Genomic DNA, 89,709 nt, shown 5'->3' with positions numbered 1-89,709 from the left:
GACCTGACCGGACGACCCGGTTCTCGCCTGCTGCCGCGGCGTCGACCGCTACCCCTGGCCGCTCCGCCCTGCGGCCAGGGGTAGCGGCGAGATGTCAACTCCGAACGTCGGCAAGCGACCACCACCGAGTACCTTGTCTCCGCTCCCATCGGTACGGCCCGGCAGACCACCGCGGTGAACGCATCGAACCGCCTCGCTCGCGAGCGGTAGGCGCTCGTCATTGATCGAACCCCCATGGGGGTTCGATCAATGACGGTCAATGGACCCCACGCTGATGGAGGTTCCGCAACCGTCGGCCAGCTCCTCCAACCATGAGGAGACCCACATGGCTTGTTCGCACAGCTCGGGGGGCCGCAGCGTTCGACGGTCCATGGTGATGGGCGCCACGGCCGTCGTGTTGGTTCAAGCACCGCCGCCATCCCTATGAGGGGCGTTATGGAATCGCAGTCCGAGCAAGAACGCCAGAGGGGGAAGCATGTTGGCCATCGCCTTCATCGCGCATCCCCGTGGGGGCGATAAGCCGCCTCCGGTGCGCCGGGCGATGATCTTTCTAACGCGGATGCTAACTGCGTCCCGAGACGGCCGTAGACGTCGACAGAAGACGATCAAGCCAATCAGCCCGCTGAGCAGGCAGGAAGAGACGCTGAGGGACAGGAGTAGACGATCTTCTCCCGGCTTGTAAACAGAAGGTCCAAGGGCCTCCGGCGGGGGAGTCTGGCTCCGAGGGGATCGAGGAGCAAGGGTTCCGGTTGTGGTGTGGCTGAGGGCCATGATCGACTCACCTGACGTCGCCCAGGTGGAGCCCAGCAGACCGACTCCTCCGACACAAGCCCGGTCCCTTCTGCAGGGCAACCAGCAGAGGAGAAAGGGCGCCGGGGACAGGTACACGCCAGACCGGGCTTGCGTCTCCGTCGCCGGCCCGCTTTCGGGTCGCCCTGGGACGACGGCAGACGAGGCGATCATGGTGGGCTGAGATGTGGCGCGCGTCGACGGCAACACCAAATCCGATGTTCACTCTCCATCCGAATGGCTACTGTGAGTCACCCTTCGGGCGAGTGATCAAGAGCGGTGGATTGCCGATAATGCGGATCTTGTTCCGTGGCTGTTCCGTGAGAGCCCGTAAGCCAGCGAGAAACCATGACAGGTACCCAGAGGCTTATGCCCTGGTCAGAGGCTAGATCAAGGAGTTAGCCCAGTTCGCTCAGGAGTACGGCGGAGAACACTCAGATCTACGAGGGCACCAACCAGATCCAGCGCATGGTCATGGCCCGCCAGCTCCTCAAGTAACCCCTGACGTGCAGAAACCCCGCTTCCTGTGCTCTGGAAGCGGGGTTCGTCACGTCCGAGTCGATGCCTCTAAAAGATCTTGTTCCGTCACTGTTCCGTGGGAGCCGGCGCGCGGGCAGAGTAGATGCTCGTCGGTGGTTTCCGGCTGCGATCGCTACTGAACTGCCCCGTTATCGCGCAAGTAGGTCACACGATCGACTCTAGGTCGCCGGGGCCTCCCCCGGGGCAACTCCTCGATCTTGGCGTCGACTTCGGCGATGCCGGCGCAGAACGCTCGCCCCTCAGGAACGTCTGGCCGAGCTCGTTTCTGGAGGCCACGCCCAGTTTGGGGAAGGCCTTGTAGAGGTGGTTGGCCACCGTCCTCGGGCTGATGCCGAGCTGGGCGGCGATCTCCCGATTGCCGGCGCCGCCGGCGGCCAGCCGTACGACGCGGTGTTCCTGCGGCGTGAGCAGGGATCCGGCCTCGACCGGGTCGGCGACACCCGTGGCGAGCAACTCGGCGCGGGCACGTTCGGCCCACGGGTGGGCTCCCAGCTCGGTGAAGACCGAATGAGCGGTGCGCAGGTGCTGCCGGGCCTGCGTGGGATGGCGGGCCCTGCGCAGCGCCTCACCGTGCAGGAGGGCCGTCCTGGCCTGTTCGTACGGCCGCACTCCGAGCAGCTCCGCCGCCGCGCTGTACAGCTTGACGGCATGGTGCGCATCCGTTGCCAGCAGTGCGCGACTGCGGAGGGCGAGACCGGCGGGGGCGGCGCGGCACGTGCCGGCGGCCCACTCCTCGAATCGTTCCAGCGGCTCGCGACCGACAGCCGGGTTCCCCGCTCGGACGGCGGCCTCCACGAGGTCGGGTGTCGCCAGAACATGGAGGGGCCCTGCGAGCAATCGTTCGAGCGCGGCGCCATGGCGGCCGAGGCTCAGGTCGAGCAGCGCGGCGGTCCACACCGCAAGCGGCGTCATCTCATCGCCGATGGGTACGGCCTCGCCGCGGGCGGCCGCGAGCCAGGCCAGGATGGCCGACAGCCGGGCTTCCTGATGAGGTTGCGCCACCTCACGAGCCACGGCCAGCCCTTCATGCGCCGCGGCCTCTGCGGCCTGGTGGTCGCCCATCTGTCGCAGTGCGCTGCTCAAACCATGCAACGCGTACGGCAGTCGCCCTGGCATGTCGCGGTCGCGGCATTCGGCGACCAGGGCGGATGCGAGGATCGACGCCGACTGGTCGTCGCCCGCTTGGAGTAGTGCCTCAACCGGATCATCGAGCCCGCCTGCCGGTTGACCGTGTGGTGCGGCTTCGGCCATCCAGGCTCCTGCGGTCATGGCCGTGGCTCGGGCAGGGCCGATGTCGAATGCGGCAGCCGCGGCGGCGAGCAGGCGGCGGGCACGGGCGGCCGGTTCTGAGGTGAGTCGCGCGGCCTCCTCCAGCGCCTCCCCTGCCAGGGCGCGGCTGCGCAGGCCCCCGGCAAGGCGCTCCAGGAAGTCGGCGGTGGCGCCGTCGGGCCCGGTCGCGGCGGCGGCGAGGTGGAAGACGGCTGAGGCCGGCGGCAGAACCGCGGCCAGGGCACGGTGTGCGCGCATCCGGTCGGCGGCGCATGCGCTCTGATAGACGGCCATCCGCACCAGCGGATGCGTGAACTTCACGCCGGTGCGGTTCAGACCGACCAGGCCCGCGTGCTCGGCGAGAGAGAGGGACGACAGAGAGATCCCGAACCGCTCGGCCGCCGCCTGGAGAGCTGCGAGATCGCCGGCCTCGCCACGGAGGTCGGCGAATCCCGGCAGGGGGCACACATCCGCTGCGGCGCAGATCAGCATGGCCATGACGGTCTCGCGCGGCAGCTCGCGGACCGGCCGCAGGAAACGGCCGGCGATCTCCGGGCGAACTGTAATCGTTTTCCGTTGGGGCCTGCCGACCCCGGGTCGCGTGCTCACATTCCGCGCGAACTCCACCAGGGCGAGCGGATTGCCCTCGGCGGCGGCGATGACGCACCTCTTCATGATCGGCACCAGGCCGGGCGCCCGCTCGGCGAGCAGCGCGGCGCCGTCCGCCTCGTCGAGCGGTGCCAGGATCAGCTCTCGCGTGCTGCCCGTCCATGGGTGATCCGCGGGGGAGGCGAGCAGCAGAGCCACTGGTGCGGTGTCCAACCGCAGCGCGGCGAACGACAGCGCCTCTGCCGACGCGGGGTCGAGCCAGTGCGCGTCGTCCACCACACAGACGAGCGACCGCCCCGCCGCCACCTGCCGGAGCAGTGCCAGCACGGCGAGCCCGACGCTGAAGCGGTCGGAGTTCGAAAGAGAGGCGTCGAGCGTGAGAGGGAGGATCTGGCTGAGCCCGGCGAATGGAATGGCGCTCTCGCACTCCAGCGCCGTGGCCCTCACCACCTGCATCCCGGCTGCCCGCGCGGCGCGGGCGGCGTGGTCGAGCAATGCCGTTTTGCCGGCCCCTGCCGCGCCCCGGACGATCAGAGCTCCGCCACGGGAGGTTTGAGCGTCAGAAAGCAACAGGTCCAGGGCGCGTAGCTCACCGGTTCGCCCGTGTAACACGGCTGGAGAGTAACCAGCGAAGTTGATCTTCACCAGTCATTTTGATGAACAAATAATGAATGATCCTGCTAAGCGGGCGCGGATTACCTTTTGCTGTTCATCGTGGTCGATACAGCTGATATGTCGGGAAGTTCATCCGCGGATGCGCGCCCAGTCCCCCGGTTTTACGGCCGGGAACACGAGCAGGCGGTCGTCGGGGACATGGCCTTCGGAGCAGCGCAGGGAGATCGCAGGGTGCTTGTCCTGCGCGGAGAGCCGGGGATCGGCCGCACCGCGCTGCTCGACCACTCCCCCGGCACAAATGTCAGGGTCGTACGCAGCAGGGGGATCAGAGACGAGGCCGATCTGGCGCTCGGGGCGCTCCATCGCATCCTCGGGGTCACCGGCGATGCCGACCCTCTGCGCGACGGGATTCGGGCCACAGCCGCAGTCGCGGACCTGTCCCGGCCGAATGGTCTGCTGCTCATCATCGACGACGCCCAGTGGCTGGACCAGCCGTCGGCGGAGGCCCTGCTGTTCGCCACCCGCCGGACCGCCGGTGTGAGCCTCGTGCTCGCGTGCGCCGACGGCGAGGGTCCGGCCTGCCTGGCCGAGCCTGGCCTGCCCGAGCTCCGCCTGGAGCGGCTGGCAGACGACGACGCCGGCCGCATCGTGGACACGCACGCCGGCTCTCTGCCCGCCCGAGTGCGGGCTAACCTCGTCGCGGCGGGAGAGGGCAACCCTCGGACTCTCGTCACGCTCGCCCGTGCGGTCACGGCCGACCAGCGCGCAGGCCGCCTCACCTCGCCATGGGCCCCCATGGAAAGCGCCGTGACCGCCCAGCCGCCGGTCTCCGACGCCGCACGCGCGCTTCTCGTCCTGCTCGCCGTCATGGGCGCGCGAGGCGATGCCGACCTGACCACGCTCCTGCCCGCCGCCGGCCGCGTCGGCGCATCCGTTCGGGAGTTGACCGAGACCGAACGGGCCGGCCTGGTCACGGTGACGGGTTCGGCCGTGGCCTTCCGCCACCCGCAGGCGCGGATCGCCGCCTACGCATCCGCCCCGCTGGAACTGCGGGCCGCCGCACATCGGGCGGCCGCGGCCACACCCGGCACGAGCGCGCGTGAATCTGTCTGGCACCGGGCCGCGGCGGCGTTCGGCCCGGAGGAGGACACCGCCGCCGCCCTGGTCGCCGCCGCGCGCCGTACCGGTGCGGAGGAGGCGGCCGACGCACTCCAGGCCGCGGCGGAGCTGAGCGCGAGCCCCGCGACGCGTGGCGAGAGGCTGGCACTGGCCGCGTCCGCCGCGGCCGAGGCCGGGCAGCGCGTGCGGGCCGCCGGCCTGACCGCAGAGGCCCGCCGCCATGGTGTGGGCGCGCCGGTGATGTGGAGTGGGGCGACAGCCGTCGCCGCCGCGCTGGATGGCATCAGGCTGCGGCTGCTCGCGGGTGAGGGCGCCTTGGCGCTGGACGCCGCCGGCGCGCTGGTGGCCGGATGCCGCGAGCGCGAGCTCCACGGCAGGCTGCCCGCGATCCTGGAGGTGGTCGCGTCGTGCCACATCCAGGCGGGAGGCTACGAGGCCGCGAGGACGGCCGCCGCCGAGGGGCTCGACCGGGCCGAACACCTCGGAGACACCACCGGAGCGGCTCGTCTGCACGCCGTGCTCGCCTGGCTGGCCGCCGTCACGGGTGCGGCGGTCCCAGCGGGGCGATACGAACTCGAAGACGACGAGGTGCGCGCCCTCCGCGCGTGGGCGGAGGGCGCCGGCGACGCCGCCCGGGGCGACTGGAGCCGAATGCGGGGCAGGCCGCTCCCCGACGGTCCGCTCGCGCTGCTTGCGGGGCTCGACCATATGGAGGCCGCCATGCGGGTCGGCGACCGGGCGCGTGCGGATGAGATGTGCCGGCGCGTTGAGGCTACGGCGGCCGCCGTCGCGGCCCCGTGGACCGCGACCCTGGTGAGCCGGTGTCACGCCCTGACCGGCCACGGTCCATGGCCCGAACCTGCCGAGGGCGAGGACGACCCCTTCGGGCGCGGACGCGGGCTGCTGCTGCACGGGGAGTGGCTGCGGCGGTCGCGGCGGCGGGGAGCCGCCGCGGCCAGGTTCGGCGAGGCGGTGGCGATCTTCGAGCGGCTGGGCGCCTGGCCATGGCTCGAACGCGCGCGCGCCGAGCTCTCGGCCTGCGGAGGGGAGGCGGCCCGGATGGACGCCGCCCCGGTCGCACCACTCACTCCGCAGGAACTGCGCGTCGCCCGGCTCGCCGCGGCGGGGGCGACCAACCGCGAGATCGCCCAATCGCTCGCCCTGAGTCCCCGGACGGTCGGGTTCCACCTCTACCGCGCGTTCCGCAAGCTCGGCGTCTCGTCCAGGGCAGAACTCGCCGCCCGCACATTGCCGGGTTGACAGCGCCGGATATTCACATCGCCCACGGGGGCGCTACCTGATCGGGGCGGCCCGATGACTCATGCCACCGCGTTCCGTGCTCCAGGGCTACCTGTACGCCGACTCATTCGCCGGGGCTCCCGACGATCTACGTTCCTCGATGGCGTGTTAGGTGATTGGGAAATCGGAGCTTGGCATGATCCGGTCGCATCGATGGTTGAGCCTCGGGTTGGGCTCGACCTTGGCTTTGACGATCGCGGGAGGTGCGCCGGCGGCCTTCGCCGACCGCGACCCCGCTGGCACACCCCCTGAAGCCACGTCCGGGGAGGTGACGGCGCTGCAGGCGGCGAGGGAATCCGGCAAGCCGGTGGAGGTCGCAGATCAGCGCACGGAGACGAGCGAGGTGTTCGCCAACCCGTCGGGCACCCTCACGCTGCGGCAGCACCTGCGGCCCGTGTGGGCGAAGGTCGACGGACATTGGCAGCAGGCGGACGGTACGCTGCGGCCCAACGCCGACGGCACGATCTCGCCGAACGCGGCGACGTTCGGCATGACCTTCTCCGGCGGCGGCGCAGGGCCCCTGGCGACCATGGTCAAGGATGGTAAGACTCTCACCCTGACCTGGCCGGAACCTCTTCCCGCGCCTGTGGTCGACGGAAACACCGCCACCTACGCCGAGGTGCTTCCCGGCGTGGACCTCAAGGTCATCGCCGATGTGGACGGGTTCGTCGACCACCTCGTCGTCAAGACGCGGGAGGCGGGGCTCAACCCGAAACTCCGGACGCTGGACTTCGGTATGACCGGACAGGGACTCGCCGTGGAGCCGGACGCGGCAGGAGGGATCACGGCCAAGGACCCGTCAGGAGCCCCGGTCTTCCAGGCACCGGTGCCGCGCATGTGGGACTCCTCCACCACGTCCGCGGGCGCCGCGAAGGCCAAGGCGTTCACGGACACCGCGGGCCAGGGCGGCGGGCAGGCCGAGAGCGCCCCGCTGCGCAACGTCGGCATGGCGGCGCAGGTCACCGGTGACCGGCTGCGGATCCTGCCGGACGCGTCGATGCTCGACGACCCGTCGACTGTCTATCCGGTGACCATCGACCCGGTGTTCAACGACGGCTACAAGAACCACTGGGCCGTGGCCTACAAGCGCACCGGCTATGCGTCGATCTCCGACACCGCCTACTACGACGGCGGCAACAAGATTGGCAGTGAGAGCCCACCCGAGGCCCGGGTCGGTCACGAGAGCGACTCAGGTGGCACCGCCCGCTCCTACTTCCAGATGAACACCGACGGCCTGCAAGGATCGACGATCCTTTCGGCCACGTTCAACGTGTTCAACACCTACTCGTGGAGCTGCACCAAGGCCGACGTGCAGCTCGGTTTCACCGGCGTGATCAGTTCGACCACCACCTGGAACAACCAGCCGTCGTGGAGCCAGACGCTGCAGACCAAGTCGTTCGCCCACGGCTGGTCCACGAGCTGCCCGGACGCGGGCGAGGACTTCAGCAACGCCGCCTTGGTCGACGCGGTGCAGACCGTCGCCGACAAGAACGCCAACAACATCACGCTCGGCCTGCGCGCCGGAGACGAGGGCTCAAGCACCGGCTGGAAGCGGTTCCGGGTCAACTCCACCAACCCCGTGCTGGAGGTCACCTACAACCACACCCCCAAGGTGGTCTCCAAGGCCGCCTTCCGCGGGGCCTGGAACAACAACAGCAGCGACGACCCGATCACCTGCAACAACGACCCCGCGACCTGGCCCGTCGTGGGCAACACCAGCGTCGCCCTCACCGCGAAGGTGAGCGACCCCGACGGCGGCAACGTCACCGGGAAGTTCAAGGTCTGGCAGGCCGGCGGGAGCGACGTCGCGACGCCGTCCGACACCGTCTCCAGCGGTGGTACGGCCAGCGTCAGCGTCAGCTCCGGCACATTCAAGGACGGCCTCGGCTACCGATGGACCGTGCAGGCCGCCGACGGCACCGTGACCACCGGCGGGTCCGGCGACTGCGGGTTCGCGATCGACAAGACCGCACCGGCCAAACCGACGGTCGCGGCCACCGACGGCCACCCGCTGGACGTGGCCGAGGTCGCCGCCCGCAAGGCCAGAACGGTCAAGTTCACGTCCACTGACGCGCACATGGCCGGCTTCTGCTACACGCTCAACCAGCCGCTCTCGGTGGGCGGCGGGACCTGTGCGAACGGTACCTGGGTGGCCGCCACGAGCGGCACCGCGACCGTGACGATCTATCCGCCGCGCTGGCCCAACAACCGGTTGCACGTGGTCGCGATCGACACCGCAGGCAACGTGTCACCGTACAACGGCAGCGCCTCGGCGATCGACTCCAACACCACGCTGATCGTGACCGCCGCACCCGAGTTCGTGCAGGACCCCGACGGCGGCGTCTCCGGAGACAGGGACGGCGACCTCAACGGTGACGGCTACGCCGACCTCTACGCCATCGACAGCACGAACCACCTCCGCTTCTACAAGGGCGGCAGTAACGGCGCGGTCCAGTTCGGCAAGACGTACGGCACCGGCTGGGGCGGCGCACTGCTCGCGCACCGGGGAGACCTGATCGGCCCGGAGAGCGGAATGGGCAAGGACGGCTATGAGGACACCTTCGCCCGGCTGTCGGACCACAAGTTGTGGCTCTACCCCGGTGACGGACTGGGCGAGCCTCTCTACTCGGGCCGCAGGGAGCTCAAGCACCCGGGCGGCGGCGACTGGTCGGCGGTGACCGGTCTTGCGGCGCCGGGAAACATCGACAACCAGGCCGGCGTGGACCTGATCGTCAACGAGGGCGGCAAGCTCCTCCTCTACACGGGCACCGCCACGGGGCCGCTGGCCACCGCCACGAACGGCGAGCTCGCCACGCCGCAGACCATCGGAACCTCCGGCTGGTCCTCCTACGACGTCATCACGCCCGGTGACGTCACCCCCGACGTCACCGGCGACGGAGCCGCCGACGACAACAACGCGCCCGACGTCATCGCCCGCAACCGGAGCACCGGCGAAGTCTGGATCTACCCCGGCTACTACGACACCACCACCGGTGCCTTCGCGCTCGGCGCCCGTCGCGCGTACGGCCCCGGGGGATGGACCCCGGCGAACCGGCCCAGCTTCACCACTTCGGGCAATGTCCAGGGCACCGTCGTCACCGTCGACGGCGGCGTGCGCTTCCAGCCGACCGCAGGACTGGAGACCCCCGATATCTGGTCGACGATGCCGGGCGGCACCGACAACACAGGAGTCCTCCTCATCTACTTCTGCACCTCCGTGGACCGCGGCCCGGTGGCCACCGTGGGCTCAGCGGCCTGGACGAGCGTCATCTCCGCCATCTTCTGACGGGAGAAACCCCACGATGCTTCGCAGGACGACACCGATCGCCGCGATCATGTCGGCGGTCCTGGCGGCGGGGATGCTGACCCCCGCCAGAGCGGCGCAGGCGCCGTTCGAATTCAAGATCCGGCCGGTACAGAAGGAATCGTCGGTGCCCGGCACCAAGGTGACACGGGACGGTGAGTCCCCGCTCGCCGACAGTGAGCGCCGTCCGTGGAAGGCTCCGGCCAAGGCCGTATGGCCGGCCGCCGGAACCGCCGAGGTGGATCTGAGCACCGCCCAAGCCGACAGGGCCGCCCGAGCGGTGCCGCGGGTCCAGGCGGGTAAGCTGCCGGTTCGCGTCGGTCCCGGCGCGGACGGCGGCACGGACAGAAGCCTGGCGGCCGTGCCTTCACGGGCCGAAGTCGACCTCGCCGACAGGTCCGTCGCCGCGCGGGCGGGGGTGGACGGACTGCTCGTGACCCTGCGGCCGGACCGTCCCGGCCCGCTCTCCGTCCAGGTCGACTATTCGGCGATCAAGAACGCCTACGGCGCCGACTGGGCCTCCCGCCTCACGCTCGTGCGCCTGCCCGAATGCGCGCTCAGCACCCCCGACCGACCGGAATGCCGGGAGCAGACGCCGCTCGCCGCCCACAACGACACAGCGGAAACCACCGTGACCGTCGATGTGGACGCCGCGGTGACCGCGACCGTCCTCGCCGCCACGGCGGCGCCCGCGGGCGCGAGCGGATCGTTCAAGGCCACGTCGCTCGCGCCATCCGGCGAGTGGGCGGCCGGCGGCAACTCCGGCGGCTTCGGCTACAAGTACGGCATCGACGTGCCGTCCGTACCCGGAGAGCTGGAGCCCACGGTCAGCCTCGACTACTCCTCATCCAACGTGGACGGACGGGTCGCCTCGACCAACAACCAGCCCTCCTGGGTCGGCGAGGGCTGGGACTACGACCCCGGCTACATCGAGCGCAGCTACATGGGCTGCAACGACGACAAGGGCACCGGCGCCAACAACACCGCCAAGACCGCCGACCTGTGCTGGAAGTCCGACAACGCCACCCTGTCTCTCGACGGCTCGGTCACCGCGCTGGTCCGTGACGACGACTCGGGGGTGTGGCGGCTGGCCGACGACGACGGCTCGCGGGTGGAGCACCTGAACGGCACCGCCACCGACACCGCCAACGGTGACAACGACAACGAGTACTGGCGGATCACCAAGACCGACGGCACGCAATACTGGTTCGGCAAGAACCGGCTGCCCGGCTGGGCCTCCGGTAAGCCGGAAACCGGTTCGACCTACACCGTTCCGGTGTTCGGAAACCACGCCGGAGAGCCGTGCCACGCGACCGCCTACGCCGACTCGTCCTGCACGCAGGGGTGGCGCTGGCGACTCGACTACGTGGTGGACGCCCAGGGCAACGCGATGGCCTACTACTACGCCAAGGAGACCAACAGCTACGCGAAGAACCTGGCGAAGACGGCCACGGCGTCCTACGTGCGCGGGGGCTACCTCAGCCGGATCGAGTACGGCCTGCGGGCCGGTCAGGCGTACGCGGCGCAGGCTCCGGCCAAGGTCGTCTTCGGAGTCTCCGAGCGCTGCCTGTCCGACTGCGGCACCTTTGACGCCGCCCACGCCGCCAACTGGCCCGACGCCCCGTTCGACCAGAACTGCGCGTCCGGCGCCACCTGCACGAACATCGGTCCCTCGTTCTGGACCAGGAAGCGACTGACCTCCATCACCACGCAGGTGCTGAGCGGCACGGCGTACAAGGACATCGATTCCTGGGCACTGACGCAGCAGTTCCCCGGCACGGGCGACAACACCTCGCCAGGGCTGTGGCTGGCCAAGATCGCTCGCACCGGCAAGGCCGTCGGCACGGCGATCACGCTCCCGGCGGTGACGTTCTACGGCACCCTCATGGACAACCGGGTGGACGCCGACGAGGGCCGTCCACCACTGCACAAGTACCGCATCACCCGGATCAGCAGCGAGAGCGGCGCCGACACCCTCGTCACCTACTCCGGCCCCGACTGCACCTACTCGGCGCTACCCGACCAGGCCACGAACACCAAGCGGTGTTATCCCTCCTTCTGGACCCCGGACGGGTACGCCGACCCGGTCAAGGACTGGTTCCACAAGTACCTGGTCACCCAGGTGGCCGAGGACGACACGGTCGCCGGCTCGGGCTCGGAGACGAAGATCACCTCCTACGAGTACCTCGGCGGCGCCGCCTGGAAGAAGGACGACAGCGAGTTCACGCTGGACAAGCAGCGCACCTACAACCAGTTCCGTGGGTATGCCACGGTGCGAACGAAGGTCGGCGCGTCGGCCCGCACCCAGAGCGACACGCTCTACTTCCGCGGTCTCGGCGGACCGCTCGCCGACTCGGAGGGCAACACGGTCGAGGACGACGACACGCTCGCCGGTCTGGCCAGAGAGACGATCACCTACACGGGTGAGGGCGGCTCGGTCGGCTCCGCCACCGTCACCGATCCGTGGGTGTCCGCGGTGACCGCGAGCCGCGCGAGGCCCGGGCTGTCCGCGCTGACGGCGAAGATGACCCAGAAAGGGGTCCAGCGCGGCCGGACCCTCGTCACCACCGCGACCGGCACGGCATGGCGGCGCACCCGCGCCGACTACTCCTACAACCAGGACGGCCTGGTCGTCTCGGTCAGCGACCAGGGCGACGTCGCGATGTCCGGAGACGAGGAGTGCAAGACAACCACCTACACCACTCGCGACGCCGCCAACTGGCTGCTTGCCTTCCCCGCAACGGTGAAAACGACCGCGGGCACCTGCACCTCACCGGGCGCGGTCACCGGCGAGGTGCGCAACTACTACGACGATCAGGCACTCAACGCGTCGCCGAAGCCGGGCCAGGCCGACATCACCAAAATCGAAACGCTTGACCACTTCAACGGCACCACCCCCGTTTACGCCGCGACCGGCACGAGCCACGACATCTACGGTCGCGTCCTGTCGGAGACGGACGAGCTCGGTCACATCACCAAGACCGTCTACACGCCGGCTACCGGTATCGCCACCGGCATGACCGTCACCGACCCGAAGGGGTTCGCGACGACGAGCACACTCGACCCCGGTCGGGGGCTCACCCTGACGAAGACCGACGCCAACGGGCGTACGACGTACACCGACTACGACGCGCTCGGCCGGCTCACCGCCGTGTGGCTGCCGGGGCGCGCCAAGACGGCGGCGGCGAACACCACGTTCACCTATGCGATCTCCGCGACGGTGCCGACGGCGATCACGCAGAAGGACCTGCTCGAAGACGGCTCCTACCGCACGTCGATCACCCTCTACGACGGCCTCCTGCGTGAGCGGCAGACCCAGGAGGACGCGCACAACGGCGGCCGCCTCGTGGAGGACACGTTCTACGACTCCCACGGGCGGGACTGGAAGGTCAACGACACCTACTGGAACTCCTCGGCACCGTCCACCTCCCTCCTGGGCGTCGCCGACAACCTGGTCCCGTCCCAGACCGTCACCGAGTACGACGGGCAGGACCGGGAGACCGCGTCGATCGCCAAGTCGCTCAACGTGGAGAAGTGGCGCACGACCACCGTCTACGGCGGCAACTACACCGCCGTCGTCCCTCCAGGGGGCGGCACGGCCAGCCTCGAGGTGACCGACGCGAGTGGCCGCACCACGGAGCTGCGCCAGTACAAGGACCGCAACCCGGTGTTCGGCGCCGCCGCCTCGCAGTACAACGCCACGAAGTACGGCTACGACAAGGCGGGGAATCTCATCTCCGTCGTCGACCCCGCGGGCAACACGTGGACCTACGGGTTCGACCTGCGCGGCAACCGCGTCATGGCCGACGATCCCGACGCCGGCGTCACCCGGTCGACCTACGACCTGGCGGGCCAGCTCCTGACCAGCACCGACTCGCGGGGCGTCACGCTCACCTACCAATACGACGAGCTCGGCCGCAAGAAGACCCTGACCCAGGGCACGACCAAGCTGGCGCAGTGGGACTACGACGCCCTCGCCGGCGGCAAGGGCATGGCGGCGTCGTCGACCCGTTATGACAACGGCAACGCCTATGTCACGGCGGTCAAGGGCTATGACTCGGCCGGGCGCAGCACCGGGTCCACCGTCACCATCCCGGCTGCCGAGGGCGCCCTCGCGGGCACCTACACCTTCGGCACCACCTACAGGCCGGTCACCGGCGCGCCCGCCACCACGTCGTTCCCCGCGGCCGGCGGGCTTGCGGCGGAGACGGTCTCGTACGGCTACACCAAGCTGGGTCAGCTGTCCTCGCTGAGCGGCTCGGCCCTCTACGTCAGCGGCGTGCAGTACTCGCCCTACAGCGACGTCCTGCAGACCGTGCTCGGCGACGTCGGGGCGAGGGTCGTGCACACCCTGGTCTACGAGGATTCCACCCGCAGGCTCGCCCAGGTCGTCGACGACCGTGAGAAGGCCGGCCCGCAGACCATGGACAACATCGTCTATACCTACAACCCGATCGGAGACATCACCCGGGTGCACGACGACCGTGACGACAAGTCGGCCGTCGACACCCAGTGTTACACCTACGACTACAACCGCAGGCTCACCGAGGGCTGGACCGCCACCAACGAGTGCGCGGCGGCACCGACGACGGCGACCGTCGGCGGGCCCGCGCCGTACTGGCAGACCTTCACGTACGACGCGGTCGGCAACCGGACCTCCGAGGTCCAGCACGCCGGCACCGGCGACGTGCGGCGCACCTACACCTATCCCGGGCCGGGGCAGCCGCAGCCGCACACGCTGGCGAAGGTCGACACCACGGGTCCCGGCGCGCGCACCGACTCATTCGAGTACGACGCGGCCGGCAACACCACCCGGCGGGTCACCACTCTCGGAGACCAGAAGCTGGTCTGGAACGCCGAGGGCGACCTGGCGGCGTCCACGATCGGCGGCAAGACAAGCACGTTCGTCTACGACGCCGAGGGCACCCGGCTGCTGCGCCGGGAGCCCGGGAAGACCACGCTCTACCTCGGCGGCGAGGAGCTCGCTCTCACCACCGGCACGGGCAAGGTCTCGGGCACCCGCTACTACGAGGGCCCGAAGGCGACGGTCGTGCGCACCTCCGACGGGCAGGTCGACTACCTGATCGGCGACCGCCACGACACCGACGAGCTGAGCGTCAACGCCACCACTCTCGCCTACTCGCGCCGATCCACCACGCCGTACGGTGGGGAGCGCGGCACCGCACCGGCCTCATGGCCGGGTGAGAAGGGTTTCGTGGGCGGCACCATCGACGAGTCGACCGGCCTGACCCACATCGGCGCCCGTGAGTACGACGTGGCGATCGGGCGGTTCGTCTCGGTCGACCCGGTGATGGATCTGACCGATCCGCAGCAGATCAACGGCTACGCCTACTCGAACGACAACCCGGTCGGCTTCTCCGACCCGTCAGGCACCCGGTTGCTCTGCGGCGTCTACGGCGAACCCGCGTGCCCGCACACCGGGACCTCTTCGAGCGGTGACTCCAAGCCGAAGAAAAAGAAGAAGAAGGACAACGGCGGCACCGCGTCGAGTGGGAGCGGGTCTTACCAGATGAACCCCAGCGCCTGCGCGACCTACGAGTGCTACCGCGAGCTCACCGACAAGCAGTACGCGGCCGAGACCAAGAAGCGGCTGGACGAGATCAACAGGCTCGAGGCGCAACTCGCCGAGGAACGGGCCAAGGCCGTCCGGGCGGAGATCGAGCTGGCGAAGCAGAGAGAGAAGGCCAAGAAGAAGAAGCGGCACTGGTGGGACAACAAGATCGTGCGTGGGATCGCCGCCGGTGCGGTCGTGGTCGCCGGCATCGCGGGCGCCACGGCCTGTGGGATCTCGATCGTCTGCGGGGTCGCGGTGGGCGCCGCCGCAGCGGCCGCCCGCTACACGATATGGAACGCCGGCACAGGCAACTGGAACTGGACGAGATTCGGCATCGACACCACCTTGGGCGCCCTCGGAGGCGGTGTCGGCCGCGCGGCCGCGGGCGGCAAGGACGCGTTCAAGTACTCTCTGCAGCGCCCGTGGATGTGGAAGGGTGAGAGCGCGCCGGCGCACACGGCGTTCAACGAGAGCAAGTACGCCATCAAGTTCATGAGCAGGTACCAGCTGCAATGGCGGGTGAAGCCGACGTTGTTCAATGGTCCTTCGATGATGAAGTACCCGAACTGATGGAGCGCCTCATGACCTCGCGTCTGCGACGGGTCTGGAAGACCCTCCGCCGACCCCGTAATCTCGCGGTGCTGGCGGCGGCCTTCACGCTCGCGGTGGTGGCGGCGCTGGTCCTTCCCGATTCCCTGGTCACGGGTGCGATGACCGTGATCGCCGCGGTCGCCGTCTTCGCCATCGACCGGGGAGAGCGGCTGTAGGCGGTGACCGCAAACGCGGTACGGCCGGCCGAGCGGAACATGCTCGGCCGGCCGTAGGAGGGACAGGGGGCCATCACGGGACCGGGTGGCGTCATCGATGCCGGAGAGACCGCTCCACTGGATGCAGGTCCCCGGGGCGTGCACCCGCACCGGGCCGGCGTAGGTCGTGTAACGGCACGGCGGACAATCAACGAGAACCCCACTTCCTTCGCATAGGCGGTGGGGTTCGTCATGTCCCGTTTCGGAGGCCATCGTGCTGATCGGCTTCGTGACGCCGTCTCGTGCTCAGCTTCTCAGCAGAGTCTGATGGCCTCAGCAGCCCACCTGATCGTCGAGGGGCCGTAGCGCACACCCATGACGATCGTCAGGGGTGAAGACACGATGGTGGCCACTTATCCCGCACGGATCTCCCCCGTAGCGTCGAAGACATGGAGAACACCACGTCAGCGGCCGTCAGCTTCCAGGGCGTGAGCAAGCGTTACGGCCGCGTGCAGGCACTCGACGAGATCACTTTCCAGATCTCCCGCGGCGAAAGCGTCGCGCTGCTCGGGCCGAACGGAGCGGGCAAGTCCACCGCGGTGGACCTGATGCTGGGGCTCAGCCGGGCCGACCGGGGGCGGATCGCCGTGCTTGGCACCACACCGGCGAAGGCGGTGGCGGCCGGGCAGGTGGGGGCGATGCTCCAGTCCGGCGGGCTGCCCGCTGACGCGACCGTGGGCGACATCGTCTCCCTCGCGGTCCAGCTGTACGGCGGGCGCCGCAGGACGGCAGAGGTGCTGGAGCTGACCGGCCTGACTGAGCTGGCGCGGCGCAAGGGTGACGCGCTGTCCGGCGGGCAAGCGCAGCGGGTACGGTTCGCGGTGGCCATGGCCGGGCAGCCGGAGCTGCTGTTCCTCGACGAGCCTACGGTCGCGATGGATCCGCTGACCCGCCGGGACTTCTGGTCGGCGGTCCGCGCCACCGGCATCACCACGGTGTTCGCCACCCATCACCTGGACGAGGCGGACGCTTTCGCCGACCGGGTCATCGTGCTGGCGAACGGCTCGGTGGCGGCCGACGGCAGCCCGTCGACGATCAAATCGATGATCGGCGGGCGGACCGTGCGCTGCGTGCTGGCCGCGCCGGACCCCGCGGTGCTGCTCGCCCTGCCCGGCGTCCACGACGTCTCCGTGCTCGGCCGGGACGTCACCCTGCACACCGATGACGCGGACGGCACGGTGGCCGCGCTCTATGGCTCGATCGGCGGCGTCCGGGACCTCCAGGTCTCCGGTGCCGACCTCGAAGAGGCCCTCATCTTTCTTACCTCTGAAGGGAAGGCGGCGTAATGTTCAGCTTTGTGCGATTTGAGGTTGCTCGCGCGCTCCGTAATGTCAAGTATCTGCTGTTCTTGGTGGTCACGCCTGTGGGCCTCTATCTCGCGTACGGGCGCGGGGCGGGCGCGGCTCCCGCGATGGTGGCGATGGCGGTTTACGCGGCGGCCGGCGGTGGACTGATCGGCTCGGGCGGCGGCGTCGCCGAGGACAGGATGCGCGGCTGGCTGCGCCAGCTCAAGGTCACCCCACTGGGCGAGGCCCAGTGGCTGGCCGGGAAGATCGTGCAGGGCGTCTTGATGATCGTGCCCGGCGTGGCCGGGGTGACGGTCGCGGCGATCACGGCGGGCGGCGTGCAGCTGCCGGCCGGCCGGTGGGCGGCGCTGACCGCCCTGCTCCTGGTCGGGTCCCTGCCGTTCGCCCTGCTGGGTCTCCTGCTCGGGCTGACGCTGAAGGGCAAGAGCGCCCAGGTCGGCATCGTGGTGCTGTTCTTCGGGCTGGCCGCGGTGGGCGGGCTGATCGGGTCCGGGACGCTCCCGGGGATGCTGGAGCACCTGCGGCACTACATCCCGACCTACACGCTGGCCCAGGCCGGTTTCTCGGTACTCGGCGGTCAGGCGCCGGGCACGGGTGGCCTGGCCGTGCTGGCCGGATGGACGCTCGCGGCGGCGGTGGCGGTGCTGGTGCGGTGGCGGCGGGAGTCGAACGCGCGGTGACCTCGGCCTCCATGGCAGGGACCCGGCGGGATGAGCCCGCCGGGTCCCTGTCCGCTGAGCGGATCTGGGGCGTACGCAACCTGACCCGCTCACTGATCATGTTCGGAGCCACGGTCTGGGCGACCCTGTACTTCATCGTGCAGGAGCCTCCGGTGTGGCAGTCGGTACTGGCCGTGGCGTGGGCGGCGGCGACCGCGGCGCTCGGAATGTTCGCCGGGGTGCTGGCCCGGCGCGGTTCGCCGTCCTTCGCGCGCGTCTTCCCCGTTCTGGTGGTGGCGGCGCTCGGGCTGGAGGCGTGGGGCGGCTGGCCGTTGGCGGCCACCGTCACGTGGGCGACCACCGCCTGCGGCTGGCGCCGGACGCCCAGGAGCCGCCCGCAGCTCGCCGCCCTGGCCGCGGCGGCCGGCCTGATCGGGCTGGCCCACGGCCTGCCCGCGGCGGGCGCCCTTGCGCTGGCGGTCTTCGTGCTCCTACCTGGGATCTTCGCCGCGCAGGCGCGGCAGTCCGCCGACCTGGTGGCGGAACTCCAGGAAACCAGGCGGGAGCTGGCCCGGCTCGCCGTGGTCGAGGAGCGTAACCGGATCGCCCGCGACCTGCACGACCTGGTCGGGCACAGCCTTTCCGTAGTCGCGGTGAAGACCGAGCTGGCCCGCCGGCTCGTCACCGCCGCACCCGAGCGCGCCGAGACCGAGCTCGACGACATCGAGAGCGTCGTACGGCGGGCCCTGGCCGAGATACGGCAGGCGGTGACGAACTACCGGCAACCGACGCTCGCGGCGGAGATCGCCGGAGCCGTATCGGCCGCCCGCTCCGCCCAGATCCACTGCACGGTCGACATCCCCGACACCTGGGAGCTTCCCGTGCCCGTAGAGGGACTCCTGGCGTGGACCGTGCGCGAGAGCGTCACCAACGTGCTGCGCCACAGCGGCGCCGCGCACTGCTGGATAACCCTCGACCTGGTGGAACGGGCGGTGAGCGTGGAGATCCGCGACGACGGCCGAGGGCCCGAGGGCGGCGGCGCGGGGAACGGCATCACCGGGCTGTCCGAGCGCGCGGCCGCGCTCGGCGGGCAGATCCAGGTCGGCGAACCCGCCGAGGGCGGCTTCCGCATCCGTGTACGAGTCCCCTTGGAGGCGTCGTGACGATCCGTGTGCTGCTGGCCGAGGACCAGACGATGTTCCGCGGCGCGATGGCCGCGCTGCTGTCGCTCGAATCCGGCATCGAGGTTGTCGGCGACGTCGGTCGGGGCGACGAGGTCGTGGGGGCGTGCCAGGCCTTCGACCCCGACGTGGCGCTCCTCGACATCGAGATGCCCGGCATCGACGGGCTGGAGGCGGCTCGTCGCCTCGCCACCGAAGCGCCGCGGACCAACGTCGTGATCGTGACCACCTTCGGGCGCACCGGTTACCTGCACGCCGCCCTCGCTGCGGGCGCGTCCGGCTTCCTGCTCAAGGACGCGCCCATTACCGAGCTGGCGGCCGCCATCCGCAAGGTCGCCGCGGGAGAACGGGTCATCGACCCCGCACTGGCCATCGCGGCGCTGAGCGAGGGTTCGTCCCCGCTCACCCCGCGCGAGGCCGAAGTGCTGGCGGCCGCGCGCGGGCACGGCACGATCGCCGACATCGCCAAGGACCTGCACCTGTCTGCGGGAACGGTACGCAACCACCTGTCGGCGGCCATCCAGAAGCTCGCCGCGCGAACCCGTGCCGAGGCCATCGAGATCGCCCAGTCGAAGGGCTGGCTGGTATGACGACCGTCACGGGTCACTTCACGACTTGCGACACTTACCCCTTGACCTGAAGGTCCATAGCGTTGAGGGCATGACGAACACGAACTCCTCCAAGCGGACCAACTGGCAGATCTCCCTCCTCGGCGGCCACAAGCAGCGGGGCGGCGGCACGGCCGCCGACACCGTCGTCGTCACCTCGATCGGCGGGGCCGACGTCGACCTCACCGGCGCTGAGCTGGCTCCTCAGACGACGCTGACGAAAATCTCACTCATCGGCGGTGTGAAGCTCCAGGTGCCCGCCGACGCCAACGTCGAGATCGAGAGCTTCCACCTGTTCGGCGGGCGCAGGATCCAGCCGAGCACGCCCTCGCCGTCGGCCCCCGTCGTCCGTGTCCGCGCCTACGGCATCTTCGGCGGGGTCAAGGTCAGCCGCGCATGACCGGCTCACCGGGCCGGCCGGGTCCAGCGCTTGCGGGCCCGGTCCTCCAGGGTGACCGCGTGCGGGCGCGCCCTGCCAGCCACCGTCGCACCGATCTTGTCCAGCAGCTTCGGGAAGTCCTCGGGACGGGGGGCCACCCGCTGGTAGAGCTCGTACATCGGGGTGTCCTGTCCAGCCCTTCCCTTGGCACTAGACGGGCTTGTGACGGACGCGCCAGATCCAGCGCATGGTCATGGCCCGCCGGCTGTTGAAGTAACCCACCATCCAGCCCCACCAGTTGATTCGTCTATCGAATTTCGATAGATTCCCATCGTAAGTCGATGGAAGGACGGGTCTATGGGAAAGCTGACAGTGCGTGCGCTGCGCGCTGTGCTCGCGGTGGTGCTCGCCGGCACTGTGTTCGTACAGACATTGATGGTGTGGGCCCTGGCCACCGACCCGGAGAACGGGTCGCTCCCGCTGACCCCGCTGCGCGTGATCACGATCCTGGGCCTGGTGTCGGTCCAGGTCGCCCTGGTCTGCGTATGGCGGCTGGTGACGATGGTGCGACGCGGAACCGTGTTCTCCCACGCCGCCTTCCGGTATGTGGACATCGTGATCGGCGCGATCGTGGCGGCTGCCCTCGTGTGGTTCGCGATCACGGCCCTCAACGCCCCAGGCCAGCGGGACGACCCGGGCGTCACCCTCATCATGGGCGGGGTTGGCGTGGCCATCCTGGGGGTCGCGCTCATCGTGCTCGTGCTGCGGATGCTCCTCGCCCAGGCCGTCGCGCGCGACGTCGAAGCGGCGCAGATGCGGGCCGAGCTGGACGAGGTGATCTGATGCCGATCGTCGTCGACATCGACGTGCTGCTGGCCAGGCGGAAGATGTCCGTGGGCGAGCTCGCGGACCGCGTAGGGATCACGCCCGCCAACCTGGCGGTACTCAAGAACGGCCGCGCCAAGGCGGTGCGCTTCACGACGCTCGCCGCGCTCTGCGAGGTGCTCAAGTGCCAGCCGGGCGACCTGCTGCGCTGGGAGGCCGAGGACGCCGCCGGCGGATGACGCGCCTCAGGGCGGGCGTGAGAACGCCCGGCGCCACCGGCCCGTAACGGCACGTGGACCGCCTGGGCGGTCCACCCCTCACGGTTTCAGCCTGAGCCTCTTCCTCGACGCACCCGGGTACACGACGACCAGGTGCTGTTCCTCTCCCGCATCGTCGACCCGCACGTGGACACGGAGCCGGTAGCGGCCCTTCCCCGCGATCGCCAGGTTCGGCATCGGGGCACCCGCGCCCACGTCTCCGCCCTCGCCCATCTCCGGCACCGTGAGCCGGCCGCTGCGGCTGACGATCGGCACCTCGTTGACCTCATCCCACCCGGCCGTCCGCTGTGGCGGCGGGGTACGGAAGGCCTTCACCGTAAGGCAAAGATCAACGACGTCCTCGAAATGCCCGATGAGGACAGCGCTGCCGGCCACCCCGATGAGGGCACTGTCGTCGTAGACCTTGTCCGTCGCCTGCTCCGCCACCTCGTCGGCCGCTTCGTCTCCGGGATCGTGGACCAGATAGCCCGTATCGCCGTCGACGAACAGGAAGTAATTGGCGCTGGCCTGGACGACACCCTTCGTCCGGGGCCACGGGTCGCGGCACCTGGCGTTCTTCTCGGCGATGTAGGCGGCGTTCGCCGCCTCCGTCTCCTTGGTCGACCGCAGCAGCTCGGGGTAGGTCGCGCCGATGATCTCCGGGCAGACGTAGACGAGGTCCCACGGGTCCACGCCCCAGGCGGGCCGCGCGCTTCCGGCCCGCGTCAGAATCGTCTTCCGCTCGTCCCGGTCCTCTGTACGGCACAGCGCCCGCCCGTACGCGAGGATCTGCTGGTCCGACAGGCTGTCCGGGAAGACGGGCGGAACTCCGCCCTCGGTGCTCCGCGCCCGGCACAGGAACGCGGCGTCGCGCTCCTCGGGTTTCAGATCGCCGAAGCTGGGCCGGTCATAGCAGTCCATCGACCAGCCGGTGTAGGTGAGGTGGGGGGTCTGCTCCGGCTGGATCAGTGCGATGATCGGCAGGACGGCCGCGGCCGCCACCGCGACGCGGATCACACGCTGCCTTGCGGGCGGAAGCTCCGCCGGGCGGCCCTCGGCGGGCAGCTCACGGGCGGTCGCCGCGTGCCACACGGTGATGACGAGCCCCACCGCGTCGATCATGACCGGAAACGCCAGACTGCCGCTGGAGATCCTTCCGAACAGGATGTCGAGCGGGATCGCCAGCGCGCAGACGATCGCCGACAACCATCCGGCGGCCTGCGTGCCGCGGCTCCACCGGCCGTCGCGCCGCTGCCCGACGACCGTGATGACGGTCGCCGCCACTCCGCCCAGCGTCAAGCCCAGTCCGACGACGCCGCCCGATCCCAGCTCTCGGAGGTCGAGTTCGTCGAGCAGTTCGTTGACCATCCCGGCCAGTTCGACCGCGAGCATCGCTCCGGCCGCCGCGCGCAGCATGCGAGACCGCCAGCGGATGACGAGCAGGTAGAGGACGTCGATCCCGGTCCACAACGCGAGCTGGAATGCCGCATCGACCGCGTCGGGAAGCAGCGCGAACGCGTACCACAGCACGAGGTTGTACGCCACCGCCAGATACAGCAGTCGGCGCAGCGCCTTCGCCCGTCGGTCCAGCGGTCCCGGTGCGGGGGCACGCAGGATCAGCCACAGGAGCGCGGCCTTCACCAGGGCGGCCACGAGCAGCGTAGCGGTCAGGGCGTCAAACCCGCCGCGCGCGTAGAACGGCGCATAGGCCGGCGGCGACCATTCGACGGCCACCCAGAGCCAGGCGTCGCCGAGCACCAGACCCGCGACCACCGCCGCAAGAAATAGACCTATTACTCCAAATCTGATAATCCGCCAGGAATTATCCGAAAGCATGGGACGCGATCTTAGTGCGCGCCCCCTGAGCGGTGCCGCCACTCTCTCGGCCCTGGCGCCGCGTCGCGGGCGTGCGCCGGGACGTGGAGGGCGGCCAGATAGGCGAGGGCCTCGGCGCTGCGGCTGCCCGGCTCCGGGGTGCCGACGAGCAGCTGCTGACCGGGGGCGTCGCGGACGTCGAAGGTCTGGTAGGTCAGCTCCACCCGCCCCGCGTCCGGATGATGGAACACCTTGAACTGGCGGGTGAGCCCCTGCACGGTCTGGTCCGCCCAGAGCGCCTGAAACTCGGGCGAGTCCCGCTGGAGGTCGGCCACCAACTCCCGGATGCCCGTGTCGTCCGGGAACAGGCCGGCGTTGAGCCGCAGCGCGTGGACCGTGGTCTCCGCCAGCGTCGGCCAGTTCACGAAGACGGCGCGGGCCTGCGGGTGCTGGAACAGCACCCGGACCATGTTGGTCAGGCCGGAGAACGGCGAGAGCAGCGCGGCGGCGACGTCGTTGGTGGCGAGCACGTCGAACGATGGGCCGAGCACGTACGCGGCCGAGGTGGGGAACGCGTCCAGCAGTCGCAGGAGCGCGGGGTGCACCAGATCCCGGGAGCCGTTGGAGGCCAGGCTGGGGTTCATACCGGCGAGGCGGAAGGCGTGGCCGCGGGCGTCCGGATGGAGCCGCAGGGCCCGACCGATCGCGTCGAGCACCTGCGCGGAGGGATTGCGTTCTCTGCCCTGTTCCAGGCGGGCGTAGTAGTCGACGCTTACTCCGGCGAGCACGGCGACCTCCTCGCGGCGCAGCCCGGCCACCCTGCGGTCGCCGCCCCCGTACAGTCCCACGTCCGTCGGGTCGACCCGGGCGCGGTGGGCCCGGAGGAATTCCCCCAGCCTGTTGTCACTGACCGGCATACGCGCAGCGTAGGCGCCTCCGTCGAGTGCCTGCCAGGGTGCCGTGCTCCCTGGCAGCCGATTCGCGTCCCCAGGCTTGGCGGGGTGTCGCACACCCAGGAAGTCACGGCCTTCTCCAGGTGTCCCGGCTCCCGGAGGGTGAGACACGCGGCGCTCGCCGTAATCACACTCTCGACCGGGAGCCTCCTATGACCTCCAAGATCGTCCTCATCACCGGCGCGAGCAGCGGCATCGGCGCGGCCACCGCCCGCCGGCTGGCCGCCGACGGCCACCACGTCGTACTCGGCGCGCGCCGCGTCGACCGGCTCGCCGCGCTCGTCGGCGAACTGCGCGCGGCCGGTGGCACGGCCGAGCACCGGGAACTCGACGTGACCAGCCTCGGCAGCGTCCGCGCGTTCGTCGAGGGCGCCCACGACCGGCACGGCCACATCGACGTACTGATCAACAACGCGGGGGTGATGTCCCTGGCGACGCTCGACGCGCTGCGGATCGACGAGTGGAACCAGATGATCGACGTCAACCTGCGCGGCACCCTGAACGGCATCGCGGCCGTTCTCCCGCTGATGCGCGCCCGCGGCCGCGGTCACATCGTCAACGTCGCCTCCACGGCCGGTCACCGGGTCGATCCGACGGCCGCGGTCTACTGCGCCACCAAATACGCCGTCCGCGCGATCTCCGAGGGGCTGCGCCAGGAGAGCCGGGACATCCGGGTCACCGTGGTGAGCCCCGGCTACACCCACTCCGAGCTCAACGACCACGGTGGCGACCCCCAGATCAGGGCCGCCGCCCTGGCCGCGTCGCTCGAACTCGGACTTCCGGCCGCCGCGGTGGCGGACGCCATCGGCCACGCGATCGCCCAGCCCGACACCGTCGACACCAATGAGATCGTCATTCGCTCCACCGCGCAGGGCTGATCGCGCCGGACACCGCGATTCTGTCGGACCGGGTTGCTATTGATTGCGCTGTCACCCCCCAACGATCAAGGGACGTGCCGATGGCGCTGGTCACCTTTCGCGACGAGAGCGCGACGGGCCGGGCACTGGAGGAGTTCACGCTGCCCGGCCTGCCCGAGCGGACCTCGGCCCGGGAGCTGGTACGGCTGCGGGTGCGCGAGGAGGTGGCCCGATACAACGCCGCCCCATCCCACCACTTCCGCGGGCTGGTCAAGCCCACCGACGCCGAGGCCGAGCTGAACGGCTACCGGATGCGCACCGTGCACAGGCTCGACTGGGAGAAGCAGGCCGACGCCGCCGAGGCCGCGTTCGCCCGCAACGGATTCCTGCTGTTGGTGGGCGACCGGCAGATCGACGACCTGGACACCGAGGTCGATCTGACCGTCGACCCGGTCGTGTCCTTCGTCAAGCTCGTCCCTCTGGTCGGAGGCTGACACCTGGCTCAAGCGGGCCGCCGTCCTGCCGACGCATGATCGACGACGTGCTCGGCACCGACCCGTCCGTCACCCACCGGATCCGCTCCCGACAGGAAGCATCGGCATGCACCTCACCCCCCTCGCGCAGCGCCTGCATGATCTGCTGACCGGAAGCATGAATGACCCCGTGTACTGGCCCGACGCCTCCCAGCTGAGCGCCGGGCTGGGCACGCGGGTCCGGGCCGGCGGCGGCGACCCGGCATCGGGACGGTACGCGCTTGACGAGGAGAACCGGCGGCGGCTGGCCGGCCCGGCCCGCGAGATGCTCCAGCTCGGGCTGCCCCACGGCCTCTTCCCCACGCTGACGGCGGCGGGGCTGGCGGGCATGGACGCCGAGCTGAGCACCCGGCTCGCGGAGGGGCTGGGACCGATCGCGGTCGCGGAGATGGAACTCCTGCTCGGCTGGGACGTGGAGCGGCGAGCCCTGTTCGCCGAGGCGGTGCGGCAGGTGCCGTACCACGGCGCCCCGCCGCTGTCCGGCGTGGTCGACTGGCTCAACGGGCTGCCCGGCTACCCGGACTTCGCCCGGACGGCCCTGGAGTCGGCCGAGAACCGCGTCGCGGCCATCCATGCCGGTGAGATCCCGTACACGGCGGAGAAGGCGTTCACACACGGGGAGAGGGACACCCTCGGCCGCGCGGTACGGCTGGCGCTCTTCCGGGACGAGCCCTGGCTGCCGGAGCTGCTGGACAGCTTGCTTCCCGGAGTCGCGGTGGCCCCCACCCGGGCCAGGACCCTGCCCTCACAGAGGCTGCTGTTCGAGGTCGCCCGCGCGGTGGAAGAGCATCCGACTCCCGAGGCGATCTCCGCGCTGCGCGCCGCCCGCAGCGCCACCCGGCACGCCGGGGTGCCCATGCAACTCGATCGCATGTTCAAACGCATCGAACCCGCCCTGGCCGAGCGGCTGGAGGTGGCCTTCCGGCTGCCCGACGGGCGGGTACGGCAGACCGTCGGCGAGCACACGGCGGTGATCTCGACCGACGGCGAGGTCGAACTCTCGTGGTGGCACGGGGGCAGGAAGCTCAAGGCGGTCCCGGCGGTGGTCAGGCGGGAGCACCCCGACGAGGTCAAGCGGCTGCGCGAGCTGGCCAAGCGGACATCACAGCAGCAGGCCACCCTGTCCAGGGCGCTGGAGGCCGGATACACCAGCCAGACGACTCCGCCGTACCGGCAACTGGAGGGGCACCCGGTCACCGATCGGCTGATCTGGGAGTTCGAGGTCTCGCCCGGCGTGTGGCGCGGCGAGCTTGGGCTGACCGTGCCGGACGTGCCGGTGCGGCTGTGGCATCCGGCTCGCGCGTCCCTGGAAGAAGTGCGGGCCTGGCGGGAGACGGTGCAGGACAAGGAGCTGCGTCAGCCGTTCAAGCAGGCCTTCCGCGAGGTCTACCTGCTCACCCCCGCCGAGGAGATGAGCGGCACCTACTCCAACCGATTCTCGGGACACCTCGTCGACTACCGCAAGCTGCGCGCGCTGTTCAAGCAGCGACGCTGGCAGGCCGGCTTCCTGGGGCACTGGGACGGCGACGGGGAGGCCCAGCGGGTGCTGGCGGGCGGACTGTGGCGGGTGACACTGGAGCACGACTTGTACGACGAGAGCCACGCCGGAACCGGCAGGATCCACTTCTGCCGGCTGGCCGAGGGCAGGTGGGACCAGGCGCCGTTGAGGGAAGTCCCGCCGCTTGTGTTCAGCGAGGCCATGCGGGACGTCGACCTGTTCGTGGCCGTCACCTCGATCACCGCCGATCCTCGGTGGGCCGACCATGGGCCGGACCGGATGCGGGACTACTGGCACTCCTTCGGGTTCGGCGATCTGACCGAGACCGCCCGCACCCGGCGTGACGCGCTGGCTCGTCTCGTGCCCCGCCTGAAGATCGCCGACCGGGTGGAGCTGACCGATCGGTTCCTGCGTGTGCGCGGTGACCTGCGGACCTACAAGATCCATCTGGGGTCGGGCAACATCTTGATGGAGCCCAACGACGCCTATCTGTGCATCGTCCCCAGTGGCGCGGGAGACCGGGTCTTCCTGCCCTTCGAGGAGGACGGCGGGATGTTGTCGGTCATCTTGTCCAAGGCGTTCCTGCTCGCCGACGACACCGCCATCGCCGACCCTTCCATCACCCGCCAGATCACCCGATAAGACGCCGCCAACGGCGGCAGGCCTCGACGAAAGCGGCCTGCCGCCCCCTTACCGCGGCCGCACCACATCTCCGCAACATCGTTCTCAATAGTCCAGGACACCGTGGGCGGCCACGACGTCACTGGAGTCGTCCGGCCGCACTCCGGTGACGCGTTCGGCCAGTCGCAGTGCGGCGGCGAGCCCGCCCTCGGACTTGTCGCCGGCCAGGCCGAGCTCGATCCGGTCGGCGAGGAAGTCGTCCGGGACGGACTCCTCGTGATGGGGGAACAGCGGATCGAAGGAGAGGATCTCACGGCCGTCGGAGTAGTGGACGAATTCCGCCACTTTGTTCACGTTGACGAAGACGCTCGCCGTTACCGTCCCGGCGGACAGGGGCCCAAGCACCTCGGCCAGCGTGCCGGCGTAGCCGTTGTCCTCGCTCAGAATGGTTCCGCCCTCGGCTGGGCGTGCGCAGATGAGACCCTCGTCGATGTCGCCTTCCTCGTCGTCACCGTCGAACACCTCGACGCCGAGGCGCGCCAGCGCCTCGTGGGGGGTGAGACCGTAAACGAACGTCGCGCAGAACGCTTCGTCATCGAGCCATTCGTAATCGTTCACGGGATTCCCGTTCTCTCAGGGGTGATCGGGAAGACCCTGGCATGAGGAACCGACAGAAACCGCGTGCGCGACGCTGCCGGAGCTCATCAGGCGACGACTTCTTCCGCATGATCGGCGCGGAGCAGATCGAGGAAGGCCGTGGCCGCCGGAGAGGGCCGGTTGCCCCAGATCAGGTGCTCCACCCGTGCGGGGGCATTGCGGAGGCGGATGACGCGCAGGTCGGGGAAGCGGGGTGCGTACGCGGCCGGCAGCATGCCCACGCCGAGACACTGCCGGACCAGATCGACCATCAACTCGGCCGATGACACCTCGAAGGGGACCTCGCGCCGCACGCCCGCCGCCGCGAATGCCTCGTCCGACTGCGCCCGCCCGGCCGCGCCGGAGCGGAAGTCGATGAACGGCTCGTCGGCCAGACTCTGCAGATCCACCTCGTGGTCCGTCAGGTGGTAGTCCGGCGCGACTACGGCGACCAGTTCGCCGCCGCCGAGCCGCCGGCTCTGGACTCCCTTCGGCTCCACGCGGGTCGGCAGACCGAGGAACGCGACGTCAACGGTTCCCTGCCGCACGCGTTCGATCAGATCCGTGCTGCCCTCCGAGGTGAGCGTGATGTGCACCCGCGGGTGGCGCAGGCGGTAGTCCCGCAGGGCGACCGGCAGGTTGACGGCCGCGACCGTGGGGATGGCGCCGACGGCGAGCCGCCCGCGGATCTCCCCGCCGGCGGCGGCGACCTCGGCCCGCGCGCGGTCCGCGGCCTCCAGGCACTCCCGGGCCGCGGGCAGGAACGCCTCCCCGGCCGGAGTCAGCCGTACGCGCCGGCTGGTGCGGTCGAACAGCCGGGCGCCCAGCTCCCGTTCCAGGCCGGCGATCTGATGACTGAGCGCCGACTGCACGACCCGGCAGCGTTCGGCGGCCCGGGTGAAGTTGCTGGTCTCCGCGACGGCGACGACGTACCTGAGTTGCTGCAGCTCCATCCAACCATCGTGCCGCACGATCGATCGCGATGAAAAGTATGTGTTGGACTCATTGATCGATGGGGGCGCACTCTTGAGCCATGACGGAAACCCTTGAGCGCGTGCCCATCACGGAGCACGCCCCGCGACTGGGTCGCGGGCTGTTGCTGCTGATGTCGGTGGCCACCGGCCTGTCGGTCGCCGGCAACTACTTCGCCCAGCCGCTGCTCGAGGTGATCGGGCGAGACCTGGGGCTGAGCACCACCATGGCCACGCTGATCGTGACCGCCGCCCAGGGTGGGTACGCGCTGGGGCTGATCCTCCTGGTTCCGCTGGGCGACCTCGTGGAACGCCGCCGGCTCGCGGTCACGCTGTTCGCCGGGACCTCGGCGTTCCTGCTGGTCTCCGCTCTCGCGCCGAGCGGTCCGGTGCTGCTGGCCAGTACCGCCCTGACCGCCCTCACATCGGTGGCCGCGCAGGTCGTGGTGCCGTACGCGGCCACGCTCGCTGCGCCGGGCGAACGTGGCAAGGTCGTCGGCACGGTCATGGCGGGTCTGCTGCTCGGCGCCCTGCTGGCCCGCACGGCCTCCGGAGCGTTCTCCGAGCTCGGCGGCTGGCGGACCGTCTACTGGCTGAACGCGATCCTCATGGCCGTCGTCGGCGTGCTGCTGTGGCGGTTCCTCCCTCGCCTGCACACCCGCGTCGGGCTGTCCTATCCGGCGCTGCTGCGGTCGACGCTCGCGATGTTCCGGCACGAACCGCCGCTGCGGTGGCGGGCCGGGATCGGTGCGCTGTCGTTCGCCGCGTTCAGCGCGCTGTGGACGGCGATGACCTTCCTCCTGTCCGGTCCGCCGTACGGCTGGCGCGAGGCGGCCATCGGCACGTTCGGCCTCGTCGGGATCGTCGGGCCGATCACCGCGCCCATCGCGGGCCGGCTGGCCGACCGCGGATGGGTGCAGCGGGTCAGCGGAGTCGGCACCGCGACGCTGGCGCTGGCGTGGCCGGTGATCAGCGCCGGCGCGGCCTCACTGGGCTGGCTCATCGCCGGGGTCGTGCTCTTCTACGTGGCCCATCTGGTGGTCCTGAACGCCAACCAGAACGTGATCTACGCGCTCCGCCCGGAGAACCGCAACCGGCTCAACTCCGCGTTCATGACCACGTGCTTCCTCGGCGGCGCCGCCGGATCGCTGCTGACGTCCGTCGCCTGGACCGGAGCGGGCTGGACCGGGGTGAGCCTGCTCGGCGGCACGCTGTCCACCGCGGCGTTCGCGCTGTGGGCGCTGGAGCGCGTCCGCGCGACGAAGAACTGACCCGTTGTCCCCCCTCATTCGACAGACGACTGGAAAGAAGAACATGGTCACACGCGACAGAGGTCCGCGAACGGCCCTGAGGTCATGGCTGGGCGTTGCCGCGATCACCGCCAGTCTGTTCGTCTTCCTCACCACGGAGTTGATGCCGGTCGGCCTGCTCACCCGGATCAGTTCGGGTCTGGGCATCTCGGTGGGCGTCGCCGGGCTGATGGTGACGCTGTACGGAGTCTCGGCCGGGCTGGGCGTCCCCTTCATCGTGGCCTGGACCCGGCGGATCAACCGGCGCGTGCTGCTGTCCACCCTGCTGGCGATACTGGCCCTGGGAAATGTCGTCACCGCCGTCTCGCCGAACTATCCGCTGGTCCTGACCACGCGGCTCGTCATGGGATTCGCCAGTGGCGTTTTCTGGGCCATCGGCGTGAGCATGGCGATGCGCCTCGTGCCGGAACGGCACGCGAGCAGGGCCGCCGCGGTCGTGATGTCCGGCATCTCGATCGCCACGGTCGTGGGCATACCGCTGGGCACGGTCGTCGAGAGCCTCACCGACTGGCGCACCACGTTTCTCATCTGGGCCGGACTCGGCGCGCTTGTACTCCTCGTGGTCATCGCCGTCGTGCCGTCGCTGCCGTCGGCGAACGCGGTCTCGGTCAGGGAGGTCTTCGGGCTCCCGCTCAAGAACGTTCCGCTCCGTCTGGTGCTGTTCACCGTGGTGCTGTTCGTGCTCGGCCACTTCGGGGCGTACACATTCGTGCGCCCCTTCCTGGAGGACAACGCCTCCGCCTCGTCCTTCTTCATCACCGCGGTGCTGATGATTTACGGCGTCGGGGGCGCGGCCGGGAACTTCATCGCCGGATACACCGTGCAGCGGAGCCTGCGGGGCAGTTTCGTCGTCGGCTGCGCGGGGCTCGTGGTCTCCCTGCTCCTGCTCCTCGCGATCGGGCACGGCCCGGCCGGTTCGATCGTCTCGCTGACCCTCTGGGGGGTGTCCTTCGGCGTCGTGCAGTTGTGCCAGCTCAACATGACGCGGGCCGCGGCCCCCGACACCTTCGAAGCCGCGATGTCGCTGAACACCATGGCGTACAACACGTCCATCGCCCTCGGGGCGCTGTTCGGCGGACTGTTCGCCGATCACCTGGGTGTGTCGAGTGTCGTCTGGTTCGGCGTGGCGCTGACGGCGGCCTCGCTGCTCCTCAGCGGGCGAGCCGCCAGGCCAGAAGTCCCTCGGGAGCGTCGGCCCGGACGAAGCCGGCCCCCACGAGTTCACTCTGGATCGTCGTTCTGATCGCCTCTTCGGCCGGCTCCATGAGTGTCGTGACACGCCGATGCCGGACGGGGGGAGGTGCCCCGTCCGGCATCGGGTGTGGCGGCTGTTACCTGATGAACGGCTACTTGGTGAACGGCGTGACCGCGATCTTGTCGACGATCGGGGCGTACTTCGACCGGAGCAGGATGTCCGGGAAGGTGTCGGAGATGTAGGTGTCGCCGTCGAAGTTGGGCAGTTCCTGCGAGCCGAAGCTGATGGTGTTCGCTCCCTTCTTGAGCTCGACCGGGATGCTCAGCTCCCAGAAGTTGTCCGCGTGGAAGGAGTGGGGGAACCACGTCCGCCGCGGCGCGGCGCCGTTGACCGAGATCTCGGCGTGACGTGCCAGGGGGTCGGGGTTGTAGTGGGAGGCGGGCGACTGCTCGGGGTTGGAGTAGCGGACCGTCAGGGCGTAGGTGCCCTTCTTGGCGGCGGTGACGTCGAAGGTGAGGGTGTTGGCGTTGCCGGGGGCGCCGCCGATGTCCGTCACCGCCTTGCCGCCGCTCGCCAGCGGGTAGCCGGCGACCTTGGCGGTGCCGGCGATCCGGGCCGACTCGGCCTCGTACCACGTGGGCTTGAGGTCGTCCCCGCCGGGGGTGACGCGGAGGCGGTCCAGGAGGAGCTTGCCGGACTGGCCGGTCATGGTGATCTTGTTGATCCCGCCGGACAGGAACACCTTCAGCTTCTTCGAGGCGTTGACGCCGTCGATGCGCCGGCCGTTGACGTCGAGCCAGCCTCGGCCGCCGCCGGCGGTGTCGACGTTGACGGTCGCCTCCCCGTCGACGGGGGAGTAGACCCAGAACGTCGCCGTCTGGTCCTTGGACAGCGCCGCGACGCCCGCGCCGGAGACCTTCTTGCGGGTGTAGTCCGTGTGCGCGCCGTCGAGCGTGGCGTACTCGGCCTCGTAGATCGCCGTCTCGGCCGCCGGGTTGGCGAGCGAGAGGTCGATCTTGTCGATGATGGCGTCGCCCTTGGTGCCGCGGGCACCGTCGAGGCTCCTGGTCGCCAGGGTGATCGTGTGGTCGCCCTTGGACAGCGCGACCTTGGTGTCGGCGTGGTCCCAGACCACCCACTTGTATCCGAGCGGGAGGTGGATCTCCTGCTCGGCGCCGCCGTCGACGCGCAGGAAGACGTTGGTCGGGCCCTGCGCCTGGACCGCGTCGTAGGTGTTCAGCGAGTTCGCGAAGACGGACAGGTCGTACGTGCCCTGCTGCGGGACCGACACCGCGAAGTTCAGGGTCACGTCGGAGCCGGTGCGCATTCCGCCGACGTCGTAGCCGCCGGAGGTGTAGAACTTGCCGACGTCGGACGGCGTGCCCTCGGGGCCGTTCACGCTGTAGCCGGTGCCGGTGTGATCGGCCTTCTCCGCCTCGTACGTGGCCTGCCAGAGGGTCGTCTCAGCGGCGGCCGAGGTGGCGTGGCCGCCGGGGGTGAGGATGATCTGGTACGCCGACGCCTCCTTCAACGCGGGCAGCGTGGACCCGAAGCCGAAGCTCACCGAGCCGTCCTCGACCTTCTGGTTCAGCTCGGCGAGGACGCGGGGCTGAGCGGAGTCGCCGAGCTGGCCGGTCCACGGGATCTCCTGGACCAGGGCGTGGACGGTGTCGCCGAACAGCGTGGTGTCGACGTGGTCGAAGTGGATCCCGGCCTGGCCGGACGTGCCGCCGAACAGGGCCCGGGCCTGCGACTTGTCCTTGTCGAGTGTGGCGACGCCCTGGAGGGTGTAGCTGACGTTCGGCCGCGGCGGGACGACCTTGACCGTGTCACCGGTCATCTGGCTGTAGGCGTGCAGCAGCCACCACTGGCCGTTGCCGCGGTTGTCCTGCACGGCCGAGTCGGACAGGTTGCCGTCGATGTTCCAGTACGCGATGTCCGCGTCGGCCTTCGACTCCTCGATGGCGGAGGCCCACTGGACCATCTGGCCGGGCACCGAGGTGTGGTAGTTGAAGGCGTACTCGTCCAGGTTGATCGGCAGTTGCCTACCCTCGTACGCGGTGCCCTTGAAGGCGGCCTGCTCCCACTGCCGATACTTGGCGACGTCCGTACGGATGCGGGCCGGGTCGCCCAGCTCGTGCCAGGTGATGACGTCGGGGACGGTGCCCGCCTGCAGGACGTGCTGGAGGTAGCCCTTTACCTGGTCGTAGAGCACGCTGGTGTTGGGTCCCGCGATCCTGGCCTCGGGCATCTTGCCCTTGATCAGGGCGTAGACGTCGTCCCACGCCTTGAAGTAGTACTGCGGGTCGCTGAGCCAGCTGATCTTGTTGTAGCTCCACGTCCCGGTGCCGAACATGTTGCCCTCGGGTTCGTTGAACGGCACGAAGACAATGTTGTCCTGATATTTCGGGTCGAGCTTGAGCGCCTGGTCGACCTGCTTGGCGATCTTCGCCTTGAAGTCGTTCAGCTTCTCCTCGGGTGTGCTGCCGGGCCACTCGTAGGGGAAGCCTCGGTAGATGTCCGTCATGTAGATGTACACGTCGCCGTCGGTGCTGTCGGCCAGTGGCCTGACCACCTCCAGGGCGTCGGCGCCCGGGTGCTGGGGGCCGTCCTGGGCCTTGGTCGCGACCGTGCGCAACTTCATGCCTTCGAGGAGGTTGGCGCTCGGCACGCCCTCGCCGTACACGCCGTAGAGGGTGCCGGACGCGCCGCCGTGGAAGGCGCCGGTCTCGGTGCCGAGGTCGACGGTCAGGTCGTTGCTGAGCACCTGGACGGTCGCCTGGACCGCCGCGCCGGCCGCGGTGCCCTTGACCGTGAACTGGCCGGGCTTGGCGTACTGCGCGGGGTCGATCGCGTCCCAGGTGACCGGGACGCCGCGGCGGATGCCGTCGGAGAACTGCGCGTTGACCGTCCTGGGGAGGGCCGGCGCGACGCCGCCGTACGTGGTGATCTGGAGGGAGGTCTGGTCGACCGTCGTGATGGCGGCCAGGTGGTCGCCGGCCAGCCCGGCGACCGCCGCGGCGTCCATGGCGCCGTCGTAGACCCGGAAGTCGTCGAGGTCTCCGGCGAGGAACGGGTGCCCGCCCCAGAACGGCTTGCCCAGGTAGCCGGAGGTGCGGTTGGTGTCGGAGTGCATCACCGCGGCCAGGTCGATCGACGCGGCGACGCTGCCGATCGGCACGCCGTCGACGTAGTAGGTCAGCGTCTTGCCGTCGATCGTGGTGACGAGGTTGACCCACTGGCCGGTGGGCAGCTTCTGCGCTCCGGGCACGCCCACTTCGGCGTTGCCGTTGACGGGCTTGATGGACGACCGCATGGTCGCGTCGCCGGCGTAGGAGGGGGTGACGAAGGTGGCGGTCGCCGCGTCCTTGCCGAGGTTGTAGACCCACTGGAAGTCGGGGCCGCCGGCCCACTTCAGCCAAGCGGAGATCGTCATGGCGTGACGGTCGCGGAACAGGCCATTCGGAATCGTCACATAGGGGGCGGTCTGCGAGCCTGTGGCTCCGCCGGGCAGCGACAGCGCGGGTGTGCCGTCGGGCCCCGTCGTGGTCGTCGTCGCGCCGGGGTTGGCCAGCGTGCCGTCGAGGCCGGACGGAGAGCTGTCCTTGACGACGCCGCCGGACAGGTCACCGTCGAAGTCGTAGTGGAGGATGAGAGCCGGTGCGTCGGCGCTGAGAGCCGGCAAGGCGGCCATCGGGACAGTGGTCAGCGCGAGCATGGAGGCGAGGCCGGCGCGGAGGATGCGCCCGCGTGCGGGCCGGGACGAGGATTCAGCCATGCGCTTTCCTCAATCAGGTAGTGCGGGGGGATGTTCGAACCGATTCGCCGAATCGATTCGATCGGACCATAAGCGCGTTCCGGTGGGATGGTCAAGAGCGCGAAACATCCGCGCCACATCGTCGCCACGTCCCCGTTACGGCCGGAGGCGGCGTGAGGAAGGGGGGACTGGGCGCCTCAGGGGGGCGAGCCGGACGCGCGGCCGGACCGACACGCCGGCGCCCCTCGGTCTGTCCGCTACTCGCCCGGATGCTCACGGTTGACTAAATGGCGAAAAGCGGCGCCGATTCGGAAAAAGGACGAATCGCCGGGCTCTGTGCGCCTCGGGACAAGTCGCGTCGCGAGAGCCATTTGCCGGGGCGTGCGGCCACTGCCGTCGAATCGATTCGATTCAAATGGAAACGGCCGCGCGAAATGCACCTCAGTGGAAGCGGGAGCAAAGGAGCGCGAGGCGAGCGCCGTTACGCCCGCCTCGCGCCGTTTCGTGCCGGTCGCAGTGTCCGCGCCGTTCGTGCCGGTCGGGCGCGGTCCATCCGCTTCCTCGGTGCCGGTCTACGGCCTGGTGCCGGCCGCGCTCACGGGCTGGTGCAGGTGGGGGACGGGGTCGACGGCGTGCCGTTGGCGAGGAAGCCGAACGTGGTCGACGCGCCCGCCCCGAGTGAGCCGTTGTAGGAGGCGTTGCTCACCGACACGTTGGAGCCGCTGGCGCTCAGCGTGCCGTTCCAGACCTGAGTGACGGACTGGCCGCCGCTGAGGGCCCACTTGACGGTCCAGCCGTTGACCGCCGAGCCGCCCGCGGTCACCGTGACCTCACCCTGATAGCCGCCGGACCACGAGTTGACCGTACGGTACGTCGCGCGGCAGGGACCACCGGGCGGCGATGCGGACGGCGTCGACGAAGGCGAGACCGAGGGCGTCGACGAGGGGGAGGACGACGGCGTCGACGAGGGGCTGCTCGACGGCGACTGTGACGGCCCACTGGTCGGCCCGAGCGGGCAACTGGCCTGATACTTCGATATGCCGCTCATGTTGGAGAGGGTCGGGCACAGGAATCCCGTGTAGCGGGTGTCCTTGTCGATGAACACCTTCATCCAGATCATCATGGTGCGCGCGAAGGCGCCCGAGTTTCCGCCGCCGCCGCCGGCGGCGAAGCCGTGGCCCTCGTTGGCGATCTCGGGATAGGCGCGCTGGACGGTGGCGGGAATCGTGGCGTACGCGCTCGCGAGGTACGACGGGGTCACCGTGGTGTCGGTCTGGCCGCCGAACAGCACCGTCGGAATTTTGATGGTGCGGAGGATGCCGTCGGGCACGTACGGCGCCATCCCGATCGCGGTCATCAGGGACGGGCGCTGGATCGCCGCGGTCAGGGCGCCGCCACCGCCCATGGAGTGCCCTCCCACAGCTAGGCGGGTGCGGTCGACCCGGTCGCGCACCGGGCTGCTGTCGACCAGCCAGTCCAGGGCGGAGAGCAACTGGGCGCCCCGGGCGTCGGCGTAGTCGTCGAGGCTGTTGGTCTCGATGCCCAGGACGACGAAACCGAACGAGGCCAGCCGCGGGCCGAGCCACGCGTACCAGCGCCACTCGGTGCCGTAGCCGGGGGCGATCGCGATGGCGCCGAAGGTTCCCTGGCTTGTGTCGGTCGGGTAGTAGACGACGCCGCCGCCGAATCCGTTGCCCTTGGCGACGGTCAGCTGCGCGGTGGCGAACGGTCCGCGGTCCGCGGCGACGCTGGTCCCGGTGGGGGCCGGTCCTCGCTCGTACGGGTTGGTCGCGGCGGACGCCGTGCTCATCGTGACGGAGCCGACTAACACCAGGAGAGCGGCCACGATCCCGGCGAGGAATCCGGTCCGCGGGCGTCGTGGCGATCGGACGCCGGCCCGGTGGGGGTCGGGGACGCGGCGGGGAATCGTTCCCGGGGTCTCGGCTGAAGACATTGCACGCTCCTGTCCACTGGTCATGTCCCGACGGCGGTCGTGATGGCCGGTACGGAGAGGCGGCGCCGGATCGGCCGGCGGCCGAAGGGGAGCGGGGAGCTCCAGGCGCATCGAACCGGACGTCGGACGTCAGACGTTAAGAAGGGTGATCAGGGCCGTCAACGGCGCGCCCGGGGCCGTACAGGCGGCATGAACGAGATGCTGCGGCCGGTTTTGCGGCTTATCGAGGAGATGTCGCGAATAGCCGCGCAAATGATCGCAACTGAAATGAGTGAAAATTTCAGACTATTTCTGTATGAGGCTGTCGCGGGGTGGCATTCTCCGCAGGGGACGCGGAGACGGACCCGCCCGTCACGCCTTACAGATGTTCTGCGTCGCGGTACGGGCGGCCGGGGCGGCCCCGGGGCCGGCGGCCGGCGGCGCGACGGCGACCGTCACCTTCTTGACATCGTGACTGTTCTGACCGACCACGACCTCGATGCCGTTGACGTCAGGCAGCTCCCGCAGCTCGGCGCCCGGGATCGCCGCGGCGACCGTGCGCGCGGAGTCCTCCCGTCCGGGCGGGTAGCGGACGACGGTGGTGGCGAAGTCGCGGCGCTGGGTGTCTCCGGGCGCGCCCGGCACCATGAAGCCGGCGCCGAGCAGCGCGGACTTCGTCCTGGCCCCCAGGCCCTTGATGAGGGTGCCGTTGAGCACGCGGATCGAGATGCGCCCCGGCGGGATGGTCAGCGCGGCCGGGGACGGCGCGGGCGTCGCGGCTCCGGAAGGCGCCCCCGACGGCGCGCCGGAAGGCGCTCCCGAGGCGGCTCCCGACACCGCCGGCGACGGCGCTCCGGAGGCGGCGCCGGACGGCCCCCCGGACGGCTTGCCGGTCGGCTCCACGAGGGGCTGGTCGGCGTCGATGCGCCGGAACAGGTCCCGTGCCCCCGCCTTGTCCCACAGCACCGCCGACTCGCCCGTCGGCGCCCGGTAGTTCACGTCCGCCAGCGGCACGGTCGCGAACGACACGTCGTCGGTGGACACGTCTTTGAGCTGGCCGGCCAGGCCGAGCAGGTCGTGGGCGAGCGCGTTGTCCACCGTGATGGTCTTCAGGGTGGAGTTCACGAAACCGGCCAGCCTGGCGGGATTGGTCAGTGTGCCGCCGCTGAGCGCCTCGTGGAGCAGCGCGGAGATGACCTGCTGCTGCCGGTCGATCCGGTCGAGGTCGGACCGCGCGGTGGCCCGGGTGCGGGCGTAGGCGAGCGCCTTGACCCCGTCGAGGTTGTACGTGCCGGGCTGGAGCGTCAGCTTGGTCTTGGGGTCGTCGATGGCGACCGGCGTGCAGACGGTGACCCCGCCGAGTGACTCGACGACGCCGATGAAGCCGAGGACGTTGACTTCGATGTAGTGGTTGATCCGCAGCCCGGTCGCCTGCTCCACGGTCTGTACGGCGAGCTTCGGCCCGCCGAACTGGTACGCCGAGTTGATCTTGTGGGTGCCCTTGCCGGGGATGTTCGTCCAGGTGTCGCGCGGCAGGCTGACCACGGTCACCTTGCGGTGGTCCGCGGAGAGGTGGACCACCATCATCGTGTCGCTGCGCTGGCCGGCCTCACGGCCCAGATGGAGCTGGTTCTGCTGCCTGCGGCTCAGGTCGTCGCGCTTGTCGACGCCGACCAGCAGGACGTTCATCGCGCCGCGCGGGCCCGTCTCGCTCGTTCCCGCGTCCACCGACTGGATCTGGCTGGCGGCGTAGTTGGGCACCAGCCACAGGAACCCGGAGCCGAGCAGGACCGCTCCCGACAGGGAGCCGGAGATGATGACGGATCGGAGGCTTGTCCGCTTCCTGCGGGCGCGTGTGGCGGCGATGCGCACCCCGCCGTAGCCGTCGCCTCCGACGCGGACGCCGGAGTCCTCGTCACGCTCCCCAGGCATTCCGTTCCTCCGGTTGCCGTCTCCACCCCCCGGTACAGTAGCGTGAGCGCAGCCTTTAACCCCTGCCCCGACTCGCGAGAGACGAGCCACAAACTCATGCGGGACTACCCTCCGGTATCGGTGATCATGCCGGTGCTCAACGAGGAGCGGCACCTGCGGGAGGCCGTTCGGCAGGTCCTCGACCAGGACTACGCGGGCCCCCTTGAGGTCGTGCTCAGCGTCGGCCCGTCACAGGACCGCACCCAGGAGGTGGCGGACGCCATCGCGGCGGAGGACGCCCGCGTGGTCGTCGTCCCCAACCCGACGGGCCGCACCCCCAACGCGCTGAACGCCGCCATCGCCGCGTCGCGCAACCCCATCGTCGCCCGCGTCGACGGGCACGCGATGCTCCCGCGCGACTATCTGCGCACGGCCGTCGAGACGCTGGAGCAGACCGGCGCCGACAACGTGGGCGGCATCATGGCCGCCGAGGGCGTCACGCCGTTCGAACGCGCCGTCGCGTGCGCGATGACGTCGCGGATCGGGGTCGGCAACGCGCGGTTCCACACCGGCGGCGAGGCGGGCCCGGCCGACACCGTCTACCTCGGGGTCTTCCGCCGGGAGGCGCTCGACCGGGTCGGCGGCTACGACGAGCACTTCCAGCGCGCGCAGGACTGGGAGATGAACCACCGCATCCGCGAGACCGGCGGCCTGGTGTGGTTCCAGCCCCGGATGCGCGTCTCCTACCGTCCCCGGCCCACCGTGAAGGCGCTGGCCAAGCAGTACTTCCACTACGGCAGGTGGCGGCGCGTGGTCGCCCGCACCCACCAAGGCACCATCAACCTGCGCTATCTCGCGCCGCCCGCCGCCGTCGCCGCCATCGTGGTGGGGCTCGTCGTCTCACCGTTCTTCTGGCCCGGCCTGCTGCTCCCCGGCGCATACCTCGCGGCGATCCTCGCCGGGTCGGTGCTCACCGGCCGCGACCTGCCGGCCGCCGCGCTGGCGCGGCTCCCCCTCGTCTACGCGACCATGCACCTGTCGTGGGGGACCGGGTTCCTGACCAGCCCTTCGAAGCTGAGCACGCAACAGCGGCGGCCGGAGGCCGAGCGGGCGGCGCTACAGGATCTCTTCGAAGATTGACGTGTCCAGCGTGAAGCCGATCGGGTCGGGAATGTGGATCTCCCGGCCGAAGGTGACGGACGACGACATCTGATAGAGACCCTCTTTGGGCTCACTGAAGACGGTGACCGTCGGCGGCTCGCTCACCGGGTCGACGAGAAGCATCACCGGCACGCCGCCCCCGGCGTACATCCCGGGCTTCTTGTCCCGGTCGTCCTGCGCGCTGCCCCGCGACACGATCTCGCCGACCAGCATCAGGCCGGAGGAGAGCAGCTCGCGGTCGCCCCATCGGGGACAGTCGGCGGGGGCGAGCACGAAGTCCGGCTCGACCGGCTCGCGCGTGCCGTCGAGGCACACGTCGACGTTGCCCGCCCACGCGTCCCATCCTCGCTGGTCCATGAAAGGGATGAACGCCCGGTACAAGCGCATGGCCGAACGGCCGTGCTCGGGGGTGCCCACGGGGCTCACGATCAGTCTCCCGTCGATGATTTCGGTCCGGAGGCCCGGAAGGGGGGGAAGCGAGTCGAACAGCTCGCGGGGAGTGCTGGGGAGCGGGTGCTCGGGCACCGGGGCCAGCGCGGGGCCTCGGCCATGGGGCTTGCGTGAGGTGGCGACCATGGATGCGCACTTCCCTTCGTAACCGTCTCGACACACTGCGTAGACGGGAGAAGTATGTCAGCCGCCGACGGGCAGGGCGAGCGATCCGCGGGACCGTTCGCAGGCGCGCCTGAGCTCCTCGTCGAAGCGGGCGAGCGGGTCGGGGTGGTCGGGCCCGAGCAGGTAGGCGCGCAGCGCCCGGCGCGGCTCGGCCATGACGTCCTCGCCGTCGTCCAGCCGCCGCAGGATGCCGGGCAGCTCGTCCAGGCCGGCGCCCAGCAGGTACGCCGCCCCCGCGGCGGGATAGCGCGAGCGGAACTCGTCCTCCGGCAGCCCCGCGACGTTGGTCACCACGTAGGGCTTGCCGCTCGCGATGAAGTCGGAGACCACACTGGAGATGTCCCCGATGAGCACGTCCGCCTCGTTGAAGCAGTCGTACAGGCCCGGCTCGCGGCCGGTGATGGCCACCGGCCGCACCGGGGAATCCGGAGCGGAGTCCTGGGCGGCCCGGATCGTGGCGACGATCTGGCGGTGCGCGGCCCGGGCCGCGGCCGAGCGGTGCCCGGTCAGCGGGTGCGGCTTGTACACCAGCCGCACCCGCCGTTCCATCAGGGCGCGCACCAACCGCGGGCCCATCGTCAGGAGCGAGGAGTGGTGGAGGTCGTCGGTCCAGCCCTCCCACGTCGGCGCGTACAGCACGGTCCGGTACGGTACGGCGCCCTCGGCGTGCGGACTGGTGCGGGCGACCGCGGCGAGCTGGGGGCGGCCCACCTCGACGACGGCCTCGTCGCGCACGCCCACCCCGGCCCGCAGGTAACGGTCCCGGCCGGCCGGCCCGGCCACCCACACCTCGTCGTACACCTTGGTGAACGGGTTGAACGACGCCTCCTTGTCGCTGTCGCCGTGGCCGATGAAGACGCTCCTGATGCCGGGCACGCGCAGCATGTGGATGTTGTTGCCGACATTGGCCGGGAACAGCGCGACCCGGGCGGAGTCGAGCCCGCGGAAGTTCATCAGGTCGACCGACGAGGGCACGCAGATCACCGGGAGCGTCGTCGGGCCGAGCGCCGCGAGCAGCGACCGCTCCCTGAGCACGACCAGCGTGCGCGGTGAGACGCGTTCCATGGTGTTCAGCCACATCGTGGCCTGGTAGATCGCGCTGGCCGGTCCGGAGAAGTACATCAGCACCTCGGGCGCGTGGTCGCGGACCCGCTCCTCGATCTCGGCGACGACGCGCCTGCGGTCGCGCAGGTGGGCGGCCTTCCGGGCCAGTACGGCGAGGGCGGCGACGGCCGCGGCCTGCGCCGCGAGGGCGGCCGCCGCGCCCGCCGCCGGGGCCCATCCGGGGCCCTCCACGGCCGCCAGCGCGGCCGGGGCGACGGGCAGCGCGTCGAGGTAGAGCGGGCGGACGCCGCGCCAGGCCAGCAGCGACGCCGGCGGCGCCGGTGGGACGCGCAGGCCGGGCAGGTCGAGGTTCCTGGTCGTGATCGGCATCTGGTTGTGGCACCGGTCGACGAAGAGGGCGAGCCAGGTCTGCACGGCCCGCCCGCCGTGGAAGAGGAAGAGCCCGGTGGCGAGCATGACGTACCAGTGCGGCTGGGCCGGGAACGCCCGGGCGAGCAGCAGGACGGCGGCCGTCTCCCGCGCCACGAAGCGCAGCGTCGCGCCCATGTGGGCGCGCCCGAGCGCGTCGGCCGCCCGGCGCGGCAGCGTGAGCTCGGCCGCGTACGACAGCGGCACCAGGACCGCGAAGGCCCAGGGCAGCGGCCACAGCGCGGCCACGCCGAGAGCCGGGTACGCCGCGAGCAGCAGTGCGGTGAGCAGGCCGGTGCGACCCCTCATCGTTCCCCCCGTGTGCCGCGGCCCCGGCGGGGCCGCGTGTTGTGCGTCGTGTGTCGGTCAGTGGTTCAGCCGCACGTCCACGACCTGCCCGGTGAGCCGGGACAGCAGGACGTCGAGGCTGGTGCGGGCGACGGCTGAGGGGGAGAGCAGCGTCGCGGCGGGCTCGTCTCCGAACGCCCGCAGCCGCATCGGGGTGGCGGTGCGCTCCGGGTTCACGCAGTTGACCCGGATGCCGTGGCAGGCCCACTCGTCGGCGAGCGCCTGCGTGAGGTTGACGACGGCGGCCTTCGTCGAGGAGTAGAGGCTGTAGTCGGCCCGGCCGCGCGTGTAGGACGACGAGGTGTACAGCAGCAGGTGGCCGCGGGTCTCCATCAGGTATTTGAGGGAGGCGCGGGCGATGTTGACGGGACCGAGGTAGTTGACGCCGATCGTCTCCTCGATGGTGTGCGGCCCGGCCTCACCGAGCTTGCCCATGTGGAGCACGGCCGCCGTGTTGACGACGTAGTCGATGCGGCCGCTCAGCGCGTACACGCGGGCCAGGGCGTCCTCGACGGCGGCCACGTCCTCCACCCGCACGCCGTTCTGGCTGCGGGAGAAGGAGTGGGCGTCGGCGCCGTGCTCGCGGGCGAGCGCCACGACGTCGGCCCCGATGCCGTAGCTGCCGCCGAACACGACGACGGTCCTGCCGGTGAGCCCCTGCCGGTAGCCGTGCTCGTCCAGCGCGGGGGCCGCGCACGCGCCGAGCTGGAAGAGCTTGTCGGCGATGTAGACGTCGACCGGGTGGGTGACCTTCATGTTCTGCTCGCTGCCGGGCACGATGTAGATCGGCACGTCGGGCAGGTAGCGCAGGACCACGCCGCAGTCGTCGGTCGCCGGCTGGCTGCCGAACGCCGGATCGGCGAACGCCCGCTCGTACGCCTCCCGGATGATCGACAGCCGGAAGCACTGCGGGGTCTGCCCGCGGCGCAGGCGGGAGCGGTCGGGGATGTCCCTGATGATGTCGCCGCGCGGCCCGGGGGCCGCCACGACCACGGTGTCGGAGGAGGGGATCGCGACCTCGACGGCCTCGTAGGCGCGGAGGGCGGCCACGCAGTCGCTGATGATGCGCGGGTCGACCAGCGGGCGCACCGCGTCGTGCAGCAGCACGTCGCACTCCTCGTCGCCCAGTGCGCGCAGCGCCCGCCAGGTCGTCTCGGTGCGGCTGGCGCCGCCTTCGAGGACCTTGGTGACCTTGGTGTAGCCGTTGCGGCGCACCAGCTCCTCGGCCTCCGCGACGAAGCCGGGCACCATGAGGACGACCACCTCGTCGATGTCCGGGTGGCCGTCGAAGACGTCGATGGTGTGCTCCAGGATCGTCTTCCCGGCGATTTTCAGCAGCTGCTTCGGGGTGCCCAGGCCGACCCGCTGCCCGACGCCGCCGGCCAGGACCACTCCTACCCTGCGCAGACGCGATTCCGCGATCATGATCTCCTCCCCGCACCCGACCATACCGGTGCGGGCGGCTCGAGAAGGTGATTGCCACCTAGTGATCACTCGGTTACTTTGCGAGGTGAACACCGCGTGGCCGACGTGAAGCGGGTTATTTCATGGGGGCGGATCCGAGCAGGCCCGGAAGGGCGCACGACCCACAGCACGACCCACAGCACCACCCACAGCACCACCGAGAACACGACCGACGGCACGACCGGCAGGAGCAGGACCAGGAGCGGGACCGGCGTTACGATCCCGCGCGTGTCGCGCCGGGCGACACGGTGGTGGTGGTCCTCGCCACCTCGCCCGTCTGCGGGACGCCCGCTCCCGGCGGCAGCCTCCTGGAGCGCCTCACCGCCCAGCTCGTGACGCTCCCGGTCCGGGAGATCCATCTCATCACCCGCGAGGACGCGGGCGGCGCGGGCCCGGCGGGAGGCGGGCCGCCCCGCGAGCTCACCACCAGCGGCGGGCTCGCCGACGACCTGCGCGCGGTCGCCAAGGTGGCGCGGACCTCCACCTCGCCGGTGGCGGTGCTCCCGGCCGACGTCGTCGCCCACACCGAGGCCCTGGCCGCGCTGCTGGCGGACCCCGGACGGCCCACCGGGGCCGTCGTGGGCAACGGCGACCCCGTGCCCCTGCGCCCGCCCGTACGAACCGAGTGGGGCCGCGTCGTGTCGGCCGGCACGTCCTTCCATGAGGTCGAGTGGCCCAACGCCACCTTCCGGGGCGTGCTGCAGGTGGGGGAGGCCCACCTCGCGGGGCTGGCCGACATCGCCGAGGAACTGGCCGACCTCGCGCAGCGCCGCAGGCTTGGCCGGGTGAGCGACGCCGAGGTGACCGACCTGCTGCTCGCCGGTCTCGTCCGCGCCGGGGTGCCGGTCCGCGCCGTTCCGACGCGCGGCCTGCACTGTTCCCGGGTGTCCGGCCCCGACGCGGCGTCCGCGGCGATCCGCGAGCTCGACCGGGTCGACGAGCCGGCGGTGCGGTTGCGGGCGGCCGTCAAGACCGGTGACGGCCTCTTCACGACCTTCTGCGTCAGCACCTGGTCACGGCACCTGATCCGCCCGGCCGCGCGCCTGGGCCTCACTCCGAACGCGGTCACCGGCATGTCGGTCGGCCTGGCCGCGATCGCGGCGATCTGGTTCTCCGACGGGCACCGCCCCGCCATGCTGGTCGGCGCTGCGGCGCTCTACCTGTCGTTCGTGCTCGACTGCGTGGACGGCCAGCTCGCCCGCTACACGCGGGCGTTCTCGCCGCTCGGCGGCTGGCTCGACGCCATCTGCGACCGGCTCAAGGAGTATCTGGTCTACGTCGGGCTCGCGGCCGGATACGGCGCGGCGGCCGGTGCCGGTGCCGGTGCCGGTGCTGGTGCCGGGGCGGCCGGCTGGGCCGGGTCGGTGTGGCCGCTGGCCGTGGCGGCGATGGTGCTCCAGTCGGTCCGGCACATGGTCGACTTCTCCTACGCGGGCGCCGTGGCCGACGCGGCGCGCCGCGTCTCCGGGCCCGCCGGCCCTCCCCGGTCGATCGCGGTGCCGTGGGACAGCGCGCCCGCCGGGGCGCCGGGCGGGGCCGGGGCGCCGGGAACGGTGCTCGCGCTGTCGCGGCGGCTCGACCGGGGCGTGGCCTACTGGCTGAAGAAGGCCGTCGTGCTTCCCATCGGGGAGCGGATGGCCCTGATCGCCGTGACGGCCGCCCTCTTCGACGCGCGGGTGACCTTCCTGGCGCTGCTCGGCTGGGGCTGCGTCGCGCTCGCCTACACGGCCACCGGCCGGATCGTGAGGTCCTTCGCATGATCGCCGTGCACATGACCCCCGTGCCGCGCAGCGTCGTGGTGGCCTACCGCGACGACGGCCCGCTCTCCAAGGCGATGGGCCTGCTCGTCGCCGGTCAGATCCCGCCGCTGCCGCCCGCGCTCGCCGGGGCGTTCGTGACCGGCATCCTGCTCGTGCTCGGGGTGGCCGGGGCGCAGGACCTGGCGGTCCTCGCTCCCGCCGTCACGCTGCTGCTGGCCGGGGCGGGCAGCTCCCACCGGCACGACGGCAGGCTGGACTGGCTGGTCCCGCCCGTGCTCCGGATCACCGAGTACGGCTTCGTCGCGTCGGCCGGCTTCGCCCGGCACGTCTGGCCGCCGCTGGTGCTCGTGCTGCTCGGCGCGATGGCCTTCCACCACTACGACACGGTCTACCGGGTGCGTCAGCACGTCTACCCGCCGCCGTGGCTGGCGTCCGCGGGGCTCGGCTGGGACGGCCGGATGCTCGTTCTGGCGTTCGGCGGCCTGCTCGGCCTCATGCCGGTCGCGTTCGTCTTGCTCGCGGCGTACCTGTGGGGCCTGTTCTGCTGGGAGAGCCTGACCTGCTGGCTCGCGGCGCCCCGTGTGACGGTCGAGCCGGTCGAGGTGGGCGTGCCGGAGTGACGCGAGGCACACCCGCGATTAACAGAAGGCCAACTCCGGATTACCCAACCGAGGCCGGAACCCAACTAACCTTTGAGGTTACTGTCTGACGCTCGACCTCAAGGAGTGCGGGAAATTGCTCGGAATGGTGCTGGCCGCCGGAGCCGGACGACGCCTGCGGCCGTACACCGACACGCTGCCGAAGGCGCTGGTGCCGGTCGACGGTGAGACCACGATCCTCGACATCGCCCTGCGCAACCTCGCGGCGGTTGACCTGCGTGAGGTCGTCGTCATCGTGGGTTACCAGGCGCAGGCCGTACACGACCGCAAGGACGACCTGGAACGGCGTCACGGCGTGCGGCTGACCCTCGTGCACAACGACAAGGCCGAGGAGTGGAACAACGCCTACTCGCTGTGGTGCGCCCGCGACTACTTCGGGCAGGGCGCGCTGCTGGTGAACGGCGACACCGTCCACCCCGTGTCGGTGGAGCGGACCCTGCTCGCCGCCGCGGACGACTCGGACATCCTGCTGGCCGTGGACGACGTGAAGTCGCTCGCGGACGAGGAGATGAAGGTGACCCTCAAGGACGGGCATCTGGAGCGCATCACCAAGTTGATGGACCCCGCCGGCGCGTACGGCGAGTACATCGGCGCGACGCTCATCCGGCCGGGGGCGGCCGAGCGGCTGGCCGACGCGCTGAGGGCGACCTTCGAGCGCGACCCGCAGCTCTACTACGAGGACGGCTACCAGGAGATGGTCGACCGCGGCGAGAAGATCGCGGTCGCGCCGATCGGGAAGGTCGATTGGGTCGAGGTGGACAACCACGACGACCTGGCGAAGGCCCGTGAGATCGCATGCCGCTACTGAGCAGCGTCGAGCCCGTGCTCACATCCCCCATCCCCGGCGCTCGCGGGCGCACCGCCCCGCCTCTGGCCGCCTGAGGAGGTCTCATGCCGATTTTGGCAAGGATGCTCCCCGCCCCCCTCACGATGGAGGTCAGGCGGGGCGCGGTCGCGCAGCTCGGCACGCTGCTCGCCGACAGCCGGGTCGCCACGTCCGGCCGGGTCGCGGTGGCGGTGGGCGCGAGCCAGGGCGACCGGATCACCGAGATCATCAGCCCCTCGCTGTGTGAGGCGAAGATCTTCCGGGTGCCCGACGGCACGGTCGAGGCCGCCGTTTCCCTCGGCGCCGACCTGCGCAAGGGCGCGTTCGAGGCGGTGGTCGGCGTCGGTGGCGGCAAGACCATCGACGCCACCAAGTACGCCGCGTCGCTGGCGGGCATCCCGATGGTCGCCGTCGCCACGAACCTGTCCCATGACGGCATCTGCTCGCCGGTCGCCTCGCTCGTCTACGAGGGCGGCAAGGGCTCGTTCGGCGTGCCCATGCCGCTGGCCATCATGGTCGACCTCGACTTCGTCCATGACGCCCCCCAGTCGCTGGTGCGGGCGGGCGTGGGCGACGTGATCAGCAACCTGTCCGCCATCGAGGACTGGCAGCTCGGCAACGCCGAGCGCGGCGAGCCGATCGACGGGCTCGCGGTGTCCATGTCCAGGACCGCGGCGGAGGCTCTACTGGGACGGCCTGACTCGATCGAGTCCGACGCGTTCCTCACCGTCCTGGCCGAGGCGCTGATCCTCTCGGGCATGTCGATGGTCATCGCAGGGTCAAGCCGTCCTTCGAGTGGCGGCGATCATGAGATCCTTCATGCCGTGGATCAGCTTTTCCCCGGCACGTCGAACCACGGCGAGCTCGCCGGTGTCGGTGCGGCGTTCTGTTTCTTCCTGAGGGAGGACTCCCGCAGGCTCGACCAGGTGGCCGGTTGCCTGCGGCGGCACGGCCTGCCGGTCGTCCCCGGCGACGTCGGGCTCACGAACGACCAGTTCACCGAGGCCGTGATGCTCGCACCGAGCACCCGGCCGGGCCGCTACACCATCCTTGAGCACCTCCGGCTCTCCGAGCCCGAGGTCCGGGCGAGAGTTGAGGACTATGTCCACGCCGTCGGTCGCTGAGCTTCGCGCGGTCGCCCAGCCGCAGACCACCATGGACCGCCGCAGCGGTGAACACTGGGCCGGCCTGCTGTACATGCGGCGGTTGTCCATCTACGGCACCTGGCTGCTGGCCAAGACGCCGATCAGCCCCAACCAGGTCACCGGCCTGATGATCGTGTGCGGGGTCGGGGCGGGCGCCGTCCTGGCGCTGCCCGGCATCTGGGCGGCGCTGGGCGCGGCGCTGCTGATCCAGATCTACCTGCTGCTCGACTGTTCGGACGGCGAGCTGGCCCGCTGGACCGGCCGCACGTCCATCACCGGCGTCTACCTCGACCGGGTGGGTCACTACTTCGCCGAGGCCGCGCTGCTCATCGGGCTCGGGTTCCGGGCGTCGGAGACGCTGCCCGACTGGTACACCGTCCTCGGCTTCGCCGCGGCGCTGGGCGCAATCCTGATCAAGTCGGAGACCGACCTGGTCGACGTGGCGCGAGCCCGGGCCGGGATGGTGGCGGCCACCGAGACGTCGGCGGCGCAGTTCACCTCCTCGCGCGTCGCGCTGGCCCGCAGGGTCGTCGGCGCGCTGCGGTTCCACCGGCTCATCCAGGCCGTCGAGTTGTCGCTGATCGTGGTGGTCGCCGCGCTGCTCGACCCGTTGTTCTCCGCGACCCGCGTGCTGGTCGTGGCCTGCGCGGTCGTCGCGGTCGTCCAGCTCGTGCTGCACCTGGTGAGCATCCTGGCGTCCCGGCGGCTGTCGTGACCCCGCGCCCTCGTGTTGGTTTGTCCGGTCCTGGGCACTATGAGGGAAGCTCGTACATATGCCATTTGGTGGGGGTTCCTTGGCAGTTCCGATACCCTTGTTGCGCAGTAAACCAGGCAGAGCCCGGATTGCCCGGCCGCACAGACTCGGTGATCATGAAATCGTGTGGAGTACGCCCCAGGTCAAGGGCGATGACGCGGTGAAGATTTCATGCGTGATCCTCACGATGGGCAACAGGATCGCCGAGCTCGATCGGGCCGTCGAGTCCGCGTTGACGCAGACCGACGGCGACATCGAGGTGGTGATCGTCGGCAACGGCGCCGACGTCCCGAGGATCACGTCCCAGCCGCCCCCGGGCAGCACGGCCGCGATCAAGACCGTCCGGCTGTCGCACAACACCGGCATCCCGGAGGGCCGCAACCGGGGCGTGCAGGAGTGCTCCGGCGACGTCGTCCTCTTCCTGGACGACGACGGCTGGTACGCCAACTCCAAGGTCGCGGCCCACGTGCGGGAGCGGTTCGCCCACGAGCCCGACCTGGCCGTCATCTCGTTCCGGGTGATGGATCCCGAGGGCGGTTCGGTCCAGCGGCGGCACGTGCCGCGGCTGCGCGCCGGAGACCCCGAGCGCTCCTCGCCCGTGACCACCTTCCTCGGCGGCGCCTGCGCCATCAGGAAGTCGGCGTTCCTCCAGGTCGGCGGGCTGCCCGAGCGGTTCTTCTACGCCCATGAGGAGACCGACCTGGCCTGGCGGCTGCTCGGCGAGGGCTACCGTATCGAGTACGACGCCGAGACGGTCATGTACCACCCGCTGGTGCTGCCGACCCGGCACACCAGCTTCTACCGGCTCAACGCCCGCAACCGGGTGTGGCTGGCCAGACGCAACCTGCCCTGGCCGCTGGCCGCGCTCTACCTGCTCAACTGGGTCGTGCTCACGCTCGCCAGGGAGCGTTCGGCCCCCGCGGTCAAGGCGTGGTTCCAGGGTTTCCTCGAAGGACTGCGCGAGCCGGCCGGCGAGCGCCGCCCGATGGCCTGGCGGACCGCCTGGCGCATGCTCCGCCTCGGGCGCCCGCCGATCGTCTGACCTCCGCTGGACGGATCGGACCGGAAGCCGGCACGAGCGGCACCCTCACCCGCACGCTCATCCGGCGACCCTCCGGCCCCCGGGCCGCGGCGGGCCCCCTCACGCGCTCTCGGGCTCCGCGAAGGACATCGACAGCCGCCCCGCCGACACGGTCAGCAGGGCGCGCTTGGGCAGCCCGAGCTCGCTCAGCTCCTTCGCGATCGGATGGTTGCCCAGCCGGATCAGCGCCCCGCCCGGCCGCCAGCGCACGGCCCGCGGGCGGGCCCGCCACGGGATCCGCCGGGTGACCCCGTCCCGGTGGGCGTACGCGTCGGGGGTGGGGCCGCCGGAGAACGGCGGCCAGCCCAGCGGCATGCCCGGCCGGATCAGCAGATCGACGACCAGCCGCCCGTCCCTGCGCAGGATGCACCGCTTGTACGCCGATCCCAGGCGCAGATCGAGGTCGGCCAGCTCCTTCGGAAATCCCCAGATGCTCCGCCCGGCCTCCATCGTGAATCCCTGGTTCACCGGAAGCCAGTGGATGAACGCGCCGCCGCCGGCGGCCCGCAGGTCGCGCAGCGCGGCCAGCGGCCCCCGGCGCGGCGCCGGGCCGGTGCCGTGCCGCCGGACGAGGAAGACCACGCCGAACTCGTCGTACGCGTCGAGGTCGGAGTCGTGGTAGCGGACGAACACCAGCACGCAGACCGCCTTGCCGGGCAGCACCTCGACGACGTCCATCCCCGAGTACGCGAGGACCGCCCGGGCCGCGTCGGCCCGGACCAGATAGAGGGCCCCGCACATCGACGCGTCGCGGACCTCCACCGGCATGTCGATCCGGCGTCCGTGGATGTGATGGCTTGCCATGTCTCCAGTACAGCAAGCCGGGGGCCGGGGCGACAGCCGTACCGGCGGCAAGGTTGCGCCACCGCCGCCTCCCGCCGGCGACACGGCCGAGGAACCGGGCGCGTTGCGATGGTGGCGTTTGAGACTCCTTTGAGGTTGCTGTTGCAGCAACAGCAACCTCAAAGGAGTCTCAAAGGTGACGTCCTCACTGCCGGCACTCAAGAAGATCGTGAGCGGAACCCCGAAGAATCAAGCGGGGCAGACCTTCTGGTAGCTCAGGTCCGGTCCCACGTGCTCGCGCCACTCGTCCCGGGTGAGCGGGCGCCCCGCCCGCTCGCACACGGCGGAGACGGCCTTCGCGGGGTCGGCCGGCAGCTCCTGGAACGCGCCGTCGTGCCCCACCACGCGGAGGAGTGAGCCGTCGGCCGTGAAGGCGAGCGCGGGCGCTGGGTCGTCCGTCCCACGCGGAGCGGACGTGCCGGTGGTCACGGTCCAGGCGGCGCCGAGCCGGCGGCCCGTGACCGTGTCGAACAGCGTCACTCTGGTGTCGTGGGCGACGGCCAGGACGCGCCCGTCGGGGGAGAAGGTGGCGCCCAGCACGTCTCCCGGCACGCTGAACACCTGACCGGTCGTGCGCCAGGTGCGGGTGTCCCACAGGGCGACCGCTCTGTTCCCGTACGGTGAGACGCCCAGCGGGCCCTTCGGCGCGAGCGTCATCCACCTCCGTGCGAGCGTGCCGGGACCCTGCGCATGGGGGAGCACCTCGCGGGCGACGAGGTCGATGACGTCGGTCCCTCCCTGGTCGGCGGTCACGAGGAACCTGCTGTCGGAGCTGAAGGACAGCGCGCCTCCCGCGACGCCGCCGAACCGCATCACCTGCCTGCGCCGCGCCAGGTCGACGATGACGACGCTGCCCTGGCCGTAATAGTCGTTGGGCAGGGCGTGACTGATGGCGAGCAGGCGGCCGTCGGGGCTGATCCGCATGTCCGCCCTGTCGTGCTCCTCGGTCAAGGGCACCTCGCCCAGCTCGCGCCCGGACGCCGCGTCCCAGATCGTGGGGCCCGCGAGGTCGTCAGGGGAGAGGGTGACCACGGTGCGCCCGTCGGGGCCGACCCGCATGATCAGCCCGTTCCGGGCCACGTCGAACCGCCCGGTCCGCGTGAAGCCGGGCACCGACCAGCTCCGCACGGAGTTGCCCGTCAGGGCGAACACCGCGTCTCCCGAGGCGGTGAACCGCGTCTGCCGGGCATCGGCGGGCAGGACGCGCCGGAGACCGGTCAGCCGGCCGACGTCGTAGGCGGTCACCCGTCCGGCGTCGTCCAGGACGCTCAGCGTGCGATTTCCGGAGTCGAGCCGCGGAGATCCGACGATCCCGGAGGCGACGGTGAGCCGGAGGATCGGGGCCGCGTCCTCCAGCCGCCACAACGTGAGGCGCCCGTCCGCGGAGCCGTCGAAAGTGATCAGGAAGCGGCCGTCGGCGCTGAAGACGGCATCGGTGGACAGCCCGGGGAGGGCCCGCCGGTCCCACCTGCCGGTGGACAGGTTCCACAGCCTCGTCGTGGTCCCCTGCACGGCGGCCAGCGCGCCGTCGGGGCTGAAGGCGAGGACCGGCCCCGGCAGGTCGCGCGGAAGCCGCCTGCCCGCCGGTCTTCCCTCATCGGGGAACGTCCGCAGCGCTCCGTCGACGACGCCGAAGCGGTCGCCCGGTCCGAGCAGCGCTCCGCCCAGGGTCACGTCCTGCTTCTCCAGCGCCCGCCGCGCCACGTTCCACAGGGCGAAGTACGGCCCGCCGATGTTGTCCCGGACGACTATGTAGCCCCCGCCGGGGCTGAACTCCACGCTGTCCGGGCGGCCGTCGTCGCCCTTCATCTCCTCAGGCCCCCACCGGCCCCCGCCCAGCCGCCTGCCGGTCCGGAGGCTCCACAGCTCCATCGTCTTGCCCCGGGCGAGCGCCAGCGTGTCACCGTCAGGCCCCAGCGCTGCGGTGACGGGCGCTTCGCCGATCCCGCCGAAGGTCGTGATCCGCCGCCCGGTCATCACGTCGTAGGCGGTCACCCGGCCGGCGCCGGCACTGACCAGCGTCCGCCCATCGGGGCTCAGCGCCCGTCCCTCGTTGGCCGGGGCGGGATCCGTGAAGACCGACCGCTCCTGCTGGGTCAGCGAGCTCAGCACCGCGGATCCGGCCTCGGGGACCGGCGCGACGCGGTAGGCGGCCACGCTGAGCAGCATCGCCTTCACCGGGTCGGTCCCGCGCAGCGCGTCCGCCTGCAGCGCCACCCGCCGCGCCGTGGCTCTCGCCCGCTCATCGGCCAGGCGCCTGCCGGTCTCGTCGCTCCTGGCCGACTGCTGCCAGGCGAGGGCGCCGGCGGTGAGCGAGGCGATGAGCAGGACCCCAAGGCCCGTGGTGACCAGGCGGCGCCGCCTGATCTGCCGCACCGACCCGCTCCTGCTCGCCTCGACGAACGTCCGCTCCGTGGTGTTCAGGGTCAGGTGCGTGGCGGCGGCCCATGCCAGCGCCTGACGCAGGGCGGTGCCGCGGAGAAGGTCCTCCGGGCGGCGGCCGTTCCGCGCCCACCGCCGGGCGGCCTCGCCCAGCTCACGGTGACGGCCGAGCGCGTCGCGGTCGCCGGTCACCCATTCCCGCAGCCTGGGCCAGGCGTACAGCAGGGCGGCGTTGCGGATGGCGACCGTGTCGCCCTGACGGCGTATCACCATGGCCTGCTCGAGTGCGGCGAGCACCTGCTCGGCGTGCCGGACCTCGATCAGCTCCTCCAGGGCGGCGGTGCGAGGCGCCTCGTCGCCGTCGCGGACGTCCACCAGCCGCAGCAGCAGATCGCGCGCCACCTCGCGCTCGGACGGCGGCAGCCCGGCGTAGCACTGCTCGGCCGCCGCGCCGAGCGTCGGCTCGCCGGCCGGCCCGCCGGGCGGCCGCACGTCGGCGGCGGCCTGGGCGCCCTCGGCCAGCGTCGCCCGCCCGCCGCCGCCGAGCAGCGCCAGCAGCAGATGCCGCGCGGCCGGACGCGCGGCCGGGTCCTTCGACAGCCCGGCGCGGACCAGCTCACGCAGCCCTACCGGCAGGACATCGAGGTCGGGGTCGTGGTTGAGCAGGCGGTTGATGACGGCGAACGTCGTCGGGGCGGTGAACGCGTCGCGTCCCGTCGCGGCGAACAGGACGACCGCGCCCCAGGCGAACACGTCTGCCGCGGGCTCGGCGCGTCCTCCCGAGAACAGCTCGGGCGCCATGTACATCGGGGTGCCGGCCAGTTCTCCCATCGAGGTCAGCGACAGGCCGGCGGCCCTGGCGATGCCGAAGTCGATCACTCGTGGCCCGTCGGGGCCCAGCAGCACGTTCTCCGGCTTCAGATCACGGTGCACCACGTTCGCCTGGTGGATGGCGGCCAGCGCGGTGGCCATGCCCAACGCCAGCCGGTGCAGCGGGTCGCCCGAGAAGGGGGCCTCCTCCCGCACCGCCGCGCGCAGGCTCGGACCGGGGACGAACTCGGTGACGATGTAGGGACGTTCGCCGTCGAGATCGTGATCCAGGATGCGGGCGGTGCAGAACGACGCCACCTGCCGCGCCGCGGCGACCTCCCGGGTGAAGCGGCGGCGCAGGGGAGAGTCGCCGGAAAGGTAGGCGTGCAGGACCTTGACCGCCACGCGGTTGGCCGCCTCGTCGTAACCCTCGTAGACGACGCCCTGGCCGCCCGAGCCGAGCCTGCTCGCCAACCGGTAGCGGCCCAGTCTCGCCGGGTCCCCTGGGCGCAGGGCGTCTGCCGTCATGGTTCCTTAGATGGCGGATCGCCCCATCCGGTTCGGCGGCGCTCGGCGGGGGCGGTCCCCCGGCTAGACCGTGACGGCGCCGGCGCGGCGGACGGCGACCTCCTCCGGGGCGCGGGCCCACCCTTCGAGCAGGGCGACGAAGTCCGGGGCGGCGGACGGCCAGTGGTAGTTGCCGAGCGCCTCGGCGTACCCGCGGGCGCCCATCGCGGCGCGCCCGTCCCCGTCGTCGCGCAGGCGCAGCACGGCCTCGGCCGTGGCCGCGACGACCTCGGCGGTCTCCCCGAAGGGGACGACCATCCCGCAGCCGGCCCGCTCCACCAGTGACACCGCCTTCCGCAGCGGCGTGGTGACGACCGGGATCCCCCTGGCCATGTACTCGATGATCTTGGTGGGCGTCGACTCCCGATAGTTCGGCACGTCGTGCAGCAGCGACAGGCCCGCGAGCGCGCCCTCCGCCATGCGCAGTGCGTGCCGGTTCGGCACGTACCCGAACCAGTCGAGCACGCCCTCCCGCTGGGCGTCGCGCAGCAGCGGACGGACGTCGCGGTCGGCGGGGCCGATCAGGTCGAGGCGGATGCCGTGCGGGCGCAGCAGCCGGGCCAGCTCCACCATCTCCACCGCGCCGCGGGCCGCCGAGATGTGACCGACGTAGACGACGCGGTTCGCGCCGGGCGGCGGGGGTGGCGTCTCCGGGACGTAGGTGTGGTTGAGCACCACGGGGTGATCGCCGGTGAAGCGCTCGCGGTAGGACTCCTCCGCGAGGATCAGGTGGAGCCTGCGCTCCGCCCGGCCCTCCACGGCGCGGATCAGCGGCGGCAGCGCGCCGCGCAGCGAGTCCGGCAGGTACGGCTTGGCCTCCAGGGCGCCGGCGGTGTCCTCGTGGACGTCCCAGACCGTGGGCGGCCTGCGGCGCGGCAGGGCGAGCAGCAGCTCGATGTCGTGCACGAGCAGCAGGTCGGCGTCCTTCACGCCCCTGCGGAGGGCGGCGTGCGCCGCCTTGATCGCCTTACCCCTGCGCAGGCCGACGGCCCGCGGCACGTCGATCGCCCGGATGCCCGGCTGCGGTGTGACGTTGCAGTGGGTGAACGGTGCGACGAACGTCACTTCGTGCCCCGCGTCGAGCAGCGCCCGGATCTGGCGATGGGTGATGCGCGCGTCCTCCGGGTGATGAACGATCGTGCCGACACATACCCTCATAGAGGGAGGCTGACCGCTGGGTCCGAAATGACTGGATGCGTCGGGTGAATGGCCATCGAATAGCCGCTGAACATCAGGCGCTCGGCTACGCCCCCTGCTTCACGGGCTCGCCCTGCCTGGCGGGTTCGCTCTCCTTCGCGGGCTCGGTCTGGCCGGCGGGCCGGCTCGGCCGCCGGTAGAGCCAGGTGAGCCGGGGTTCGAGCAGCCACTTGAAGAGCGTGCGGGTGATCGGCATGCACAGCACGATCGCCAGCGCGAAGCACGCGCTCGCGATGGCCGCGACGCCGAGCGGGCCGTTCAGCCAGGGGACGCTCAGCCAGCCCATCTCCTTGGCGATCATCACCGGGACGCCGTGGAGCAGGTAGCAGTACAGCGTGCGGGTGCCGAGGTCGGAGAACCACGTGTCGCCCTTCGGGACCAGCGACATCACCGCCGCGGACATCGCCAGGGCGGCCACCAGCAGGGCGACGCGCAGCGCCATGCCCTTCCACCAGACGAGGTGGAGCTGCTTGTAGCTGTCCTTGTAGTAGATCGCGTCGAGGCTGAGCGAGTGGTTCTTCACCAGGTAGACGGCCGTCGCCGCGGCCCCCAGCAGCACCAGGACCGACAGGGCCATCACCCAGCGCCGCTTGAGGAAGTCGAACAGCCCCGGCTTGATCACGAGCCCGAGGACGAAGAACGGCATCAGGCCGAAGAACCGGTCCATGCTGAAGTCGCCGCTGAGGTCGGAGAAGCCCGCGAAGAGATAGACGGCCACCGAGATCACGAAGGGGAAGCGCATGCGCCTCCAGACAGGCGTGGACAGCCGCCAGAAGAGCAGGGCGATCAGGTACCAGTTCAGCCACGCCGGATCGGTGATCGTGATGCTGAACTTGTGGCCGAAGGCGGTGCGGAGCGCGGCATACCCCACCTCGACGATGACGTACGGCACGAGGAACGTGTCGACGAGCTTGTTGGTCTTCGCGTTGGAGTTCCAGAAGTTCCTGGACAGGTAGCCGCTGATGACCACGAACAGCGGCATGTGGAAGACGTAGATGAACAGGTACGCCGAGCGCGCCGAGTCGGTCGCGAGCGTCGGGACCAGTGAGTGGCCGATCGGCACCAGGGCGATCAGCAGAAACTTCGCGTTGTCGAGGTAGGGATCGCGCCGCCGCCTGGCGGGGGGCTCGGGCTCGGGCTCCGGCTCCTCCCACGGCTCGGCCGGGCCGGTGCGGCCCTGTCGCGAGGAGGGTGGCCCGAAGGGATCGGTACCGTCCAGCAAGTGGTTGGGCGCCTCGGCCCAGGCGGGCACGGGCGGCGGCCCACCGGCGGCGCCGAGCGGACGGCCCAGCGGACCGGTCTCGGTCAGGCCACGAGGGCTGTCCGCGGCGCCGTTGCCGCGGTGCCACGCGTCCCACCCCGGCACCGGTGCGCCGTCGGGCGTGCCCGGCCACTCCAGGATGCGCGGCTCCCGCGGGCCGGCCCCGGCCCGCGGCCTGCCCTCCGCGGCGGGCGTCTCCGAGACCGGCTGCGGCTCACCCGTCGTCGTTCTGCCGGCCGTCGCTCCCTGGGCCGCGATTCCCTGGGCCGCCGTTCCCTGGTCTGTCGTGTCGCGGGACTCCGCCTGGGGCGCGTCGGCCTGCGCACGGGAGGAGAAGTAGTCGAAGCCCTCCGGGGCCGGCGCGTTCTCCGGGGGCTTGCCCAGCCCCCCGGCGGAGCCCGGCCTGCGCGGGCGGCGCACCGGCAGAGGCGGCTTGTCCACGGGACTGTCCAGCGGCCGGTCCAGCGGCCGGTCCAGCGGCCGGTCCAGCGGCCGGTCCAGGGGCCTTTCCGGGGCCGGGGAAGCGGCGCCGGAGAGGAGGCCGGAGTCGGCGGCCGGGCCCGCGGGCCCGGCCGTTCCGTTCGGTACGCCGTTCCGGGCGCTGCCGAGGCTGCTACCGAGGCCGCCGCTCGGACCGCTGTCGAGGATGTCGTCCCCACCCGGCTGGGCGGGCCGCTCGTGGGTGCCGTGCCGCCCGTCGAGGAGGCCCGCGCCGCCGTACGGCCGCGCCGGCGCACCCAGGTCGCCGTTGTCCGCGTGGCGCCCCTGGTCGATCTCCGGTGGCGGCCACTCGCCCGTGATCCGGCCGATCACACCCGTGGGCGCCTCTTCGGCGTCGGAGGTGTCGCCGTGCGGGGGATGAGAAGCCGGAGGGTGGTGTCGGGGGTCACTCACGGGGGAACGCTCAGCTATCTGTCGGAGGCTCGGGGACGGCCGCGTCCCGCGACTCGTCGCGATCCGCTGCCGGGTCCTCTACGGACCCTAGCGAAGGCGCCCCGGCACATCAGCCGAACGGGCGAACAGGGCGCGTCCGCCTGATCAATACCCTAACGTCCGGATGGAACGGATGTCGCCACAGCGATCGAACGTAACCGATGTGACACCTGTTGCGATCATGGTCAAGGAATCATGGTCAAGGAAAGGCCGGGACCCCCTGGTGGAGTCCCGGCCGTCCGTCAGCCGGAGCAGGGGTTCGTCTCCGAGGTGACCGCGTTGTCGCCGAGGTCGAGGGGTGTCCGCACGCCCTGCCAGTCGGCCCCGATGACGAGCTGGATGATCGGGCCGGGCACCCGGCCCTTCGGCGCGTCCGGCGGTGGCGAGCTGGGGGTGAAGGGCTGCACCGGGCCGGTTGCGGCCTTGCCGGTCTCCGGGGTGACCGTGTTCAGCAGCTTGCCGGTGAGGATCTTCGCGGAGTCCCAGCCCGGGCCGGTGTAGCGGACCATGGTCTTGGGCTGGTCGGTGCCGTCCGGCTTGCGCGCGTCGCCCACGCCGACCACCTTGAAGCCCTGCGCGCTGAGCGCTTCGGCGACCTCCTTGGCCCGGAGGGCGGTGTTGGTGCCGTTGAAGACCTGCACCTTGACCTGCTGCGGCTTGGTCACCGTGGGCGCGCTGGGCTTGGCGCCCGGTGAGGCGGCGGCCGAGGGGGTCGGGGTCGTCGGCGTGACCTGGGTGTCGCTCCTGACGGCGTTGAACAGGTTGTCCGCGTCAGGCTGCTTCCACTGGACGCGGTTCGGGTTGGGCGGGTACGCCTCCCAGGGCACCGTGGTGGCCTTGAACCCCTTGGCGCTCAGCTTGGAGGCGCTCCGCGCGATGTTGATGAGCGTCTCGGCGTCGAGGTCGTTGTCCATCGTCACCGACTTGGCGGCGGCCTGGATGAAGCCGGTCAGCTTGGGGATGTCGGTGAGCAGGGCGCTGCTGGTGGCCTTCTTGACCACCTGCGAGATGAAGACCTGCTGGCGCTTGATCCGCGAGATGTCGCTGCCGTCGCCCAGGCCGTGCCGCAGCCGGACGTAGGCGAGCGCCTGCTCGCCCTTGACCAGGTGCTTGCCGGCCGAGAGGGTCAGCTTCGACGCGTGGTCGTTCACCGCCTGAGGCAGGCAGATCTGGATGCCGCCCAGGGCGTTCACGATGTTCTTGAAGCCGGTGAAGTCGACCTTCACGAAGTGGTCGACGGGAATCTTGGTGAGGCTCTCGATGGTCCGCCGGGTGCAGATCATCCCACCGTCGGAGAAGGCGGAGTTGATCATCCCCATATGGGCCGGGACCGCGACGCCGTGCGCGTTGTTGCAGGTGGGGATCATCACCATCGAGTCGCGCGGGAAGCTGAGCAGCGTCGCGGTGTCCCGGTTGGGCGACACGTGCAGCATCATGATCGTGTCGGTGCGCTCGCCGTCGTTGACGAGGTGCTGGCCGTACTTCTTGTTGTCGCCGGCCCGGCTGTCGGAGCCGACGAGCAGCACGTTGATGGCGCCCGTCGCGTTCTCCGGCCGGTTGGTGTCCAGGTTGTCCGTGCCGGCGGTGCGGTTGAGCAGGCCGAAGGCGTCGCGGTAGAGCTTGTAGGCCGTCAGCGTGCCGATGACCAGGACGCTGGTCATCACGACGGCGATCCAGCCCACGACGCCGAGGCCCTTCTTGCCCCCGCCGCCCGCGCCGCCGCGCCGCCGGCGCGACCCGCCGTCTCCGTCACCGTGTCCGTCACCATGCGCGTCCGTGTGGGAGGCGTGGCCCGTGTCGTCCGCGTCGTCGCCCCGCCTGCGCCGTCGGCGTTTCGGCGGGTCCTCGTCGAGCAGGTCGTCGTCGGCCTGGGGATGGGCGCGTCCGTCCGCGCGTCCCTCGGGGGACCGGCCGTCGCGGCGCCCGCCACGCCGCCCCTCGCGCCCGTCGTCGTAGCCCGCGTCGCGATATCCGGCGTCCTGGTAGCCGCCGTCCTGGTAACCGGCGGGTGGGTAACCCGCGCTCTGGTGGCCCGCGTTCTGCGGGCCCCTGGCGCCGTGCCCGCCGCCGTAACCGGCGCTCTCGTAGCCGGCACGGTCATAACCGGCCCCGCCCTGGCCTGCTCCGTCGTAGCCCGTGCCGTCATAGCCCGTGCCGTACGCGGGGGTCGGGTAGCTCGCGGGGTCGTAGCCCCCGGCGTCCCGGCCGGTCGGCTGGAAGGGGTCGTCGCGACGTGGCCGCCGGCCGCGGGCGTCCTGCTCGGGGGGGACGGCGCCGCCCCTGCCCCCGCCTCGGCGGCGGCCTCCGGCGTCGGGGCCGTACGCGTCCTGGCCGGAGTCGGCGGGGCCCCACACCCTCTGGTCCGCCGGAGGCTCTTCGTCCCGGCCGGAGCCTCCGGCGCGCCGCCGCCCGCTCATCGGCCGTTCCTCGCGTGAAGGACCGTCTGGCGTCCGGGTGACCAGCGGGACGGGTCACTGCCTCGCTCGCGCACCTGTCCTCCTTGCCTGCGTTCGCTGACGCGCTCACGAGATTAGGTCACGCCAGCGTGTTAAGCGCCGCTATCGATGGGATCAGGGCCGCTACCAGCGGGTTACCGGTCCCGGCGGATCCAGCGGGAGAGCATACTAAAACACGGACATTTCAGGGTATGACTCTTAATTTTGCTTTACCGATATTTCTCCGGCCGGACCAGGTCAGTGAGGGCGCTTCGCCCCCGACGCCCCGGTCACCCCGTACGGCCAGGGCGGCGGCGAGGCAGGCGAGGGGCGCCACCGGAAGCACGTACCGGTAGTCGAACTGGGCCGTCGCGGGCGGGATCACCAGCAGCGCCCAGGCCGTGCACCACGGCAGGCCCCAGCGTCCCGGGCTCCCCGGGCCTCCGGCGGCTCGCCGGGTAGCCGAAGCTTCCGGGCCCCGCGAGCCGTCCCGGCCGCCGGACGGCCGCCCGCGCCGCAGGAGCCGTACGGCCCCGGCCACCGGGGGGATCAGCAGGACGCCCAGCAGGACGGCGCCCGGCAGGTACTCCACCCGCTGGTAGGCCCGCATCAGCCCGGCGTACGGCTCGTCGATGCGGACCGTCAGCGACCCCTGCTCGTACTGTTCGGCGAACCGCGTGCCCACGACCGCCGGGTGCCGTCCCGGCGGCGGCGGGACCTTCGCCGGGAACTCGTAGTAGCCGTACGTGTCGGGGTCGGGGTAGACGGGCCGGTCCACGACGAACGATCGCGCCAGCTCGCTGATCGTCGAGGTGATGTAGTCGAGCGGCTGGCTGCGGATGGCGAGCGAGGCGAACCGGCCCGCGAGGTCGTCGGTCTCCCGGGTGAAGGTGATCCCCGGCAGCCGCACCAGCGCCGAGTCCGAGGCCCAGATGTACTCCTGTGGCGCCGGCCGGTCGGACGGCGGGCGGGGATCGCACAGGATCGCCAGATCGGGCGGCGGCTTCATGACGCCGCAGTCAGCGAAGGACATGGTCCGCGCGTAGAGGAAGACGCCGTTCGACGCGACCAGGCCGAACCGGTGGTTCGCGGCGGAGAACCAGCCCATGTAGCCCGCGACCGGCACGACGGCGGCCAGCGTGAGCACGGCGAGACGCCTCGGCGCACCCCATCCGGCCCGGCCCGGCCTCGCCTCGCGGTAGCCGTTCCAGAGCACGAAGAACGCGAAGACGACGATCAGCGGCAGGCCGACGGTCCTGGTCACGATGGCGGCGGCGAGCAGAAGCCCGCAGCCGGTCGCGGCGAGCGCCGAGGAGGGCCGCCGCAGCGCCAGGCAGACCGCGCCGGTCACGAGGAGCGCGAACAGCGTGTCGGAGACGAGCAGGTGCTCCAGCTCGATCTGGTACGCGTCCAGGAGGACGGGGGCCGCGGCCGGCGCGGCCGCCCACGCCGGGGCCCCGCACCGGCGTGCGGTCGTGTACACCAGGACGCCGACCAGCAGCCCGAGAAGGTGCTGGACCACCGTGACGAGCCCGAAGGAGTGGAACGGCTCAAGCGCCCGCAGGAAGATCGAATAACCGGCCGGCCGCACCAGGTCGGGCCGCAGCCGCATGGCCGTCACGACGTACGTGTACGAGTCGGGAAACCACAGCGCCGGTCGATACCCGAGCACGGCCGCGAGCCGCAGCAGCGTCCCCACCACGAAGAACATGAGGAACAGCAGGTGCCGCGTGATCCGACCGGCCACCAGACCGGCCACCAGACCGGCCGCCCGCCCGCGCAGCCGCGCGGCCGTGTTCGCGACCACGCGCGCGGCCGTGCTCGCGGCCGGCCACGTCCCGGTTCCCCGCGAGCCCCTCACTCAGCCCCCCTGCCGTCCGGCCTGCTCCCGGCGTACGCTACCGGCTCCGCGCGGGGACCGACGACGCGCGCGAGGCGCGGCAGCCGCGACGCGCGGGGGCGTTCACGCCCGCAGGACCGGGATCGCGGGGCGGGGCGGCTACGCTCTGCTCATTCCGACTGACAGACTCGACCGCTCGTACCGGTGGACGCCCCTGCCGTCGGCGGGCCGGGTGCTCGCCGGCCTGTCCGTCGTGCCCACGCTCGCCCTGAGCGGGTGGCTGCTCGCGGGCCTCCCGCTGCTGCTGGTCGGCTGGTTCCGGCCGCTGCCCGCGGCCCTCGCGGGCGGCCTTCTCGCCGTCATCCTCTGCCACTACAGCCTGCGCCGCCCGCCGGGGCCGGACGGCTGCGTGCCGGGGGCCACCGCGCTCCAGACGGCCGCCGTTCTCGCCGTCTCCGTCGCGTCCGGGGTGTTCAACGGCCTGTTCCACGGCGAGCAGCTGATGATCAGGCGCGATCCCTCGACCTACGCGCAGTACGCCGTCTGGCTCGCCGGGCACGGCTCGCTGCCGATCCCGACGGGCGGCTTCGGCGGTCCCGATCCCGCCCTGCGGTTCGACAGCATGGGCTTCTACCCGGTTCCCGGCGGGATCGTGCCGCAGTTCATGGCCGGGCCGCCCATGATCCACGCCGTGGGGGAGTGGCTGGGCGGCGTGTCCGGGCTGCTCCTCGTGCCGCCCGTGCTGGGAGCGCTCGCCGTGCTCGTCGTCGCCGGTACGGCGGCCCGCCTCGCGGGCCCCCGGTGGGCCGTCGTGGCCGCCGTCGCGTTCGCGGTCAGCCTGCCGATCGTCTACACCTCGCGCACCACGTTCAGCGAGATCCCGTCGCTGATCCTGCTGTTCGGCGGGATGAACCTGCTGCTGGACGCCCGGCTGCGGCTGCGGATGGGTTCCGGGGCCGGCCCCGCCGCCGGGCGCGCGCGGACCACGGCGGCCCTCGCCGGGCTGGCCTTCGGGCTCGCGCTGCTGGTCCGCATCGACGGGCTCCGCGACGTGCTGCCCGTGTTGGCCTTCGCCGGGTTCCTCGTCGCGATGAGCCGGGCCTCCAGGCCGGGCGGGCCGGCCTTCCCCGAGGGGCGGCTGGGCCTGCCACTGCTCGCCGGGCTGCTCGTCGGGGCGGCCTGGGGGTTCGCCGCAGCCCTGGCCTTCGCCCGGCCCTACCTGAGCTATCTGTCCGGCTCGCTGAAGCCACTCCTGGCCATCTGCGCGGCCGTGGTCGTGCTGACCGCGGCGGTGACTCTGCTCGCGCCGCGGTCGGCCGGGTGGCTCACCGCGCGGCTCCACGGCTCCGCCGCGCGGGGGCGCCTCGCCCGCCGGCTGCCAGACCTGGCGGCGGGGCTGGTCGTGCTGGTGATGGCGGGCCTCGCCGTCCGGCCCTGGGTGCTGACCGTGCGCCGGACGCCGGTCACCGCCGACGACCTGCTCACCGCGGACTTCATCAGGAAGACCCAGCTGGCCGACGGCCTGGCGCCGGACGGGACCCGGCTCTACTACGAGCACTCCCTCACCTGGGTCGTCTGGTACGTGGGCCTGCCCGCGGTCGTCCTGGCCACGGTCGCGGCGGCCGTGCTGGTCCGCCGCATGGTCAGGGGCGGGGAGTTCGGCTGGGTGCTTCCGCTCGCCGCCATCGGCTGGACCACGGTGACGACCCTCCTGCGTCCCGGCATCACGCCCGACCACCCGTACGCGTCGCGGCGGCTGGTGCCGATCATCATTCCCGGCTTCATCTTGCTCGCGACCTGGGGTCTGCGCCTGCTGGACGACTGGCTGCGGCGGCGGGCCCAACCGGGAGCCGGGCTCGGCGCGCGGTCCGGAGCCGGGCCGGAAGCACGGCCGGAAACACGACCGGAAACACGGCCGGGCGGGCGGTTCGGCCGGCGGGCGGCCGTGACGGCGGGCGTCCTGCTGCTCGTCGCGCCGCCCGCGATCACCTCGATCGGCACCGCGTTCACACAGGTCAACCGGGGAGAGGCGGCCGCCGTCGCCGGGCTGTGCCGGGCGCTGCCGCCGCACGCCTCCGTGCTCATGGCGGAGCGGGTGACAGGCGACCGGCTCACCCAGGTGGTCCGAGGCCAGTGCGGGGTGCCGACGGCCCGCGTCGTCTTCGCTCCCGGCACCAGCGTGCCGAAGCCGGCCGACGTGCGGCGACTGATCGCCGCCGTCCGCCGCACCGGCCGACAGCCCGTGCTGCTCGCCGCAGAGCCGTCCCAGCTCGCGGCGTACGGCCCGGCGACCCGCGTGATGCGGCTCCGCACCCGCCAGGACGAGCGCGCCCTGATCGACCCGCCCAACGGAACCTGGTCACTGGGCGTCGACGTCTGGATGACCCTGCCCGTGTGATGCCCGTGTGAGTGCGGGCGCCTCGATCACTCCCGTCACGCGGAGCCGGGCAGTGCTCGGGCGGAACCGTTGTGCGGTCGGGGCCCGCCCGGGCAGGGTAGCCTGACCGGACGTGACCACGCCCGAAACCTCTGGAACCGCCGTGACTCCCGCCGTGACTCCCGCAGAGAACCCGTACGTGACGATCGTCCTGCCCTGCTACAACGAGCAGGATCACGTCATCGATGAGGTCGAGCGCATCTGCGCGGCCATGGACGCGAGCGGCTACACCTACGAGCTGCTGGCCGTGGACGACTGCTCCACCGACGCGACGCTCGACCGGCTGCGGGAGGCGGCGCCGCGCTTCCCGCACATGCGGATCAGGGCGTTCCACCGCAACGGCGGCTCGGGCACCGTACGCAGGATCGGCAGCCAGGAGGCCCGCGGCGAGATCGTCGTGTGGACCGACGCCGACATGAGCTACCCCAACGAGCGCATCCCCGAGCTGGTCCAGATCCTGGAGAAGGACCAGACGGTCGACCAGGTCGTGGGCGCGCGCACCACCGAGGAGGGCTCGCACAAGGTCCTGCGGGTGCCGGCGAAGTGGTTCATCCGCAAGGTGGCGGAGCGGCTGGCCGGGCAGAAGATCCCCGACCTCAACTCGGGCCTGCGGGCCTTCCGCAAATCGGTGGCCAGGCCCTACCTGCGGCTGCTGCCCCCCGGCTTCTCCTGCGTCACCACGATCACGCTGGCGTTCATGTCGAACCAGCACGACGTCCACTACCTGCCGATCGAGTACGCCAAGCGGGCCGGGAAGTCGAAGTTCAACTTCGTCTCCGACGCCTACCGCTACATCCTGCAGGTGCTGCGGATGGTCATGTACTTCAACCCGCTCAAGGTGCTCATGCCGCCCGCGCTCTGGCTGGTCGGCATCGGTCTCGTCAAGGGCGTCTACGACGTGATCAGGTACGGCTTCTACCTCACCAGCAACACCATCGTGATCTTCCTGTCCGGGCTGCTGATCGGGGCGGTGGCCCTGCTGGCCGACCTGATCGTGCGATCCAGGGGAGATGCGTGAGGATCGCGATCGTCGGCCCGACGTATCCGTACAAGGGCGGTGGTGCCCAGCACACCACCGAGCTCGCCCACCGGCTGCGGGCCGAGGGACACGACGTGGTCATCGAGTCGTGGCGGGCGCAGTATCCGTCGTTCCTCTATCCCGGGCAGCAGACCGTCGACAGCCCTGAGGGCGAGCCGTACCCGGACACCCGCCGCGACCTGGACTGGCGGCGGCCTGACGGGTGGATCCGCTGCGGCGGGCGGCTGCGCGCCGCCGACCTCGTCATCCTCGCCGTGCTGAGCCCGGTGCAGGTGCCCGCCTACCTCGGGATCCTGGCGGGCCTGCGCCGCCGGACGCCCGTCGTCGTGCTCTGCCACAACGTCCTGCCGCACGAGCGCAAGCCCTACGACAGGCCGCTGATGAAGGCCCTGCTGACGCGGGCCGACGCCGTGCTTGTCCACTCGGAGGAGCAGGCCGCGCTCGCGCGGGGGCTGACGAGCGGGCCGGTGCGGGTGGCCGCCCTCGCGCCGCACCTCCCCGCCGGGATCGCCGCCGCGACCGGCGCGGCCGAGCCGTACGGCAGGCTGCTGTTCTTCGGCATCGTGCGCCCCTACAAGGGCCTCGACCTGCTGCTGCGCGCCCTCGCCCGGGTGCCGGGGGTGGCGCTGACCGTCGCCGGGGAGTTCTGGGGCGGGGTGGAGCAGACCCGGGCTCTCATCGCGGAGCTCGGCCTGTCCGACCGGGTCGAGCTGCGGCCCGGCTACGTGGCGGCCGACGAGGTGCCCGGCCTGTTCGCCCAGGTGGACGCCCTCGTGCTGCCGTACCGCTCGGCCACGGCCAGCCAGAACGTCTGGCTCGGCCACGAGCACGGGGTGCCCGTGATCGCCACCCGCGTCGGCGCGCTGCCCGACAACGTCGACGACGGCGTGGACGGCCTGCTGGTGGCACCGGGGTCGGTGGACGCGCTGGCCGAGGCGCTCGGGCGTTTCTACGAGCCGGGCACGCCGGGGCGGCTGCGGGCCGGAGTGCGGCCCGTCGACCCCGAGCCCCACTGGGCCGCCTACCTGAAGACGCTCCTCGCCGCCTGACCGGTCGCCCGCCCGCCCCGCTGACCGTTCACCGGCCTGGGACCGGCCGATCGGGGGACGGGGGCGGCGCGGGCGAAGGTACTGTTGGGCATCGTGAAACGCCCATCCAACGCCCACACGCGGAAACGGCGGTGATCGGACGGTGAGCGGGGAGCGTGCGGCCCAGCTCGAATACTCCGAGTTCCAGTCGGCGATGCTCGACGAGGACAAGCGCCGGCGCAAGGCCGCGAAGATCATCGCGGTGCTCGCCCACTTCCTCGGCAGAGACGCGGCCGAGCCGGGCACGACGCTGTCCGGCCTGACGGTCGGCGACGTCGGCTGCTCCGCCGGATTCATCGCCGACGAGCTCGCCGCGGCCGGCGCGAGCCGCCCCCTCGGTCTCGACATCGACGTCCCCGGCCTGCGCCGGGCGGCCGACCGGTTCGGCGGGCGGGTGGCGTTCGTGTGCGCCGACGGCGGCGCGCTGCCGTTCCCCGACGGCTCGATCGACGTGCTCGTCTTCAACCACATCTACGAGCACGTGGTCGACCCCGACAGCGTGATCGCCGACATGCACCGGGTGCTGTCCGACGACGGCGTGCTCTACCTGGGCCTCGGCAACCGGCTTGGCGTGATGGAGCCCCACTACAAGCTGCCGTTCCTGTCCTACCTGCCGCCGGCCGCCGCCGACCGGTACGTCCGGGCGTTCGGCCGGGCCGACAACTACTACGAGCGCTTCCGCACCCGCCGGGGTCTGCGGCGCATGCTCGCGGACTTCCACGTCTGGGATTACACCTTCCCGGTGCTGGCCTCGCCCGAGCGGTTCGCCGGCGGCGAGCTGTTCCCCGGGGCCGTGGGCCGGGCCGCCAAGGGCGCCCTGGAGCGGAGCCCGCGCCCCGCCCTGCGGGCCCTGCTGCCCGTGGTGCCCACCTACCTGTGGGTCGCCACCAAGACGCCCCGACGCCCGCTCGGCGCGGCGCTGCCGCAGCCGCCAGAGCCGGTCCCCACCCCGTGAGCGCCTCGGCGGGGAGGGCGGGGTGACCCGGGGCAAGGCCGTACGGCTGCTGTTCCTGGTCGTCGCCCTCGGCTTCGGGGCGTGGGCGCTGGCCGGGCAGTGGGCGAACGTGTCGGCGGGCCTCGCCCGGCTCTCGTGGCCCGAGCTGGCGGGCTCGCTGGTCGCCGTGCTCGTCGCGCTGTCGGCCGGGATGCTCATGTGGCGAGCGCTGCTGGCCGATCTCGGCTCACCGCTGCCTCTCGACGCAGCCGCCAAGATCTTCTTCGTGGGTCAGCTGGGCAAGTACATCCCAGGGTCGCTGTGGCCGGTGCTCGCCCAGATGGAGATGGGCCGCGACCACGGCATTCCCCGGCCGCGCAGCGCCGCCGCCTTCTTCCTGACGTACCCGATCTACCTGGCCAGCGGCCTGCTCGTCGCCGCCGCCACGCTGCCCGTCCTCGCCGGTGAGTCGGTGGCCGGTTACGCCTGGCTCCTCGCGCTCATCCCCGTGCTCGCCGTCGCCCTGCACCCGGCCGTGGTCAACGGGGTGATCGGCTTCGGGCTGCGCAAGCTGCGCCGTCCGCCGCTCGAACGACCCCTGAGCCGGCGCGGCGTGCTGAGCGCGGTCGGCTGGGCCCTCGCCGGCTGGGCCGCCTACGGCGTGCACCTCGCGCTCATCGTCCACGGCCTGGGCGCGACCGGCCTCCGCGCGGTGATCCTCAGCTTCGGCGCCTTCGCGCTGGCCTGGTGCCTCGGCTTCCTGGTGGTGATCGCCCCGGCGGGCGTCGGCGTGCGGGAGGTGGCCATGTGGGCGGCGCTGGCCCCCGTGCTCGACCGCTCCTCGGCCGTGGCCGTCGCGCTGTGCTCCCGGGTGGTCGTCTCGGTCGGCGACCTCGTCTGGGCCGGGCTGGCCGGGCTGGCCTCCCGCCGTACCGTCCGGGCCCCTCAGGAGACCGCGGACCAGTCCTGAGCCCCTGACCCCGGTCTGAGCCGGGCCTGAACGGGAGTCCGGGGCCCTGCCGCAAGGGCGGCGGAGTCGCGCAACCCGCGGGGGAGCGGTCGCATTCTCGGCAATCGCCGCGCAAATCCCCTCAGGGACGATCGTCCGTCATGTGATACCGCTCACCTTTCCGGGGACTTCCGGAATACAGTGAAAGTGAGGGTGTGGGGGGACACGTCAGGCACAGGTGTGTGCCCTCGAACCTCCCTCGCCGGATCCTTGCCGGATCACCGTCGGACATCGAGGTCCCGCGAGCGGGAGACCCCTGCTGGCGGGAGCCGTGAGGGGAGCGATCCATTTGACACCCCGAGTGCTCGTCGACGCAGCCGCGGTGCCCACCGACCGCGGCGCCCTGATCAGATACGTCGATGGACTGGTCGCCGCCCTCCACGAGGCCGGGGCCGACCTGGCCGTCGTCTGCCAGCGAGCCGACGCGGAGCGGTACGCCAAGCTGGCTCCCACCGCCGCGATCCTGTCGGGCCCGCCCGCCATCACCAACCGCAACAAACGGCTCGCCTGGGAGCAGACCAGCCTGCCGGTCCTCGCCCGGCACGCCGGAGCCAGGGTGATCCACGCCCCGTTTTACTCGATGCCGCTCGGCTCCGGGCTGCCGACCGTTGTCACGGTGCACGACGTCAGCTCCTACACCGATCCCCTGCACGACCCGGCCAAGGCCTCGTTCTTCCGCTCGGCCACCCGGACGGCGGCCCGGCACGCGAACCGGGTGATCGTGCCGTCGCGGGCCACCAGGGACGAACTGGTCCGCGTGCTCGGCGCCGACCCCGCCCGGATCGACGTCGCCCACCACGGGGTCGACCATGTCCTGTTCCGGCGGCCCGACGAACGCGAGACGCGGCGCGTCGGCGAGCGCCTGGGCCTGCACGGCCAGCCGTACGTCGCCTATCTCGGCGCGCTTGAGCCGCGCAAGAACGTGCCGAACCTGGTGCGGGGCTTCGCCGCGGCGGTCGACCGGCTGCCGGCGCCGCCCGTGCTCGTGCTGGCCGGGGGACCCGCCTGGGACGACGAGGTGGAGGCCGCCGTGGCCGCCCTGCCGTCCAGGATCAGGGTCCTGCGCCCCGGCTACCTGCCGTTCGCCGACTTGCCGGGCTTCCTCGGCGGCGCGCTCGTGGTCGCGTTCCCGTCGCGGGGCGAGGGCTTCGGGCTGCCCGTGCTGGAGGCGATGGCCTGCGGCGCGCCCGTTCTGACCACGCACTGCGGCTCCCTGCCCGAGGTCGGCGGCGACGCGGTGGCCTACACCGAGCCGGACGCCGAGAGCGTGGCCTGCGCGTTGCGCGGGCTGCTGGAGTCGCCGGACCGGCGTGCGGCGCTGTCGGAGGCCGGCGCCGCCCGGTCACAGGAGTTCGACTGGCGGCGGTCGGCGGAGGCGCATCTCGTGTCATACCAGCGCGCGGCGGAGGGCTAGGCTACCCTCGCGCTGTGAGGGAGACTTCTAAGCGTACGGCGGCCCTGGAGGCGATCCTCCTCGTGGGTGGACAGGGCACGCGGCTGCGGCCTCTGACGCTCAACACCCCCAAACCGCTGCTGCCGACGGCGGGAGTGCCCTTTCTCGCACACCAGCTGGCCAAAGCCCGCGCGTACGGCGTGCGTCGTGTGGTGTTCGCGACCTCCTACCGCGCCTCGATGTTCGCCGAGGCGTTCGGGGACGGCTCGGCCTTCGGGCTGGAAATCATCTACATGACCGAGGAGACGCCCCTCGGCACCGGCGGCGCGATCCGCAACGCCGGGGAGGCGCTCAGCTGCCCGCCGGACGCCCCCGTGCTCGTGCTGAACGGCGACATCCTCTCCGGCCACGACATCGGGGCCCAGCTCGACCTGCACGTGTCCCGCGACGCGGCGGTCACCCTGCACCTGACCGAGGTGGACGACGCCTCGCGGTTCGGGTGCGTGCCCACCGAGCCGGACGGCCGGGTGTCGGCGTTCCTGGAGAAGATGGCCGACCCCGTGACCAACCGGATCAACGCGGGCTGCTACGTGTTCCGGCGCGCTGTGATCGACTCCATCCCGGCTGGACAGGTCGTCTCGGTCGAGCGGGAGACGTTCCCGTCCCTGATCGAGGCGGGCGCGCTGGTCCTCGGCTACGCCGACGCCTCCTACTGGCTCGACGTCGGCACTCCGGCCGCGTTCGTGCAGGGCTCCGCCGACCTGGTGCTGGGCAAGCTGAGCTCGCCGGCCCTGCCGGGGGGCACCGGCGAGCGCCTGCTCCTCGACGGCGCCGTCGTGTCGCCCGAGGCGAAGGTCACCGGTGGCACGGTCGTGGGCGCGCGCGCCGTCGTCGAGGCCGGGGCGAGCGTCCGGGGCAGCGTTCTGTCCGACGAGTCGGTGATCGCCTCCGGGGCCACGGTGGTGGACTCCGTTGTCGGGGTCGGCGCCAAAGTGGCCGCCGGGGCGGTGTTGCGCGGGGTCGTCGTCGGCGACGGCGCCCACATCGGCCCGGGCAACGAGCTCACCTCCGGCGTGCGGATCTGGCCAGGGGTGTCCCTGCCGGAGTGCTCCGTCCGTTTCTCCAGCGACGTCTGAGCGTCAGGAGGCCGCGACCGGACGCCGGTGGGGGACGGCGGGGATACGTCTTCGCGTCAGCAGTCGCACGCGACGGCGTGAACGGGAGCCGTCAGCGGGTCGGCGGGTCGTCTCTCGACACCGGAGGCCGTCACGACGGGGAAGCCCTCGCGCGCCCAGTACTCGAAGCCGCCGATCATCTGCTTGACGCGATAGCCGAGCCTGGCGAACTCCAGCGCCGCTCGCGTCGCGCCGTTGCACCCGGGCCCCCAGCAGTACGTCACCACGGTCACGTCGCGGGAGATGATCTGTGGCGCCCGTGCGGCGATCTCCGCCGTGGGCAGGTGAAGCGCGCCCTTGATGTGGCCCTGACGCCAGCTCTCGACGCCGCGCGAGTCGACCACGACGATGCGCGGATCGCCCGCGGCGAGATCGGTATGGACATCGGACACATCCGTCTCGAACGCCAGATGAGCCGAGAAGTGAGCGATGGCTTCGACCGGATCGGCGGGCGGGGTGCCAAGAACAGCGGACATCTCTGGACTACCTCCAACTCGTTTTCCCTGATGGTGCCGCCCCGCCTTCCCCCGCACGAGTGGCATGAATGCCCGATATCGCTAATATCCGGCCATGCTCCAGCGCTATGACAGTCGCCGTACCGTCTCGGTCCTGGCCTTCGACGGCATGAGCCCCTTCGAGCTGGGTTGCGTCGTCGAGGTCTTCGGCCTGGCCCGGCCGGAGCTGGACCTCCCCTGGTACGACCTCATGGTGTGCGCCGAGCACGACGGCTCGCTGCGGGCGGTCGGCGGCTTCACCATCCAGGCGACACACGGTCTGGACGCGTTCGCCGAGGCGCGCACGGTCATCGTCCCTGGAGTGCCGGACGTGCGCGCCGAGATCTCGCCCGCGCTCATCGCCGCGTTGCGACAGGCGCGCGGGCGCGGCGCCCGCATCGTCTCGATCTGCTCGGGCGCGTTCGCCCTCGCGGCGGCCGGGCTCCTGGACGGCCGACCGGCCACCACGCACTGGAGGTACGCCGAGCTGCTCCAGGAGCGTTTTCCTCAGGTCAAGGTCGATCCCGGCGTGCTGTACGTGGACGGCGGGGACGTTCTGACGAGCGCGGGCAGCGCGGCCGGCCTCGACCTGCTGATCCACCTCATCCGCCGTGACCATGGCCCGGGTGTGGCCAACGCGGTGGCCAGGAGGCTGGTCGTGCCGCCGCACCGGGAGGGCGGCCAGGCGCAGTTCATCGAGGCCGCCGTCACCCCCGTCGAGGACGACGACGCCGTGGCCAGGGCGATGGACTGGGCGTTGGCCAATCTCTCCCATCCGATCACGGTGGCGGCGCTGGCCCGTGTCGCCGGGATGTCACAGCGCGGTTTCGCCCGGCATTTTCACCGTAGGACCGGCACAAGCCCGCTGCGCTGGGTGATCGCGCAACGGATCGCCGCCAGCCTGCCACTGCTGGAGTCGTCCACGGCGTCGGTCGAGGAGGTCGGAGCCGCCGTCGGTTTCGAGAGCCCGGTGACCTTCCGCCACCATTTCAGCCGCTCGATGCACACCTCTCCTTCCGCATACCGGAAGGCATTCGGGAACGGCGGCGTGAGCGCCATCCGAGGCGCGCGTTAGATTGTGGCGGTTACGCACCGGAGCACCATGGCGCGGCACACTTGGTGGGAGAGCCGGTGAGGGGAGGCGACCCGGATGCCCGCAGGCGGGGTCACGGCCGCGTGTCCGCCCACCCATGAACGCACGTGGCGGCCGTCCGCGCCGCTCGACGTCGCGCTGACGCTGGCCCCCCACCGGCGCGGCGGCGGCGATCCCGCCTGGCGCAGGACGCCCGACGGGGCCGTCTGGCGCACCTCCCGCACCCCCGACGGCCCGGCGTCGTTACGGGTGACCGGGGCGGGCGGGCAGATCACCGGACAGGCGTGGGGGCCCGGCGCGCGGTGGATGCTCGAGACCTTGCCGCACCTGCTCGGCGAGGACGACGATCTCGGCGACTTCGCCGACACGCTCAGGTCGGTGACGCGGGCCGCCCGATCCGGCACGCAGGCGGCGCGCACGGCCGCGTTCGTCGGTGACCTCGCCGCGCGCAGCCCGGGGCTGCGGATCGGCCGGTCGTCACGCGTGTTCGAGGCGCTGGTGCCCGCGGTGCTTGAGCAGAAGGTCGTCGGCCGGGAGGCCTGGCGGGCGTGGCGGTGGCTGCTGCTCCGGTATGGGGAGCCCGCGCCGGGCCCCGCCCCGGACGGCATGATGGTGACGCCGCCGCCCGAGATCTGGCGCCGGATCCCGTCATGGGACTGGCATCGGGCCGGTGCGGAGGCCGTGCGGGCACGGACCATCGTCAACGCCGCGCATCACGCGGACAAGCTCGAACGCACCGCCGGACCGGCTCCGTCCGCCGGGTCGTCGCTGTCCGCCGGGTCGCCGCTGTCCGATGGGCCCGACGGGTCCGACGGGCCGGCTGTTTTCACAGCATCCGGTGTTTCCGGGGGGCCGCCCGGGTCGCCCGGGTCGCGTGGTGCCGGCGGGTCGGCCGAGGCGGACCGGCTGCTGCGGGCGCTGCCGGGTGTGGGTGTCTGGACCTCGGCCGAGGTGCGCCAGCGGGCCCACGGCGATCCGGACGCGCCGAGCGTCGGCGACTATCACCTCCCGGCCATCGTCGGCTGGGCCCTGACCGGCCGGAAGGCCGATGACGACGGCATGCTGGAGCTGCTCGAACCGTTCCGGGGCCACCGGCACCGGGTGATCCGGCTGATCGAGCTCAGCGGCGTCCGGCCGCCCGCCCGCGGGCCTCGGATGCCCGCCCGCGACTACCGGTCCTTCTGACGCGCCCGCCGCGCCGACCTCCCCCGTGCCGACCTCCCCCGTGCCGACCTCCCCCGTGTTGGCGATCGGGCGCGGCATGATCGGCCGCGTCGTGATCGGGCCCGACAGGGGGCTGCTGCGCCGCCCGGATCTGTGCGCCGTAGGGTGCGCCTATGACGGAAGAGCAGGCTCCGTACGGAAACATGCCCGGTCGTGGCGCCGACGCGCGGCCGGTGCGGGACAGCGGGACGCGCCGGGCCCTGGCGCGGGCCCGCGACGGCAAGACGCTCGATCGCGCCGAGGCGGCGATCCTGCTGCGGGCCCGGGGCGAGGACCTGGAGGCGCTGCTGGAGCACGCGTCACGGGTCAGGGACGCGGGACTGGAGGCGGCCGGCCGCCCGGGCGTCATCACCTACAGCCGCAAGGTGTTCATCCCGCTCACCCGGCTGTGCCGCGACCGCTGCGGCTACTGCACCTTCGCCACCGCGCCCCACCAGCTGCCCAGCGCGTTCCTGTCCCCCGACGAGGTGCTGGAGATCGCCCGGCAGGGCGCGGCCCTCGGCTGCAAGGAGGCCCTCTTCACCCTGGGCGACCGGCCCGAGGACCGGTGGCACCAGGCCCGCGAATGGCTCGACGCGCACGGCTACGACGACACCCTGTCGTACGTGCGGGCGATGGCGATCCGGGTCCTGGAGGAGACCGGCCTGCTGCCCCACCTCAACCCCGGGGTCATGACCTGGCGCGACCTGCAGCGGCTCAAGCCCGTCGCCCCCTCGATGGGCATGATGCTGGAGACCACCTCGACCCGGCTGTTCACCGAGAAGGGCCAGCCCCACTACGGCTCGCCCGACAAGGACCCGGCCGTACGGCTGCGCGTTCTGGAGGACGCCGGGCGCTCGAACGTGCCGTTCACCACGGGCATCCTCATCGGGATCGGCGAGACGATCGAGGACCGCGCCGACTCGATCTTCGCCATCCGCCGGGTCGCCCGCGAGTACGGCGGCGTCCAGGAGGTCATCGTCCAGAACTTCCGCGCCAAGCCGGACACCGCGATGCGCGGCATGCCCGACGCCGACCTGCGGGAACTCGCCGCGACGATCGCCGTGACGCGGCTCGTGCTCGGTCCCAGGGCGCGGATCCAGGCGCCGCCCAACCTCATCGGCGACGAGTACGCGCTGATGGTGCGGGCCGGCATCGACGACTGGGGCGGCGTCTCCCCGCTCACCCCCGACCACGTCAACCCGGAGCGTCCCTGGCCGCAGATCGACGACCTGGCCTCCCGCACCGCGTCCGCCGGGTTCGAGCTGCGCGAACGGCTGACCATCTATCCCGAGTACGTACTGGCCGGTGAGCCGTGGCTCGATCCCCGGCTGACCGAGCACGTGGCCGCGCTGGCCGACCCCGCCACCGGGCTCGCGCGTGCGGACGCCGTGCTGCAGGGCCGTCCGTGGCAGGAACCCGACGGCGGCCTGGGCGGCCTCGTCACCGGCGGACGGGCCGACCTGCACACCGCCGTCGACGCCGAGGGCCGCAGCGCCGACAGGCGCGACGACTTCGACAGCGTGTACGGCGACTGGGAGGCCCTGCGCGACCGCCTGCCCAGCGGCGGACGAGACGGGGCCGTCAGGGCCGATGTGCGGGAGGCGCTGCGGCAGGCCGAGGCGGATCCGGCGCGGCTGACGGACGAGCAGGCGCTGACGCTGCTCGACCTCGCCGGGGACCAGTCGGGGGCGGACGCCGATGACGCCGGCCTCGACGAACTGACCCGGATCGCCGACGGGCTGCGCCGGGAGGCGGTGGGCGACGACGTGACGTACGTGGTCAACCGCAACATCAACTTCACCAACGTCTGTTACACCGGCTGCCGGTTCTGCGCGTTCGCCCAGCGGCGCACCGACGCCGACGCCTACACGCTGTCCCTCAGCGAGGTGGCCGACCGGGCGCAGGAGGCGTGGGAGGCAGGGGCCACCGAGGTCTGCATGCAGGGCGGCATCCACCCCGACCTGCCCGGTACGGCGTACTTCGACATCGCCAGGGCGGTGAAGGAGCGGTGTCCGGACATGCACGTCCACGCCTTCTCCCCGATGGAGATCGTCAACGGCGCGAGCCGGACCAACCTGTCCATCGCCGACTGGTTACAGGCCGCCCGTGAGGCGGGCGTGGACTCGCTGCCGGGCACCGCGGCGGAGATCCTCGACGACGACGTCCGCTGGGTGCTGACCAAGGGCAAGCTCCCCACCAGCGAGTGGGTCGAGGTGATCACCACAGCCCATCGGCTCGGCATCCCCACGACATCCACGATGATGTACGGCCACGTGGACACGCACGAGCACTGGGTGCGGCACATCCGCCTGATCCGGTCGATCCAGGAGGAGACCGGCGGCTTCAGCGAGTTCGTGCTCCTGCCGTTCGTCCATCACAGCGCCCCGATCTATCTCGCCGGCGTGGCCCGTCCCGGCCCCACGGCACGGGAGAACCGCGCGGTGCACGCCCTGGCCCGGATCATGCTGCACGGGGCGATCGGCAACATCCAGTGCTCATGGGTCAAACTGCGCGACGACCTGTGCCGTACGGTGCTGGCGGGAGGCGTCAACGACCTCGGGGGCACCCTCATGGAGGAGACGATCAGCCGGATGGCCGGCTCGGAGAACGGGTCGTACAAGACGATCAGCGAGATCGCCGCCATGGTCGCGCCCACCGGCCGTCCCCTCCGGCAGCGCACCACCTCGTACGGCATCCCCAGCGACGAGCGTGTGGCGGCGGCCGGGCGTAGCGACGGTGTCTGCCGCAGCGTGCGGAGGAACATTCCGCTGGTTTCGGGCTGACAGAAATCCACGTGGGAATGTCGCATCCGGATGAAAGACTCGGGGAATGACATCTGATCCGAAAGCCGACCTTCACCGCTACCTGCAGGCCGCCCGTGAGGCACTGGTGTGGAAGCTGGACGGCCTCTCCGAATACGACGCGCGACGGCCGCTCACCCCGACCGGCACCAACCTGCTGGGAATCGTCAAGCACGTCGCCAGCGTCGAGCTGGGCTATCTCGGCGACACCTTCGGGCGGCCGTCCGGTGAATCGCTGCCGTGGTTCGAGGAGGGAGCGGAGACCAACGCCGACATGTGGGCGACCCCCGAGGAGTCGCGCGAGGACATCGTCGGGCTGTATCACCGGGCCTGGGCCCATTCCGACGCGACCATCGACGCGCTGGACCTCGACACGATCGGAGAAGTGGAGTGGTGGCCTGAGGACCGCCGGAAGACCACCCTCCATCGGATCCTCATCCACATGATCGCCGAGACCGAGCGGCACGCCGGGCACGCCGACATCGTTCGCGAGCTCATCGACGGCGGCGCGGGACTGCGACCGGGCAAGGAGAACCTGCCGGAGGCCGATCCGGCATGGTGGCGGTCCTACCGAGACCGCGTGGAGCAGGCCGCTCGCCAGGCGGGCGCCCAGAGCTGACCCCAGAGCTGACCCGGGTGTGACCCGGGTGGTGACCCCGCTGGCCGAGGGGCTCCTCCTTCCGACCGGACGGTGATCGCACGACCGGCGTTCCGGCCGTGGTTCAAGCAGGCGCGTTCAGGCAGGCGTATGTCAGCCAGGCGCGCTTCGCGAGGCCGCGAGGCCGCGAGGCGAGCGTGCTTCGCGGCCTGGCGTCGCGCCCCGCCTGTGCCGGGCGTCCGTTTATCCCGGGTGGCTTGTCCCGGCGCTTGCCCCCGGCGTTCGTCTTCGGGGTTTATCCCGGGCGTTGGTGAGTGCCGGGTTCGTGGCTGCTGCGTTCGTATCTTCGGCGGTTGGGGTGGTGGAGGAGGGTCCAGGTGCCGTTGGGGTTGCGGTGGGTGGTGTAGCGGTCGGGGTGGGTGAATTTGTCGCGGTTGTGGAAGGTGCAGGCGGGGGCGAGGAGGTCGAGGTTGGTGACGCCGTCGTCGATCCAGCCGTGGACGTGGTCGACCTCCGCCATGTCGGCGGGGATCGGGCAGCCCTGGCAGTAGCAGGTGGCGTACTGCGCGAGCAGGGCTTTGCGTTGGGCGGGGGTGGCCAGCCGCACCGAGCGCCCCATGTCCAGAACCTGGCCCTTGGCGTCCATCACCATCCGGGTCAACCGCGAGGTTCGAGCCAGGCGGTGGACGTCGCTGACGGGCAGCAGGTGTCCGGTGGCGACGAGCAGGCCGGGGGCGAGCCGGTCGGGGGCGTGGCCGCAGGTGCGGCACGCGTCGGCCCGCACACCGGCAGCCTGCGCCTGCGCCTCCACTATCGCGTCGGCGTCGGCGTCGGCGGGATCGTTTCCATTCGACCGGCCTCGTCTTGGACCGTCTCGGCCCACGTTGGCCGTGGGAGGTGCCTCTCCGTCGCGGTGCGCACGCGTCGCGTCGGCCATGCCGCTTGGACCTGCCGGTGGGTCAGCCGCGAGGTCGTGGCTGCCGGTGGAGGTGCCGGTGGTGGAGGTGCCGGTGGTGGAGGTGCCGGTGGTGGAGGTGCCGGTGGTGGAGGTGCCGGTGGTGGAGGTGCCGGTGGGAGTGAGGATGTCGTCGGGGAGGGATTCGACGCGGACCATGACGAGGAGTTCGGTGGAGACCTTCTCGCTCAACAGGGCGGCGAAGGCGTCTGCCTGACGGACGCGGAGCGGCCGGTCGTCGTCCCTGTCCTTCGGCCGGGCGTAGGCGGTCATGAACTCCCGCAGCCGCGCCGCGGCCTCCCTGGGCAGGCGGAACTCGCCCTCCACCCCACCGGTATTCGATGGGCGGAGCAGCAGGAACCGGGAGGCATAGTCGTCCTCACACTCCTCGACGAGGGTGCCCGGGTCCAGGATCTCCCGGATGTACCGGCCGGCCTTGGTCACCTCCGCACACGTCGCACTGTCGGCCAGCTCCACCAGGATCGGCTCGGCTTCCGCCGCCTGCTTGTCGGTGAGCTTCGCCGTCACCGTCGTGATCGCATCCACGGCCCCACCGGACAGCGACCGGGCCGCGTAGCGTGCTCGTACCAGCGGAAGGCGTGCCACCTCAGTGGCGAGCCGCAGCCACCGCGACGCCTGCGCACCCGTCATACCCGGGCCGATCGCCGCCCCGGGTGTGATGCTCGTGGCTGAGGTGCTGGCGGCTGTGGTGCTCGCGGGGTTGGCACTCGCGGGATCGGTGTCGGAGGCCGTCGTCGGCCTCGTGGAACGTAGCCAACCGCAGGTGGAGGCATGCCCATGAGCCTTCCCCGCGCCCGTGACGTGTGCTCGATGGATCAGAGCCGTCATCGCCGACCCCACAAGATCATGCACCCGTACGAGTGCCTCGGCATTGATCAGGCACATCGTCGGGCTCTCAGGCGGCTCGGTCATCGCCAACTGGGCGGCGATCCGCTCCAACTGGGCGATCGGGTCGCCCTGCCCGGCGGCCACGCTCCCCGTGGCGGTGTCGCCCATCCCGGCGCTGGAGGGATCCTCGGTCGTGAAGGCGACACCGGGTCGACCTTCATCCGCTGATCCGGGGCCGGTGTGGCGATGCGGCGGAACGGTATGTGGGTCGAGCGGCGTGCCGCGAAGTAATTCATGGATTGCGGCGTCCCCGCTCGCGTTCACGTCGCTGTGTGTAAATGGCGGTGATTGTGGCGAGGGCTCATCAGTCGAATGGGCCGAATGATCGTTCAACCCGAACGTCGACATCGAATCACCTCATCGCCCTACCGGCTGCCGAACCTCCTCCACGCTAACAACCCCGACCGACAAAACCGCGGGGTGGATTGGCGTATGGCGCCACGGATTCATTGTCTGGCAGAGATGCGGGTCGCCCGCCCGCATAATTGGCCGCCAAATGTCGACATGACGCCGAGCGGATAAATTCTATTGAGCGAATTTCGCCCTACTTTGTGCCCATGCCGCAGGCCTGATTCCGTCGAGATGCCGCAGACCTGGCGCCACAAATCTGACCGCCGACGGACCGGACGCCGCCGCGCCTGAACCGCTGCACCTGGCCAGCGGTCGAGGGCGATGGCCTTCGCTGGTACGGATGCCTATTTGTCCTCGCCGGTCTCCGTGCCCTCGGGGTGATCGAGCGTAAGGTCGTACGTCGTGGGGAAGAGCTGACGGAATGCGGTGTCGACGCCTTTGGTATCGGAATACAACACGATCTTCTTCTGGCGCGTCACGTCCCTGACCTGATCGACCGTGTATTCGTGTACGTCGTCCGCGGGCTGGTGCACGATCTCGGGCGGCTGCCCGCGCTCCGGTCCCTCCGACACGGTGCCCTCCACGTTCCGCATATGTCCCTACGCCGTCGATTGAATGGTCCCCGAGTACGCGGCCGCCGTCCAGACCGAAACAAGCCGAATGGCGCTCAGCCCCGGAGGAAGGCCACGACGGCGAGGACGCGCCGGTGATCGTCCTCGTGGGGAGGGAGATCCAGCTTCGCCAGGATGTTGCCGATGTGCTTGCCGACGGCGGCCTCCGAGATCACGAGGGCGCGGGCGATGGCGGTGTTCGACCGTCCCTCGGCCATGAGGGACAGGACCTCCCGTTCCCTGGGGCTGAGTCGCCGTAGGGGGTCCCGCCGGCGGCGCAGTAGCTGCCGTACCACCTCGGGATCCACGACCGTCCGCCCGGCGGCCACGCTCGTGAGCGCGTCGACGAACTCCTCCACATCGCCGATCCGGTCCTTCAGCAGGTAGCCCACGCCGGTGCCGTCCCCCGAGTCGATCAGCTCGGTGGCATAAGTCTGCTCGACGTACTGGCTGAGGACGAGGACGGGCAGGTGCGGGTCGGCGGCCCGCAGCGCCACGGCGGCGCGCAGTCCCTCGTCGGAGAAGCCGGGCGGCATCCTGACGTCGGTGACGACGATGTCAGGGGAGTGCTCGGCCACGGCGGCGACCAGAGCGGCGGCGTCGCCGACGGAGGCGACCACCCGGTGGCCGAACCGCGCGAGCAGCCCGGACAGCCCTTCGCGGAGCAGCACGCCGTCCTCGGCGATGACGACGGTCAGTGATCGATCGGCGTGCACGGGATCTCCACGCGAAGCAGGGTCGGTCCGCCCGCCGGGCTCGACAGCATCAGTCTGCCGTCCACCGCGGAGACGCGGTCGGCGAGCCCCGCGAGTCCGCTGCCGGCCGACGGGTCGGCGCCGCCCACGCCGTCGTCCGTGATCTCGATGGTCAGCCGGTGACCGCCAAGCTCGTAAAACTCGCCGGGCTCATGAAGCTCGGGCCCATGAAACTCACCGAGGCCGGCGCGGATCCGAGCGTTTCCGGCCCCGCTGTGCCTGGCCACGTTGGCGAGCCCCTCGCTGACCACGAAGTAGGCGACGGACTCGACCGCCTCCGGCAACCGGTGCGGGATGTCGACCTCGACCTCGACGGGAACGGGTGACCGGTCGGCGACGTCCGCCATCGCGGCCGGCAGGCCGCGGTCGACGAGGATGCGCGGATGGATGCCGCGGATGAGGTCGCGGATCTCCGCCAGGACGAGTTTGGCCTCATCGTGCGCCTTCGTCACGAGCTCGGCCATCTCCTCCCCTCGTGAGACCTTCGCGAGGCCGAGCGTCATGGCGAGCGCGATCAGCCGCTGCTGCGCGCCGTCGTGCAGGTCGCGCTCGATACGCCGCCGTTCGATCTCGAACGCCTCGACCAGACGGGTGCGGGAACGGGTCAGTTCGGCCAGCCGCTCTCCCGGCTCGCCCCCGCGCGGGGTGAGCAGCAGTCTCGCCAGGCCCGCGTGGGCGACGGCGAGCGCGGTCAGCGGATACGCCGCCAGGAGCAGGCCGACGACGCCGAGCCCGGCGGCGAGGAACGCCTCCGGGTAGGTCTCCAGCGGCCAGAACTTGAGCAGGACCAGCGGACCCGCCTCCGTCATGCTGAACGGCGCGCAGATCATGACGAGCGGCACGATGAGGCCGTACGTGACGGCCACCAGCTCGACCGGCCAGAGCACGGCGGCCATCAGCACGGTGTAGGCGAGGGCCCGCCAGGTGGCCTGTTCGCCGAGGCGGGCTCTGATCCACGCCCGGAGCCCCGGCGGCGGCACGCGGTGGGGGCTCGCGGCCGGCTCCGGGTCGATCAGGCGCAGGCGGCGGCGTTCCACCGCGGCGAAGGGCAGGCCGATCAGCGCCATCGCGGCCAGCACGGGGATGCCGACCAGGACGAGGGTCAGCACGGCGCCGCCGACGAGCATGACGAGCAGCAGCGCGAGCGCGACCGCGCCGACCGCGGCGCCGCTCAGCAGGTAGGCAAGCGCACGCCAGGGCAGCGAGGTGGCGAGCAGATCCCTCCTGAGGACGGCCCGCCGGACGAGGCGGGGGCGCACCCGACGACAGCGCACCCGACGACAGTACGGCGTCGGCATCGGCGTCCGGAGGGGGCCCTGCCCTACGCAAGGGGTAGGGCCAGCCCCACCCCACGGACTACGCCCCGGCTTCCTGCGTCCGGCCCCGCCACCGCGATCTGATCGACGTCATGAACGGGACACTTCAGATCGGGCCGGGACACCAGGCCGGGCAGCCGGCCGCGCTGCGGGCGTTCACCGGTGCGGCGCTGCGCCGCCCGGGGGTCGTGGGGGCCGTGGCGCCCAGCTCGTCCGCCCTGGCGAGGGCCCTTTCGGCGATCGTGCCGACGACGGGTCCCGCGGTCGTGGTGGAGCTGGGCCCGGGCACCGGCCCCGTCAGTGACGCGATCCGCGGCAGGCTCGCTCCGGGCTCCCGTCAGCTCGCGGTCGAGATCGACCCGGCGATGGTGACCTATCTGCGCCGGGCGAAGCCCTGGCTTGAGGTCGTACACGGCGACGCGGCCGAGCTGGGCGCCCTGCTCGCGCCGCTGGGGGTGGAAAGGGCAGACGCGGTGGTGAGCACGCTGCCGTGGTCGCTGTTCCCGGCCGATCCGCAGCGGCGGATCCTCCGTGAGGTCGGCCGGGTGCTCGCCCCCGCGGGCGCGTTCACCACGGTGGCCTACCTCTCCGCCGTGGCGATGCCGTCGTCGTGGGCGTTCCGGCGGCGGCTGCGCGCCGCGTTCGACGAGGTGCTCACGACGGGACCGGTCTGGCGCAACATGCCGCCCGGGCTGGTCCACGTCTGCCGCAGACCGGTCGCCCGCGAGAGGAGCGACGGTGAGTGAGTGGGCGGCCGAACTGCTCGGCCGGCTGCCCGCTCCGCTCCTGCTCCTGGTGGCGGGCCTGCTCATCGTGGCCTAGGCCGGCACCCTGGTGGGCGTCGTCCTGCCCGGCACCACGGTGCTCGTGACCCTGGGCTACGCCGTCCACCTCGGGGTGCTGCCGCTGGGCGCGACGCTGACCGTCGCCGCCGTGGCCGCCGTCGCGGGCACGCACCTCTCCTATCTGTGAGGACGCCGCCGCAGGGGCGCCGCCTCGATCCATCGCCTGACCGACCGGTTCGCACCCGTCGGCTGGCGGCACGCCCGTCTCACCGATCACCTGGCGGTGGCGGGACCGGTGGTCGTGGCGTTCGTCCTGATCGTCTGGTACGTCCGGCACGTCCGGCGGCGCCTGGACGGCCGGACGGAGGTCAGCGGGTGACCAGGAAGTCGGCGGGGTCGCGGGGCGGACGGCTCCGGGGCGCCCCGGCGGCGTGGCCGATGGCCACGGCGCCCATCGGGTCCCAGCTCTCGGGCAGCTCAAGAACCTTGCGCACGACGTCGCGGCAGAACATGGTGGACGACACCCAGGCCGAGCCGAGCCCTTCGACGGCCAATTGGACCAGGAAGTTCTGCACCCCCGCCCCGGTGGCGACCACGAACATCTCACGCTCGGAGGCGTTCCTGCGCGCGTCGCGGTAGGTGTGCGAGCCGTCCATGACCAGGCAGGGAACGGCCAAATAGGGCGCGTTGCGCAGCACGTCGCCCCGCCGGATCCTGCGGGCGATCGACTCCTCGGAGAACCCGTCGGACCGCAGGTCGGCGATCCAGGCGTCCCGCATCGCGTCGACCAGGGCCAACCGGGATTCCGGCGACTCCAGAAGCACGAACCGCCAGGGAGTGGTGTGGTGAGGCGCGGGCGCGGCGATCGCGGCGGCCACCGCGCGGCGCACCGCCGCCGGGTCGACCGGGTCGCCGGAGAACTCCCGGATCGTACGCCGGGCGAAGACGACGTCGGCCGAGCCGTACCGGAACATGTCCTCGTCGGCGGGGCGGACGAGCGACCGGGCGCCGGGGCCGTCCTCGTCCGTGACCAGGCCGGACAGCCCCCGGACCAGCGCCACCGGCACCCCGGACAGCTTGCCCTTGACCAGTTCGCCGGCCGCGGCGATCTCGTCGGCGAGCGCGGTCACGGTCGCGTTGAGCGGGTTCCCGTATCCGTCGGACCGGCCGCGGAAGTCGTCCAGCGGGCGTACGCCGGCCGCGCCGAGTGCCACGTCGGTCAGGCCGTGCCGCCAGGGCCGCCCGAACGTGTCGGAGACCACGACGCCGACCCGGACCCCCAGCCGTTCGCCGATGCCGCGCCGGATGCGGCGGGCGGAGGCGTCGGGGTCCTCGGGCAGCAGCAGGACCGTCCCGGGCGCGGTGTTGGAGGCGTCCACCCCCGCCGCGGCCATGACGAAGCCGTGCCGGGTCTGCGCGATCACCGTCTCGCCGCGCCGCGCGACCACGCGCGCCGTCTCCTCTTCGATCGCCTTCGTACGGCTGTCGCCCTGCCGGACCCGGCCTTCGGCCTTGCTCACGATCTTGCTGGTGACGACCAGGATGTCGCCGTCAGCGAGCTCGGGAACGGCCTCGGCCACGAGCCCGGCGATGTCGTCTCCCGGCCGGACCTCGGGGAGCCCGGGGACGCCGGTGATGGTGATGTGCTGCACGGACCTTCCTAACGCCTTCCCAACGCCTGGCCACGGTTGAGGCTCCGGGCCCCCTCGTCGCCCCTCATAACCCGACACCACATGTCACCCGTCGATCTCCGGCAGGGCCCCGGCCAGGCGCAGCGCGGCCGCGGCGATCTCCCGGGTCGCCTCGGGCGAGTCCATGAGCAGCGGCCGTGCCTCCACGACGACGCCGTCCAGGGCGACGTCCTTGTCCTCCTCCGCCACCAGCCAGCCGTCGATCAGGCGGGAGCCGTACAGCTCCAGGACGGCCTGGGCGCTCGTCTCGACGCCGATCGCGGTCAGGCAGGCGTCCGCCATGCCGCGGACCGGGGCGCCGCCGATGATGGGGGAGACGCCGACGACGGTCTTCCGCTCGACGGCCTCCCGGATGCCGGGGATCTGCAGGATCGTCCCGATGCTGACGACGGGGTTGGACGGCGGGAGGATCACCACGTCGGCGTCCCGGATCGCGTCGAGGACGCCGGGCGCGGGCGTGGCCTCGTCGGCGCCCACCAGGGCGATCTGCTCGGCCGGGACCGAGGCGCGCAGCCGCACCCACCACTCCTGGAAGTGGATCGCCCTCCTGCCGTCGCCGTCCGAGATGACGACGTGGGTCTCGGTGCGGTCGTCCGACATGGGGAGCAGCCGCACGCCGGGCCGCCAGCGGTCGCACAGCGCCTCGGTGACCTGGGAGAGCGGATAACCGGCGGAGAGCAGCTGGCTGCGGAGGATGTGGGTGGCGAAGTCGCGGTCGCCGAGCCCGAACCACTGCGGTTCCATGCCGTACGCGGCGAGCTCCTCCTTGACCGTGAACGCTTCACCGGCCCGGCCCCAGCCCTGTTCCTCGTTGATGCCGCCGCCCAGCGTGTACATCACGGTGTCGAGGTCGGGGCAGACCCGCAGGCCGAAGAGCGTGATGTCGTCTCCGGTGTTCCCGATGACGGTTATCTCGGCGTCGGGGGCCGCGGCCTTGAGGCCTCGGAGAAAGCGGGCGGCGCCGATTCCCCCGGCGAGTGACACGATGCGCATGGCGCCAGTCTTCCACCGGACGCTACGCGCGCCGCGAACACCACCCCGCCCACGGTGGTGACCGGTACGGATTAGGCTTGGGGCCTCTTATGAGGTTTTTGGGTCTGCCGACACCTAAGTCGGGCATGTGCGAAACTTCCCAAGTGTCGTTTGGTCAGTGGGGGTAGTCGTGCTCAAGGTCGATACCGTTCGCCTACGGGAGCCGGCCGCCTGGCTCATGGTCGCGGTTGTGGCGACGGGCACGCTCGTCGCCGTCGCGCGACTGCTCACCGGAACGGCCGGGCCGCTGGGCGGTGAGCTCACCTTCGGCGTCCGCTCCGCCGCGGCCCTGCCGACGCTCGCGTCGCCGGTCTTCACGGCTCTCGCCGCCGGCGCGGTGGTGCTCACCGGAAAGGTGGGCGACCCGACCCCACGGGCCCGCCAGGTGGCGCTCGGCGCGGCCGCGTTCCTCGGCCTCGGCACGGTCTTCGGCGTGATCAGCCTGCTGGGCGTGCTGGTCGGAGATCTGCCGGCCTTCCGCGACCGGTTCGAGTCCCTGATTACCGGCATCCCCATGGTGGGTCTGGCCGCCCTCGGCGCGATCTTCGCACTGAACTCGGCGCGGGCACTTGAGGCGTCGCGGACGCAGGGGGAGATCCTGTTCGGCGGCGGGTGGAACGACCCGTCCCCGTCCCCCTCCTCGTCGTACGCCCCCGCGCTTCCGTCCGGATACGCCGGCGCTCCCAACGGTCAGGGGTACGGCCAGGCCCCGGCCACGGACGCGTACGCAGAGAACCGGCCGCAGCCCTTCGGCGGTCAGCCGGCCGCGCAGCCTTACGGCGACGCAGCGGGCCAGGGCCCGGCCCCCTACGGCGACCCGCAGGGCGTCGCCGGGCAGAACGGGCCCACCACAGGCCAGAACGCGCCGACCGGCCAGAACGGGCAGAGCACTCCCACGGGCCAGCACGTGCCGCCCTCCCAGCAGCACGCGCAGCCTCCCCAGCCCGCCGGTCAGCCGGCCGCACAGCCCGCCGGTCAGAACGGGGTCCAGGGTCTGCCCGCCGCCCCCGCCGCCGAGCAGCAGTTCGGGGCGGAGCAGTACGCCCAGAACCAGCCCCCCCAGAGCCGGCCCGCGCACCGGCAGCAGCAGAACCACGGCCAGGACCAGCACGGCCAGGACCAGCATGGGCAGAGCCAGCACGGGCAGAGCCAGTACGCCCAGCAGCAGTACGGCAAGGACCAGTACGGCCAGGATCAGCACGGTCAAGAGCAGTACAGCCAAGAGCAGTACAGCCAGGAGCAGTACGCGCAGCAGCAATACGGTCAGGGCCAGTACAACCAGGACCAGTACAGCCAGGACCAGTACAGCCAGGACCGGCCGCGCGAGCAGTACGGCGCGGCCGAGGGCGACCCGTACTCCTCCCAGCCCACCTACGGCACCGCGGACGCGGGCTCGCCGGCCGGCCACGCGCTTCCCCCGGCCGTGCCGCAGGCGCAGCCCGCTCCGTTCCAGGGCGCGTCCCCGGCGTCCCCGCAGCAGTGGCCGGCCGAGCCCGCGGCCCAGGCCCACCAGCAGCCGCAGGTCCAGCAGCAGGGCCAGAACCAGCCTCAGGGTCAGCCGTCGCTGCAGAACTTCCAGACCGGCGCGCACTACCAGGAGGCGTACCCGCCCTCCGGATATCCCGCGGAGCGTCCCGCCCAGGGATACCCCGCCGACCAGCACGGCGTCGCGGCCCCCGCGCCGTATGCGGGTGAGCAGGGCCAGCCGGCGAGCGCGTACGGGCAGCCGCCGCAGGGCCCGGTGTTCGACCAGTACGGCTACACCGGCCGGCCGCCGGAGGCCGCCCCCTACGCGCACGCGTCGTACAACAGTCAGAACGACCACACCTTCCCCCCGGCCCCGCTGCCCGCCTCCCTGCCCCCTGGGGAGGCCGCGCAGTACGACCAGGGCCAGCCGTACGGTCAGCAGAGCCAGCAGAGCCAGCCGGGCCAGCCCGCCCAGCAGCCTCAGCAGGGCACGCCGTACACCGGCTACTCCGGCGCCTCCGGCGCCCAGTTCGCCCGCCACGCGGCCGAGCCGGCGGGCTCCGGATACGACAGCGGGTTCGACACCTCGCCCGTCTATGAGGGCGCGGCGGACCCGCGGGAGCAGCAGCTCGCCCAGGCCTACCAGCAGGCCCAGAGCTACCAGCAGGTCGGCAGGCCCGAGCAGCAGACCAGCCCGCAGGACTACCCGGAGCGCTACGACAACCCGCTCGGTCACCCGCAGCAGACGCCCGGGCCGTACCAGCCGCAGGCCGAGGCCGCGGACAGCACCCTGCGGTTCGATCCCGTGGCGTTCGCGCAGGATCCGCTGGGCGACGCCGGCAGACGAGAAGAGGCGATCGACCCGACCGCGATCTACGCCCCCGACAGGTCGCAGGCAAAGTATGAGGAAGGTTCCGGCACGGATCAGGCAGCCCCCAGAACTGAGCCCAATCTGCCTTGGTATGGTTCCGAACGCTGATAGGACCGAAGATCGGGGCGTACGAACCGGGGCGAGCAGGTCTTTCCCCGGGTATCGCTATGCCGCTTGACGCCACACGCGCCACGCGCGTGTAATTACAGGCATGTTGTTACGCCTTCTCAATCTTGGGTAACAGGGGAGGCGTTCTATGGGGGGCTCCATTGTGGGCGGACGAGCGACAGGGAGGTGTGCAATGACCGATCTGGTCATGGCACAGGCGCTCGGTGAAGATCTGGGTTGGCAGGAGCGTGCGCTCTGCGCGCAGACCGACCCCGAGGCGTTCTTTCCGGAGAAGGGCGGCTCCACCAGGGAGGCCAAAAAGGTGTGCCGCTCGTGCGAGGTGCGGGCGGAATGCCTTGAATACGCCCTTGAGCATGACGAGCGGTTCGGCATCTGGGGTGGGCTGTCGGAGCGGGAACGACGCAGGATCAAGCGTCAGGCCGTCTGACCGTTCCGGCCGGCTCAGAAGTCTGCGCCGGCCGGACGGATGAGGTGAGGGTGGGGTCACGCGGGCGCCGCGTGGCCCCACCGCCTCGTCGGGGTATGGGCCTGTCCGGCACCGGCTCATAAGGCGTGCTCTGGCCGGGCATGGGGAGAATGCCGGTTTCGCACGCGTGTGATCAGGTGGGCCCGGGGTGCCGTATCGTGGTCGGCGCTCAGCCGTACGACCCCCACAAGGACTCGACGTGCACTCGGTCACCGCGATCGTCGTCGCTCACGACGGCGCCCGCTGGCTCCAGGAGACGCTGACGGCGGTTCTCCGCCAGACCCGTCCGCTCGACCGTGTCGTCGGCGTCGACAACGGCAGCCGCGACGGCAGCGGGCGGCTCCTCGCGCAGGCGTTCGGCGAGCACAACGTGCTGAGCCTGTCGCGGTCGGCCGGTTTCGGCGAGGCCGTCCACGAGG

64 protein-coding genes (1 of these 64 cut by a window edge) are annotated in these 89,709 nt (G+C 71.3%); 39 read left to right on the top strand and 25 right to left on the bottom strand.

The genetic code is table 11. The annotated features are described in order from the left end of the window. Nucleotides 1-1,473: 1,473 nt before the first annotated feature. Nucleotides 1,474-3,819, bottom strand: coding sequence for an AAA family ATPase (locus JOL79_RS20020; RefSeq protein WP_210157365.1), 2,346 nt, complete (start codon nucleotides 3,817-3,819; stop codon nucleotides 1,474-1,476). 234 nt (nucleotides 3,820-4,053) lie between these two features. On the opposite strand from JOL79_RS20020, the gene JOL79_RS20015 reads away from it, so the two are divergent. From JOL79_RS20015 to JOL79_RS19975, 9 genes are all read left to right on the top strand, one after another. Beyond that, nucleotides 4,054-6,201 (top strand): LuxR C-terminal-related transcriptional regulator, encoded by a 2,148-nt coding sequence (locus JOL79_RS20015; RefSeq protein ID WP_210157364.1) that lies wholly within the window; start codon nucleotides 4,054-4,056, stop codon nucleotides 6,199-6,201. Nucleotides 6,202-6,508: 307 nt separating this feature from the next. Beyond that, the gene (locus tag JOL79_RS20010) at nucleotides 6,509-9,526 is read left to right on the top strand and encodes a DNRLRE domain-containing protein (RefSeq protein WP_210157363.1); all 3,018 of its coding nucleotides are present in this window, start codon (nucleotides 6,509-6,511) and stop codon (nucleotides 9,524-9,526) included. Between the two features lie 16 nt (nucleotides 9,527-9,542). Next, entirely contained in the window at nucleotides 9,543-15,689 is a 6,147-nt protein-coding gene (locus JOL79_RS20005) for an RHS repeat domain-containing protein (RefSeq protein ID WP_210157362.1), read from the top strand. 11 nt (nucleotides 15,690-15,700) lie between these two features. Beyond that, nucleotides 15,701-15,886: a hypothetical protein gene (locus JOL79_RS20000; RefSeq protein ID WP_210157361.1), complete on the top strand. Its 186-nt coding sequence runs from the start codon at nucleotides 15,701-15,703 to the stop codon at nucleotides 15,884-15,886. A gap of 428 nt (nucleotides 15,887-16,314) precedes the next feature. Then, nucleotides 16,315-17,211: an ABC transporter ATP-binding protein gene (locus tag JOL79_RS19995; RefSeq protein WP_210157360.1), complete on the top strand. Its 897-nt coding sequence runs from the start codon at nucleotides 16,315-16,317 to the stop codon at nucleotides 17,209-17,211. An 11-nt stretch (nucleotides 17,212-17,222) separates the two neighbouring features. Then, nucleotides 17,223-17,912, top strand: coding sequence for an ABC transporter permease (locus tag JOL79_RS19990; protein WP_210157359.1), 690 nt, complete (start codon nucleotides 17,223-17,225; stop codon nucleotides 17,910-17,912). Between the two features lie 11 nt (nucleotides 17,913-17,923). Then, nucleotides 17,924-19,054 carry a sensor histidine kinase gene (locus JOL79_RS19985; protein WP_210157358.1) on the top strand — a complete coding sequence of 377 codons (1,131 nt, stop codon included), beginning with the start codon at nucleotides 17,924-17,926 and terminating at the stop codon, nucleotides 19,052-19,054. Beyond that, a complete protein-coding gene (locus JOL79_RS19980; protein WP_210157357.1) occupies nucleotides 19,051-19,662 on the top strand; it encodes a response regulator transcription factor in 612 nt (203 codons plus the stop codon). The genes JOL79_RS19985 and JOL79_RS19980 overlap by 4 nt, the downstream gene beginning before the upstream one ends. A 70-nt stretch (nucleotides 19,663-19,732) precedes the next feature. Beyond that, the gene (locus JOL79_RS19975; protein WP_210157356.1) at nucleotides 19,733-20,080 is read left to right on the top strand and encodes a hypothetical protein; all 348 of its coding nucleotides are present in this window, start codon (nucleotides 19,733-19,735) and stop codon (nucleotides 20,078-20,080) included. Nucleotides 20,081-20,085: 5 nt separating this feature from the next. Here JOL79_RS19975 and JOL79_RS19970 read toward each other — a convergent pair whose 3' ends face one another. Further along, nucleotides 20,086-20,238 carry a hypothetical protein gene (locus tag JOL79_RS19970; RefSeq protein WP_210157355.1) on the bottom strand — a complete coding sequence of 51 codons (153 nt, stop codon included), beginning with the start codon at nucleotides 20,236-20,238 and terminating at the stop codon, nucleotides 20,086-20,088. A gap of 178 nt (nucleotides 20,239-20,416) precedes the next feature. On the opposite strand from JOL79_RS19970, the gene JOL79_RS19965 reads away from it, so the two are divergent. Together JOL79_RS19965 and JOL79_RS19960 are read left to right on the top strand one after the other, a co-directional pair. Continuing rightward, nucleotides 20,417-20,902: a DUF2975 domain-containing protein gene (locus tag JOL79_RS19965; RefSeq protein WP_210157354.1), complete on the top strand. Its 486-nt coding sequence runs from the start codon at nucleotides 20,417-20,419 to the stop codon at nucleotides 20,900-20,902. Beyond that, nucleotides 20,902-21,123 carry a helix-turn-helix domain-containing protein gene (locus tag JOL79_RS19960; protein WP_210157353.1) on the top strand — a complete coding sequence of 74 codons (222 nt, stop codon included), beginning with the start codon at nucleotides 20,902-20,904 and terminating at the stop codon, nucleotides 21,121-21,123. The genes JOL79_RS19965 and JOL79_RS19960 overlap by 1 nt, the downstream gene beginning before the upstream one ends. A 78-nt stretch (nucleotides 21,124-21,201) precedes the next feature. On the opposite strand, the gene JOL79_RS19955 is transcribed toward JOL79_RS19960, so the two are convergent. Then, nucleotides 21,202-22,914, bottom strand: coding sequence for a hypothetical protein (locus tag JOL79_RS19955; RefSeq protein WP_210157352.1), 1,713 nt, complete (start codon nucleotides 22,912-22,914; stop codon nucleotides 21,202-21,204). 74 nt (nucleotides 22,915-22,988) lie between these two features. Beyond that, a complete protein-coding gene (locus tag JOL79_RS19950) occupies nucleotides 22,989-23,873 on the bottom strand; it encodes a helix-turn-helix domain-containing protein (RefSeq protein WP_210157351.1) in 885 nt (294 codons plus the stop codon). Between the two features lie 188 nt (nucleotides 23,874-24,061). On the opposite strand from JOL79_RS19950, the gene JOL79_RS19945 reads away from it, so the two are divergent. From JOL79_RS19945 to JOL79_RS19935, 3 genes are all read left to right on the top strand, one after another. Next, entirely contained in the window at nucleotides 24,062-24,787 is a 726-nt protein-coding gene (locus JOL79_RS19945; RefSeq protein ID WP_210157350.1) for an SDR family oxidoreductase, read from the top strand. 80 nt (nucleotides 24,788-24,867) lie between these two features. Then, on the top strand, nucleotides 24,868-25,260 hold the full coding sequence (locus JOL79_RS19940) for a hypothetical protein (protein ID WP_210157349.1): 393 nt from the start codon (nucleotides 24,868-24,870) through the stop codon (nucleotides 25,258-25,260). A gap of 106 nt (nucleotides 25,261-25,366) precedes the next feature. Then, a complete protein-coding gene (locus JOL79_RS19935) occupies nucleotides 25,367-27,439 on the top strand; it encodes a DUF4132 domain-containing protein (protein WP_210157348.1) in 2,073 nt (690 codons plus the stop codon). Nucleotides 27,440-27,523: 84 nt separating this feature from the next. Here the strand turns inward: JOL79_RS19935 and JOL79_RS19930 are convergent, their stop codons facing one another. Together JOL79_RS19930 and JOL79_RS19925 are read right to left on the bottom strand one after the other, a co-directional pair. Beyond that, nucleotides 27,524-28,036 carry a DUF6461 domain-containing protein gene (locus JOL79_RS19930; protein WP_210157347.1) on the bottom strand — a complete coding sequence of 171 codons (513 nt, stop codon included), beginning with the start codon at nucleotides 28,034-28,036 and terminating at the stop codon, nucleotides 27,524-27,526. A gap of 86 nt (nucleotides 28,037-28,122) precedes the next feature. After that, nucleotides 28,123-29,007, bottom strand: a complete 885-nt coding sequence (locus JOL79_RS19925) for a LysR family transcriptional regulator (protein ID WP_210157346.1) — start codon at nucleotides 29,005-29,007, stop codon at nucleotides 28,123-28,125. An 80-nt stretch (nucleotides 29,008-29,087) separates the two neighbouring features. Between JOL79_RS19925 and JOL79_RS19920 the strand changes: the two genes are divergently transcribed. Both JOL79_RS19920 and JOL79_RS19915 read left to right on the top strand, forming a co-directional pair. Then, nucleotides 29,088-30,296, top strand: a complete 1,209-nt coding sequence (locus tag JOL79_RS19920) for an MFS transporter (protein ID WP_210157345.1) — start codon at nucleotides 29,088-29,090, stop codon at nucleotides 30,294-30,296. 43 nt (nucleotides 30,297-30,339) lie between these two features. Beyond that, nucleotides 30,340-31,578 (top strand): MFS transporter, encoded by a 1,239-nt coding sequence (locus tag JOL79_RS19915; RefSeq protein ID WP_210157344.1) that lies wholly within the window; start codon nucleotides 30,340-30,342, stop codon nucleotides 31,576-31,578. 103 nt (nucleotides 31,579-31,681) lie between these two features. Here JOL79_RS19915 and JOL79_RS19910 read toward each other — a convergent pair whose 3' ends face one another. The 3 genes from JOL79_RS19910 to JOL79_RS19900 all read right to left on the bottom strand — a co-directional run bounded on the left by JOL79_RS19910 (nucleotide 31,682) and on the right by JOL79_RS19900 (nucleotide 39,152). After that, nucleotides 31,682-35,308, bottom strand: coding sequence for a LamG-like jellyroll fold domain-containing protein (locus tag JOL79_RS19910; RefSeq protein ID WP_210157343.1), 3,627 nt, complete (start codon nucleotides 35,306-35,308; stop codon nucleotides 31,682-31,684). Between the two features lie 574 nt (nucleotides 35,309-35,882). After that, entirely contained in the window at nucleotides 35,883-37,241 is a 1,359-nt protein-coding gene (locus tag JOL79_RS19905; RefSeq protein ID WP_210157342.1) for a cellulose-binding domain-containing protein, read from the bottom strand. A 351-nt stretch (nucleotides 37,242-37,592) separates the two neighbouring features. Then, nucleotides 37,593-39,152 (bottom strand): LCP family glycopolymer transferase, encoded by a 1,560-nt coding sequence (locus JOL79_RS19900; protein ID WP_210157341.1) that lies wholly within the window; start codon nucleotides 39,150-39,152, stop codon nucleotides 37,593-37,595. Nucleotides 39,153-39,194: 42 nt separating this feature from the next. On the opposite strand from JOL79_RS19900, the gene JOL79_RS19895 reads away from it, so the two are divergent. Next, complete coding sequence (locus tag JOL79_RS19895; RefSeq protein WP_504739995.1) at nucleotides 39,195-40,271, top strand: glycosyltransferase family 2 protein; 1,077 nt, start codon at nucleotides 39,195-39,197, stop codon at nucleotides 40,269-40,271. Here the strand turns inward: JOL79_RS19895 and JOL79_RS19890 are convergent. The 3 genes from JOL79_RS19890 to JOL79_RS19880 are packed head-to-tail and all read right to left on the bottom strand — an operon-like array spanning nucleotide 40,248 to nucleotide 44,153. After that, nucleotides 40,248-40,868 carry a Uma2 family endonuclease gene (locus tag JOL79_RS19890; RefSeq protein ID WP_210157339.1) on the bottom strand — a complete coding sequence of 207 codons (621 nt, stop codon included), beginning with the start codon at nucleotides 40,866-40,868 and terminating at the stop codon, nucleotides 40,248-40,250. The two genes, JOL79_RS19895 and JOL79_RS19890, sit on opposite strands and share 24 nt — an antisense overlap. 57 nt (nucleotides 40,869-40,925) lie before the next feature. Next, entirely contained in the window at nucleotides 40,926-42,689 is a 1,764-nt protein-coding gene (locus tag JOL79_RS19885; protein ID WP_210157338.1) for a CDP-glycerol glycerophosphotransferase family protein, read from the bottom strand. 57 nt (nucleotides 42,690-42,746) lie between these two features. Next, on the bottom strand, nucleotides 42,747-44,153 hold the full coding sequence (locus JOL79_RS19880) for a bifunctional cytidylyltransferase/SDR family oxidoreductase (RefSeq protein ID WP_210157337.1): 1,407 nt from the start codon (nucleotides 44,151-44,153) through the stop codon (nucleotides 42,747-42,749). A gap of 122 nt (nucleotides 44,154-44,275) precedes the next feature. Between JOL79_RS19880 and JOL79_RS35095 the strand changes: the two genes are divergently transcribed. The 6 genes from JOL79_RS35095 to JOL79_RS19850 all read left to right on the top strand — a co-directional run bounded on the left by JOL79_RS35095 (nucleotide 44,276) and on the right by JOL79_RS19850 (nucleotide 50,378). Then, nucleotides 44,276-45,952 carry a CDP-alcohol phosphatidyltransferase family protein gene (locus JOL79_RS35095; protein WP_210157336.1) on the top strand — a complete coding sequence of 559 codons (1,677 nt, stop codon included), beginning with the start codon at nucleotides 44,276-44,278 and terminating at the stop codon, nucleotides 45,950-45,952. Continuing rightward, on the top strand, nucleotides 45,949-46,572 hold the full coding sequence (locus JOL79_RS35090) for a DUF5941 domain-containing protein (protein WP_210157335.1): 624 nt from the start codon (nucleotides 45,949-45,951) through the stop codon (nucleotides 46,570-46,572). Before JOL79_RS35095 ends, JOL79_RS35090 begins: the two co-directional genes overlap by 4 nt. Nucleotides 46,573-46,687: 115 nt before the next feature. Continuing rightward, complete coding sequence (locus JOL79_RS19865; protein ID WP_210157334.1) at nucleotides 46,688-47,419, top strand: phosphocholine cytidylyltransferase family protein; 732 nt, start codon at nucleotides 46,688-46,690, stop codon at nucleotides 47,417-47,419. A gap of 101 nt (nucleotides 47,420-47,520) precedes the next feature. Then, nucleotides 47,521-48,561, top strand: a complete 1,041-nt coding sequence (locus JOL79_RS19860) for an iron-containing alcohol dehydrogenase family protein (RefSeq protein ID WP_210157391.1) — start codon at nucleotides 47,521-47,523, stop codon at nucleotides 48,559-48,561. Beyond that, nucleotides 48,539-49,297, top strand: coding sequence for a CDP-alcohol phosphatidyltransferase family protein (locus tag JOL79_RS19855; protein WP_210157333.1), 759 nt, complete (start codon nucleotides 48,539-48,541; stop codon nucleotides 49,295-49,297). The genes JOL79_RS19860 and JOL79_RS19855 overlap by 23 nt, the downstream gene beginning before the upstream one ends. Before the next feature lie 199 nt (nucleotides 49,298-49,496). Continuing rightward, nucleotides 49,497-50,378 carry a glycosyltransferase family 2 protein gene (locus tag JOL79_RS19850; RefSeq protein WP_210157390.1) on the top strand — a complete coding sequence of 294 codons (882 nt, stop codon included), beginning with the start codon at nucleotides 49,497-49,499 and terminating at the stop codon, nucleotides 50,376-50,378. A gap of 99 nt (nucleotides 50,379-50,477) precedes the next feature. Here the strand turns inward: JOL79_RS19850 and JOL79_RS19845 are convergent, their stop codons facing one another. The 6 genes from JOL79_RS19845 to JOL79_RS19820 form a co-directional block, all read right to left on the bottom strand. Next, the gene (locus tag JOL79_RS19845) at nucleotides 50,478-51,221 is read right to left on the bottom strand and encodes an acetoacetate decarboxylase family protein (protein ID WP_210157332.1); all 744 of its coding nucleotides are present in this window, start codon (nucleotides 51,219-51,221) and stop codon (nucleotides 50,478-50,480) included. A 228-nt stretch (nucleotides 51,222-51,449) separates the two neighbouring features. Beyond that, complete coding sequence (locus JOL79_RS19840; RefSeq protein ID WP_210157331.1) at nucleotides 51,450-54,980, bottom strand: WD40 repeat domain-containing serine/threonine protein kinase; 3,531 nt, start codon at nucleotides 54,978-54,980, stop codon at nucleotides 51,450-51,452. A 63-nt stretch (nucleotides 54,981-55,043) separates the two neighbouring features. After that, nucleotides 55,044-56,177, bottom strand: a complete 1,134-nt coding sequence (locus tag JOL79_RS19835; RefSeq protein ID WP_210157330.1) for a glycosyltransferase — start codon at nucleotides 56,175-56,177, stop codon at nucleotides 55,044-55,046. Nucleotides 56,178-56,262: 85 nt separating this feature from the next. Further along, nucleotides 56,263-58,371: an acyltransferase family protein gene (locus tag JOL79_RS35500; RefSeq protein ID WP_210157329.1), complete on the bottom strand. Its 2,109-nt coding sequence runs from the start codon at nucleotides 58,369-58,371 to the stop codon at nucleotides 56,263-56,265. A 281-nt stretch (nucleotides 58,372-58,652) separates the two neighbouring features. Continuing rightward, nucleotides 58,653-60,827 (bottom strand): LCP family protein, encoded by a 2,175-nt coding sequence (locus JOL79_RS19825; RefSeq protein ID WP_210157328.1) that lies wholly within the window; start codon nucleotides 60,825-60,827, stop codon nucleotides 58,653-58,655. A gap of 223 nt (nucleotides 60,828-61,050) precedes the next feature. After that, nucleotides 61,051-62,652, bottom strand: a complete 1,602-nt coding sequence (locus JOL79_RS19820) for a hypothetical protein (RefSeq protein ID WP_210157327.1) — start codon at nucleotides 62,650-62,652, stop codon at nucleotides 61,051-61,053. A 265-nt stretch (nucleotides 62,653-62,917) separates the two neighbouring features. Here JOL79_RS19820 and JOL79_RS19815 point away from each other — a divergent pair, with 265 nt between their 5' ends. The 7 genes from JOL79_RS19815 to manB all read left to right on the top strand — a co-directional run bounded on the left by JOL79_RS19815 (nucleotide 62,918) and on the right by manB (nucleotide 71,721). Further along, nucleotides 62,918-65,083: a hypothetical protein gene (locus tag JOL79_RS19815; protein WP_210157326.1), complete on the top strand. Its 2,166-nt coding sequence runs from the start codon at nucleotides 62,918-62,920 to the stop codon at nucleotides 65,081-65,083. Nucleotides 65,084-65,195: 112 nt separating this feature from the next. After that, nucleotides 65,196-66,140 carry a glycosyltransferase family 2 protein gene (locus JOL79_RS19810; RefSeq protein ID WP_210157325.1) on the top strand — a complete coding sequence of 315 codons (945 nt, stop codon included), beginning with the start codon at nucleotides 65,196-65,198 and terminating at the stop codon, nucleotides 66,138-66,140. Then, entirely contained in the window at nucleotides 66,137-67,210 is a 1,074-nt protein-coding gene (locus JOL79_RS19805) for a glycosyltransferase family 4 protein (RefSeq protein WP_210157324.1), read from the top strand. The genes JOL79_RS19810 and JOL79_RS19805 overlap by 4 nt, the downstream gene beginning before the upstream one ends. 142 nt (nucleotides 67,211-67,352) lie before the next feature. Further along, a complete protein-coding gene (locus tag JOL79_RS19800) occupies nucleotides 67,353-68,204 on the top strand; it encodes a class I SAM-dependent methyltransferase (protein ID WP_307848629.1) in 852 nt (283 codons plus the stop codon). Nucleotides 68,205-68,226: 22 nt separating this feature from the next. Then, nucleotides 68,227-69,153: a lysylphosphatidylglycerol synthase transmembrane domain-containing protein gene (locus JOL79_RS19795; protein ID WP_210157323.1), complete on the top strand. Its 927-nt coding sequence runs from the start codon at nucleotides 68,227-68,229 to the stop codon at nucleotides 69,151-69,153. Between the two features lie 328 nt (nucleotides 69,154-69,481). Beyond that, complete coding sequence (locus JOL79_RS19790) at nucleotides 69,482-70,606, top strand: glycosyltransferase family 4 protein (protein ID WP_230985082.1); 1,125 nt, start codon at nucleotides 69,482-69,484, stop codon at nucleotides 70,604-70,606. Nucleotides 70,607-70,620: 14 nt separating this feature from the next. Next, nucleotides 70,621-71,721: a mannose-1-phosphate guanylyltransferase gene (gene manB, locus JOL79_RS19785; protein WP_307848628.1), complete on the top strand. Its 1,101-nt coding sequence runs from the start codon at nucleotides 70,621-70,623 to the stop codon at nucleotides 71,719-71,721. A 56-nt stretch (nucleotides 71,722-71,777) separates the two neighbouring features. Here manB and JOL79_RS19780 read toward each other — a convergent pair whose 3' ends face one another. Next, nucleotides 71,778-72,236 carry a rhodanese-like domain-containing protein gene (locus JOL79_RS19780; protein WP_210157322.1) on the bottom strand — a complete coding sequence of 153 codons (459 nt, stop codon included), beginning with the start codon at nucleotides 72,234-72,236 and terminating at the stop codon, nucleotides 71,778-71,780. Between the two features lie 94 nt (nucleotides 72,237-72,330). On the opposite strand from JOL79_RS19780, the gene JOL79_RS19775 reads away from it, so the two are divergent. The 4 genes from JOL79_RS19775 (at nucleotide 72,331) to JOL79_RS19755 (ending at nucleotide 77,973) form a co-directional block, all read left to right on the top strand. After that, nucleotides 72,331-73,329, top strand: a complete 999-nt coding sequence (locus JOL79_RS19775; RefSeq protein ID WP_210157321.1) for a helix-turn-helix domain-containing protein — start codon at nucleotides 72,331-72,333, stop codon at nucleotides 73,327-73,329. Nucleotides 73,330-73,404: 75 nt separating this feature from the next. Beyond that, complete coding sequence (locus tag JOL79_RS34155) at nucleotides 73,405-74,532, top strand: DNA-3-methyladenine glycosylase family protein (protein ID WP_230985081.1); 1,128 nt, start codon at nucleotides 73,405-73,407, stop codon at nucleotides 74,530-74,532. Between the two features lie 182 nt (nucleotides 74,533-74,714). Further along, nucleotides 74,715-77,336, top strand: coding sequence for a bifunctional FO biosynthesis protein CofGH (locus JOL79_RS19760; RefSeq protein ID WP_210157386.1), 2,622 nt, complete (start codon nucleotides 74,715-74,717; stop codon nucleotides 77,334-77,336). 46 nt (nucleotides 77,337-77,382) lie between these two features. Next, a complete protein-coding gene (locus tag JOL79_RS19755; protein ID WP_210157320.1) occupies nucleotides 77,383-77,973 on the top strand; it encodes a DinB family protein in 591 nt (196 codons plus the stop codon). 274 nt (nucleotides 77,974-78,247) lie between these two features. On the opposite strand, the gene JOL79_RS19750 is transcribed toward JOL79_RS19755, so the two are convergent. The 4 genes from JOL79_RS19750 to JOL79_RS19735 all read right to left on the bottom strand — a co-directional run bounded on the left by JOL79_RS19750 (nucleotide 78,248) and on the right by JOL79_RS19735 (nucleotide 82,807). After that, entirely contained in the window at nucleotides 78,248-79,924 is a 1,677-nt protein-coding gene (locus tag JOL79_RS19750; RefSeq protein ID WP_210157319.1) for an HNH endonuclease signature motif containing protein, read from the bottom strand. A 587-nt stretch (nucleotides 79,925-80,511) separates the two neighbouring features. Next, on the bottom strand, nucleotides 80,512-80,739 hold the full coding sequence (locus tag JOL79_RS19745) for a hypothetical protein (RefSeq protein ID WP_210157318.1): 228 nt from the start codon (nucleotides 80,737-80,739) through the stop codon (nucleotides 80,512-80,514). A gap of 95 nt (nucleotides 80,740-80,834) precedes the next feature. Then, nucleotides 80,835-81,494, bottom strand: coding sequence for a response regulator (locus tag JOL79_RS19740; protein ID WP_307848627.1), 660 nt, complete (start codon nucleotides 81,492-81,494; stop codon nucleotides 80,835-80,837). Continuing rightward, nucleotides 81,473-82,807: a sensor histidine kinase gene (locus JOL79_RS19735; RefSeq protein WP_307848626.1), complete on the bottom strand. Its 1,335-nt coding sequence runs from the start codon at nucleotides 82,805-82,807 to the stop codon at nucleotides 81,473-81,475. The genes JOL79_RS19740 and JOL79_RS19735 overlap by 22 nt, the downstream gene beginning before the upstream one ends. A gap of 134 nt (nucleotides 82,808-82,941) precedes the next feature. Between JOL79_RS19735 and JOL79_RS19730 the strand changes: the two genes are divergently transcribed. Both JOL79_RS19730 and JOL79_RS19725 read left to right on the top strand, forming a co-directional pair. Continuing rightward, a complete protein-coding gene (locus JOL79_RS19730; protein ID WP_210157316.1) occupies nucleotides 82,942-83,595 on the top strand; it encodes a class I SAM-dependent methyltransferase in 654 nt (217 codons plus the stop codon). A gap of 88 nt (nucleotides 83,596-83,683) precedes the next feature. Beyond that, nucleotides 83,684-83,821: a hypothetical protein gene (locus JOL79_RS19725; protein ID WP_210157315.1), complete on the top strand. Its 138-nt coding sequence runs from the start codon at nucleotides 83,684-83,686 to the stop codon at nucleotides 83,819-83,821. Nucleotides 83,822-84,002: 181 nt separating this feature from the next. Here the strand turns inward: JOL79_RS19725 and JOL79_RS19720 are convergent, their stop codons facing one another. Both JOL79_RS19720 and cofD read right to left on the bottom strand, forming a co-directional pair. Beyond that, nucleotides 84,003-85,286 carry a coenzyme F420-0:L-glutamate ligase gene (locus tag JOL79_RS19720; protein ID WP_210157314.1) on the bottom strand — a complete coding sequence of 428 codons (1,284 nt, stop codon included), beginning with the start codon at nucleotides 85,284-85,286 and terminating at the stop codon, nucleotides 84,003-84,005. A gap of 84 nt (nucleotides 85,287-85,370) precedes the next feature. Beyond that, a complete protein-coding gene (gene cofD / locus JOL79_RS19715) occupies nucleotides 85,371-86,318 on the bottom strand; it encodes a 2-phospho-L-lactate transferase (protein WP_210157313.1) in 948 nt (315 codons plus the stop codon). A 169-nt stretch (nucleotides 86,319-86,487) separates the two neighbouring features. Here cofD and JOL79_RS19710 point away from each other — a divergent pair, with 169 nt between their 5' ends. From JOL79_RS19710 to JOL79_RS19700, 3 genes are all read left to right on the top strand, one after another. Beyond that, on the top strand, nucleotides 86,488-88,803 hold the full coding sequence (locus JOL79_RS19710) for a hypothetical protein (RefSeq protein WP_210157312.1): 2,316 nt from the start codon (nucleotides 86,488-86,490) through the stop codon (nucleotides 88,801-88,803). A 193-nt stretch (nucleotides 88,804-88,996) separates the two neighbouring features. Then, entirely contained in the window at nucleotides 88,997-89,251 is a 255-nt protein-coding gene (locus JOL79_RS19705) for a WhiB family transcriptional regulator (RefSeq protein WP_036327965.1), read from the top strand. Between the two features lie 238 nt (nucleotides 89,252-89,489). Further along, a protein-coding gene (locus JOL79_RS19700; RefSeq protein WP_210157311.1) for a glycosyltransferase family 2 protein crosses the window boundary here: on the top strand, nucleotides 89,490-89,709 show its 5' portion. The gene runs 2,639 nt beyond the window's last position; the window shows 220 of its 2,859 coding nt (coding positions 1-220); its start codon is at nucleotides 89,490-89,492; the stop codon falls past the right edge of the window.

This window comes from Microbispora oryzae (genome assembly GCF_017896165.1).
GTDB lineage: Bacteria > Actinomycetota > Actinomycetes > Streptosporangiales > Streptosporangiaceae > Microbispora > Microbispora oryzae.
This window is presented reverse-complemented; position numbering and strand designations above follow the sequence as displayed.

Coding starts and splice junctions, on each gene's coding strand:
- JOL79_RS19890 (WP_210157339.1), bottom strand. CDS start 40,868: ATGGTCGCCACCTCACGCAAGCCCCATGGCCGAGGCCCCGCGCTGGCC.
- JOL79_RS35095 (WP_210157336.1), top strand. CDS start 44,276: ATGGGGGCGGATCCGAGCAGGCCCGGAAGGGCGCACGACCCACAGCAC.
- JOL79_RS19920 (WP_210157345.1), top strand. CDS start 29,088: ATGACGGAAACCCTTGAGCGCGTGCCCATCACGGAGCACGCCCCGCGA.
- JOL79_RS19935 (WP_210157348.1), top strand. CDS start 25,367: ATGCACCTCACCCCCCTCGCGCAGCGCCTGCATGATCTGCTGACCGGA.
- JOL79_RS19975 (WP_210157356.1), top strand. CDS start 19,733: ATGACGAACACGAACTCCTCCAAGCGGACCAACTGGCAGATCTCCCTC.
- JOL79_RS35090 (WP_210157335.1), top strand. CDS start 45,949: ATGATCGCCGTGCACATGACCCCCGTGCCGCGCAGCGTCGTGGTGGCC.
- JOL79_RS19900 (WP_210157341.1), bottom strand. CDS start 39,152: ATGCCTGGGGAGCGTGACGAGGACTCCGGCGTCCGCGTCGGAGGCGAC.
- JOL79_RS19855 (WP_210157333.1), top strand. CDS start 48,539: ATGTCCACGCCGTCGGTCGCTGAGCTTCGCGCGGTCGCCCAGCCGCAG.
- JOL79_RS19860 (WP_210157391.1), top strand. CDS start 47,521: ATGCTCCCCGCCCCCCTCACGATGGAGGTCAGGCGGGGCGCGGTCGCG.
- JOL79_RS19730 (WP_210157316.1), top strand. CDS start 82,942: ATGAACGGGACACTTCAGATCGGGCCGGGACACCAGGCCGGGCAGCCG.
- cofD (WP_210157313.1), bottom strand. CDS start 86,318: ATGCGCATCGTGTCACTCGCCGGGGGAATCGGCGCCGCCCGCTTTCTC.
- JOL79_RS19885 (WP_210157338.1), bottom strand. CDS start 42,689: ATGAGGGGTCGCACCGGCCTGCTCACCGCACTGCTGCTCGCGGCGTAC.
- JOL79_RS19995 (WP_210157360.1), top strand. CDS start 16,315: ATGGAGAACACCACGTCAGCGGCCGTCAGCTTCCAGGGCGTGAGCAAG.
- JOL79_RS19940 (WP_210157349.1), top strand. CDS start 24,868: ATGGCGCTGGTCACCTTTCGCGACGAGAGCGCGACGGGCCGGGCACTG.
- JOL79_RS19780 (WP_210157322.1), bottom strand. CDS start 72,236: ATGTCCGCTGTTCTTGGCACCCCGCCCGCCGATCCGGTCGAAGCCATC.
- JOL79_RS19825 (WP_210157328.1), bottom strand. CDS start 60,827: ATGAGCGGGCGGCGGCGCGCCGGAGGCTCCGGCCGGGACGAAGAGCCT.
- JOL79_RS19945 (WP_210157350.1), top strand. CDS start 24,062: ATGACCTCCAAGATCGTCCTCATCACCGGCGCGAGCAGCGGCATCGGC.
- JOL79_RS20005 (WP_210157362.1), top strand. CDS start 9,543: ATGCTTCGCAGGACGACACCGATCGCCGCGATCATGTCGGCGGTCCTG.
- JOL79_RS19925 (WP_210157346.1), bottom strand. CDS start 29,007: ATGGAGCTGCAGCAACTCAGGTACGTCGTCGCCGTCGCGGAGACCAGC.
- JOL79_RS19965 (WP_210157354.1), top strand. CDS start 20,417: ATGGGAAAGCTGACAGTGCGTGCGCTGCGCGCTGTGCTCGCGGTGGTG.
- JOL79_RS19840 (WP_210157331.1), bottom strand. CDS start 54,980: ATGACGGCAGACGCCCTGCGCCCAGGGGACCCGGCGAGACTGGGCCGC.
- JOL79_RS19835 (WP_210157330.1), bottom strand. CDS start 56,177: ATGAGGGTATGTGTCGGCACGATCGTTCATCACCCGGAGGACGCGCGC.
- JOL79_RS20000 (WP_210157361.1), top strand. CDS start 15,701: ATGACCTCGCGTCTGCGACGGGTCTGGAAGACCCTCCGCCGACCCCGT.
- JOL79_RS19880 (WP_210157337.1), bottom strand. CDS start 44,153: ATGATCGCGGAATCGCGTCTGCGCAGGGTAGGAGTGGTCCTGGCCGGC.
- JOL79_RS19775 (WP_210157321.1), top strand. CDS start 72,331: ATGCTCCAGCGCTATGACAGTCGCCGTACCGTCTCGGTCCTGGCCTTC.
- JOL79_RS19970 (WP_210157355.1), bottom strand. CDS start 20,238: ATGTACGAGCTCTACCAGCGGGTGGCCCCCCGTCCCGAGGACTTCCCG.
- JOL79_RS19985 (WP_210157358.1), top strand. CDS start 17,924: ATGGCAGGGACCCGGCGGGATGAGCCCGCCGGGTCCCTGTCCGCTGAG.
- JOL79_RS19950 (WP_210157351.1), bottom strand. CDS start 23,873: ATGCCGGTCAGTGACAACAGGCTGGGGGAATTCCTCCGGGCCCACCGC.
- JOL79_RS19915 (WP_210157344.1), top strand. CDS start 30,340: ATGGTCACACGCGACAGAGGTCCGCGAACGGCCCTGAGGTCATGGCTG.
- JOL79_RS19750 (WP_210157319.1), bottom strand. CDS start 79,924: ATGGGCGACACCGCCACGGGGAGCGTGGCCGCCGGGCAGGGCGACCCG.
- JOL79_RS19755 (WP_210157320.1), top strand. CDS start 77,383: ATGACATCTGATCCGAAAGCCGACCTTCACCGCTACCTGCAGGCCGCC.
- JOL79_RS19910 (WP_210157343.1), bottom strand. CDS start 35,308: ATGGCTGAATCCTCGTCCCGGCCCGCACGCGGGCGCATCCTCCGCGCC.
- JOL79_RS19705 (WP_036327965.1), top strand. CDS start 88,997: ATGACCGATCTGGTCATGGCACAGGCGCTCGGTGAAGATCTGGGTTGG.
- JOL79_RS19905 (WP_210157342.1), bottom strand. CDS start 37,241: ATGTCTTCAGCCGAGACCCCGGGAACGATTCCCCGCCGCGTCCCCGAC.
- JOL79_RS19845 (WP_210157332.1), bottom strand. CDS start 51,221: ATGGCAAGCCATCACATCCACGGACGCCGGATCGACATGCCGGTGGAG.
- JOL79_RS19960 (WP_210157353.1), top strand. CDS start 20,902: ATGCCGATCGTCGTCGACATCGACGTGCTGCTGGCCAGGCGGAAGATG.
- JOL79_RS19760 (WP_210157386.1), top strand. CDS start 74,715: ATGCCCGGTCGTGGCGCCGACGCGCGGCCGGTGCGGGACAGCGGGACG.
- JOL79_RS34155 (WP_230985081.1), top strand. CDS start 73,405: ATGCCCGCAGGCGGGGTCACGGCCGCGTGTCCGCCCACCCATGAACGC.